The sequence below is a fragment of the Sorangium sp. So ce726 genome (assembly GCF_051521405.1).
Lineage (GTDB): Bacteria > Myxococcota_A > Polyangia > Polyangiales > Polyangiaceae > Sorangium.
In genome coordinates this window covers 9,038,850-9,153,688 of sequence record NZ_CP150349.1, presented here as the reverse complement: position 1 = coordinate 9,153,688, position 114,839 = coordinate 9,038,850, and the positions used below count along the sequence as shown (strand labels likewise).

Below are 114,839 nucleotides of genomic sequence, written 5' to 3'. Positions count from 1 at the left end.
CGCGTCTCGATCTGCGTCGCCACCTGTTACCGAGCACCGTCGTTGATGCCCATGGTGCGCTTGTCGATCCGGCTCTTTGATGGCGGGGCGCTCGACCCACCGGAGAACACCATCGTCGAGGCGGATCAGACGCGATGACAGAGGTGTCCGGGGGCAGCAAGTTGCCGGAGCGCTCCCGGCCATGCATTACGCCGAGTCCGGTGAAATTCTCATTGGAGCTCGTCCCGAGCACGATCGCGCTGGTCGAATCCAGGAGCACAGGAAAAGAGGGAGCGCGCATTCCGTTCGCCTCTCGAAAATTACCAGCATGACTCCTCGCCCGTCGGCGTAACGAACGGAGTAGGTCAGCGGCAGGAGCGGAGCATCGGCGCGGCGCCGGCCACAAAATAGGCGACGGGAGGAGCTCGTTTGGCCGCGTGCCCCCTCCCATCGTGCTCCGAATCGCTTGAAAGAGCGGAGCCCTCAACAGATCGTCCATTTGGACCTCGATGTCAAAGGCTGGCTTGGTTCCCCGCCCACCGTAGACCGCGCGCGGCCAGCCCGCTGCCCCCGTTGCGGCGCGGCGGGGTGCCCGCTGGGGGGCGGGTTGGGGCTGTGGGGTCACGGAACGCGGTCGCGGCAGGTGCGCGGGCCGCTGGCTGCCGGTGAGCGCGGCGGGCTCGTCACGATCGAGGCGCGCCGCTATCGATGCCGCCGCTGCAGCGCCGCGATCACGGTCGTGCCGCGGGGCGTCGCACCGCGACGGCACTTCGCCGCGACGGCGATCGGTCTGGCCCTGCTGCTCGTCGGCGTCGCCGGTGCAGCGCTCATCGAGGTGCGGCGGCGCGTCAGCCCTTGGTCCACCAGCTTCGATGCTGACAGCTGGGTGACCGTGCGGCGCTGGCTACGCGCCATCGACCAGGGGCGCCTCTTTGCGGCTGTCCGCCCCAGTCCCCTCGCTGCATCGCTGCGGCAGCGGGCCGAGCGGGCGGCAATGACGCTCGTCGCGATGGCGCCTTTTGCGGCCGAGGTCCCCGAGGCCGCCGTCATGGTGGGCGCCGCGCGGGCTGCATGATGGCAAGCGGCCCGCTCGCCGAGCTCATGGCGGACCCCACCCGGTTGGATCCTCGGTCGGCGGAGCGCCTTGCGCTTGGATGGCTGTGCGGCCGGTGCGGTGTCACCGGCGCGGAAAGGACACGACGTGCAAGACCCCCTCCAGCCGAAGGACCACGCCGAAGCGGTGGCGCTCTATCGCAGCGAGATCATCGGCTCGCTCATGCACCGCGAGCTCGACCGCGGAGAGCTCGCCGAAGCGCTCGCCGACCTGAGCAAGCAGCGGTTTCGCCCTCCTCGCGCCCATTCTCCGCGCACCTACTCCGTCCCCACGCTCGAGCGCTGGTATTACGCGTACAAGACCGAAGGTCTCGAGGGCTTACGCCCCAAGCTCCGCAAGGACAAGGGGAGGGCGCGCGAGCTCACCCCCGAGCAACGGCAGATGCTGCTCGAGATCCGAGAGGAGCACCCGAGCGCCTCGGTCTCGCTCATCCTCGACACCCTGATCGCGGCGGGCCGCATCGACAAGGGCGCCATATCCGCCACCACGGTGCGACGGCTGTATGCCGAACACCTCCTCGATCGCGTCGCGCTGCGCGATCGCACGGGCGGCAAGGTGCGGCTGCGCTGGCAGGCCGAGCATCCCGGCGCCCTGTGGCACGGCGATGTGTGTCACGCGTCGCCGATCCTCGTGAACGGCAGCCCGGCGCCGGTGCGCATTCACGCGCTGCTCGACGACGCCTCGCGGTACATCCTCGCGCTCGAGGCGATGAGCGCCGAGCGGGAGGTCGACATGCTGGCGCTCTTCATCCGGGCGCTGCGCAAGCACGGCGCTCCCGACGCCCTCTACCTGGACAACGGCTCGACCTACCGCGGGCACACCTTGCACCTTGCGTGTGAGCGACTCGGCACCACCCTGATCCACGCCCGCCCGTACGACGCCCCCGCGCGCGGCAAGATGGAGCGCTTCTGGAGGACGTTGCGCGAGAGGTGCCTGGACTTCACCGGCGCGCTCGGGTCGCTCCACGAGCTCAACGTCCGGCTCTACGCATGGGTCGACGAGCACTATCACCGCACACCGCACGCGGCGCTCTTCGGCAAGTCCCCCGCGCAGGTCTACGAGGAGTATCCCCACGTCACCGACGACCTCGACGAGCGGAAGCTGCGTGACGCGCTCACGACCCAGGCCCGCCGGCGCGTCCGGCGTGACAGCACGCTCTCGATGGATGGGGAGGACTGGGAGACCGATCTCGGCTTCCTCGCCGGCCGCCTCGTCACGGTGTCGAGGTGCCTCGTCACGCCGAACGAGCCGCCCTGGATCGAACACGAGGGCAAACGCTTCGCCCTGCACCGGGTCGATCCGGTGAAGAACGCCCATCGGCCGCGACCGGCCTGCAACCTCGATGTCGCTCACGAGGCGCGCGTCCCCTTCGACCCGCCGAAGACCCTCCTGGACAAGGCTCTCGGACGAACGCCCCGCGATGACGAGGAGCGATGACCATGGACTTCTGCAGCTACTTCAGCTTCACCGCAGAGCCATTTTCCAAGGAGGTCGAAGACGGCGAGCTCTGGCTCCCCCCGTCCAAGCAGATGCTCCTCGAGACGCTCATCGAGGCGGCGCACGCCAGAAAGAGCGTGCTGCTCGCCGGTGACCCAGGCGTCGGCAAGACGTGTCTGCTCCGCGCGCTCCGTCATGCCCTTTCGCCGCAGACGTTTCGCCTGACCTACTGCGCCAACGTGACGCTTGGACGCCGGGACTTCTATCGGCAGCTCTGTCTGGCGCTCGGTCTCGCTCGCTGCAGCACCGCTGGAGACGTCTTCTACGCGGTCAGCACGCACGTCGAGGAACTCGCGAAGGAGCGCGTATTTCCGGTCTTCGTCCTCGATGAGGCCCATCTGCTTCATCAGGACACACTTGATCATCTTCACATACTCCTTAATTACGCATGGGATAGCCGCGCATTGCTTTCGCTCGTGCTGCTTGGCTTGCCCGAGCTCGGCGAGCGGCTCCGCGTGCGCCGCAATCGCTCCCTGTATTCGCGCCTCCATTACCGATTGACCATCGACCCGCTCACGCCGGACGATACGGCCGACTATCTGCGTGTACGTCTCGGCCGAGTCGGCTGCACGAAAGAGCTCTTCACCTCGGACGCCATCGCGATGCTGCACGAGGCGGCCGCTGGCAGCCTGCGCGACACCGATCGACTCGCCACCGCCGCGCTCCGCGCCGCTGCGCGCAAGAAGCGCAAGCTCGTCGAGCGCGACGTCCTGAGCCGCATCCTGCAGCTGGACGCAGAGGAGGCCGGATGAACCCCGTCCCCGCGGCCGAGGGGGACACGCGACGAGGCGACGCCGCGGGCAGCGCAGCCGCCGCCCTCGTCGCGGCCCTCGCGCTCGCCCGCGGCGCGCTCACCGCGCGCTACCCGAGCGACCCGGATCCGCTGTGCCCTCGTCTCTACGCCGTCGACGTCGTGCTCCACTACCTCGATCGGCTCGACGACGCTCTCGCTCGCTACCACGCCGTCCTCGACGGCGATGACCGCCTCCCACTCCGCATCGACTGAGAGCGCCGGCGCTCTGCGACCGCCGCAGTCACCCGGCGCATCGCCTCGCTGCGATCGCGGTGAGCGGAGATCCAGCTCGATGATGGCCATCACAGAGCCGGATCTTCCGGCCATCAAGCAACCTGCTCGGTAACAGCTTGGCCGCTACCTCAATGGGGTAGTGGATGGACTTGCGAGCCCAGACTAGCAGCTCGGGTTCGACGAGGGCTTCGGGGCTCTGCACGGCGACGGTACCAGGCACCGATGATGCCTCGCTCGCTGTGTGCCATGCAACTTCTTCGAGAGGGGCGCGGTCGCGTCGCGGACGCCTACTCATGTCGACCCCCGCGCTGCGCCCACAGCAGACTCGACGGACATACAGAGGTCCGGCTGCGCGTAGTTGACGAGTGACGCAGCGCAGCGCAGGCGATATTGGCGCCTTGTAAATGTCTGTAAATTCACTGCGTAACCTCGTTCGCAGGCGTAAGTGCCTACGCGCGGAGAGGCACGAAGCGGACCGAGTCACTCTTCGAACAGGCTGAGCTGCACCATCCGCCTCGGCTTCGGTGCGGGCGGCGGTTCTGACGGTGGCGGCGGTTCCGGTTCCGCCGGAGCCGCTGCAGACGCCACGGGCGGCGGCTTCGGAGTGGGCGCAGCGGGAGCGCTCCCGACCAGCCGGAGGAACCCCCTCCCGTTCGGCAAGGCCCGTGCGGGCGCCGTAGGCGTCCCAGGGGGCGGCTCCGGCAGCTTGAGCACCCTGGGCTTCGGGGGCTCCCCCGGCGCTTCGGAGAGCGCCACCTCGACGAGCTCCTCGATGCTCCAGATGTGGTCGGTCAGCCCGGCCTCCATGGCGGGCGTCACGCGGTGCGCCTCGTGCGGGCGGCAGAAGTTGTAGAACGCCATGTGCAGCGCGACGGCCGCCTTGTGGTGCGGCAGGCGCTTGCTGAACCCGTTGCAGAGCCGGGTGAAGCGGCGGATGTGCATGCGGATCGTCAGGTTCTGCCGCTCGATGTGGCTCGTGCTGGCGCGCTTCATGTCGGGCACGCCGAAGACGGGCGTCTTCGTGATGAACGGGTCGCGCGGCGGCTCGTACCTGTGATCGTCGTCCTTGCGGCCCTTGCGGCGGTAGTTCTTGACCACCTGGGCGTAGTCGACCGAGCCCGCGAACGACGAGCCGACCGCGGCGACGTAGGGCGCCCAGCCGTCGCTGTAGAGCTGCGGGACCGTCACCAACCGGGCGCGCAGGTCCTTGATGAACGCCGCGGTGTTCACCTCGTCCCGCTTGCCGACGCGGTACGAGATCACGAGCTTCGACGCGCTCGCCATGCCGACGAACACGTACGCCTCGCCGACCTCTGGCGAGTCGCCCGGCTTCACGCGCGCCTCTTTCTTCTGGACGTAGCTCCAGATCTCGTCGACCTGCACCGTGCGGCAGTCGACGTCGCGCACGAGGCGGTTGTGCAGCCGCTCGCAGCCTTCCCCCATCCGGAGCAGCAGCGACAGGATCGCCGGCTGGCTCACGCCGGTGAGCCTCGACGTGGGACGGATGCCCGCCCCCTCGGCGAGATGCGACACGACCTCGACGCGCTTCGCCATGGGCAGCACGTGTGCCATGCAGGGCCTTGCCTCTCCCCAAGCGGGGGCCCATGCTGCACATGCGACGTGCGCAGGGCGGGCCTACCGCTCGGCGTTCCGCAGCCCTGCTCTCGGGGACCAGCCGGGGGCAGGGCGCTTTGCTAAGTACCCTCAAAATAGCACGGAAACCCTACGTTCCCCGTGGTTTATGAGCAGATAGGACACGGGCTGTCATAGCCCGCGTGGGCGTTTGCAGCCTGTTTGACGGCTCCTTTGCGTCGTCGGTCGTGACGGCCAGCGGGCGCGCAGCGATGCGCGAGCGGGGCGGTTGGAAGGCATAGAAGGACGCCGCGATGAGGGCGTCGCCGCGGCAGCGGATCGACCCGCAGGACAAGGATGGATCGGCGCGCCGCGGTTGACATTTGGCAACCAAATTCCGGCGGCGCGCGCGTGGCGGGTCGGGTAGTATCGCGCCAGGAGGCATGGATGAAGTTCAGGACTGAGGCAAAGGGAAACAGTGCGACGTTCGATGGGACGGTCCGCTACGGCAATTACCGCGCGACGCTCGAGACGTCGTTTGGTGATCAACGCAAGCTCGTGGATTTCTTGTGCTCGACCTACGGCACCAAAAACGGCTACGGCGAGTTGCCGTTTGACCTAGTACAGCGTTCCCGAAGTTCGTACCTGGATCTGCGGTACACCAGGCCAGGCCCTCGCGATGGCTCGCAGCCCGAGCGTGGCGAGCCTACACGCGACGCATTCCGGTCTACGGGGCGGGTTTGCCGGTTCATCCACGATCGCCTGCGCTTTTGAATCCATCAGCACGGGGCAGGTCCCACGCGCGTAAGTGCCCCGAGCTCGCGCAAAAGCCGTTCTGTTGCCCGCGTCGCTGCGCCAGAAGCTGCAGCACGCGGCGCGCTCGCCCAAGACCCCGCAGCGCGATGCGCAGCGTGCCCGGATCGCGCTCTTGGCCGACGAGGGCTGGAGCAACGAGCGGATCCAGCTTGATGTAGGCTGCGACATCAAGACGGTGCGCAAGTGGCGCAACCGGATCGCGGCGTTTGCTGACGAGGCGGTGCTGCAGGACAGGATGCGCAGGGGCCGACCGCCGCGCGTGGCCACCACAGTGCACTACGACCTTATCAAGTTGGCCTGCAGTCGCCCCGATGAGCACAAGGTCCCGTTCGAACAGGTCTGGACTCTGGAGCGGCTGGCGAAGGCCCTGAAGCTCGAGACCAAGGTAGAACTGAGCCGCACCGAGATCTGGCGCGTGCTGCGGGGAGCAAGCCTCCGACCGCATCGCGTCCGGCTGTGGCTACACAGCCCGGACCCGCATTTCCGCCCCAAGGTCGAGGCGATCTGCAAGCTGTATTTGGAGCCTCCCGCAGGCGCCACCGTGCTCTGCGTCGACGAGAAGACGGGCATGCAGGCGCTGAAGCATCGGTTCCCCATGCAGCCGTGCCGTAGCCGAAGAGCCGCGCGCAAGGAGTTCGAGTACCAGCGCCACGGCACGCGCACACTGATCGGGGCCTTCAATATCAAGACGGGCGAGGTGGTGTCGCGCTGCGGACCGACACGCACCGCCGCCGATCTGCTCGCGTTCATGGACGAGGTGGCGGAGCGCTACCCCACGGGCGACGTCTATATCATCTGGGACAATCTCAACATTCACCACGGCGCCAGGTGGAATCAGTTCAACGCGCGGCACGGCGGACGCTTTCACTTCGTCTACACGCCCATCCATGCGTCGTGGGTCAATCAGATCGAGCTGTGGTTCAGCATCCTGAGCCGTCGGGTGCTCAAGCACGCCTCCTTCGCGTCCGCCGAGGAGTTGAGCCGTTGCGTGCTCGCCTTCGTGCGCCACTGGAACAAGCACGAAGCCCGGCCCTTTCGCTGGAAGTTCCGCGGCCAGTGGAGGGCGACCTTGCCGTCCTACGCCGCCTGAGCTTCCGTGCGGTCCGATGTCGAAGCCGTCCGCCTCCCCGGAGCACGCCGCCTCCGTCCGCGCCTACCTCGCAGCCGAGGGAATGTCCCATCTGCGGGCCCGCAAGTACGGGCAGCTCGTGATCATCGAGTCGGGTCCTGGAGCGGGCCCGATAGCCCACGCCAGGCTCCGCCGTGACACTGTCCACCTCTGGACGCTCGAGATCGCAACCCACACCGGTAGGTGGGAGAAGACCGGCTTCCGCGGCCCGTGGCAGGACTTGCTCAAGCTGTTGATGACCGACTTCCCCTGGACGCTCGCGCCGATCGAGTAACTCGCTCCGCGGCGTTGTCCCGCGACGAGCTCGCTCCGTTTCAACGCCCGGCCAGCCCGGCTCGCGGCCGGGTGGCACAGCGCCGATCCAGGGACGAACTTGGGGAACGCTGTACTAGTGCTGGAAAGCGGGGTTCGGCTTGGCGAATGCATGATCACGAGGCACGGCCGAGACCTCGGGTTGATCTACATGCGCGAGACGGGATGACGAACCCGTCACCGACGATCGGCATGCGCGTGCGGCTCATCCTGGAGAACGGCGGCCACGCCATCACGAAGCGCGTGGAGGTGCCCGCCGTTGGCTCGCTCGTCCTTGCGGACCGCGAGCGGCGCGTGGTGAGCGTGGAGCCCGTCGCCGAGCGCGGGCAGGCGGACGTCTACCTGCGCGAGGACGCCGACGACCTGGCGACGCAGATCGACCCGGCGGCGCACTTGGCCTTCGTTTAGGTGATGAAGCGCGACGGGTGGGACGAGGAGGAGGAGCTAATAGTCTGACTGGCGGAGCGGTGCGGCCGTCGAAGACGGCTCGCATCCGCGTCATCACTTCGGAAGCTTCTTGAGCTGCTCACGTATCTCTTTGAGCGCCTTGCCAAGATACGTGATGCACTCCTCAGGTGTGTCATGGTCTTTGATTACGACCGCGCCGGTTCCCACTGTTCTGAACTCGCCACAGCGCGAGCAGAGCAAGCGGTCACTCGCAGGCTGCGGCGAATCCTGACCCTGGAAAGCTTGATGCGCGGTTGTTCCGGGAATGTTTCGAGTACCTCTTGGCTGTGTCATCGCGCGATCCTGTACCGGCTCGCCGCGTTGTGTCAACGGCCTGGAACGCGGGCTGCTCGGCAGGGACGACGGCGGTATGCGGGAGGCGACCGGATCGACCGTCAAGGCGGACCGGGGCCCGTTGCTCAAAATTGAGCACTACCACTGGGAGACGTCCCCAGGCATGTCGGACATGGATAGGTGTCTGGTCGAGCAGGCGCCGGCCCATGTTCGACATGCCCGGCACCCTGCTTCGCACGTCCCCGGCATGTCGCCACGAGTGATGCCGGCTACAGATCGGCCTCGGCGCCCACCGCACCAGCGCCCCGCGCCGTCACCCACCGAGCCGCGACCGCTCCCCGGCCCGGTACGCGTCGACCCAGCCCCACAGCGTCGCCAGCGAGACACCCGCGCGCGCCGCGATCGCGCGCGGCGTCTCGTCCCCGCCGAAGAGCGCGTCCACGGCCGCCACCTTCACGTCGAGCGCCACGACCTCTGCACCGCTCGACTGCCCGCGTTCCTCAGAGATGGCCGGCGCCGGCTCCCCGTCACCAGGCGACGCAACAACCGCCCCCCGACGCTCCGGCGCCATCCCCCGGAGGGCGCTCTGCCGGAGCGGCAGCCGCGCCGCCGGATCGCCCAGCAGCACATAGCCACGGAGGTCGTTGCGCAGCATCCAGAGGCGCGCTCGATCGACGCGATCCGTCGGGTCAGGCCTTCCCTCCGCCCGGGCGCTCGCCTCCAGCTGATAGCTCGCCATCAGCGCGTCGTTCGCCTCGCCATAGGACTGCAGCAGCGTCCCGAGCGCGACGCCCGCGCGGCCGCCGCGGGCCATCACCCGCAGCGCAGCCAGGATCCGCGACTTGCGGCCCTCTGCCGGATTGCTCGCGCTCGAGAAGCTGTACGTCCACGCGAGGTCCATATGACCGATGACCCCAAGCGGCCCCTCCGGGCTCGCCAGCGCCGCCTGCGGCATCGCCGCCACGAACGGGCGACTCCCACGCGCAGGCAAACTCTGCAGTACCAGCTCGGCCTTTCCGCCGTAGGCGCCCTCCTTCGCGAGCTGCGACAGCCACGCATGGTACGCGCTCGCGCTCGGCGTCCCCGCCCCGAAGCAGGCCATACAGAACCACAGGCCGCTCGGCAGGAACCGCTGCCCTCGCATCCGCTCGGCGTCGAGCACCTCGCCCCGGCCGAGGAGGAGCGCGCCCTGGCGCCGCCGTTGCTCGTCCTCCGAGCGGAAGCCGCGGCGCGGAGGCCCGAGCCCGTGGCTCACGGACAGCAGCACCGACGGCCGCCCGGAGGCGCCCGCCGCCAGCAACTCGTCGGTGGTCTCCGCGTCGATGGTCTGCACACACGCCACAGGCAAGCTCCCCTTGTCCCTGCCTTCCTGAACCGCCGTAACACTCGGCCCGACGAGCTTCGTCGCGCCGGCGTGTGTGGCCGTCGAGCCGTCCGGCGCCACGAAGAACAGCATGTCTGCGGCCGGCTCGGGCGTCCCCTCTCGCGCGAAGCGCACGACCTTTTCCGCATACGCGGCGTAGCCGTCGAGATCCACCTCGCCGGAGGCGCCCTCGAACTGCACGCGGCCGACCAGCGCGCTGCCCGCGATCGCGTGCTGGAATTCAAGGGAGACCTGTTCCAGATCGCCGAGCAGGAGCAGGTAATACGGCCACTCGTCCTCCGGTACGTCGTCTCGCCAGCACTCGGCCTCTCGCCACGCCGCCGTTTCCCGGGCGTCCATCTCCGGCGGCACGCGGTGGACGGTCACGGGCGCGCCCTGCTCTTCCTCGCGCAGCCGGATCAGCGGCGCGATGGCCTCGAGGAGCTGGCTGCCTTCGCGGCTCCTGGGCGCGACGACGGCCCACCGCTGGACCGTGAGGTCGTTCGGGTCCGCGTCCGTCCGCTTCCGCTCGAAGCTGTCCTTCTCACGGGGCCTCGGCCCGCGCTGGGCCGCCTCGCCCGGAAGCCCCTCATCGAGGACGGGCCGGAACTCCTCCGCGTCGGCGAGCAAGAGGTCCAGTCGGCTATCGCCATGGAGAGCGGTCATGTCACTTCGCCCAGCACGGCGCGCCCGGCCTTCCTGTAGATCTCCGCGAGCGCGCTCAGCTGCTCTGCCGCGATGCCGTGCTCGCTGGCCACCGCCGTGATGGACGACCTGCCGGAGAGCAGCTCTCCAATGGCCCTCTCCACATCGTCGATGCCCATGCCGTGCGGCAGCTTCGGCGCGACCGCTGCCTGCTCCCCGACCTGCCCCCCCGACGCGACCGCGTGCGCCGTGCCGGCGAGCGGCGCCGTGGACCGGACCTCGCCCACCACGCCGCCGCTCCCCGCCGCGTTCTTCTTCAGGTGCCTGCGCCTCGCCGGGAGCCACACCGCCGGGTCGCCGAGCAAGACGTAGCCCGAGAGATCCTGCCGCAGCATCCACAGGTGACCGAGCCGCGCCGGGTCCGGCGCGGCGCCCAGCCTCTCCGCGCTGTCGTAAAGGCTGGTGAGCTCGACGTTCGTCAGCAGAGACGCCTTCAAGAGCTCCCGGAACGCGCTCCCCACGCGGCTCGTCCCGAGCGCCGCCCGGACGAACTCCACGAACTTCGAGGGACGCCAGAGCGCACTGCCCGTATCCCTCTCCTGGAAGCTGTAGGTCCAGGCGAGATCGATGTGCCCCATCACGGCGAGCGGTCCGTTCGGGTTGGCCAGCACCACTTGCGGCAGCCGGGCGATGAACGGCCTCTGGCCGCCCTGAGGAAGCCCCGCGAGCACTGAGTCGGTCTGGCCGCCGAAGTGGCCGCTCTGCTTGAGCCGCTCGAGCCAGTGCCGGTACGCGCTGACGTCCGGCGTCCCGGCGCCATAGCACGCCAGCATGAACCAGATCCCGCCCGGCAAGAACGGGGCATCGCCGAGGTCGCCACCGCTCAGCTTGTCGCGCCCGAAGCTCATCGCCCCTTGCCGGTCGCGCTGGTCACCCTCGGTCTTCCACCCGCCGCGAGGCGCGCCCGCGCCGTGGCTGATGCTGAACAGCACCGTGGGCTCCGGACGCTTCACCGCCTCCAGGAATGCGTCCGGAGAGGGCTCGCCCTGATCGCCCCGATCCCCGAGATCGGCCACATCGACTTTGTACTTCCCGAGCTGGGCGATCGCGGGCTCGGCGAGCGACCTGTGGCCGATCGTCGTCGCGGCGGTGCCGTCGCGCACGGTGAAGAACGCGGCGCTGCCGGCGGCCTCGGTGCGCGCCCTTTCCCAGCGGAGCACCTTGTCGACGTAGGCCTCGTACGCGCGCTCTTCCCGGAAGCACAGCCGTCCGACGAAGCCGTCGGTGGCCTGGTGCTGCTGGAGGGCGAGCGGCACCTCGTGGAGGTCGCCGAGGATGAGCTGATAGCGCGGCAGATCGCGCGCGAGCTCCGCGCCGACGTCGAAGCGCTCCTTGCGCCAGCGGGCCGCCTCTTCCGGTGACATCGCGGAGGGCGCGCGGTAGATCATCACCTCACGGCCGCCCTGCGCCTCTCGCCGGGCGTCGATGAGCGGTTGAATCAAGGCGATGAGGCGGTCTCCCTCGGCGCCCTCGGGCGCGATGACGCCCCACCGCTGCTCCTCGAGATCGTCTGGGTCGCCCGTCTCTTCCCAGAAATGCTCGAGAGGGATGCCCTCCCTGTCCGTCGTGTCCGCTCGTGCCGCCGCGACGTTGGAGAGCCCGTCTTTGAGGACTGGCTCCGCGACGCCGTCGGGTGTCAGCAGCAACTGGAGTTCATCCCATGCCTGCATGGCGCCACCGTCGCCTTCAGCCGTGTGCTCGCTGCGACACGCTCTTCCGTTCGGCCTCCGCGCGCAGCTCGGCGTCCGCCTCCTCGTACAGGTCTCGCTTTGCCCCGGCCGGGGTCTTGACCGCGGGGACCGCCTGGGACCTTAGCGCGCCCCCGGCGCTCGCGGGGAAGGGCGCGTCGGGCTGCCAGACGGCGGCGTTCTTCCGCTCGTGGTAGCCCTGCTTCCACTGCCAGTTCCAGAACATCCGCGCGTTGCCCTTTGCGTCGACCGTGCAGTCGAGCAGCGGTGCCCCCCTGGGCGAGCTCTTCGTCAGGCCCGGCGGCGAGTTGATGCAGAACGTGGCCTCGATCCGGTCCGAGAACGGCGCGCCGCGCAGGCCGCGGAGCAGCCACGAGATGGGCAGCCCCTCGGCTTCCATGTCGATCCACGCCGACCTGAAGAGCAGCGCCCTGTCGCTGCGCCGCTGGAGGAGCAGGCGCGCGCGCCCCCGGGGGCGGAGGTCCGCTTTCATGCGGCCCAGCCCGGGGAGCAGCGCGATGCCCCGGAACGGCCAGCTGCCGTTCGAGAGCGACTTCGGGATGAAGTCCCACCAGTGGGACTCCCACAGCATCCGCGCCTGCTTGGCCGCAGCCAGGTGGCTGCTCGGATCGTGGAACGACGTGCCCGTGTCCCAGATCTGCCATTTCCGATCGACAGGGTGCTTGCGGATGACGAGAACCACATGGCCGGAGCCTGCGGAGTCCGCGGACCAGAAGAGGCAGGAGCCCACCTTCACGTCGTCCCATAGCTCATCGGGCCATTTCTTCAGGTCGAGGGGCACGTCCTTCCAGCCCTTTCCGAGCTGCGCGCAGTAGGGCTGAGAGTCCTTGCCGGCGCCGATGTCGCCGCGGACGCCGCCGTCCCATCCGCCGATGCAGAGCGCCGTCGTCACCGATTGCTGGCACTGGCCCACGAGCGGGTAGCGACCCTGGCGCGCGATGCCCTCGGCGACCTGCTTTTGAGGGCCATAGAAGTACACGGGCATGGTGTACGGGATCCCCGTCTGGTGCTCGGCGATCGCGCGCGCCCACGCCTCGGTCGGCGCGCTCTCGTACCCGGCGTAGTCCTCGTGCTCGAGGAGGTCCCCGATCCCCTCCTGCGCCCGAGAGAGGATGTGCGCCGCGATCCCGTCGACGTCCTCGGGGCCTCGGATGTCGTGCTCGGGGAAGGGGAGCAGGTTGATGGTGCGCACGAGTTGCGGCGGGGGCGTGTCGTCGAAGCTCTGCGGCGTCGCGGTGTAGTCGTCGGGTAGCTCCGGCGCGGAGAAGACCATGTCCTCCCACGCCGGGAGGGGCTCCTGCTCGCCGAGATCCGTGGTGTCGGGTGCCTCTTCTCGTAGGCTCATGGCGTTCTCCTCTTCAGGGGACCTCGGGCGCCGCGCTCGATCCCCGCATCCTGGGCCCTCCGCACGCGGTCTCCATCGCTGGAGCCGGTCAGGTGGCTTCGAGGCGACGAACGGTCCGGCCATGGCTCAGGAGGTCGCCGGCACATGGGCCTCCTCCAGCGTACGGAGGCCCGAGGCGGCGTCCCACTCGAGGAGGGCGATTACCGCGCCGCCGCCCGGCGCCTCGTCGACGCTGACCGCGGTGAACCGGCTGATTAGCCTGGCGAGCTTCTGGCGCTCGGCGGCGAGGCGGGGGTTCTGCTTCACCTCGGCGAGGAACTCCGCCCACACATCGTCGCCCGCGTCGAACGGTGGGAGCTGCATCAGCCAGATCCAGGTGCCGGTGTTGGCGAAGAGGAGCCCGTCCTCGTGCTTCCACCGCGCTGCGTGGGTGTGGCCGAGGATCACCGCGCTGGCTCCGAACTTGGCGGCGAGCCGCTTGGCCTCTTTCCACTCCGCCTCGTTGGGCTCGAGCGCGAAGTACGCATCGCCCGCCTTGCCCGTGAGTTGCCGCTGGAGCTTCGCATAGAGCTTGAGCCCGGCACGGCCCAGCTTGAGCCGCGCGCGCCCGAGCACGCCGTCGTCCTCCTCGTCGCTGAAGGCGACCGCCCCGTCCCCAAGCAAGGCCTCCACGGCCTCCTGCTCTTCCGAGGTGAGGCCTGCCTCGGCCACCCGGTCGGCGAGGCCGAGGTCCTCCTCGTCCTCGGCGAACGAGGCGCCCCCGGTCATCTTGCAGAAGAGCTGCCAGAGGAGGCTGGCCGAGGAGCGCTGGAAGAGCAGCTTCATCGCCGAGGGCGCGACCGCGAGCGCGGTGAGCGCGCCGCCCTGGAAATCCGGCTTGAGCAGATTGACGAAGCGGAGGCCGAACTCGCGGCTGAGCGGGTTCAGGTACTGCTTGACCAGGATCGAGCCAGGCGCATAGGCGAACGAGGGCCGCTCGGCGGCGCCTGCGGTAGAGAGCCCTTGATAATGAACGATGTTCCAGGGGTCGTTGTGCTCGCCGTGGGTCAAGAGGATCCGGGCTCCGCCCACGTCGAGGATGTCCGGGACCTCCCCGAGCCGGAACGAGAGGCGGGCGGCGGCCGCCGGCGGCTGGCCGAGCTCCGAGCGAAAGACCTCCTGGACCTCGGGGTGTGCTAGCTCGACGTCGTGGTTACCGAGGCGGATCACGACCTCGCCCCCGGCCGCGAGGATGCGGCCGAACGCGGCGAAGACGGCCCTGGTGGCGCGGCTCTCGGCGCAGGACCTGGCCTGCGCGACGGCGCGGGGCACGTCGAGCGCGAGTTCGTCCTCATTCATGAGGAAATCGATTCCGTCTCCATTCACGATGACGCGGGTCGGCGGCGAGGCGAACCGGTTGAGGAGCGCAGGGAGTTCCTGCTCCCCTGCGAAGACGTCGTAGTCCCCGCCATTACCGAGGTGCAGATCACTGATGATCAGGGCTCGCATCGTGGATGCCTGGTGGCTCGCCGAGCTCCTAGGCGACTTCCTGGCAGATACAATACTGGTGCCGCCAGTCGATTTGGCGATCCGTTTCGCTCGGCTCGTACGTCTGGGCGGGCGTGAGCGAAGGACGAAAGCAGCAAAGGCCCCGCTTCAGGGGGTTCCAGCTCGGGATGGTCACGATGCCCTTGGCCGGGCACTTATGCCGCGCCGCCACGTCACCACGTGTGCGGGTCGGCAGCTCATTCGCGCCCGGTGAAACGCGTCACAGCGATTCTGACGCGTCAGCCCGACGCGTCATCAGGTTCCGGACGCGTCAGCGCGACGCCGGAGGCGATTCGTCCGGCCGCCGCCGTCGTTGACGTGCCCTCGCCGGCATCATGATTCGCCGGGCCGAGTCCTCGATCGCGTTTCAGCCGAGGCAATGAACGCGTCACGTCATGTTGGCAAACCAGCGGTCGAGTATGAATTGCGCCCGCCCGAGTTCCGAAGCTCCGTCACCTCGGTCTGAGCGTGCATCGTCCGCCCCCACACCGGGCCCGACATGCGCCGCGGGGATTCGGAGCGCCGTGAAGCTTGCTACTTCCGTTTCTGTCCAGGTTTGCCGGACCTCGATGCCTTGAACGCCGCTCTGTTCGAGAGCGGCGAGAAGCGCGTTGATCCGGTTCGGCGGAGGTGGTCGCCCGCGCAGAGCGCGGCCGGCGTTGCCCCAAGCGCGCGAGCGCTGGCGCCGGCCGGGTAGTGCGTCTGGGGAAGTTGCGGCTCGTCGAGCGAGCGGCGTTCATCGCCTGGCTCAAGACGCAGCACGACGCCGTCGCTGCGCTCGCAGAGCGCGTGGAGAACGGTGCCAAGCGCGCCGACGGCACGGCGGTGGTGCTCCGCGAGCTCGGCCTCGTGCTGGGCCATGCTGGCGTGCCGCCCCAGGCGTGAGCGCGGCCGCGAATCGCGGTAGAACAGGTGGCGCCATGCCCCGCAAGCCCACCGGATCGCTCTTCCGCAACGACGCCGGGCGGCTCTACGTCCGCGTCCTCGTCGGCGACAGGGACCGCGAGAGCTTCCCCGTCGACCCCAAGCTGACCGAGGAGCAGGCCGAGCAGCGCAAGGAGCTCGTCGCCGACCTGGCCGTGCGGCTGCGCGCCTCGCCCAATGTCACACGCGACGCGATCGTCGCGCTGCTGGAGCGTGCCGCGGTACACGAGGGAAGGGCGCTCCGCGACGTCATCGTGGCGGTCGACGTCATCTGCAAGGGCGGCACGCAAGCGAAGGTCGTCCCCGGCGGCACTTCGGTGCCGAAGCAGGTCAGCATCCAGCAGTTCGGCCAGCTCTGGACCTCGGGCGAGCTCGCTCGCATGTACCCGGACCACGTCAAGCCAAAGCGCAGCGTCGAGCAGGACGTCTACCGCTTCGACCGCCACATCTACCCGATCGCCGGCCACGTCCCCGTCGCGGCCTTCACGCTTGACGACGCCGAGCGTGTCATGCGTGCGCTCCCGACGATGTCCCCCGCCTCGCGCCGCCACATCGCGCAGCTTCTCCACCGGCTCATGGCAATGGCCGTCTTCCCGTGCCGTCTCCTCGCGACGAACCCGCTCCCCCGCGGCTTCCTCCCGAAGCTCGGCCCCGCGAAGGCGAAAGCCTGTCTCTACCCCGACGAGGACGCGCGCCTGCTGGCCAGCACCGCGATCCCGCTCTGCTGGCGCGTCCTCTGGGGCTTCCTGAACCGCGAGGGCCCGCGCATCAGCGAGGCCGCGCGCCTGCAGGTGCAGGACGTCGATCTTGATCGTGGCGCGCTGCGCCTCGAGAAGAACAAGACCAACGACCCGCGCGCCTGGGCACTCTCACCAGGCGTGCCACAGGCGCTGCGCGCCTGGCTCGCGCTCCGCGGCAACCCATCACCATCCGCCCCGCTCTTCGTCAATGAAGACGGCGAACGCTTCAGCGTCGAGCACGCGGCCGAGCGACTTCGCTCCCATCTCCAACTCGCTGGTATCGATCGTCCAGAGCTCTTCGAGGCTTCTGACGAGCGCCAGCAAGTCCGCGCCCACGACACGCGCTCAACCTTCATCACTGTCGCTCTGGCGAACGGCCGGAGCGAGACCTGGGTGGCCGACAGAACCGGCCATCGATCGAGCGTGATGATCCAGAGATACCGCCGAGCCGCCAGGACGTTTGCAGAGCTGGGCCTTGGCGAGCTAGCTTCCCTCGCCCAGGCGATCCCCGAGCTCGCCGGAAACGGCACAGGAAACGGCACAAACGAAGGCGAGCGAGGGCTCCCAAAAGTAAAAATCAAAGTAATATCAACATCTTGGCCCCGTGGCGAAATGGCAGACGCGGTGGATTTAAAATCCGCGGCCCTCGCGGGCGTCCCGGTTCGAGTCCGGGCGGGGCTACCTGGTGTGGGAAAACGCGCGGGAAGCGGCGGGGTCGACCTCGACCTCGCGCCCAGCGGCTCACCTGAGCTGCTGGCCGCCTCGAACGGGATCATGGCGCGCACCGCGCTTCGTGGCGCCGACGTGCCCGGGACGCCGCATGCCCGTCACGGTCTGATGGGAGCCTGCCCTGGTCCGGCGGGAACCCGATGGGAAACGGCGCGCAGCCACGCTCGTGTCCTCTGGGCTCGACAAGCCGAGTGGATTCGAGTAATGGGAGCGCCACTCCATGGATCTGGACATCGACTGTCTGCGCGAGGCGAAGGTAGAGAACGTAGAACGTCTCGCACACGCTCTGGGCGTCAAGCTGCCCGAGCACAAGCGCCACGACAAGCGCGCTTACAACCGTGAGCTCATCCGCGTGGTGATGCAGGGCATCCGGCGCGACGCCGAGCGGTCGCGTGGCCGCAGGTTCTTCGGTCGCAGCTGACGATTCCAGCCCTACAGTAGGCCAACGAAGGACGCTGGCCGACACTGTCCCTCTCTCGCTCCTGGCAAGACGGCAGTTCTCCGCACCGCTCGGAGAATCGCGCTTCGGGGGGCTGATTCATCCAGGAAAGCCGCCCCGGCGGCCTCCCGTCCGAGCGGTCTCCCGCGCCCGCCCCCGGCGGCCTTCCGCCCCCCGTGGCCTCCCGTCAGTCCCCCCAGGCCTCCTACCGCCCCTGCGGCTTGCTCCGCAGGGTCAGCCGGCTCCCGGTGACCCGGCTCCGGGCCGCCATCAGGAGCGGCGCCGCCGGTGTGAGCGGATCCACCAGGTCGTTCACCTGGAGCATCGCCCTGTCCGCCACCTTCCACGCTGCCGACAGCCCCGACGCCCCCTGCTGGGGCGATCCGGCCAGATCCAGCGCCCGGCTCAGCTCCTTGCCCACCTGCGCGATGCGAGCGAGCTCCTCCCGCGACGACCCCCCCTCCTTCGCCGCCGCGTAAATCGTCCGCACCACCCCGAGCAGATCCCTCACGGCATCGAAGGGAAACGGCGGGGCGCTGACCGGAATGGGCACTGAGCCAATGTACAGCAACTCGCCCCGCAATGGACCGATCGCATTCCCTTATCTAGCGTAAGATTTCCTCTAAATCGTCTCAGATGTAACTTTAGTAACAGAAATAATCAGTTGAGCGGGCCCACCGCCTCCTCCACCGCGGCGATGAGCGCCCCGCTCTGGATGAGCTCCGCGGCCGCCGCGATGTCGCGGTAGAGGGGGCGGTCCTCGGTGAGCCCGGGGACCACGCGGCGGATGGCGGCGTGGGCGGCCGCGACGCCCGCGCTGGGGCGGAGCGGGAGCCGCTGGTCCACGCCCTGGGCCGCCGTGATGAGCTCGATCGCCAGCGAGCTCCGGACGTTCTCGATCACCTGCGCGAGCTTTCGGGCGCTGATGCTGCCCATGCTCACGTGGTCCTCGCGGCCCGCGCTCGAGGGGATCGAGTCGACGCTCGCCGGGTGGCAGAGCACCTTGTTCTCGCTCACCAGCGAGGCGCTCGCCACCTGGGCGATCATGAACCCCGAGTGCAGCCCGCTGTGCGGCGCCAGGAACGGCGTGAGCCCGGTCGAGAGGGCAGGGTTGACCAGCTGCTCGACCCGCCGCTCGCTGATGTTCGCGAGCTCCGCCGCCGCCATCGCGGCGAGATCCAGCGCGAGCGCGACCGGCTGCCCGTGGAAGTTGCCGCCCGAGATCAGCTCGGCGCCGCCATCCGCCCCATCCCCGAGGAACACCGTGGGGTTGTCCGTGACGCTGTTGACCTCGCGGGTCAGCACCTCGACGGCCCAGGCGACCGCGTCGCGCGTCGCGCCGTGGACCTGGGGCATGCAGCGGAGCGAGTAGGCGTCCTGCACCCTGGGGCAGTCCGCGTGGCTCTGCATGATCTCGCTGCTCCCGAGCAGCGCGCGCAGGTTGCTGGCCGTGCCGGCCTGACCCGGGTGCGGGCGGACGCGCATCAGCCGCTCGTCGAACGGGCGCTTCGAGCCCATCAGCGCCTCGAGGCTCACCGCGCCGGCGATGTCCGCGACCGTGCAGAGGGCGGCCGCGTCCCGCAGCGCCAGCGCGCCGAGCGCGGTCATGTACTGGGTCCCGTTGATCAGCGCGAGCCCCTCCTTCGCCGCGAGCTCGATCGGCGCGAGGCCGGCCTTCGCGAGCGCCACCGCGCTCGGCAGGAGCTGCCCCTCGAAGCGCGCCTCCCCCTCGCCGATGAGCGTCAGCGCGAGGTGCGCGAGCGGCGCCAGATCGCCCGACGCGCCGACCGACCCCTGCGCAGGGATCCGCGGGCTCACGCCGCGCTCGAGCAGGGCGGCGAGCAGATCGAGCACCTCCGTGCGCACGCCCGAGTGCCCCAGCGCGATCACCTGCGCGCGCAGGACGATCATGGCGCGCACCTCGGCCTCGCCGAGCTCCGGCCCGACCCCGCAGGCGTGGCTCCGCACGAGGTTGCGCTGGAGCGCCCGGATGTCGTGATCCGCGATGCGCGTCTCCGCGAGCGCGCCGAAGCCGGTGTTGATCCCGTACACCGCCGGCGCAGCGTCGCCCGCCGCTGCGATCGCGTCGATCGCGCGGCGCGAGGCCGCCGCCCGCTCGTGCGCCTCGGCGCAGATCGCCACCGGACGACCGCGCCGCGCGACCTCCTCGAGATCCGCGAGCGAGAGCGGACGGCCGAGGAGCAACGGAGGTGACGGACGTGACGGAGGTGATGAAGCCGGCGGAGGTGACGGAGGCGGCGAAGAAGGAGAACCAGCGGCGGCGCTCGGCGTGGAAAGGGTCACGAAGGCGCACGCTAGAGCGGCGGATGCCCCGCGAAAAGCCAGCTGCGCGCCGTTGACGGAAGAATCCAGTGCCCCGCGGGGATCGATCCGCCTATCCTTCGGGCGCGCGTTCCCGGCCGGGCGCCGGCGAGCGGCTGCTTGCTTCCGATGCGCTTCGCCTTCGTCACCCTCGCCCCCCTTGCGTTTGCTGTCGCGCTCGCCTCGCCGAGCGCCGCTCAGCCCGTCGAAGGAGCGAGCGCAGGGCGAGCCTCGCCGAGCGCCGCTCAGCCCGCCGAGGGGGCGAGCGCAGGGCGCGGCTCTCCACCAGCCGCGCCGGCAGCGCCGGCCGTCGACGACTTCGAGGAGCGGCTCGTGCTCGACACCGGGCGCAAGCCGCCGCCCCCGCCGGATCCCACCCGGTCGACGTTCTCGCTGCAGGGCGAGTACCAGCTCCGCTACCGCGCCATGAGCGATCTTCCGCTCCGGGCGCCGCCCCTGTCGGCTCCGGGCGCGGGGACGCTCGGGCAGAGCCAGTACATCGCCCACTGGCTGCGCCTCTCGCCGCGCTTCCACTTCAAGGACAAGGCCTCGATCGTGGCGCAGATCGACGTCGTCCGGGGGCTCATCGCCGGGGACACCACGCGTGACGTCGAGCAGGTGCGCGACGCGCGCGCCGCCCTGGCGTGGTACGAGGTGCACCCGCGCGCCCTCTACCTGGAGGTGCCGTGGGCGCTCGGCGTCGTCCGGGTGGGCCAGCAGAGCGCGCACTGGGGGATGGGGCTCCTCGTCAACGACGGCGAGCGCGCGAGCGTCTTCGGCGATTACGAGCGTGGATCGCTCATGGAACGCGTCCTCTTCGCGGCCACGCCGATGGGGAAGGGCGGGCCGCTCCACGTGACCGTCGCGGGCGACCTCGTGTTCGAGGACAACGCGGCCGACCTGCTCGGAAACGACGTCGAGGGGCAGGACGAAGGCGAGGGCGATCGCGCCATCCAGGCGGTCGTGTCCGCGCTCTGGCGAGAGCGGCGCGGCGAGGTCGGGATCTACGGCGCCATGCGGCGGCAGGCGCGCGAGCGCCGCGCGAAGACGAGCTCGGCCCGGTTCAGCGAGGTGCTCACGGCCGGCATCCTCGACGTGGCAGGCAAATTCAACGCGCCGGTGCCGGGGGGCGGCGCCCACGTCTACGGCGAGCTCGAGGCCGCGGTGATCCTCGGGGCGGCGTCGTTCGCCCCGAGCGGGCCCCCGCCGCCTTCCGGCCACGGGTTCGGGCGCTCGCCCGTGGCGGTGCGCTCGGTCGGCGGCGCTGTGACGCTCGGCGCGGTGCACGTCGCGGGCCGCGGAGGGCGGCCAGCCGGGCGGTGGGGGCGCGTCGTGACCGAGATCGAGGCCGGCTACGCCTCGGGCGACGACGACCCCACGGACGGCGTGTCGCGGCGCTTCACCTTCGACCCGAGCCACAACGTCGGGCTCCTCCTGTTCGACGAGGTGCTCGCCTGGAAGACCGCGCGCGCGGCCACGATCGCCGAGCGGGAGCTCTTCGCCGCGTCCCCCGAGCCAGGCATCAGGTCGCTGCCGTCCAAGGGAGGCGTGCCCGGCGCCGCCTACGTGAACCCGCGCATCATCGTGCGGCCGGCGCGCTGGCTCGACCTCAAGGCGGGCGCGGTCATCGCCGAGGCGACCTCGGATCTGGTCGATCCTTACGGCGCCCCGCGGGCGGGCGGCAGCCTGGCCAACTACGACGGCGGCGACAGCCGCCGCCGCGATCTCGGCGTCGAGCTGGACCTCGGCGTCGACGCGCGCATCGCGATGGGCAGGCTCGTCACCCTCCAGTTTGGCACCGAGGCCGGGGTCCTGTTCCCGGGCGGCGCCTTCGACGACGCCGCGGGCGCCGAGCTCCCCGATCAGTACCTGCTCACGCTCAAGCTGGGCGTGATCCACTGAGCTGGCCAGGGCTCGCCGGGCCCTCGGTCGAGCTCGCGCGCGACACAGCAGACGAGGGCCGCCCAGGGTGCTAGAGGGCGGTTGCGAGGGCCGCCGGGCGCCCCTGGCAGACAGCAGAGAGGAACGATGCGCAAACGACTCGCGCTGAGCCACCTTCCGACACCGATCCAGCGCCCGCAGCGGCTCGCCGAGGCGCTCGGCGTCGACCTCTACGTGAAGCGCGACGACATGACGGCGGGCGCGGAGGCCGGCAACAAGATCCGCAAGCTCGAGTACCTGCTCGCCGCCGCGCGGGAGGAGGGCGCAGGCTGCGTGATCACCTGCGGCGGCCTCCAGTCGAACCACGCGCGCGCGACCGCGCTGGTGAGCGCCTCGCTCGGCCTGCGCTCGGTGCTGTTCCTGCGCACGAACGATCCGGCGGCCCTCGCGCCGCTCGAGGGCAACGTGCTGCTCGATCGGCTCGCCGGCGCGGAGATCCGGCTGATCTCGCCCGAGGCGTACAGGGAGCGCGGCGCCCTGATGGCCGACGCGGCCGCCGAGATCCGCGCGGCGGGCGGCCGGCCGTACGTGATCCCCGAGGGCGGCTCGAACGGCCTCGGCGCGCTCGGCTACGTGCGCGCGATGGAGGAGATCCGGAAGCAGCTCGATCTCGGCCTCGCGGGGGGCAAGCCGTTCGACGTCATCGTGCACGCGTGCGGGTCGGGCGGGACGGCGGCGGGCACGGCGCTCGGCGCGGCCCGCTACGAGGTCGCCGGCGAGGTGCGCTCGATGGCGGTCTGCGAGGACAAGGCGACGTTCGCGCGGATCGTGGTCGGGATCATGGACGACGCGCGCGCGCTCGAGCCGCGCCTCGGCTCGCCCGCCCACCTCGTGATCGACGACTCGGCGAAGGGCCCTGCCTACGGGGTGTCCACGCCGGAGCAGCGAGCGCGGATCCTCCAGGTGGCGCGGCTGTCAGGTCTCGTCCTCGACCCTGTGTACACGGGCAAGGCATTCTCCGGGCTCTGGGACCTGGCCGAGCGAGGCGAGCTCTCGGGCAAGCGGGTGCTGTTCCTGCACACCGGCGGTCTCCCCGGGCTCCTCGCCCAGGGCGCGACCTTCGCCGACGCGCTCTAGAACAGATCAGAGCCTCAGGGCGCGCCGCGCCACCACGCGTCGGCCATCGACGCGTCTTCCAGGGTGTCGATCTCCATGTAGCCGCCGTGGGTGTCGAGCTTGTGGAGGTCGGCGCCGGACTCGATCATGTGCTGGAGCAGATCGATGAGGTAGGCCCGCTGGAACGTGCGGCCCTCGCGGAACTCCGGCCGATTCGAGAAGGCGTCGCGCGCGGCGTCGAAGGCGGCCAGGAACTGCCCGGCGCCCCGCGCCGAGAGCTTCATCACCCCGATGAACTCGCCGGTCGCGGACTCCGAAGGGATGCGGCGCGAGATCTGAAGGACGCGATCCCCCTCGGCGCCGCCGGCGCAGAGCTTCTCGGCGTCGGTCTCTGGGTGCTGCGAGCGGCCCACGTAGCGGCGCCGCCAGTCCGTGTCGCAGGCGAGCGCGATGTCGTGCGGAGAGCGGACCAGCCCCGCCACGATCTCGGGCCGGTAGACGATGTCGGCGTACGTCGAGACGAAGCCGCCTTCGAGGTGCTCGCGCGCGCAGAGGAGCGAGAGAAGGATGTTGTTCTGCTCCCAGTCGCGGTTCTCGACGTACGTCAGATCCGGGTAGGCCGCCCGGATGACGTCGGCCTTGTAGCCGCAGACGAACACGATATCCGACCGCCGGAAGCCGCCCGCGGCGAGCGCCTCGAGGATGCCGTCGAGCATCGGGCGGCCAAGGATCGGGACCAGCGTCTTCGGCAGCTCTTCGGTCAGGTGACGCAGCCGGCTGCCCCGGCCCGCACCGATGATCACGGCCTTCACGACACCGCTGTTACCATGAACGGACTCGGTCAATCACGGACAATCACGGGGATTCCCGCGGAATCCCGCGAAGATAGAGGCGACAGAGGCCGCGCGGACCCGGCGCCTGTTACGGAAACGTGACCGTGAGCTGACCCCCTGCCGCATGCCCCCGGGTTAGGACGCGAACATGGAGATCGCGATCGTCCTCATCGCCCACTCTACGCTCTCGGTCTTTTTCCAGACCTTCTTCCTGCACCGGTACGCCTCGCATCGGATGTTCACGATGTCGAAGCGATGGGAGCGGATTTTCCACTTCCTCACGTACCTCACGCAGGGCTCGTCGTACCTCGTGCCCTGGGTTTACGCGATCTTGCACCGCATGCACCACGCGTACAGCGACACGCCGAAGGATCCGCACTCGCCGCGGTACTACTCGAATGTTGTCCGGATGATGCTGGACACCGCGACGCGCTACGACGCGATCTACGCGCGCACGGCCGACGTGGAGCCGCGCTTTCTCGGTGGCTACCCCGAGTGGCCCACGCTCGATCGCATCGGCAACGCGTGGATCGGCCGGCTCGCGTGGGGCACCGGCTACGTGCTCTTCTACGTGGCCTTCGCCTCGCACTGGTGGCAGTTCCTGTTCCTCCCGCTCCACTGGACCATGGGCCCGCTGCACGGGGCGATCGTGAACTGGTGCGGCCACCGCTACGGCTACCGCAACTTCGACAGCGATGACGACTCCCGCAACACGCTGGCCCTCGATCTCGTGACGCTCGGCGAGCTCTTTCAGAACAACCACCACAAGTACTCGATGAGCCCGAACTTCGCGGTGCGGTGGTTCGAGATCGACCCGGCGTATCAGGTCATCCGCGTGCTCGCCTGGGTGGGGATCATCCGCCTGTCCGACAAGTGCCAGGTCGCCCGACTCGAGCCCGAAGTCGCGCGGGCTGAAGGATAGATCTACACCCCGCTCTACGAGGCGGTCCGCCGGCCGCGCGAGCAGCGCGGCCGGCCGTGAAAGCTGCGCGCGGAGCCGAGGCCCCGCGCGCCAGGGCTCACTCGAACAGCTGCCGGAACGCGCCAGGGACGTCCTTCGGACCGATCTGCTCCTTGCGCTTGTTGAACTCTGGCAGACACGCCTGGTAGGCCGCGTCCACCCGCAGATCGCTCCCATCCCAGCTCGGACGCCAGATTTCGATCGTCTCGCGCGCGAGATCGATGACGTCCTTGAACTGCCCGCGCTCCTTCAAGATCTGCGTGCTGAGCCCGTACATCAGGAGCCCGCCGGGGATCGCCCCGAGCGCCGTCGTCGCCAGGGCCGGATAGCAGATGCGCGCCGTCTTCGCCCCGAACCGCTCCCGGATCTCCGCCATCGTCTTGCGCTGCAGGATCTTCGCGCCGGCGAGCGGGCCCATCGCGTAGACCGGATCGTCGCTCGGGTAGTCGTAGTCGCAGAAGGACACCACGCTCTCGCCCTTCGCGATGAGCCCCGCCGCGGCGAGCGGCTCGACCCACAAGAGCGACGACGTGCCCATGAACTTGTTGGTCCGCTCGATGTCCGCGTCGTTCGCGACGTCCACCTCGACGAGCCCGAGCTTGCGGATGTTCTCCGGGCGCGAGAAATCAGGGATCTGGAGCACCGGATCGAACGCGACGTCGAGGTCCTTCACCTTCGTCGGCCCGTGCTCCGCGTACCGCTTCATCGCGCCGGCCGCGATGCCGTTCACGAGGTGCACCGCCCGATACCGCTCCTTCAGCGCGGCGACGACCTCGTCGATCACCTGCGGCCTCGTGGCGTCGTTGTTCCAGAAGCGCGCGGTGAGCCCCTCGGCCTCCGCCGCGTCCGAGATCGCCTTCACGTGGTGCGGGCCGATCTGCATCTTCTCGCTGTCGAAGTGCACGGCGAAGACCGCGGCCCGCTCCCCGAAGAGCAGCTGCAGGGCGAGCGCCCGGGTCATGCCGTTCGAGCCGCCCAGGATCAGCACCGCTGTGTCCGGGGCGATTTGTGCGCCCGCCGGGCTGATACGGGCGCGGTGCGCCGCGAGCTGCTCGGTCGCCACGCGCGCGCCGTGCTCGGCCAGCGAGCCCACGAGCGCGCGGCGATCGAGGCCGCCGAGAGGAAGCTTCTTGAAGGTCTCTAGGTCATCCATCACGTCCCGCGTCTTACCGTCTCCAGCGCTCGGCGTCACGACTGGACAGCTGCAGGCCGTCCGAGCGCTCCCGGGGCGGCGCTCGAAGGGAAGCCCCGCCTCCGTCCGAGCCGTGATAGATAGATCGCGTGAAGACGGTTCTTGTCACTGGCGGCAGCGGGTTTATCGGGCGCGGTCTCGTGAAGGATCTGCTTGCGCGGGGTGATCGGGTGACGGTGCTGACGCGCGACGTGGGGCGGACGCAGGCGGCGCTGCCTGGGGCGCGCGTCGTGTCGTGGAGCTCGGACGCCCCGGGGCCATGGTTCGAGGAGGTCGACGGGGTGGACGCGGTCGTTCACCTCGCGGGCGAGACCATCGTCAAGCGGTGGACCGAGGAGGCGCGGCGCGAGATCCTGAGGAGCCGCGTCGACACGACACGCCTCATGGCCGAGGCGATCGGCAAGGCCAAGCGCAAGCCCAGCGCGTTCCTCTGCGCGTCCGCCGTGGGCTACTACGGCCCGCAGCCGGGCGACAAGGTGCTCGACGAGGACGCGGCGCCCGGCGAGGGCTTCCTCGCCGACGTCGTCGTCCGCTGGGAAGAGGCGGCACGCGCCGTCGAGGAGCAGCACGGCGTCCGCTCGGTGCAGCTGCGCATCGGCGTCGTGATCGGCGAGGGCGGCGGCGCGCTCGACAAGATGATCGCCCCCTTCCGGTTCTTCCTGGGCGGGCCCGTCGGCGACGGCAAGCAGGTCATCTCGTGGATCCACCGCGACGACGTCGTGGGGATGACCCTGCTCGCCCTGGACAACGACGCCGTGCGCGGCCCCTTCAACATGACCGCGCCGTACGCGCAGACCGGCGACGAGGTCGCGCAGGCGATCGGCGCGGTGCTCCATCGGCCGTCGTGGCTCCGCGTGCCCGAGGCCGTGGTGAAGCTGGGGATGGGCGACGCGGCCGAGATCATCACCACCGGGCAGCGCGTCTATCCCAGGCGGGCGGAAGAGCTCGGATACGAGTTCCGATACGCCCGCATCGTGCCCGCGCTCGAGTCGATCCTCCGCAGCTGAGCGCCCGCCCGCGGGTCGAGCTCTGCCCGCCCTGTGTCAGGGCGCGGCCGCGCTCCGGCCACCGTTGAAGCGGCGCGCGCTGGCGGCGGGCAGCTGGGCGCCGCGGTACGGCGCCCAGCTGCTGCCCACACGAGACAAGAGCCGCCGGTGGCGCGCTGAGAAGTCGACCTCTGTCGAGCAGCGCACCATCGGGAGCCCGGACGGCGGTTTCCCAGCGCTCCCCCAAGCGCTCCGTCCGCTTCCATGCTTACGTCATCGCGCTCCGAGAATCTCTCGGGATGAGTTGGATTGGCGCGTGCAGGGTATCCCGACTGGATGTCGACGTGCACCCTCCAGAAGTGCTGCGAGAACCAAACTCGTTAGGGGAATCCCTTTGCCGCAGCGCACAATCGCGGGGTTGCTCGTCTGAAGCGGCTTCTGGTGCGTGAGAGAGGGGAGGAGCCAGGCGCAGTCTGCGCTCGCTGCCCGGACAGCGGATCACCCCCGCGCTGCGCCGTTGTGGTTCGTTGTGGAGCCCCGGCGCGGCCGGCCGGCGCGCGGTCGTGCAGGCGCGTGGTCGTGCAGGCGCGCTCAGGGGCTGAGGCCACGACTCTGGAGGATCTCTCGCACCACCGCCTGCGCGGAGCCTGTCAGCTCGGCGAGCGAGCCGCGGGCGAGCTCCACGAACTTCATGCCGCGCACGCGCTTGAGCGCCTCGACGGCCACGGCGCGCTCCTCGGCGCCCTCGTGCTGGAGGATGCCGAGGAGCATCTCGCCGGCCTCGAGCGTGTCGATCTTCGCGATCGCCCGCACGGCGCTGGCGCGCACGGCGGCGGCCTGCGACTCGCGGTAGATGCGGGCGAGTGGATCGAAGGCGTGGGCGAAGCGGAGCTCTTCCAGCGCGCGGGCAGCCTCGTGGACCACGGTGGGGTCGGGATCCACGAGCGCGTCGCGGATGGTGATGAACGTGCGCTTGTAGAGGAAGTGGGAGAGCGCGCGGACGACGGCCACCCGGATCTTCGGCTCGGCGCGGCGGAACAGGCGCTCGAGCGGCGAGAGGATCGTGTAGAGCTCGACCGTCGCGAGCTGCTCCGCGAGGCTGATGAGCTGCTGCGCGGGGGCGGCCTCGGGCGTCGCCCCCTCGACGGCGAGCGCGGTGAGCCGGGCGAGCATGGCGCGGCGGCGGGTGACCTCGGACCACTGCGCCGGGTCGAGCACGATGTCGCCGCACGCCTGGGCGGCGCTGCCGGCTTGCTCCCACTCGACAAGGTCGATGTGCCAGACGTCGGGGAAGCCGAGCTCGTGGCGGAGGTGCGCCGGCAGAGGCGCGGCGTCGATCGGCAGGTCCTGCGCGTTCACGTAGCGGCGGCCGGCGCGGGCGTAGTGCTTCTTCCGGGTCTCCTCGAGCGGCAGCTGCGTCAGGGCGCGGTAGACGCTGCCCACCTTGCTGTACTGCCCCGCCTCGCCGAGCGCGATCACGGCGGCGAGCAGCGCGTTCTCGGCGATCTCGGGGGGGGCGGCGCGCTTCTGCGAGACGGCGGACACCTCTTGCCAGAGGCGGGCCTGCGCGAGCACGGCGAAGTTGGCGACGGCGGCGAGGCCCTCTTTCCGGGCGTACGCGGCCATCTCGCGGGCGAGCGTGGCGGCGGCGGAGATCTCGCCCTGCTTCTCGGCCGCGGCGACGGCCTCCTCGTAGGACTGGAGCGCGTAGTAGCGCAGGTGGTCCTCGCGCAGGATGCGGATGACGTTCACGTAGCCCTCGAGGACGTGCTCGAAGGCGCGGCTCTCGCGCCCGACGGCGATGAGGACCTGGTAGCAGTCGAAGGCGCGCTCGCGCTGGCCGATGGTCTCGTACCTGTCGGCGGCCTCCTCGAGCAGGTGGACGGAGGCGAAGACGGCCTCGCGCGCCGCCGCGGCGTCGCCCGTGCGGAGCGAGGTGCGGGCGAGGTTGAAGCGGGCGAGGCCGGCGGCGTAGAGGTCGCTGCCCGACGAGGAGAGCAGCTGGGCGAGGCGCGACCAGAGGGCGCGGGCGCGGGCGAAGTCCTGGCCGCGCTCGCGGGCGATGGCGGCCTGCGCGACGAGGCCGGCGGCCTCGTACTCGTCGGCGGCGCGGCCGTAGAGCCGCTTCTGCCGCTCGGGGTCCTGCTCGCGCTCGGCCCAGGCGAGCACGGTGCGCGCGCGATCGATGGGCGGGACCTTGGCGATGAGCGGGCGCTGGCTCTGCTCGTTGCCGCCGTACCAGGAGACGGTGAGCGCGCTCCGCGCGTCGCCCAGCCGGACCAGCACGTCGCGGAGCTCGTCCGTCATGGCGACGTACTCCTCCTCGCGGGCGATGGTGTGCTGGAGGGCGCTGAAGAGCGCGTCGCGCGCGCGCGTGAGATCGCTCCTGGCCAGCGCGGAGCGGGCCTCGTCGCGGAGCTCGTGCAGGGGGCGGACGCCTTGGGTCATGCCGGGAGCGAGCGTAGTACACCGGCCCTGGCCGAGGGAGCGGCGGGCGTGTCCGCGCGCGCGGGCGTCGCCGGCCCGGCCGCCGGCGGCGCAAGGCGCGAGGCGGCGTGTGGGGCGAGGGCTTGAGGCATCCCCTCAAATTCTTCGGAAAATTCACAGGGAGACGGGGAGGCGGGGAGGGAAATCTTCAAAATACTCCCTGTCTCCCCGCCTCCCTGTTCAATTTCCCCGCTGAAAATGGCTGCAAGATAAGGGGATTCCTCAGGGGCGCGGGGATGGAGTAACCGTCAAACGGCGCATCGCGGGCTCGGCGTGAGGCGGCCCGCGGAAGCGTGAGAACCGGGCTGTCGATGCGGCGGCGGGCTGCTAGAGCGCGGCCGATATGAAGCTGTTTCACCAGACTCTGATGCTCGCCTGCTCTGCCGCGTTCTCCATCTCTTGCGGTGGCGCGGGCGAGCGCGCGCCGTCGCTCGACGAGGTGGGGAGCGCCGAGCTCTCCGCGTCGGCCGCGCCCGGGGCACAGCGCGCGAGCCAGGCGACACGCGCGCCGGGCGAGGAGGCGCCGGGCGATCACCACTTCTGTGGGTGGCTGCACGAGTTCCTTGGAGATCCCGAGTCGACGGAGCTCGGATACGACACCTTCGCGGCGCACGCCGGGGCGTTCGACGCCGTCCACCCGAAGTGGTGGCGCGTCGCCTCGCCGACGACGTTCGAGAACCACCCGCGCGGCCGGGAGGCGCCGTTCGCCGGCTTTCACGACCGGCGCGTCCTCGACAGCACGACGGCCGGCGGCGCGCGGACCCGGCTCATCCCCCTCATCGCCGCGATGGACCGGCCCGATGTCGTCGCGGTGCACGCCATGCTCCACGATCCCGCGCTCCGGGCGCGGCACGTGGCGGGCGTCGTTTCGCTCGTGATGGAGAACGGCTACGACGGGATCGACATCGATTACGAGCACCTCTCGTCCGTCCTCGGGCCGGGCGAGACCGTCCGGGCCGAGCGGGCTGCGTTCTCGGCGTTCACCGACGAGCTCGCGCGTGCCCTCCATGCGCGCGGAAAGCAGCTCTCGCTCGCGGTGCCGGCGGTCGGGTCCGCGAGGGGCGTGTTCGACTACGAAGCGTTGAGCGCCTCGGCGGATCACCTGCACGTGATGAGCTACGATTACCACTGGAACGGCGGACCGCACGTCGGTCCGGTCGCGCCGCTCGGGTGGCTCCGAGAGACCGTCTCGTACATCGGGTCGCTTGACGGCGGCGCGCGCCGCGAGAAGTTCATCCTCGGGTTGCCGAACTACGGACTCCTCGGACCGGAGGTGCCGGGAAGCGGGGGTGCCGTGGTGGAGTGCGAGCCGCTCAGCAAGTGCCTGGAGCTCGCGGGCGACGGCTACGAGACGACCACCGAGCACATGAGCCGGTGCCCGGACGACGAGGGAGGGCGGCTCGTTGCGGGGAGGGCGCCGAACCGGCTCCTCGCGAGCGGAGATCGCCTCTTTTTCGAGGACCTCGCGTCGCTCGAGGAGAAGGTCGTCGTCGCAGAGCAGGGGGGGCTCGGCGGCGTGACGTACTGGAGCATCGGCGGCGAGCCGGGCGGGGCGGCGTTCTTCTCGATGATCGAGCGCCACTTCCCGAGGTGATCGCCGCGCCCCGCGGGCGCCTCATGGCCCTGCCGCGACAGGCGCTCAGACCTTGGGGGAGGCGCCCCGGCGGGTACGGAGGGCAGGGGAGCGCGAGCCAGAGGACGGCCGCCGCGGGCGCGGAGGCGGGGGAGGTGGTCAGCGGCGAGGGCCGCGGCGTGGTAGGGTGCGCGCCGTAACAGCGAGAGGAGAATCCTGTCATGGCACGCACCCCGTCCACGATGCTTGAGCTGGGCACCCCGGCGCCCGACTTCAGGCTGCCCGACTTCACAGGAAAGCAGGTCGCGCTGTCGGATTTCACCAGGCAGCGGGCGCTCCTCGTGATGTTCATCTGCAATCATTGTCCGTTCGTCAAACACATCCGCCACGAGCTCGCCCGGTTGAGGCGCGATTATGGTGCTGACGACGTGGCCATCGTGGCCATCAACTCGAACGATATCGTCGCGTATCCAGCGGACAACGCCGAGGCGATGGCCAGAGAGGCGCGCGAGGTCGGCTACGCGTTCCCTTACCTCCTCGACGAGGCGCAGCAGGTCGCCAGGGCGTACCGGGCCGCGTGCACGCCGGACTTCTACCTCTTCGGCCCCGATCGCCGGCTGGTCTATCGCGGGCAGCTCGACGACAGCCGCCCTGGCAACGACGTCCCCGTGACTGGCCGCGATCTCCGCGCCGCCATCGACGCGGTGCTCTCCTCGGCGCCTGTCCTCTCGGAGCAGCGCCCGAGCATCGGTTGCAACATCAAGTGGAAGCCCGGCAATGAGCCGGCGTATCACGGCAGAACTCCGTAACGATCCCTACAGCGGGGAGCAGGTTTGTGCGCTACGGGCTCATCCGCGTCGTTCGGCTCCCTGCGGCGTACTTTCGTACGCCTCACTCGCCTGCCTAGCGGCTGAGCCCGTAGTCACACGAACCTGCTCCCCGCTGTAGAAGTACACGCCTGACCGGACCCGGCGGAAGCGCACGCTTCACGCCGGCAACGTGGTGCCGGGTGCGGGTTCAGGCGACATGGACGTGCTGGAGCCGGTCGGCGGCAGGCCCAGGAGCGCCCAGGCGCGGGCCACACCTTGTGCGGTGGTCGCGCCGCTGCAGGCTGCTGCTGTCATGGAACATAGACAGTCAGGACACTGATATTATAGAACCACAGCACGGGGGGAGTGCGACCGCATCTCGGGGGCGCGTTCCTCGCGAAGCCATACATTCGCCTGCATGGTGAGTGGATTGCGGCATGGAGCCGAGGTCCACTCCAGTCTGGCTCCCAGATCAACAAGCGCGATACGAAGGCGGCCTACTCTCCCACTTCGTGAGCATTCATGCGACATAACACGGCCAAGGCCAAGGAAGGGGACCTCCTATGCAGAGCTGGATCGGCCCGGAGCGCCAGGCGCTGGCGAAGAGCGCGGCGAAGGTGCTCAAGGACAACGCCCTACACAACCGCAGCGGTCTCCCACCCTTTCGATTGCCGCAGGTCGCGCAGCAGATCCTCGATGAGCTGTTCCATTTCTCCTCTGCCGGCGACACGGCGCCCGTCATGTCGCTCGGGCAAAAGCTCGGGCAGCAGGGGCTCGGGCTGCGAGCCCTCCTCGGGCTGAGCCGCGTCCTCTTGCGCGAGGTGCTGGCGCGTCTGCCCGGAAGTACGCCCGAAGCGCGGGAGGCGGTGACGCGCGTGAACGACTACCTGACGCTGCTCGTGGACGCGGTGGCAGAGCAGGAGAGGCGCGAGGTCGGCGTCCAGCGCGACGAGATGCAGCTCGCGCTCGAGCGCGCCATCCATAACCGCGAGCGCGAGCTGCGCCGGGTGATCATCGAGCTCTCGACGCCGATCATGCCCGTGTACGATCACATCTTGGTGCTGCCGCTCATTGGAAAGCTCGATACCGAGCGAGCGGGGAGGATCACCGAGTGCCTGTTGCGAGAGGTGGTGGACCGGCAAGCGCGCACCGCGATCATCGATGTGACCGGCGTGCCGACGATGGACGCGGAGGCCGTCGACGCGCTCGTGCGCACTGCGCGCGCGCTCGACCTCCTCGGCACCCACCCGGTGCTGGTCGGCATCCGCCCCGAGGCAGCCCGCGCGCTGAGCGATCAGGACGCCCACCTCGCGGGCATCGTGGTCCTGGCGAATCTTCAAAGCGGTATCCTCTATGCGCTGCGGCGGGAAGGGCTCGATGTGTCTGGCAGTCCGCGCCCGCAGCGAGGGGCTGCTGGCTTGTATCGTGGCCGTTGACGAGCGCGCCGTGAACTCACGCTAGGGAGGAAACCATGGAGATTGACACGACCAAGCCGCACGTCGGTCGGGTTTACGACTACGTTCTCGGAGGACACCACAACTACGAGGTGGATCGCGTCGCTGCCACGGCGATCATGAAGCTCGTACCCACCTATCCGAAATATGCGAAGCTCAACCGCTGGTTCATCCAGCTCGTGGGTCACCAATGGTCCGAGGCGGGTATCACGAACGTGCTCGATCTCGCCTCGGGGCTACCGACGCAGGGCCATCTCAACGACTACCTGCCTGATGCGCGCATCCTGTTTTCGGACGTCGACCCGGTGAGCGTGATCTACGGCGAGCGGATCCTGGCTGACAAGCCAGACATGCGTTACATCCAGGCCGATCTGCGAGACCCGTCGCCGTTGCTCGCGGCGGCGGCGCAGTTCTTCGGCGCAGGACGCCGCATCGCGGTCGGAAGCATCGGCATCCTCTACATGGTGGACGATGAGAGCTTGCGCGACCTCCTGCGGAAGCTGCACGCGTTCTGCGCCCCTGGCAGCGTGCTGGCGCTCAGCTTCATCATGTCGCGCGGCGCCGCGGCGGCGGGCCAGCTGAGCAGCGCCGGCTCCCTCGCCGGGGTCAAGGTCTACCCGCGCACGCCCGAGGAGATCGCGGCGCTCATCGCCCCATGGAAGGTGGATGCATGCCGGCCTCTGGCGGAGTGGCTCGGCATCGACGACTTCATTACCGAGGAAGAGTACGCGGTGAACCCCTTCGAGATGCGTGGCTTGATCGCGCATCACTGAGCGCGCATCAGAAAGGCCGCTTCCCATCTCCCCATCTCCCCATCTCCCCATCTCCCCATCAATTTCCGTAGGCCCGAGGAGGGAGGTGGGGCCGCACGGCGCCTGGGGGATGGGCCGTTCCCCATCTCCCCATCAATTGCGTAGGCCCGAGGAGGGAAGTCCCGCTGCACAGCGCCTGGGGGATGATCCGCTTCCCATTTCCCCATCAATTGCCGTAGGCCCGAGGAGGGAGGTGGGGCCGCACGGCGCCTGGGGGATGGGCCGATGTCTGAGCACGTGGCCTGAGCCTTGCCCAGCGGGCAAGGCTCAGGCCACGTGCGAGTTCGGCGGGGCCCCCAGGCGCCGTGCGGCCCCACCTCCCTCCTCGGGCCGGTCCTGCCGCTCTTGCCGGTCCTTCTCCCCAAGGATCGCCTTGGCCGCACTAGCCCGAGCCGCCCCACTCGCCACCGTCGCGTGGTCGACCACCCAGTGCGCATCCAGCAGATCCAGGTAGTCGAGGTCCAGCTGCCCCCCGGACGGCAGCATGAACACCGCCGAGATGTGCGCATGGCTCTGCACCGCCTGCACCATCTCCCGCGGGATGTAGAGCGCCGCGTGCGTGAAGAGGTGCACCACCGGCGTGCGCGGATCGTGGTGCCGCGTCAGATCGAGATCCGTCGCGAGCTCCGCGAACACGCGCGCCGGGTTCCTGCCCCGCTCCCCCTTGAACGACAAGAGGTGCGCCGTCGGCAGCTGCCCGTTCTTCGCCCGGTAGAGCTCGTACAGCCGCGCGTCGAAGAAGCGGAACGCCACGTCCTCGCCCTCCAGCAACAGCCGCTTGCCCGTCGCGATCGCCATCCCCCGGGCGAACGTCTGCCGATCGCCGCGCATCGACGCCGACGCGTCGATGAGCAGGTAGTGGATGCGCCGCTGCTCGTCCCGGCTCTGCTCGCGCGCGAAATACAGCACCTCGTTGTCCGCGATGCGGCGCGCCAGCTCCATGTCGTCCCACGCGAGCTCCGTCAGCACCATGCTGTCGATCGAGCCGCGCGTGCCCAGCCCCGAGTACCCGTGCGCCGCCGTCGTGCCCGCGGCCGGGCGCGTCTTCGTCTCGAGCACGCTCGGCAGGATCTCCAGCGAGAAATTCACGATGTCGTTCGCCTCGGGCGACGACAGCGCCGCGAGCAGATCGACCTGGGCGAGCGCCCCGGCCGACGCCTCCGACCCCAGCATGCCGAACAGGCGCAGCGTCTCGATGTCGAGCGCGTCCGACATCGTGAGCACGTACAGCCGCGAGACGTCGAGCGCCTCCAGCGCCCGCTGCTCGAACTCGCGCCGCGCCGACAGGAACAGCCCGCGGAGCTGCGGCTCGATCCCCTCGAAGAGCGCCGCGTCCGCGGGGAGCATCGCGCGGTAGGCTGGCGGCGCGTGGGTCCGCGCCGCGACCGCGCCGAAGAGGCGCGACAGCACGACCGTGACCAGGTCGTCGCTCATCCGGAGCTGCGCCGCGCACCGCGCGGCCTCGCTCTCGGCGAGCTCCCGGAGCACCGCCCGGTACCCCTCCACGATGCGCTCCGCGTCGCGGAGCCGGCTCGCGAGCTCCCTCGCGTCGCAGCGCGGGCCGAGCTCCAGCTGCTCGCGCGGCGTCGAGAAGAGCAGGCCCGCGTCGTGCACCAGCGCGAACGGCAGGACCACCCCGAGCCGCTCCAGGCTCTGGTGCCATCGGATCGCGCGCAGCGCGAGCGACGAGCTCAGCGGGCGCACCTGAGAGAACGCCAGCGTGCCGAGCGGGCCGGCGATGGAGGGGTTCGCGAGCTGGGACGTGGGGACAGGCACGGCTACAGGCGCGCGGCGCAGCGGAAGCCGATGCCCGGCGCGCTCGCCGTCGCGAGCTGGTGGTAGCGGAACGCCGGGTTGAGCCAGAGCGCGAAGCCGCCGTTGTAGGCGCCGCCCCGGATCGCCTTGCGATCGCCGGCCGGCGCCCCCTTCGGGTTCACCTGCTCCTCGTCCTTGTAGGTCTCGAACCAGTCCGCGGTCCACTCCCACACGTTGCCGACCACGTCGTCGGCCCCGAACTTCGTCTTGCCGTTCGGGAACGAGCCGACCGGCGCCGTGCCGGCGAAGCCGTCGTCGGCCTCGTACATGCGCTCGCTCGGCTTGAGCCCGTGCGCCTTCTCCCACGCCGTGCACTCGGTGCCGCACGCGTTCATGAAGGTCTGGTCGCCGGGCTTGTCACCCCAGGGGAATTTGCGCCCGTCGGAGCCGCGCGCCGCGTACTCCCACTCCGCCTCGGTCGGCAGGCGCTTGCCGTGGACCTGGCAATACGCGTTCGCGAGGCTCCACGGCAAGCAGTTGATCGGGTGCTTCGCGAGCTCGGGCTTGCCGAAGGTGCACTGCTCGGCGAGGACCGACAGCGTCTTCTGGTGCGCGGCGGCGGGTGACCCGTCGGTGTTCGGGAAGTCGGGCGCGGCCGGGGGCCGCTTGCACTCTCCCTTGTCCGAGCACGCCATGTAGTCGCCCGCGGTCACCTCGTGGACGTCGATGCAGAACGTGTCGATCGTCACCTTGTGCGCCGGCTGCCACAGCTTGAACTCCGGCTCGTCGGAGCCCATGAAGAACTTGCCGCCCGGGACGAGCACCATGCCAGCAGGGCACTCGGTCCGCCGCTCGGGGAGCGCGGCCGCCGCGGCCGTGGCGCTCGCCGTCGGCGCCGCCGCCGTGGCGGACGCGGTGGCGACCGGCGCGCTCCGCGACGCCTCGTCCGCAGGCGGCGCGCCGCGCAGCAAGCTCCAGGTGATCGCGCCGCCGGCCGCGAGCGCGAGCGCGACGCCGCCGAGCAGCAGCGGGCCCTTCGACCTCGGCGCCGCCGCGTCGCTCGCGGCGCCGCCCGCGGCGCTCGATCCGGCCACGGCGACCGGCTGCGACGTCAGCGCGGGCAGCGGCCCCGGGGCCGTGGAGGGCGCCGCCATCGTCGGCGCGGTCTGCGCCTGCAGCGAGATCCGCGGCGAGGACGGGAGCCGCGGCGCGGACGCGCGGGGCGACGGCGCGCCGGACGGGGGCGCGAGCGAGCCGCCGCCCGTGGAGAGCGCCCAGGCCGGGTCCTCGGGGAAGACCGCCCGGTGCAGCGCCGACCAGAAGCGGCCCATGGTGGGGAAGCGGTCCGCCGGCGCGACGGCGAGCGCCTTCGCGAAGACCGCCTCGACCTCGTCGCTGACCGTGAGGCCGAGCGTCCGCGGGGTCGGCCGGCGCGACGGATCGCGGCTCGCGACCGCGAGCTGGAGGTAGTCGTCGCCCTGCAGCGCCGGCGCTCCGCCGAGCATCACCTCGATCATGATGAGCGCCATCGCGAAGACGTCGGTCCAGGGCCCCGTCGCGCCGTGGGTGCGGCTGAACTGCTCGGGGGCGCCGTAGCTCGGCGTGAACGCCGTGATGTCCTTGCCCGTGTGGGCGAGCGCTGTCGCTGCCGCCGCGTGATCGGCCATCACCTTGGCGATGCCGAAATCGAGCACCTTCACGAACGTCGAGGCGTCGCGCGGCTGGCCGACGACGAACAGGTTCGCCGGCTTGATGTCGCGGTGCGCGATGTTCCGCGAGTGCACGAGATCGAGCGCGATCGCGGCCGACTCGAGCAGCGCCATCGTCGCGCGCAGGTCGCGCGCCGGCGCGCCGTCGGTCGTCTCGTCGAAGAGGACCTGATCGAGCGGCCTGCCGTCGAGCCACTCGAGGACCATGTAGGGCAGCCACTGCCCGTCCGGCGCGTTGAACGTGCCGATGTCGCGGGCCTGGACGATCGCGGCCGAGCGGCTGGAGAGCTCGGTCATGAGCTTGCCCTCCTGGATGAACGCCTGGAGCAGCTGCTCCCGCTGCTCGGCCGGCGCGCCCGCGAGGAGGGTGAAGCACTTGACGGCGACGGGCTGCTTCCAGATGACGTGCTCGGCCCTGTAGACGACGCTGAAGCCGCCTTCGCCCACGGCGTGGCCGATCCTGTACTTGTCGGCGATCAGGCTGCCGGCGATGTTGAGCGGATCGCTGCGGTCCGGGTTCTGGCTCATGAGATCCCTACGCACCGCGGCGGGGCGCCGATCGGAGCCCTCGTGCGTGCGTCGGGGCCATCTTAGTTGCCTCGCGGTCGGTTGGAACCCTTTCGCGCGATCCGGCGCCCTCCCCGATCCGGAGGCGCCGGCCGCTCCGGGTGTCCGATATGGCGGATGTTCCAAGGCCCGTTGGATGGTGAGGGAACTCGCATCTGAGGATCTTTGTGGGCGCGAACCATGTCTTGACAGAGATCTTCGTCCGTTATATTGGATGACGTTATACGGTGGTTCCCTGCTGGCGTCGCTGCTGCCCAGCCGGGTGCTCCTGACCGCGGCCTCTCGTCTGCGCGTCGTGCGTGGGACGCGGAGCGCAGGCCGGGGAGCGATGGTCCGCCGCCTGCGAGGGCGTGGTGCGCTTTCGCGCCGGCGGCTGGTGCCGGCCGTGCGCGCCGCGCGTCGTGCGCCGTGCGCCGTCAGCAGCTGGTTTGATCCGAGGAACAACGCGCTTGAAATCGATCAACGGAAAGAAGTCGCACACGGTCCGCGCAGCAGCTGCGCTCTCGCTCGTCGCCGCCGCGCTCCCCTTCCAGGCGTCCGCCCAGCAGCCCGCGGCGCCGCCGCAGGCCCCGGCGCCGCTTCCGGCCCCGGCGCCGCAGGAGACCGGGGCGGCGGCCGGCGTGGAGCCGTTGAGTCGCCGGGTCGCGGAGCTCGAGCAGCAGCAGCGCGCGCTGATCGAGCGCCTCGAGGCCGAGCGCAAGGCGGCCGCCGAGGAGCGGGCGAGCGCGGAGAAGGACAAGGGCAGCGGCGTCAAGGTGACGGCGGCCGCTGGAAAGGGCTTCACCGTCAAGACGGCGGACGACAAATTCTCGTCCACGATCCGGGCCCGCGTGCAGGTCCGCGAGACCATCACGCACACGGCAGAGGACGACACCCACGAGATCAACGTGAGGACGGTGCGCCTCACGACGAGCGGGCATATCCTCTCCCCCGATCTCAAGTACAACGTGCAGCTCGCCTTCGGCGGCAACGATTTCGAGAAGGACAGCCCTTCTCCCATCTTCGACGCCTTCGTCGAGTACACCGGGATCCGCGATCTCAACGTGCGTGTTGGCCAGTTCCTTACCCCGTTCAACCGGGCGCGGACCCTGCGCGAGGTCTCCCTCCAGCAGACCGATCGTCCGATCGCCGTCCGCGAGTTCAACCTCGATCGCGACGTCGGCCTGATGTTCTCGTCGCCCGATCTCTTCGGCTTCGGAGGCAAGCTATCGTACAACCTCTTCGTCGGCGGCGGCGAGGGCCGCAATCGCTTCGGCGGCCAGAAGCATGGTCCCCTGGCGGTGGCGCGGCTCGCCGTCCGCCCGTTCGGCGCGTTCGACGACGACCAGGACGGCGACCTCCCTCGCGAGGCGAAGCCCCGGCTCGCGGTGGGCGTCACGGGCGCCTACAACCACCAGACCAACCGCCAGAACAGCACCTTTGGCACGACGCTCACGCTCGGCGCGGCCGACTACCTGCACGGCGCGGCCGATCTCATCTTCAAATATGCCGGCTTCTCGCTCTCGGCCGAGGCCGTCGTGCGCCACGCCAAGCGGGATTCCTTCGAGGGCGAGGTCGACGGCGCGGCCGTGCGGGAGTGGACCCGGTCGGGTTACGGCTACTTCGCCCAGGCGGGCTACCTGCTGACCGACCGGGTCGAGGTCGCCGCGCGCTGGGACCAGATCTTCGCGGAGCGGGGCACCGATCCGAAGCTCGTCGATCTCGTCGACGCGCAGGGCAAGCAGGTCGGCGGCGGGCTCAATGTGTATCTGAACGGATATGCGCTGAAGATCCAGGGCGATTATTTCTACATCTTCGGCAAGGACACCGCCGACGCCCGCCACGTCGGTCGCCTCCAGCTCGACGCCTCGTTCTGAAGGGAAAGGGCCGCGCCCGGAGAGCGCGCATCCATGCGATGGCTCACGTGCGCGGCCCGGCGAAGCGCGCTGCAAGGCGGTGAAGCCGTCGGGGGCTCCGCATCGCCAGGCCGCTGCGTCAAAGTTCAATAATTGAAATTGCGAACGAGGATGAGCGCCTTCTCATTCCCGTCCATGTCGTCCTCCCAGGCCACCACGAAGCGGCCCTGATCATCCATGGACATCACAGGCAACCGCTGCTGGCCGCTCGAGTCGCTGTTGACGGTGAAATCCGCCCGATGCTGCGCGCCGGCGGCCGTGAAATCACGCCCCAGGATCTGATACACGCCGTTGTCGTCCTGGTCATCCTGCCAGACCACCGCAAAAGCACCGTCGCCGCGCATCCCCACGCTGGGCGCGACCTGTTGACCATCCGCCACGCTGTTCATGGTCGTCACCCCGAAGCGCTCCGTGCCGGTGATCGTGAACCCGCGCGCATAGATCTGGTAGTAGCCGTTGTCGTCCTGGTCGTCCTCCCAGGCCACCACGAAGTTCCCGTTGTTCGCCATGCCGATCGACGGCATCGTGTGCTGGCCCGCGGTGTTCGTGTTGACCGCCCTCTGCGCGAAGCGGTTGCCGCCTGTGGCCGTGAAACCTCGGTGGTAGATCTGGAAGTTGGCGTCGTCGTCCTGATCGTCTTCCCAGGCGACGACGAAGTCGCCATCCGAATCCATGGCGATGGCCGGGTTGAACTGCTCGCCCGCAGCGACGCTGTTGACGGTGAACGTCGCGATGCGCTGAGCGCCGGCCGCGGTGAAGCCGCGCGCCAGGATCTGATAGTACCCGTTCCCATCCTGGTCGTCTTCCCAGGCGACGACGAAATTGCCGCTCGCATCGCAGGCCACCGCGGGCCTCGACTGCTGGCCGTCCGATACCGTGTTCACCGTACGATCGTGGAAGCGCTCGCTGCCATTCGCATTGAAGCCGCGCGCCATGATCTCATAGACGCCGTTGTCGTCCTGATCATCTTCCCACACCACCACGAATCTCCCCGAGTCGTCGACGGCGACGCTCGGGCGCCTCTGCTGACCTGAGTCCACGCTGTTCACGGCGAGCTGCGAGAACCGCGCGTTGCCGTCCGGGTCGAAGCCGCGCGCGTAGATCTGACCGACGCCGTTGTCGTCGTGGTCATCTTCCCAGACCACCACGAAGTTGCCGTTCGGCGCCGTTGCGACCTTGGGATCGAAGTGCTTGCCCGTCAGCTGCACGTTGGCCATGCGATCCTTGAACAGGATATCGCTGGCTGTGTAAGCGTACGCGGGCAGGGCAGCCTGCATGTCGTAGCCGATGGCGTAGTTCTGTTGGTTGTGCTTGGTCGCGGTCGGGCTCTGCGCCTGGTTGTAGTTCAGGTACAGCGTCGCCTGACAGTTCGCGAAGATCGCGCAGTTGCCGTCCTCGACGCTCAGCGACTCCACCGTGATCTGATTCTGCGCCGGCTCGAACGTGAGGACGCGCAGCCAGCCGTTGCCCAGCGCATGGCCGTTGCCCAGGACCGGCTCGCTCTGAAAGTCGTTCAGGATCTCGTGGACGATGTTGCCGTTGTTGCCGGTGCGGCGGCGATACGACACCCCCTGGATGTGTCCGCTCACGGACATGAACACGTTGCTGTGGCGCTGGATCAGCTCTTCCCAGAGATCCACGCCGTCGCGGCCCTCGAGGTTGTAGCCGTCGGCGCAGCCGCTCGCGTGCTCGGCGTTGTTGTTCATGTGGCAGTGCGTGGCCACGATGACGCGGCGGTCCGGGTGGTTCGCGATGACCTGATTCGCCCACGTCACGACGTCCTTGCGCGGCGCGAACTCGAGGCTCACCACCATGAACTTGAGCCCGCCGGCCTCGAAGTACGTGTAGTTGTTGATGTTCGAAGCGTCGTAAGCGCCGCCGTAGAACGACTCGCCCTCGTAGCGCGGCTGACCGAAGTAATCGGCATACAGCGAGCTGCGCTTGTAGGCTTCGTTGCTCGGGTAGATGTCATGGTTGCCGATCGTCATGCTGTACGGCACGCCGGCGTTGTCCAGCAGCGCGTGCGCGGCGCTCGCCACGTCGTACTCGATCTCTGTGTCGTGGTTGGTGATGTCGCCGAGGTGCACCGCGAACTTGATGTTGCGCGCGGCGCGGTTGTCGACGAGCCACTGCATCTGGTGCTCGTAGACCTCGTACGAGGAGAACTCGCTGTAGTTCTGGGTGTCGGGGATCAACACGACAGAAAACGCGGCCTGCGCGCTCGCGGAGCGCGTCGCTACACACCACAACGCGAAGGCGGCGACGGTGAGCATCAAACGATAGGTTCTTGTCATGTGCGGGCGCTCCCCTGGCCAAAACGGACGAGCCTGACTCGATTCACGGCCGCACTTGTACGCGGTTCAGATGGCAGCGCTGTGCGGCTCCAGTTACCTCTCGTTGCCCCTTGTCATGAGCTGCGCGGCGATGTCTCGTTGTCCACCGCCAAGTCGCGACCCCGTCGCCCTGCTGAAACGGAGACGCAACGGAGCGCCGGTAGCCTGCGCCGGGCTCACCAGTCCGTGAGCCGGATACGCTGCACTCTCGAGAGCCATGACTCGAACCGCCGCCCCTCAAACCGCCAGCTCGACCGCGTTCGAGGGGGCATCGGGCCACACGGCCAAAGATGCCAGGACCCTCGCCGCTTGGCTGCGGCGCGTCGCTTCCGAGCCCTTCGTTCACTTCACGCTGCTCGGGGCGCTCGTGTTCGCCGGACATCTCCTGGTGACCCGTACGCCCGAGGTGCCCACGCTCGACGTGTCGGCGTCCAGACAGCGAGAGCTCGTCAAGCTGTTCGAGCAACGGCAGGGCAGGGCCCCGAACGACAAGGAGCGCGAACAGCTGATCCGACGCTACGTCGAAGATGAAGCGCTGTTTCGCGAGGGCTTGCGCCTGTCCCTGGTGCACACGGACCCGATGCTGCGCGCCCAGGTCATCGCCCGCGTGCGCGGTATGCTGCAAGCCGAGCTCGACCAGAAGCCGCCCACGGACATCGAGCTACAACGCTACCATGAAGCGCATCTCTCGGACTACGCTCTCCCTGAGACCATCAGCTATCGCGAGTACCTGATTCGCAGCGGCCCGGACGCCGACGGCGACGCGCGAAGGCTCTTGTCGTTGCTGGAACGACAAGAGGCGGCCGACGGGCCGGGGCTGCCCATTCCGACCGACCATTCGCAGCGCTCCGAAGCACAGCTCGCCTCATTGTACGGCCCCGAGCTCGCACACGAGCTCTGGACTTCGCCGAGCGGCGGCTGGCGAGCGCTGCGGTCCAGTGACGGAGTTCACATCGTGCGCGTCGCCGAGCGCACCGCGGCGTCGGAGCCCTCGTTCGCGACGATCCGCGAGCGGGTGAGCGCGGACTACCGCAAGGATCGGACGGCGCGCGCGTTTCAAGCGGAGATCAGCCGCCTCACCTCGCAGTGGCGCGTCCAGATCGCGGAGCAGCCATGACGAGCGCGAAGAGGCTACGAGCAGCAGCGACGCTGTGGATCATCCTGTGTTCGCTGTGCGCTGTGGCTGCGACCGCGCACGCCCACACGCCCTCGCTGAGCGTGCTGGCGCTCGACGAGCGCTCACCGGGCGAGTTCATCGCCAGCTGGGAGCGAACGCAGGGTATCCAGGACGTCAGCGCGGCGTACGACCTGCTGAAGCCTGTGTTCCCTGAGCACTGCCGGTTCGAGGCGCCGCGCCTCGATTGCGGCGCGCGCGGACTGTCAGGTCGCGTCGGGTTCGACGGCCTGGGCGATCTCTCGACCTCCGGCATGATCAAGATCCGGTGGGTAGACGGCAGTGACCAGATACTGAGCCTGACGGCCGCGCAGCCGCACGTCCGAGTGTCAGAGGCCCGGACCGATACCAGGGCGCTGCGCGGGGTGTCCAATTTCGTCTGGATCGGGATCACGCACATCTGGCTCGGGCTGGATCACCTGCTGTTCGTGCTGGGGCTGCTCTGGCTGCTGGACTCGTGGCGCGTGCTGATCAAGACCGTCACTGCGTTCACGGTCGCGCATAGCTTGACGCTGGGAGCGGCGACCTTCGGGCTGCGCGGCCTGCCCAGCGCCCCCGTCGAGGCCGTCATCGCGCTCAGCATCGCGTTCGTCGCCGTGGAGATAGCTGGCGAGGCACGCACGAAGCGGCCGAGCTTGACCCGCCGATGGCCCTGGTTCGTGGCGTTCTCGTTCGGGCTCTTGCACGGCTTCGGCTTCGCCAACGCGCTCGCGGAGCTCGAGCTCTCCAGCGCGGATCGCCCGATCGCGCTGCTCTGCTTCAACGTCGGCGTGGAGATCGGGCAGCTGGTGTTCATCGCAGGCTTGCTGGCGCTCCGCGCGGCGTTGCGCAGGCTCGGGCGCGGGTCGGGCGTCCGCCTCGCGACCGCCGGCTGCTACGCGATGGGCACGCTGGCGATGTACTGGTTCTTTGAGCGGATCGCCGCTTTCGTACCCGGCGTCTGACTGTCTAGCTGCCTGCGGCGGGGGATGAGGATCACTCGTGAGACTTCCGTAGCCAGGCGTCCATCTGCGCTCGGTCACGGCGCCTGATGGCCTTGAGCTCACGGCGTTGTTCGTCGGTGAGGTTCGGGTTCACTGCCCAGAGTGCCTTTGCCTCCTCCGGGGACTCGGCCCACATCAGGACATCGCGGTAATCGCCTTTCGCGGCGTCGGTCATCCGGCGCAGCTCCCCGAGGGCGCCTCCGCTGAGCTTGATGATCGCCAGACGGACGCGCTCGGTCTCGCGCTCGTACGATTCGATGCCATAGCGGCTGAGCTCGGCGCGCGCCGCAGCGCGGTCTTCCTCGGAAGGCCACGCGGCGGCCAGCTTGTGTTCGACCTCCGGCTCCAGCACGTTGCTCTCTCTGCTCATGCGCCCTCGGATCCGGCCAACGTTCGGCTAACGTTCAACATGAGCGGCAGGGCCCGGCTCGCCGGGGCCTGTCCGCTCGGGGGAGGGTCAGGCCTGGCGATCGAAGGCTCCCTCTTCGAGCAATTGGTCAAGCTCCGACCACAGCGGATCGCATTGTCCGCTGCGGAAGGCCGCTTGCTTGAACGCCTGCTGTTCGCTCTGATAGAGCCGCCACAGACTCGCCTTGCGGTCAGCGATGCACGCGCGCACGTTGGCGAGGCGGTCCGCCGCTTTCACGACGAGCGCGAGCTCGACTTCGCCCTTGGCCTTCGCCAGCTTGGCGTAGGTTCTTGCTTTCCGCTCCTTGCGATTCGCACCAGGCTCGTCGGTGAGAAAGCTCACGCATGCGGCCACTCGCGATCCGAACTCCGCTTCAATGCTTGCGAGCGTAACGTCGGTGTCCTCCGCCACGTCGTGCAGGTAGGCGACCACCACCGCCTCTTCTCCATACGGCTCCGCCAACGCCGCGACCGCATCCAGGTGAAAGGAGTACGGCCGGTCGCCGTACCGCTGGTCCCCGTGCGCAGCGACCGCAACCAACCGCGCCTTTTCTCTCGTGGTACCCATAAGGCCTAACCATCGACCGATTGGTCAACCGAAGCCGGCGGACCAGGTCTTTGCAGATCGTCGCCTTTTATGAACTTCCCCACGGAGAGTCTCATGGATCGACGCTGTGCCGCAAGCGCTCGGCGCTGTGGTAGATTCGCGGCCCGGAGGTCTTCTCGTGGCACGATCCCGTGGCATTTTCAGCTCCATCGCCGCTGCGGCCGCGATGGTTTCCTGCGGGGGGGAGACCCCGCCGCCCGCGCTGGCACCGGCGGCCTCCGCTTCCGCCGCGCCTGTCGCGACGAACAGCGTCGAGCCCCCGCCTGCGGCTCCGCCTGCTCCCGCGGCGTCCACGGCGGCGCCCGAGCCGCCCAAGCCCGCCGCGCCGAGCCCTGTCGCAAGGTACACCGGCTTCGCCAAGCCGGAGAGCGTGCTCTACGACGCGGACAACGACCGCTACCTCGTCTCGAACATCAACGGCAATCCGGACGACAGGGACAACAACGGCTTCATCTCCGTCCTATCGCCCGACGGTCAGGTGACAAACCTGAAGTGGATCGAGGGTGGCAAGGCCAAGGTCAAGCTCGACGCGCCGGCGGGCTCGGCGATCTCGAAGGGCGTGCTCTACGTGGCCGATCTCACGACCGTCCGGATGTTCGACCTCAAGACCGGGGCGCCGAAGGGTGAGATCGCCATCCCCGGTACGACGTTGCTGAACGACGTCGCGGCGGCTCCAGACGGCAAGGTCTACGTGTCCGACTCCGGCTTCAAGATCGGCGCGACCGGAAACCTCGAGGCGACGTCGAGCGACGCCATGTACGTCATCGAGAAGGGCAAGGCCAAGGCGCTGGTGAAGACCACCGACCTGCACATGCCGAACGGCCTCGCGTGGACCGACAAGGGGCTCGTGGTTTGCTCGAGCGGCGCTCCCGAGGTCTTCCGCCTCGACGAGAAGGGCGCCAGGCAGGACGTGACCACCACGGCGCCCGGCGGCCGCCTCGACGGCCTGATCTCCCTCGGAGACGCGCTCCTCGTGACCAGCCACGACGCGTCGGCGGTGCTTCGCGGGAAGCTCGGCGGGACCTTCGAGGTCGCGATTCCCGAGCAGAAGACGCCCGCGGATATCGGTTACGATACGAAGCGTGGACGCGTCCTCGTTCCCCATGTGATGGTGGACACGGTCGACGTCTACGAGCTGAGGTGATCTGCGGACGAAAGACCCCTCGCAATGGGGGAAGGCCTCCTTGAGGCGACGATGGAATGCTGATGCCTCACGGGCGTCGAGCGGTTCACCGCCTCAGCGCTTGGCGCGCCATCGCGCCACGAGGTCGCGCGCCGCCGCCGACCACTCGGCGAAGGCGAACGTGAACCCGGCCTCGCGCAGGCGTCCGGGGACGACGCGCCGGCTCTTCAGCACGAGCTCGGTGTCCGTGCGCATCACGAACGCGCCGACCTCCAGCATCCATTTCGTCGTAGGCAACCCGAAGCCGATACCCCAGGCCTCGCGCAGGGCGCGCATGAAATCGCTGTAAGGGAGCGGCCCCGGCGAGGCGAGGTTGACCGGCCCGGAGACGTCGTCCCGCTCGATCAAGTACCTTGTCGCTCGTACGAAGTCGCGATCGTGGATCCACGACACGAACTGCTGCCCTTCGCCGGCCGGACCGCCCAGGCCCCGCCGGGTGAGCCCGAGCAGCACGTCGAAGATGCCGCCGCGATCAGGGCTCATCACCATGGAGGCGCGGATCGCGATCTTGCGCGTGCGCGGCGTCTTGGCCTCGTCCAGCGCCTGCTCCCACGCTCGGGCGATCTCGACACTGTTGCGCCAGTACGACGGGACGTCCGGCTCGTCGCCGCCCAGGAGCCCGGTCGCCTCGTCGTTCGGCGCGTCATGACGATGCGCGTAGATCGTGGCCGTGCTCATCTGCAGCCATACGCGCGGCGGTCGTGAGGCGGCGGCGATCGCCTCGCCGACGGCGCGCGTCGAGTCCACACGAGAGCTCCTCATCGCGCGGAGGTTCTCGTCCGTGTAACGGCAGTTCACGCTGCGGCCAGCGAGGTTGAACACCGCGTCGGCGCCGTCGAGCTCGCGCGCCCAGGGACCGAGCGTGCGTCCATCCCACGGCACGACCCGCCCTGCGGGCACGCTCGCGCTGCGGCACAGGACGATCACCTCGTGTCCGTCGGCCGCAAAGGCGCGCGCAAGGATCTGACCTACCTGTCCGCTCCCGCCCGGAAGGATGATCTTCATGCCGCGAGCGTATCCCGGGCCACCGCGAATGCACAGCCCGCTCCTTCTCCTCGTTCAGGGCTGGAGCGCCGGGAAGGAGATGGGGAAATCATGATCACTTCTGCCGAGCGCCCGCGCGCTACGCCTGCGTGCGCGCGTCGCCGAGGTAATAGGCACGCTGCGCCGGATAGTAGTCGGCGAAGCTGGGCAGCGGATCGCCGAGCCTGGAGGCGACGAGCATGTCGAGGTAGTATTCCCAGCCCGGCCCGATATCGCCGGCGAGCGCTGGATCGGCGAGGTGCTGGACGAAGGTGAGCTCGGTGATCTCGCCCTTCGCCGCGAGCGACAGCTCGAACCGCCACCCGCCGTGCTCGTCCTTGGCCGAGAGCGCGAGGCGATGCGGCGGCTCGCACGTGTCGATCGAGACGTCAGACCACGGCGCCCCGTGCTCGAACGTCATCTGAAGGCGCACCGTCTTGCCGGGCCCCGCTTCGCCCTTCCACGGGCCGATCCAGCGCGCCGTGCTCTCGGACGCCGTGACGCTCTGCCAGACATCCTCGATGGGGGCGCGAAAGCTGCGCGTGATGACGAGATCGGCGCCTGTCGCCGTGCTCCGGACGCGGCCTGTGGGTCGGGGGCTCATGCGGTCTCCTTCCTTCGTTTCACTTCGTTGCGGGACGGGGGTGCGGTCGCCATGCGCCGCTGCCGGCCGACGCGGTGCACCTCGGTCTCGAGGGCGTCGAACCGGCGATGCCACGGGCTCGTCGCGTGCAGCTCTCGCAGGAACGCCTCGAGCTCGGCGAGCGCACCGAGCTCGAGGCGGTACTCGCGCTCGCGACCGCACTGGACGTCGCGCACCAGGCCCGCCTCGCGCAGCACGCGCAGGTGCCGGCTGACCGCCGGGCGGCTGACCGGAAACGCGCCGGCGATGGCGCCCGCCGTGGCGGTGCGATCGCGCAGCATCCGCAGGATCTCCCGCCGGATCGGATCCGCCAGCGCCTGGGCAACGACGTCCATCGGCGTGATGTGTAACCGATGTGTTACGCGTTCGTCAAGCCGCACGGCCGGGCGCGCAGGTAAATTTCGTCCAATACGAGGTCGGCGCGATGCTCCAGGATGAGCGGCAACCCGGATCGCCGAGGCGACGCGCGCCAGGAGAGGCTCGCCTTCTCCCCGGCGCCCGGGCGCGCGAGGAGCGCCGCTCGATCGTCAAGGCAACTCCCGGCCTTCCCTCGGGAAGGGCCATGATCCACGACGAGCACCAAGGAGCGCGACGATGACGAAGAGCAAGGTCCACCCCGTCCCGGATGGTCAGACGTGCTTCCCCTACCTGAGCGCGCGGAGCGCCGCGGAAGCCATCGAGTTCTACAAGCGCGCGTTCGGCGCGCGCGAGGACTCGCGCATCCCGATGCCCGACGGGCGGATCGGCCACGCCGAGCTGTCCATCGGTCGAGCCCGGTTCTTCCTGTCGGACGAGTATCCCGAGCTCGGCGCCATCAGCCCCGAGACGCTGGGAGGCAGCAGCCCTGCCGTCGTCGTCTACGTGGAGGATGTGGACGCGCTCGTCGCCCAGGCCGCGGCGGCAGGCGCGACCATCGATCGCCCGCCGCAGGACAAGCCGTTCGGAGACCGGACGGCCTGGCTCCGCGATCCGTTCGGCCATCGCTGGTCCTTTGCGAGCCGGATCGAGGACGTCTCTCCCGAAGAGCTGCAGAGGCGCCTCTCGGCGATGTAGTGATCCGCCACCGGGGCGCGGGCGAATGGCGATGCTGTCGTGGCCGGCTACCCGGTGGGGACGATGACGGAGGAGGATCGCGAGGGCATCGGCCTCGCGTTCTACGCGGTGATCCTGGAGAAACAGGAGGGCGGCCCCGGAGCGGGCGGGGGGGGCGAGCGCGAGAATTGCGGCGCTTCACGAGGGGGAGCTTGCTAGGGTGTGCGGAAGTCCATGCTCCCTGACGAACGCGCTCCGCTCCCGCTGCCGGCTCCCGCTCCGCTCACGCCTCCGGAGGGCTTCGCGGAGCGCCTCGAGGCGATCGGCGTCACCCTCGACGCCGCGGTGATCGCCAAGCTCGGGGATTACCTCGCGCGCTTGCTCGCGATGAACGACCTGATGAACCTCACCTCGATCACGGATCCGGTCGAGGTCTGGGAGAAACACGTCCTCGATTCGCTCACGCTCCTGCCCCTCCTGGAGGAGCTGAGCGCGGGGGCGCGCCTCGCCGACATCGGCTCGGGCGGGGGCCTCCCCGGCCTTCCGCTCGCCATCGCTCGGCCCGATCTGAAGGTGACTCTGGTGGAGGCGACGCAGAAGAAGGCTTCGTTCCTCGTCGCGGTGGCCGCGAGCCTCGGGCTCACCAACGTGTCGGTGCGCGCCGAGCGCGCCGAGCAGCTCGGCAAGGGCGATCTCCGCGGCGCGTTCGACGCGGTGACGGCGCGCGCGGTGGGGCGCCTGGTCATGCTGATCCCCCTGACGGTGCCCTTCGTGCGGCCCAACGGGATCGTGCTGCTGGTGAAGGGCCAGCGCGCCGAGGAGGAGCTCGCCGAGGCGAGCTGGGTCCTCGGGCGACAGCGGGCCACCTTCGTGAAGACGGTGGGGACGCCGACGGGGAAGATCGTGATGCTGCAGAAGTCGGGGGAGGAGCCGAAGCGCCATTTCGGGCGGTGATCCACGGCGGTGTTCGGTCCTTGCCGGGTCGGCGCGAGCACACGCCTGTTGAGCTCAATCGGATACCATCGCCTGGCTTCAGTTCGACGACCCGTCCATTCATCAGAACAATGGTCCGCGTCGGCGACGTCGCTCGCCCCGCTCAGCGGTCCGGCAGGGCCACGATCCCGACATAGGTGGGCTCGGGGACCTCGGTGACACGGCCTGTCGGCTCGAGGGCGCCCGTCGCCTCGTCCACGTGAAACGCGACGATGTTGCTCGAGTCCTGGTTCGCGACGAGCATCAGCTTGCCTGTCGGCGAGATCTGGAAATGGCGCGGCGTCATGCCCTGCGTCGAGGCATGGCCGGCGGGCGTGAGCGTGCCCCGCTCGGGATCGACCGCGAAGATGGCGATGCTGTCGTGGCCGCGGTTCGACCCGTACACGAACTTGCCCGACGGGGACACCTGGACCTCGGCGGAGAAGTTTCCCTCGGCGCTCGCGCCGTCGGGCAAGGTCGAGACGGTGGCCAAGGCGGTGAACGTCCCGCGCGACGGATCGTAGCTCAGGGTGGTGATCGAGCCGGCAGACTCGTTGATCACATACGCGAACCGGCCGTTCGGGTGGAACTCGAGGTGCCGAGGCGTCGTGTCCGCGGGGAGCGAGAGGGCTGGCGGGTCGTTCGGCTCCATCTGGCCCGTGTCCGCGTCGAAGGTGAGCTGCGCTATCTCGTCGAGCCCGAGGTTGGTGACGAACGCAAACCGGTTCGCCGGATCGGTCATGGCGTGGTGCGGCCTCGTCCGGCGACCGAAGGACACGTCGTCGACCGCCTGGCCGAGCGCGCCATCCTGGCCGACGGGGAGCACCGCCGCCGTCCCGCCGCCGTAGTTGGCGACGAGGACGAAGCGCCCGGAGCGATCCGTGGACAGGTGGGCGGGGCCCGCGCCCTTCGAGGATGCCCTGTTGATGAGCTCGAGCGTTCCGCCCTGGGGATCGATCCGGAACGCGCTGACCGCGCCTGACAGCTCCCCATCCACCTCGTTCAGCTCGTTCGCCGCGAAGAGGCGCTGGTGCGCGGGGTCGACGGCGAGGAAGGTCGGGTTCATCTCGACGTCGAGCGGGCCCTGCACGGCCGAGAGCGCGCCGTCGGCGTCGTCCAGGCGGAAGACGAAGAGGCCCTGGTGGCCACCGACATAGACCGCGAACGCGCGTTCGGCCTGCGAGCCGCCGCCGCCCGCTCCGCTGCCGCCCGCTCCACCGCCGCCGCCGCTCGCACCGCTGCCGCTCGCACCGCTGCCGCTCGCACCGCCGCCGCTCGCGCCGGTACCCTGGCTCGTGCCATCACCGCCGCCGCTGGATACGCCCGTCGCGGCGCTGTTGGCGCCGTTGTTCGTGGCTCCGGCGCCGGAGCGGCCGCATCCGAGCCACAGTCCTGCCGCAAGACAGAGGAACACGAGCTGCATCGATCGAGCCATGGCGCCTCAGGCTCGCCCGCGCAGCGACCCGGCGGCGGCGCCGAGGAGCGCGCCGGACGCGATCGGGAGGCCGTGGGCGAACGCGATGTGGAGGAGATCGTCGATGTCGCAGTGCGTCCCGATGCCGACCACCACCCCGAGGCCACACAGGGCCCCGATCGCGGCGCCACGCCACGCCGGCGCCGACAGGAACGAGCGGCGCAGCACGAGCGCCGCCAGCGCGAACGGCAGGACCGCCGTGCCGACGGCGCTGGCGACGCACCGGAGATGCGTCGCCAGCGGCACCGGCGGATCGGCCATGGGCGACGTCGCGACGGCCGCGGCCAGGAACCCGGCCGGCACCGCGACGACGAGCGCCTGGATCGCCCTCACACCGGCCGGCAGGCCCCGGGCGCGCGGGCTCAGCGCGAGCAGCAGGCCGAGACCGGAGAGCACCGCCGTGACGGCGAGCGGGACGGCGACCCGGAGAGAGGGGAGGTCGTCGCGGAAGCCCTCCCACCAGCTCACGAGCAGGATCCAGCCGAGCCCGGCCAGGAGCGCGCTCCAGGAGCGGCGCTCACGCGTCGGGCGCGTCAGCGACGGCTCGGCCGGCGCCTCGGCCACGGCGGGCGGCGGGCGGGCGGCGAGGTGGGCCGCGGGATCGGGGATCTCCTCCATCCCTTTCAGCAGGTCGCTCTCATTCACCATTGGCACCTCCACGGACGCCTGCCTGCCCCTTGCCGCGGCGGCCGCTCCGCTCCGGTCTCGCGGTCGCGGGCCGGTCGTCGTTCCCCTCCTCCGCGCCCCTGCCCGCGCCGCGGTCCGCCTCGGGCCGCCGCTTGAGATCGTCGAGCGCCGCCCGCAGCGCCTCGTAGGCGCGGAACGCGCGGAGCTTCACCGCGCTCGTGGTCGTCCCCAGGACCGCCGCGGCGTCCTGCACGCTGAGCCCCTCGTACCGGATCAGGATGAACGCCTCGCGCTGCGACGCCGGGAGGCCCGCCAGTGTCCGCTCCACCGCCCGCGCCGTCTCGGAGGCGATCGCGACCGCCTCGGCGTCCGCGCCGCGCGCGTCCGGCGGCTCCGCGCCCGGATCGCTCGGGAGGCGCTCGGTGCCGCGGTGCTTCTGGGCGCGCGCGTGATCCAGGTAGACGTTGCGCGCGATGGCGTAGGCCCACGGCGCGACGGCGCCGCCGCGGGCGAAGCTCGATCGGGCGCGGTGCATTCGCAGGAACGTCTCCTGCGTGAGGTCGCCCGCGAGCGTCTCCGAGCCGCACATGCGGGTGAGGTACGCGAGCAGGCGCGCCGCGAGCGCGCGGTGCAGCTCCGGAAACGCGCGCGCGTCGCCGCACGCGTACCGGTCCATCGCTTCGTTCAGGGCGAACTCATCCATGGCGGTCCTGACGGCATACACCGTCTGCGCGCCGGCGATCATCGCGAAGGCCCGAGGAGCGCCCCGCGCTCGGCGAGGTCGCCCAGCAGGGCCGCGGTGCTCTCCAGCACCGGCCCGTCGACCGGGTGTCCCAGCGCGGCGCAGCCCGCGACCACCGCCTCCCCGAGCGCGGCGCCCGAGAGGAGGCGGCGCAGGATCTCGGCCGCGAGCGGCGTGAGCTCGAGGAAGCGCACGTCGTGCGCGGCGTCGCGGTACACGAGCAGGCGCGTGGGCTCGCGCGCCGGCACGTCGCGCGCCGACTCGTCGCCCTGCAGCCTGTGGACCGCGTGCTCGTAGCGCACGAGCGCCGCGGCCCGCTGGAAGCGCGCCCCCCGGTCGAGCGACAGCGCTTCGCCGAGAGGTACCGGTGTCTCGTCGCTCGGCGTCTCCGGCGCCTCGTCGCCCGGTGTTGCTGGCGCTTTGTCGCCGAGCGGCTCTGACGCCCCGATCGCGCCTGCCTCCTCGTCCTGCTCGGCGCACGCCGCCGCGAAGGCGGCCAGCTCGTGGCGCGCGAGATCCGCGAGGTACGCGGGGACCTCCGGATCCCCGGCCCAGCGCGGCGCCGCGAAGCCCACGAACTCGAACGCGACGTCGCGGAGGTAGCGCGACCGGGGCGGCTCCGCCTCGATGAAGCGCGCCACGTCCGCCTCGAACCGCGCGCCGAGCCGCGCCGCGGTCCGCGGGATCCCGGCGCGGATCGCGCCCGTCAGCCCCCGGCGGATGAGGCTCCGGTAGAGCAGCAGCCGCTTCGGCGGGAGCGCCGCCATCGCCTCGAGGTCCGGCCCCTCGAGCCCGGCGCGGGCGAGCCACGCGCGGGGATCGGCCGCGATCACCTCGCCGTCCGGCGCGGTCACGCTCCGCTGGAGCGCCCGCTCCAGCGCCGCGAGCTCCGGCGGCGGCGCGTTCGACGTCTCGCACGTCTCGCACGTCTCGCACGTCTCGCACGTCTCGCCCACCTCGCGCCTTGCGCTCACGCTCGCGCCTCCCGCGCGGCGAGCCCGCGCCGGTACGCCGCGTCGACCTCGGCGAGCTCGGCGAGCAGCGCGCCGAGCGGCGGCACGTCGTTGTCCCGCTCGAGCACGACCGGCACCGGCCCGGTCCGCGCGACCGCGCGGGCGAGCAGGTCGAGCACGGGGGCGATCGCCGGCGCGCCGTGCGTGTCGACGAGGACCTCCGCGTCGTCGCGCCACTCGTGCCCCGCGACGTGCATCGCGGCCACGCGCTCGGGAGGGATCTTCTCCAGGAACGCGATCGGGTCGAAGCCGTGGTTCCGGGCGTTGACGTAGACGTTGTTCACGTCGAGCAGGAGCCGGCAGCCTGCGCGCTCGAGCACCTCGACGAGGAAGTCGGCCTCGTCGAGCGAGGCGCGGCCCGGGACCAGGTAGTAGGTGATGTTCTCGATCGCCATCGGGCGCTCGAGCCGCTCCTCCGCCTCGCGGATACGGGCCGCGGCGTGGGCGGCGGCCGCGGACGTGTGCGGGAGCGGCAGGAGGTCGTGCAGGAACGCGCCGTCCACCCCGGAGAAGCAGAGGTGGTCGCTGTGGAAGGGGGGATCGAGCCGCTCCAGGAACCCCCCGAGCGCGCGCAGGTAGCCGGCGTCGAGCGGATCGAGCCCGCCGACGGACAGGGTGAGCCCGTGCGTCAGGATCGGGCGGTGCTCCCGGACGCGCTCGATCGCGGCGGGGAAGTAGCCGCCGCGCCGCATGTAGTTCTCGGGGGAGAGCTCGAAGAAGGGGACGGGCAGCGCCGCGTCGCGCGCGCCGTGATCGGGCGCGTCGAGCGCCGCGAGCACCTCGTCGAGGAACTCCCATCGGAGCCCGAGGCCGACACCGGTGAGCGCGCTGCCGGTCATGGGGGTACGGGGAGGGCGCGGGGGGCCGCGATCAGCCGCAGGTGCCCTGGCCGCAGCCCGCGTGGCCGGGCTTCTTCGCGGCGGCGCCCGCCTTCTTGGCGCCGGGCTTGGCCGGGGCGGCGTTGGCCGGGGCGGCGGTGGGCGGCGTGGGCGGCGCGGCCGTGGCCGCCGGGGTGGCCGTGGGGGCGACCTTCGGCGAGGTCGCGGCGGACTGCGCGTCGCTCGGCGGCGTGGGCTCGGCCGGGGCGGCGGGGACGTTCGCGCCCGCGGCGGCGTCGCCGGTGGCGGTCTCGGCAGGCGCGGGCGCCGGCGCGGGCTCGGCCGGGGCGGCGGTCTGCTCTGCGGGGACCTCGCTCGCGTTGACCGGCGCCTGCGCGCCGGCGCAGCCGCTCATCACCATGGCGCCGGCGCTCAACGCGGCGAGGGTCTCGTAAATGCTCTTCTTCGACAGCATCGTGTGGCTCCTCTGGTTCTCGTCTCGACGGGCCTGCGCCCACCGTTGTCGTCTCGACGGGCCTGCGCCCACCGTTGTCGTCTCGACGGGCCTGCGCCCTCCGGCGGGCGAGGCGTGATCCGGCTTCCGGCGGCTTCCGGACCGCCGTGTCATCTCAGAGCCGCTGCGTCGCCGCAACGGCCCACTTTCGGGCGGCGCGCCGCGCTCACCGCGCGCCGCCGTCCGCTGCCGCCGCCGGCGCCGTGGGGGCCGCGCCGGCGGTCGCGGTCAGATCGAGCGTCACCATCGCCTCCTTGGCAACCTTGGGCGAGAGCACCTCGAGCGTCTTCTGGGCGAGCTTGCCGAACGCCTCGCGCGGGCGGACGTCGTGCTCGGCGAGCCCCACCGGGAACGGCTTCGCCGTCTTCACGGTGACGCTCGCGGGCCTTTCGCCCTCGTACCTGAACGTGGCGATGAGCTCCACGGTCCTCGGGGATTGCCGCTGGTGCAGCAGCAGGTCGCCCGACGCCGTGACGGTCACCGTCCGCTCTGCGCCGGACAGCTTCGAGAGGTCCTTCTCGCCGGAGGTCGAGATCGACCGGATCGCGAACTGGGCCTTCTCGTTCTTCGCCCGGACGTCGTCGGGCGTGTCCTTCGAGATCTCGAGCCAGGTGCGCGCGTGCTGGTTCTGCAGGTCGCTCTTCTTCTCCTCGCCGGGCTTGCCGTCGTCGCCCACGGCGGTCTGGAAGAGCTCGATCGTGGAGAGGTCGACCGTGATGAGGCCCGTCGTCCTCGTGATGTCGGCGGGGTCGACCTGGAGCGTCCCCGCGGCGGCGCCCGCGATCCGCCCGCGGATCTTCTCCTGCGGCGCATCCATCACGAGCTCGACCTTGCTGCCCGCGCGGTCGATCGCGAAGGCCGCCGCGGCGGGCGCCTTCGGCTCCGGCGCCTTGAGCTCGGTCGCGGCGGGCGCGAGGCTCGGCTGCTCCCCCTGGCACGCGGCCGCGCCCAGGCCGGCGGCCGCGAGCGCGAGGAGAAGCAAAGCCTTGGTCCGGATCGTCTTCACGCTCGCCTCCTGGATCTCTCGGGTTGTCGCGCGCCCGCGCACGACGGCGCGCAGCGGTCTCCACTTGAACAGGAAGGCCGGCGCCCGGGAAGGGAGATCGGGGTCATCGCCCTCGCTCGTCCGTCTGCTCGATGTGCGTTCCACGTCCGAGATACGTGCGAGCGGCGCCGTGGTTTCGGTGGCGCTGCGGTTTCGGTGGCGGCCGGCGGCGCGGTGCAGGGTGGAGCCCGCCGGGCCTGCGCTGCACAGCCGCGTGTGGCCTGCGGTGTGCACGAGGCGGTCGTCGAAGACGGAACGAGCCAACCGGAGACAACTGCAATGAGCACGCGACGACTCGCGGCGGCCGCCATGATCGCCGCCGGAATGATGGCGCTCGCCGGCGCGGCGGAGGCGCAGGGCGCGGCGGGCCGGGATCAGCACGTCCGGCCGGCAGGCAACATCCCTCCGGCGGATCAACCGCTCATCCGGCGCATCCCCGAGCCGTCCATCGCGGTCGAAGGCGGCTTCGGCATGCTGGGCTACGTGGGCGGCGCCGCGGGCGTCGGGCCGAGCTGGAACGTGCGGGTGACCGGGAGCATGTCGCCGCGCGTGGCCGTCGAGGCCAACTACACCGGCTCGGTGAACCAGCGAACGATCGTGGGGAAATCGCTCGTGATGACCTCGCTCGACGCGGGCCTGCGTTACAACATCCTGCGCGCTGACGAGGCGATCGTGCAGCCGTTCGTGGTCGCGGGCGTGGGCTACGTGGGCTGGGCGGGCCGCGGCGGCGACCCGTTCGCGGTGTCGGTGCCGCTCACCGCGGGCGTGGAGCGGCTCGTCACGCGCAACGTCAAGGTGGGCGCTCGGTTCAACGTCCGCCCTGCGTTCTTCGATGACCTGACCATCGGCGGCGTGACGAACCGGACAGGCGGAGACAGCTGGTCGCTGCTCGCGCACGGCGGCGGCGCGTTTTGACCAGGGCCATCGGGTCTTGACCTGGGCCGCGCCTGCGAGACGAGCGAGCGTGCGCCGGGCCCCTGTCTTCCCGTGGACGTGGAGTGGAGTACGCTGCCGCCCGCTCGGGCGGCGACCCGCCTTCGGGGTTCCGGGGCCGGGCTTCATCCACGGAGAACGACGGTATGAACACGCGCAGCGACTCGCCCCGTCGGGGCCTGAGCCTCTTCTTCACGGGGCTCGTCTTCACGGGGCTCGCGCTCGTCTCGGGCGCGGCTTGCTCCAGCCAGCAGCCGGCGACCCAGGGGACGTCGACGACGGCGGCGGGCGAGCGGCGGGAGAACGACTGTTCGACTGGGCCGCTCCTCGAGTGCCCCGAGGGCCAGCTCGACGGCTGCGCCAACGGGACCACCACGGAGCATCGATGTGTGGAGGCGGGGCGGGGGAGGTGCCTCGACATCCGGGCGGCGCTCGTGAAGTGCCTGGACGGCGAGATCCTGACGCACGACGGCTGCCCCGAGCCGGCCTACATGCAGCGGTGCGCGCCCAGGTCCGCGCGGCTGCCGTGAGGTGGCGGCCGGGGGGCGTCGCTCGAACAGTGTTCGCAGGAGTGCGCCGGGTCCCACTCGATGTCCTCGAGACCCAGCTTCCGCACCCACGCGAGCTCCCACATCTGCCTCGCGCTCACGTGGATCACGTTCCCCGAGCGGGGCATGTCGTTGGTGTTGATCCGTCGACGTCTGGACATGGGCTCTCCTTCTCGCTCGTTTGAGGGCGCCCATTCTGCCGTTGACGAAGCTGCCCGCCAAGGGCCCTGTCACCGAGATCGTCGGCGACAAGCCGCCTTGCGGTAGCCGTTTGAAATTCTCACGGGTCGATTTGATTTCTTCTCGCTGTCTGCAGCGCCCACCGGTTGCCCTGATGTCGCGCTTGCTGGCCGGGCGGCATCAGCGATGCTTCCCGCTACGCCGGCGCGCGGTTCGACCCCCGCGCGGGGGGCTTCGTCGTCGAGATGATCGGCCCCCCCGCGTACGAGCCGGCGCCGCCTTCGCTGCCCCAGCTATCGACCTCGTCGGGGGGAGCGCCCTCGATCTCGCCAGACGGCGTGATCGGCCCGCGGACGCCCGGGACATCCGCCTGCGGGACAGGCCACTTCTCCTCGCTGACCTCGTGCGCGAGGCGCAGGTCGCCCGGCGGATCGTGCGTCGTATCGACTCCCATGTTTCCTCCTTCCCGAGGACTCCTGGGACCGGCGCGCTTGATCGTCCACTCCTCCCCTGCGGCGGCTGTCCCGTCTGCCCGCCGCCCCCGCTCACCCCTCGTCCATGACGGGGATCGTGAACCTGAAGGTCGTCCCCACCCCCACGCGGCTCTCCACGTGGATCGTCCCCCCGTGCGCCGCCACGAGCTCCCGGGCGATGGCCAGCCCGAGCCCGGTGCCCTTGTAGCCGTTCCGCTGGCCGCGCCAGAACCGCTCGAAGAGGTGGGGCAGCTCGTCCTCCGGGATCCCCGGCCCCGTGTCGGCCACCGAGAAGACGACGTGCTCCTCGCCGCGCTCGCACCGCAGCGTGATCGCCCCCTGGGCGCCCGTCACCTGGAGCGCGTTGCTCAGGAGGTTGGTGAGCACCTGGAGCACCCGATCGCGATCACACGTGACGAGCGGCACGTCGTCGGTCGCCACGACCCCCAGCTGGACCCCCTTCTCCTGGGCCTGCGACTCGAACGTCTCGACCGCCTCCCTGCCGATCTCCCGCGGATCCTGCGGCTGCCGGCGCAGCGCCAGCCGGCCGGCGCGCAGGCTCGCGAAGTCGAGCAGGTCGTGGAGCAGCCGATCCATCCGGTGCGCCGAGCGCTGGATCGCCTGGATCGCCTTCGTGTCACCCTTCTCTCCCCGCGTCGCCGCGCGCTTCGTCATCACGGCGGCCGCCGTGAGGATCGCGCTCAGGGGGTTCCTGAGGTCGTGGGACACCGTGGCGAGCACGTTGTCCCGCAGCTCGATCGCGCGCTGCGCCGCCTCGTAGAGGCGGGCGTTGTCCGCGGCGAGCGCTGCCCGCTGCGCCAGGTCGTGCGCCACCGCGAGGTCCGCCTGGTCGTAGACCCGGCCGGACCCCGCCGTCGCCAGCGTGATGCAGCCGAAGGTGCGGCCCCGCGCGACCATCGGGACCACCAGGGCCGACGTGATCCCGAGCGCCCGCACGAACCGCCGGAAGGCGCCGTTCTCGTCGAGCGAGGCGACCAGCGGGTGCGACAGATCCCCGATGAGCTCCGGGCGCTCGCTGCAGAGGGCCCGCTCCAGCAGCGCGGCCAGCGGCGGCGGGGGATCCAGCTCGCGGAAGAGCGCCCGCGCCCTCTGGAGCTCCTCGGGGCGCGCGTGCGTCACCGTGATCCCGCGCGACTGCTCGAGGTCCGGGAGCGTCTGGATGACGCACCAGTCTGCCAGCTCGGGGACCGTCAGGTGCCCCACCCGGTCGAGCGTGCCCTGGAAGTCGAGGGTGTCGCTGAGGGCCGCGCTCGCGGCGGCCAGGAAGCGCTCCCCCCGCTCGGTGCGCGTCCGCTCCGTGATGTCGAAGAAGGTCACGACGGCCGCCATCACGCGCCCGACCGGATCCCGGACCGGCGCCGAGCGCACGAGGATCCGCCCCTGCGCGCCGTCGTCGCGGACGATGTCGATCTCCTCGTCGATCACGACCTCGCCGGTCGTGATCGTCCGCGCGAGGGGCCAATCCCGGGCCTCGTAGGGCCTGCCCGACCGCGGGTCGAAGCCCCGGCAGACCGCGTAGCCATCGATGCTGTGGACCTCCAGGAGCGGCAGCCCGAAGATCGCCCCGGCCTGGGTGTTCGAGAGGAGGACGCGCCCCGTCGGCGGCTCGGCGATGACGAGCCCCGCCGGCATCTGCTCGACCACGGTCGCGAGCAAGGCGCGGGCGTCGTCCGCCTGGCGCCGCGACGCGCGCTCCTTCGCGACGAGCTGCGCTTGCACAATGATGCCGGTCGCCCGGCTGGTCATCGTGCGCAGCATCAGCGCGTCGTCCTCGGAGAACTCCTCGGCGTTGCGGGAGCCGAGGATCGCGACGCCGATGGAGTGCCCCTCGTGGATCAGCGGCACGCCGTAGACGGCGCGAAGCCCCCTCCCCCGGATCTCCCGCGCGGTCACAGGCAAGCCGCTGGCCGCGGCGTCGAGCGACGTGGGCCCGCGCAGCGCGAGGACCGCGCGGGCGAACTCCCGCGCCGCCTCGAGCGGGGGCCCGGGCAGCGGCCCGTCATCGAGGCCGGCGGTCGCGTGGACCTCGAGGGCGTCCCCGTCCCCGAGCAGGACGATCGCCACGTCCACGGCGGCCGTCGCCTCCCGGGTGGCGCGGAGGAGCGCCTTCAGGAAGGTGTCCAGATCGCTGCTGCCGAGCGCGGCCGTCGAGATGGCGTCGAGCGCCTGGAGCAGGCGCACGCGCGCCGCCTGGTAACGGGACACCGCGTCGGCGATCGCCTCGTCGATCGTCCCGTTCAGCTGGATGAGCTCACGCCCCCCGTCCCCGCCGCCCTCCCGCTCCCAGAGCTCCAGGATCACGGCGCGGAGCGCCGCGTACTCCATCACGACGTCGGCGAGGTCGTACCCGTGGGCGAGCCGGCTCAACGCGTGGAGCCCAGGGACCCCCCGGTGCTTCCGGTCGATCGCGGCCGCCGCGCCCGCGCTGCGCGTGCCTTCGGCGATGTAGGCGAGGATGTCCGGGAGGTGGTCGATCGGCCTCGGCGCGGGCAGCCGCCGCGCCGGGCTGAGCGCCTGGACTCGACGCTTCCAGGCATCCAGGAGCGCGTCGTGGTGGCGCTGGATGAAGTCGGAGAGCCGCTTTGGGTTCGGTCTACCGAGCAGATCCATCGGGGACCTCACGATAGCGCGAATCCTTGAGCACGTGTTCACCTAGCGATGAATCGAATCGACGAAAGAGCGCAGCTCCCGGGCGGAGCTTGCTCGCCGCGCGCGCCACACACCGCGCACGCGCCACGTCGGCGCGGGTCAGCTCCGGATGCCTGGCGCCTCGTGTCCGCTCTGGGCGACATACTCCAGGTATCCCCCGCCATAGACGCGCGGCCCGTCGGGCAAGAGCTCCAGGACGCGGTTGGACAGCGCGGCGAGGAAGCGGCGATCGTGCGAGACGAACAGCATGGTGCCCTCGAACGAGGAGAGCGCCCCGACGAGCATCTCCTTGGTCGCCATGTCGAGGTGGTTCGTCGGCTCGTCGAGCACGAGGAAGTTCGGCGGATCATAGAGCATGATCGCGAGCACGAGGCGCGCCTTCTCGCCGCCGGACAGGATGCGACAGGGCTTGTCGATGTCGTCGCCGGAGAAGCCAAACGCGCCGGCGAGCGTGCGGAGCGAGCCGATCGAGGCCTGGGGGAAGGCCGCCACGATGGACTCCCAGACGGAGCGGGTCGGGTCGAGGAGCTCCATCGCGTGCTGCGCGAAATACCCCAGCTTCACGCTCGCGCCGACGTTCACCCCGCCTGCGTCCGGGGCGGAGGCCCCCGCGACGAGCTTGAGGAGGGTGGATTTGCCGGCGCCGTTTACGCCCATCACACACCAGCGCTCGCGGCGGCGGATCAGGAGGTCGAATCCGTCGTAGATGGAGCGCCCGCCGAACGACTTCTTCACCCCGCTGAGCCGCGCCACGTCGTCGCCCGAGCGCGGCGCGGGCTTGAACTCGAAGCGGATCGTCCTCCTGCGCTTCGGCGGCTCGACCTTGTCGATCTTCTCCAGCTTCTTCACGCGCGACTGGACCTGCGCCGCCTTGGCGGCCTGGGCCTTGAAGCGCTCGATGAAGCGCATCTCCTTCGCGAGCATCGCCTGCTGGCGCTCGTACTGCGCCTCGGCCTGCTGCTCGTTGATGGCGCGCTGCTGCTCGTAGAACTCGTAGTTACCGGAGTAGCTGGTGAGCTCGCCGCCGTCGATCTCGATGATCTTGGTGACGATGCGGTTCATGAACTCTCGGTCGTGCGAGGTCATGACGAGCGCACCGGCATACTGCTTCAGGTACCCTTCGAGCCAGATGATCGACTCGATGTCGAGGTGGTTGGTCGGCTCGTCGAGCAGGAGCGCGTCGGGCCTCATGAGGAGGATGCGGGCGAGCGCGACGCGCATCTTCCACCCGCCCGAGAGGGCGCCCACGTCGCCGTCCATCGTGGCCTGGCTGAACCCGAGCCCCGCGAGGATCTCGCGCGCCTTGGCGTCGAGCGCGTAGCCGCCGAGCTCTTCGTAGCGGGCCTGGGCCTGCCCGAAGCGCTCGATCAAGCTCTCCATCTCATCCATCCGCTCGGGGTCGGCGAGCGCGGCCTCGAGCTCGCGGAGCTCCGCGGCGACGTCGGAGACCGGGCCGGCGCCGTCCATGGTCTCGGCGACGGCGCTCCTGCCCTTCATCTCGCCGACGTCCTGGCTGAAGTAGCCGACGGTGACGCCGCGATCGATGGCGACCTGGCCGCCGTCGGGCGCCTCCTCCTTGGTGATCATCCGGAAGATGGTCGTCTTGCCCGAGCCGTTGGGCCCCACCAGGCCGACCTTCTCGCCGCGGTTCACCGCCGCGGAGGCCTCGAGGAAGAGGATCTGCTTGCCGTGCTGCTTGCTGATGGAATCGAGACGGATCACGAGGCGCGCTGCCGCTGGGGGCGGCTCCTTTCCGCGCCCCCTATAGCAGACAGCCCGTCGCGCGATGCGGCATTTCGTCCGCCGCTTTCGCCGGCGCGCGCCATGAACCGCCCGCGGTCAATCGATGCATTGCTCGTCTCCGGGCGCATTCCGGGCGCATTCCGGGCGCATTGCACAGGAGCCCTTTTTTTTCTCTCCTGCTATGAGCGCGCTTTCTATCTCCTTTTTCGCGCTCATCGGCGCTTGATGTCGCACGGCCGAGAGGGCAGAAGGCCCGGCATGAGCAAGGTCCAGATCCTCTCTTATGCCGGCTGCAGCACCTGCAAGCGAGCGCTGAAGTGGCTCGGCGAGCGCGGCATCGACGTCGCCGTGCGCCCCATCGTCGATGAGCCGCCGACGGCCGCCGAGCTCGCCCGGTGGGTCCCGGCGAGCGGGCTCTCGGTGCGCCGGTGGCTCAACACGAGCGGGCAGAGCTACCGCGCGCTCGGCAAGGCGCGGGTGGACGCCGCGAGCGACGCCGACGTCACGCGGTGGCTCACCGAGGACGGGAAGCTCGTGAAGCGGCCTGTGCTGGTGAAGGGAAACCGGGTGCTGGTGGGCTTCCGCGAGGACGACTACGCCGCGCTGTTCGGCTGAGCCCGCCACGCCCGGCTCCTGGTGGGCGGGGCTAGGGCGCGGCGCCAGGCCCCGTGGGGGGAGGGGGCCGGGGCGCCTCAGGGGGCCGAGGTGAAGCGGCCTCCCCGGACCTGGCTCAGCTCGAACGAGCTCTCCGGGTCCAGGTTGTTGTCCGTCGTACCGTTGCGCGAGCGGCGGATCACGACGTCGACGTCGCAGCTCTCGGGCTCCCGCGAGCTGGTCGCCTCCAGCTCGCCCGCCTCGATGGTGTACGTCCCCGGGTCGCCCCCCACATCGAACGTCTTGGAGAAGATGCAGTCGCCCTTCACGTCGATCACCATGTCGTCCCCGGACGCGCTCGGCGACCACGCGATCGTGAGGTCCTCGCCGCGCAGGACTGGCTCTCTGGGCAGCGCCTCGAGGTCGAACGGATCGGGGAGCGTCCCCACGTTGTTCGTCGCGTCGTCGTCGTCCTCGTCGTCGCGGTCCAGCAGCACCTTGATCTCGGTGCCTCCTGCGCCGACGTCGGCGTCAGCCTCGTAGACCCCGGAGCTCTCGGCGGACATCGCGACCGCCTCGCCGTCCACGGTCGCCGAGATCCGATCTCCCGCGCTCAGGATGACGTACGTGTTGCTCTCGTCGCCGCCGGCCTTGAGGGTAGCCCGCACGGTCGTCGACGACGCGCTCTCGGCGATCGCCTCCAGGGTCGCCGAGATCCCTCCGGTCTTGATCTGCTGCGAATCGAGCGTCTCCGTGCAGCCTGCGAGCAGACCGGAGGCTGCGACCGCGAACATGGCCATCGTGGTCTTCGTGATCATGAGTTGCCCTTTCCTCACCGCCTCACCCGCCTGGGCGCGTCGGCCTGTAGTTTTCCATGGGATACTACGCTCGGCCGCGCCCCACGACGAGGCGCAAGGTTCCGACGGTGCGCGGTGAGGCCATCGTGGATTTCCCTTGGACGTCGCATCGCAACGCGGCTTCGAGGCGGCGTGAGCGCGCGCTGCGCGTGCGCCACATCGCTGTGCGCACCGCGCTGCCGTGCGCGCGCGTGCGCCGCGCTACCGTGCGCGCGCGAAGGCGGCGACGGGCGCGGGCTGGTTCACCACTGGCTGCGCACCACGACGCCGCCGCCGGTCGGTCCCGCGAGCAGCGACCAGGTCACCGCGCCTGCTTGGTGGCGGTGCGCGGCGTTGGCTTGCGCGCCGGTGGTTGCGCTGGCCTGCGAACCGGACGAGGAGGGCTCGGTCAGGAAGAGCACCAACGCTGTGCCGGCCAGCGCCGCCCCGGCGCCGAAGCCGATCGTGCTCACCAGCCCCAGGTCCTTCGCGCGCTTTCCAGCGGCCTGCCCTTCGGCGGTATTGCATACCGCCCTGCCGGAGCCGACGTCGTCGCAGTCCTCATCCGCGCGGCGGCTCTCGTCGAGCGCCAGCACTCCCGTCACGCCCCCGGCGATCAGCCCGCCCAAGGCGAGCCCGCCCGTCACATAGGCCAGCACGCGCCGGCCGCTGGTCCCGGTCGGCGCCTGCGCCCGCGACGCGCCCTCATCGTGCTGCGACGGCGGCAAGGCGGACTGATGGGGCGGCTGATCCGTCGGCGTCGCGGGCGGCGGCGTGTCGGGGAGCTTCACCTCGAGCTCGATCGTCTTCTGCTCCGACTTCTCGATCGTGAACTGCATCTCGTGCACGGGCCCGCCCGGCGCCCTCGTCGTCACGACGTGCTCGCCCGGGTTGACGGGGAGCGCGATCCCGAGCGAAGGCCCCTCCAGCGTGATGCCGTCGCGCTGCACCAGCGTCCCAGCGGGCGCGTCGGCCGGCAGCGACAGCGTGAGCTGTGGAACAAGCGGCACGAGCGCGTCGCGCTGCTCGAGCACGATCTTGTAGCGATCGTACTGCTTGAGCTGCTCGGACTCCGACATGCGGGAGTAGAGCGCGAGGAAGTCGTTGTAGCGCGAGACCGCGGTCGCCGTGCGCCCCCACTTGGCCTCGCACTCGGCGAGCGTGAAGAGCCGTCCCGGGCGAGGATCGAGCCGATAGCTCTCGGTGAGGGCAGGGCAGCCGGTCTGGAACTTACCGGCCAGCATGTCCGCGAGGCCCCGGTTGAAGAGCGACTCGGCCACGGCCACGGCGTCGGGCTGCGCGCTCGCTGGCGCGGCGATAACAAGGCTCAGTAATCCGCTCAGGACAGCGCCGGGCCAGATGGTTCGCATCGGAGGTAACATGAGATACCTCCTTTGGGACCGCCCCAGGCAAAAAATCAGCGGGTTGTGGGTCGGCGCGGCGCTCAGTCTGCCCCGTAGAGCGACTCCCGCTCCTTGGGCTTCGCCGCAGGGGCGGGGGAGGCGGTCGGCGCGATCCTGCGCCAGGCGCCGGGCGGCGGCGCCGGGGTGCGCGGCGCCGGTGACGCCTTCGCGCTCGCCAGCACTTCGGGAGCGATCCCCAGCCTGCTGTTCGCGGGCGGCGCGGCGGCGGGGATCGCAGACGCCGCGAGGTCGGTCGAGCTGGGCGTGCCGGACGCCTCGAGGCGGGCTGCGCCTTGGGCGGCCTCGGGCGGCGTGGAGGGGGGCGCGGCGGCCGCTGCCTGCGCCGCCTGCGCATGCTCGGCGTTGCCGGGGGCCGGGGACCCGCCCTTGGTGAACGCGGCGAGGGCGATGGCGCTGCCGCCGACCAGGGCGATGGCCGCGACGGCGAGCGCGGATCGGCTCCGCGGCGCCGCCGCGGTGCCGGTGCCGGCGCCGGTGCCGGTGCCGACCCGGGTCTCCACGCCCGTGCTGGACGACTGGGCGGCCACCGGCATCGACGACCCGGGCCCCTGGCTGACGTGGCTATACCGCGGGATCGGCGTCTCCAGCGCAGCCAGGCGCGACGACCTGACCGTCATGGGGGCGATGTCGAAGACCTCGGCGAGCGCCTCCACCGTGGACGAAGCGGTCGGGAAGCGCGCCCCGGGCTCGCGCGCCGTCGCCTTCGCGAACCACGCGTCGAAGCCCGGGGGCAGCTTCACCCCCTCCTTCTCCGCGCGCACAGACGGGGGCTCCTGCGGGCCGTGCATCGCGATCACCGCGAACGCGAGCGAGTTGCTGTACTCGCGCATGTCGTTCAGCCAGTAGGCCTTGCCGACGAGGGTCGTGTACGCGATCATGCCGAGCGCGAAGAGGTCGACCGCGCGCGTGATCGTCTCGCCGCTGAACTGCTCGGGCGCCATGTAGAGCGGCGTCCCGAGGGCGGCGGTGTTCGCCCCTTCGACCGCGGTCTCGGCGACCAGCTTCGCGATGCCGAAGTCAAGCACCTTGATCCGGATCTCGTCGTCGTCGTCGCTCGCCGCGAGGAAGAGGTTCGCGGGCTTCAGATCGCGGTGGACCACGCCGGCCGCGTGCGTCTTGTCCAGGGCGTGCGCGGTCTGGCGCAGGTAGGCGATGGCGTTCTCCGGCGGCAAGCGCCCGCCGCGGCGGACGCGCTTGCTGAGCTCCTCGCCGCGGAGCAGCTCCATCACGAGGAACGGCATGCCGGTGTCCAGGTCGATCCCGGCGTCGAACACCTCGACGATGTGCTCGGTCGCTATGCGCGCGGCGATGCGCGCCTCGAGCTTGAACCTCGCGTGGAACTCGGGGTTCTCGGCGAGGTGTGGGTGCATGACCTTGAGCGCCCGCCGCCGATCCGTCTCGACGTGGACGACCTCGTAGACCGCCCCCATCGCACCCGTCGCGATGCTGCGCACGACGCGGTACCTACCAGCGAACAGCATCCCCTCGTTGAAGTTCAGCGACATAGTCTCACCCGCGTCGAACGAGGTTACACCACTTGGTCGGACGACCGCACTCGTTAACTTGCAAACTTTGCAAACTCTATGGCTGTAAGACTGCCCACATCGAACTCACGATGTAGGGAGCGCTCGCCATATCTGCTCTATGTCTGAGTTTGGTCTGTGTTTGCGCCAGATCTGCGCAGGCCGCGCGTCCTGCGCTGCTGGATGCCACGCGCCCCGCTCGCGGGGCGTCTCGACCGATCGTCGTCGGCGAGAAACCCCCGTGATTTCAGGGGTCAAAGGGCCCTCCGGCGGCGGCGTGGCGCCCGTCCGTTCTGATCGTTTTTCACGACAGACACATCGACATCGTCAGTGGCACTGTCCGACAGGCAGGCGCGCGCCAGGGGAGCGCGAGCGCAAGCGCCGCATCAGAGCACGAGCACCGTGAGCAGCCGGGGCCCGTGGGACACGTCGAACCCGCCGATATCGAGCTTGCGACCGATCGTGTAGATCGTCTGGTCGAGCGGATGCTGGATAGGATACCCTGGCCGATCGCCTCCACGTTGTAGGACAGCTCGGTGAGCGGCGGAGCCGGCTGAGGTACGAAGTCAAGCGGAGCCGGAGCCCCGCGGACACATCGCCGGAGAGCGCGATCCTCGTCGCCTCGTCGACCTCGCGCCCGACGCTGGGGACCGCAGGATCCGCGGAGAAGGCGTAGCGCACCGGGCCGGCGCCGCCGTAGAGGCCAAGGTCGCCGAACGGCGCGAGCCGCGGCCACTCGCCGCTGCCCATCCGGCGTCGCGGTCGGTCACCGGATCGACGGCTCGACGTCGCCCTTCAGCTTCAGGTGGACGGCGTCGAGGCCGCCCGCGCGTGCTCCGCGAGCGCCTGCCATGCGGCCAGGCGGCTCGCGGCGCTCGCCTCGCGCGCTGGCGCTGCGAGCGCCGCGAGCGCCGCGACCGCGTCGAAAGGGCGCGCGAACGGAGGCCTGCGAGCGCCGGGCCCGGTCGCATCGGCGAGAGCGTACCATGGCACACGAGCGCACTGGACGCCGCGCCGCCGGCCTGCTCAGAATGCGCGCCCGTGGCTCCCAGCCGACCCAGCGAGATCGACGGCGCGCGGGCCTGCGGCCTGCGTTTCGCGGCTCGCGGCTTGCTGACCCGTCGTCCTGGCCGCGCAGCGCAGCGGTCGCTGACGGCGAAAGAGCCACGTGTGAAGGAGAAGAACCGGGATGAATGATGCCACATCCAGCTGCGACATCGGCATGATCGGGCTGGCCGTCATGGGCGAGAACGTCGCGCTCAACATGGCCGACCACGGGTTCAAGGTGGCCGTGTACAACCGCACGGTGCAGGTCGCGAAGGACTTCGTCGCGAGGAACCCGAGCACGCCCGGCGGCCTGGTCTGCTGCGAGACGCTGAAGGATTTCGTCCGCGCGCTGAAGAAGCCGCGCAAGGCGGTGATCCTGGTCAAGGCCGGTCCGCCTGTGGACATGGTGGTCAAGCAGCTCATCGAGGCGGGCGTCGAGCCGGACGATATCGTCGTCGATCTGGGCAACTCGCTCTGGACCGACACCATCCGCCGGGAGCAGGAGTACGCGAAGCAGTGCAAGTTCTTCGGCTCGGGCGTCTCCGGCGGCGAGGTGGGGGCGCGCTTCGGCCCCTCGCTGATGCCCGGCGGCGATCCCGCGTCCTGGCAGCACCTGGAGCCGATCTGGCGCGCGATCGCCGCCAAGGTCGATCCGGCGACCGGCAAGCCGATCGAGGGTGCGTCCCCCGGCAAGCCGGTGGAGGGCGGGGTCCCCTGCACGGCGTACATCGGGCCGAACGGCGCGGGCCATTACGTGAAGATGGTCCACAACGGCATCGAGTACATCGACATGCAGCTCATCTGCGAGGCGTACACGCTCCTCGACGGGCTGCTCGGGTTGTCGAAGGACGAGATGTCTCGGGTCTTCTCCGAGTGGAACAGCGGAGATCTCGACTCGTACCTCATCCAGATCACCGCCGATATCCTCCAGCAGAAGGACCCTGTCCAGAAGGACAAGCCGTTCGTCGATTTCGTCCTCGACACGGCGGGGCAGAAGGGCACGGGCAAGTGGACGAGCAGCAATGCGCTCGACATGGGCATTCCTGCGAACGCCATTGCGGAGGCGGTGTTCGCCCGTTGCCTCTCTGCGCTGAAGGACGAGCGCGTCGAGGCCTCGAAGCACCTCTCTGGCCCGACCCCGACCCCGGTCGTGGACCGGCAGGGGACGATCACGGCGATCCGCGACGCGCTCTATTGCTCGAAGATCTGCGCCTACGCGCAGGGCTTCCAGCTCATGGCGGCGGCGCAGGCGGAGTACAAGTGGACGCTTGATTTCGGCACGATCGCGAGCATCTGGCGCGGCGGCTGCATCATCCGCGCCCGCTTCCTCCAGAAGATCACGGAGGCGTACACGCGCAATCCTGGCCTGACGAACCTGCTGCTCGATCCGTACTTCAACGATCAGATCAAGCAGGGGCAGGCGAACTGGCGCAAGGTGGTGTCGATCGCCGCGCAGAACGGCGTCTGGGCGCCTGCGTTCATGTCGGCCCTGTCGTATTACGACGGGTATCGCGCGCCCCATCTGCCTGCAAATCTCCTGCAGGCTCAGCGAGACTACTTCGGGGCGCACACCTACGAGCGCACGGATCAGCCGCGCGGCAAGTTCTTCCACCTCGACTGGCCGCACCCCTCCCGTCCTCAGCTGGACATCAAGGGCACCGGCGGCGGGCACTGACGCCCGGCGCGATTCCCGCCCTCAGGGCTCGAAGCCCGTCTCGACGTCTCCCTCCACCCCACCATCCGCCACCAACGTGAACGTGGACGTTTACGTGGTCGTGGTCGTGGTCGTTCACGGCCTATCGTTGACGACCACGACCACGACCACGTAAACGTCTACGACCACGTAAACGTCTACGACCACGTAAACGTCTACGACCACGTAAACGTTCGAATGTAGGAGAACGCGGCGCGAGGCTTGGCTGACGCCTCGGGTCGGGCTCCCGGCGAGGCCCCCTCAGGTCAGGCTGATCCGAGGCCGAAGGTTCTGCTCGCGCAGGAACGGCTCGAGGTCGTCGACGATGTCGAGCTGCACCCCTGCCAGGCTCATCGCCGCCGCGATCGTCTGGATCCCCATGCGTCCGAGCTTGTTCATCTCCGGGGGCGGGCGGACGACGATGTGCTCGATCTTGTCGCGCACGTTGAGCCCCCACTGGGTCAGGATCACGCGCGCCTCGCTCTCGTACCGCACCATGAGCGCCATGTCGTAGATGAAGAACGCCCGCTCCCCCGGGCGCATGACGCCCACGAGCTTCTGGTACGCGTCGACCGAGATGAACCGCGCGGCCTCACCGGTCGCTACCGTCTCCCGCAAGAGCTGAACGACCATGCCCGCCGGCTGCGTGATCCACACGCCGACGCTCCCGGTGTCGTCGAGCAGGTGCGGCTGCCTGCGGAACGCGAGTCTGCGGTTCGACGGGAGCATGTCTCTAAAGACAATAGCCATTCCGGCCACCGGGGCCCGCCCGCGACGACCGGAAGCGCCCCACCCGCCCGACCGGTCCGGTCGAGCCGAAGCGCGCTGTTGTTTCACACATCACCGGCCAAGCTCCTCCCAGGGGGTCAACGCTGCGTCATGGTGGTCGCAAAAAACGGATTCGGCCAGAAATGTGTGATCCTGCCGCCCCGGACCGCCCACGGGGACGCCGCGCAGCCTGGCGGGCGCGGGCGTGGTCGCGCTTGGCCGGTCCCACGAAGGCGGGACATGGCGAAGATCCCCGGGCATCCCTGTGCTCCCACCTGGCCGAGCAGCTTGCGCGCCCAAGGGCCTGGCGCCTCCCACGCCGCGCAGCGAGCGGCGCGGGGAAGCGGCGCGCGGCCGATCAGGCGAACAGCGCGGCGCAGGCCGACCCGATGAGGTTGACGTGCTCGAGACGGGCGACCCGGGGCTCGACGCGCGAGCCAACGAGGGCGCGCATCGTCTCCTGCACCCGCGGCGCATAGCGGGGATCGCCCCAGAAGAGGCTGCCCTCCGCGAGGATGCCGACCCCAGGAGGGCTATCGAGCACGTCGGTGACGGCCGCGAGCCCCGCCGCCACGAGGTCGGCCGAGCGCTGGAGCAGGTCGCCAGCCACCCGCCGCGCCTCCTCAGCGCCCTCCTCGCGGAGCCGCACGAGATCCGCGGAGCTCGTCAGCGGGGCGTGGTCCGGACACAGCCGCCCGAAGAGCCGGGGCAGGTAGGCCCCGGACACCGCCTTCTCGAACCGCTGCGCGCCGGGGTTCTCGGAGCTCGCGTCGAGCTCCGCGTCGAACGGCTGGAGGTGCGGAGGGTTGAAGTTTCCGTTCTCGAGGTTGACCGCCATCGGCGCGACGAAGTGACCCGTCTTGAGCTTCGGGATCCGGCCGGCGGGGAGGAACGTGGCCATGTTCGTCCCCGTCCCCACGATGAGCCCGATGTACGCCGCGGGCTGCGACCCGCCGTGCGCGAAGGCACCCCCGAGCAGGCTCGCCACCGTGTCGTTCAGCACCCGGACCGGACCGGGGCGGAGCCTCCGCGCGCTGAGCGCCCGGCCGAGCCGCTCGCCCACGCTGGTGCCCTCGACCCCGGCGACCTGGACGCCCTTGGTCCAGCGGAGCAGCCGCGCGTCGAGCGACGGCAGCGTCTCCGACGGATACGAGAAGCAGTACCCCACCGGCAAGCCATGCACGGCGCCCAGACGCTCGACCAGCTCCGCCTGCACGTCGAAGAAGGCGTCGCCCGCGAACTCCGGCCCGCCCGGGAACTTCGCAGGCTCGGGCCCGGCGATGATGCGCGACTCGCCGCCCGGCAAGAGCTCCACGATGGCGGCGCGCAGGTTCGTGCCGCCAGCATCGACCACCACAGCGCGGCCCGTCATCCCTCCCGGCGGCGGCGCGAGGTAGGCAGGGAGCGCGGCGATCTCGGTGCCGGGCGTGGAGAGACCGAAGACGATGCGCGCCGCGAGCGTGCGGCGGATGTCCTGGAGCTCGGTGAGCGAGAGCTTCATCGGCGGAATGCTTACCCTTTGGCCCTTGAGAAGGAAATAACTTTGCAAGTGGTGCAAGTGAGGCTGAGCGTGCTTGGCGCCGGCCTCGCTCGGACGGCAAGGGGCCAGCGCCTCGCTGCCGCGATTGCGCTGTGCGTCACCTGGAGGAGGTCGCTGGAGAGCGGTTGTCGTCCACACCGAAGACGACGGGATAGACCACCGTAGCAACGCTCTTGCGATCTGCGGCGGAGGGGAATCGGAGGCCGCGGAAGACGTCGAGCACGCAGCCGACGACCTTGGCGTCGCGGAGCGGGGGAGCGGGCGACGACGGCGGCGTCGCGCCGGGCGAGGGCAGCGCAATCAGGAGCGGCGCGTCCTCAGGCGGGCGGTCGGCGTCACCCGCGTAGGTGACCTTCCCTTCGCCATCGACGACGAGGTGTACGGGCAGCCGCCCTTGGAGCTTGGGGTTTTGGCGAAGGCCCTTTTCAAAGCAAGCGCGCATCTCGCCGAAGCGCTCCTGGACGACGCTCCGCACGACGTGAGGCGGGATGTGGGCTTTGCCCTTGATCGGCTCATAGGGGTTGCTCTTGCAACGGGCGGCAATGCCCCTCACGGCCTTGGCGTCCTGGTCGAGCTCCCGCTCCAGGCCGGCGCGGGCGACACCGGCCTTCTTGCGATCGTGTGTGCCGAGCGACGCCTGGAGCTTGCGGGTCGCGGCGCCGGTCCGGGCGAAGCTCTCCCGGATGTCCTTGGCGCTCTGGGCGAGCTCCGGATCGGAGGCCTGGGCCGCGGGCGCCTTGGCCCAGAGGTCGAGCCGATCCGCGATCCTCTCGAGCACGTCGGGCGGCGTGTTCAGGTCGGATTGCCGGAGCACCTCGATCATCCTCGAGGCTTTCTGGACCTCCGGGCCGAGCGCCTTGCAATCGGCCTCGATCGAGCGCGCGGCGCTGCCTTTCCCGGGGAGGGGGATGGGGGTGGGGCGGGAGATCGGGGCGCGCTCTTTGATGGGCGAGCGGGCGGGCGGAGGAGCGTTCCCAGCGGAGCGGACAGGCGTGCTCGTCTTGTCGGACAGCGGGATCGGGGCGCGCGGCTTGGGGGCCTCGGGCGCGGTGTCGCGGGCGCGTGTGCTCCTGGACGGGCGCAGGGCGGCGCGCTCCTTCTCCTCGGGCGAGCGCAGGGCGGCGCGCGCCTCACGGGTCGAGCCCTCCGGGACAGCGCTCGGGGCGGCGACCCCGACGTGCGTGGGGTCGGCGTCGGCGGCCGGCTCTCTCCGTGGCGCCGCCCCGCAGCCCAGCAGGGCATGAACTCCGACGAGGACGAGCCACGCGCTTCGCATCCGTTCCTCCGAGGTGCGTTCGACGTACGAGACGCCGTTTTGATACAGTACACGGGTCCGAAACTCGCTTGCAGGTGAAACGGCGGGGCCTCCCGGGAGGTGGGACAAGCAGCGCAGGGAGTGCGATGTGAACAAGCGCGAGAAGAATGGCCGCGGGGGCGGGAAGGACGATCACGGCAAGGGCGGGGGCGAGCTCGCAGAAGCGGCGCACGCGCTCGAGCGTGAGCTCGTCCGCTTCGAGGAGCTCGCGGAGTCGGCGCGGCGGCTTACCCTCGATACACGCAAGGGGATCGAGCGCGCGGCGAAGTCGACGACCGAGGCCGCCGAGGCGCAGCAGCGCGTGAGCATGGCGCTCGGGTCGCTCATCGCGGCGATCGCGTCGGCGCGGGATCGCCATGAGGCGACCGCCACGGCGCTCGCGGCGCGCGGCGAGGAGATCAAGCGGCGGGCGGAGCAGCTCGGGGAGCTGTTTCAGCGCTTTGCGGCGCTCGGGGAGGAAGGACGGAGCATCAACCAGCTGGTGCAGGAGACCGCGGCGCGCCAGCGGGAGGCGACGACCCCGGAGCAGATCCACGAGGTGGTGGCAGCGATGGACGAGGTGGAAGGGCGCATGGGGCGCCTCGCCGACGAGGCGCGCGCCCTCGCCCAGGCGGCGACGGCCGCGGGGATCGTCGACCTTGCCGAGCAGGCGGACGGGATGCGGCAGCAAGTGACCGCGATGCGGAACAAGGTGGGGCTCCTGCGGAAGGGGATGCTGGCGCGGCTGGGCGGAGGGAGCCGGCCAAACTAGCCAGCTGGGGCATAGGCGTTTAACCAAGCCTCGTGCCGCGTTCTCCTACATCCGAACGTTTACGTGGACGTTTACGTGGTCGTGGACGTTTACGTGGTCGTGGTCGTGGTCGTTCACGGCCTATCGTTGACGACCACGACCACGACCACGTCCACGTTGGTGACGGCTAGGCGGAAGGCGAGCGGCAGAGCGTGAAGTAATGGTCGAGCGAACGCTCGCCCTTGAACGCCGCGCCGATGGACACGTCCTTCGAGACCCGACGCATGAAATCACGGGTGCCGTTGTAGACGAAGAACTGGAGCCCTTTGCTGTTGGGGACGACCCGGGGCCAACCGTCAGGTACGGGGCCGTCAGGGACCTGGAAATAGTCGATCACGATGGCGCCACGCTCCTGCCACGCAGGATTGCCGGCCGTCGGGACCGCGACGAAGAAGCCCGGGCCAACCCAGGGACGCGTGAGCCCCTCGTTGTAACCGAAGAGCCGAGCGCTGCCGTCCTCGGGCAAGGCAAAACGCTTCTCGAAGAAGCGGAATGTGGACGGGAGAGGAAGGCTGTTCCTGCCCTCGTGATGAACCGCCACGCGGCGCGGTGTGCCGTCCGGGACGAAGAAGTCGAGCGTGAGCGGGGGGGCGTGGCTCGCGGCGGCATAAAGCGCCCGCTGATCCGCGCGCGTCGTGGTCGACAGGGCGCTGCGGCGCTCCTCGTGCGTCAGGCCATCGAGGTGCTCGGCGATGCGAGCTATCGGGGCGTTCTGGCGAAGAAGTTGGACGAGCTCCGACATGGGCAGCGGAGCATAGCAGCGTTCGGTTGCGGCGCAGAGGGCCGGCCTCGCCCTGGAGCGAGGCCGGCGGGGGGAGATGCGATGTCGCGGCGAGCGAGCGTCAGAGGCAATCGACGGGAGACCGCAGCAGATCGGCGGCGGTGTCCGTCACGTCGGCGCCTTCGAGCCCCGCAGCGAAGCGGCGGAAAGCCTGCTCGTCACCGCTCGTCAACGCGAACGCCGCGCAGACGGCGGCGGGGTGGGCCGAGCGGGCCGCAGGCGAGCGGAGCACCCGAGCGAGGCCGTCCAGCGCTCCCTGGTTGCCAGCCGCCGTGGGCGCGGCGGAGGCCACCACGGCGCGGAGATCCGCGGCGAGGACGTCGGAGACATCGGTCCCGCCGAGCACGCTGGTGAAGAAGGCACGAAAGACGGAGAGGGCAGCCGGGTCGAGCCCGCCCACGTACGTCGCGAGGTGCCGGATCGCGAGCCCGCGCGCGCGCACCGAGCTCGCCATCTGCGCGACCCTGCCCCAGGTGCGGAGCGCCGCCTCGGGCGGCAGCTTGAACTTGGACAGGTACTGGAGCCGCAGGTCGGAGACGCCGCCCGAGGCGAGCCCCGTCTCGAGCGCGGACCAGTCTTCAGCGAACAGCGCTTCGGGGGACACGACGGCGCTGCACGATGTGTAGCTCGCGACGGAGTCGAGGCCGTAGCTGTAAGGCGCTCCAGCCAAGATGCCGGTGAGCACGCTCGACCACGCGCCGCGGACGTCGGCGTCGAGGCCCGGCGCGCACGCGACGTCGCACGCCGCGGCGAGCGATACCGCCCGGGCCGCCTCGCCGTCGAGGCCCTCGACGAACGCCTCGAAATCCTCGGGCGCGAGCCCCTCGGGCAGGCCGTCCTGGAGCGCGGCGAGCTGGTGCGCGCCGCCCACGTCGAGGAAACGCGAGACGCCCTCGGGGTCCGCGGGGACGCGATGTGGAGCGAGCGTCGCGGCGTAGGCCTCGAGATCGCGGTCGGTGCTCAGGAAGGCCCACTCGGGGTGGCGGTCCTGCGGATCGACGACGAGGAGCTCGTCCGGGCGCGCGGGCGCGACCTCGACGCGCTCGCCGGGCGTGAGCGTCTGCACGCGGGTCGCGCCGTCGCTGGCCACCCACGCGAGCTCCAGGGGCGCGACGAGCGCGCCCTCCGGGTCGTTCACCGTCACGAACGCCCCGCCGGAGGGCGCGGGGTCGACCGTGAGCCACGGGAGCGCCTTGGCCACGACCGCGCGCCGCGCGCGCGCAGCCGCCTCCGGGCCGAGCGCCGGCGCGAAGGCGTCGAGGAACGCGTCCGTGTCGATGGTCCCGAACCGGCGCTCCTCGAGCACCCCGCGGAGCGCCGACCAGAACGCGTCCTCGCCGGCGAGGCTGCGGATCTGGGTGAGCAGCCAGGCGGCGCGGCCGTAGGGGCCGCTCGTGTATTTCTCGTCCGGCGCGAGCGACGGATCGCGGACGGCGTCGCCCTCCCGGGGGCCGAGCTCGTCGCCGTTCAGCGTCCCCGCGCCGCTCTCGTCCGTGTAGACGCGGACGCCCTCCTGCTCGAGCAACGTCGCCATGCCCTCCTTGATCCAGAGGTCGTCCCAGGTCTCCACCGTGACGAGGTCGCCGAACCACTGGTGCGAGAGCTCGTGCGTCGTGAGCAGGAGATCCGAGGAGAGCGCGGGCTGCGTGCTCCGCTCCTCGCGCTGGAAGGTGATGCTCGCGTGCTCGATCCCGCCCACGGAGAAGTCCGGCAGGAGCACGAGCGCGTACTTCTCGAAGGGGTACGGCACGAGCAGCTCCTCGAAGCGGCCGATGGCGCGCGCGAGCTCGTCCACCATCCTGCCGTGATCGCCCGGCAACCCGCGGCGGTGCCAGACCGCGATGGGGAGATCACCCTTCGTCCCGCGCTCGACCTCGAAGTCGCCGATCGCGAACGCCATGAGGTAGGGCGGCAGCGTGTAGGCGGTCTCGTACCGGACGAGGTGGCCCGACGCCCCGAGATCCTCGTCGCCGACGAGATCACCGTTGGCGATCAGCGCCTCGCCGCCGTCGACGCGCATGGCGATCGAGAAGATGGCCCGGTCCGAGGGCGCGTTGTGGCACGGCATCCACCGCGACGCGCCGAGCGGCTCCGACACCGTGTAGACGGCGCGCACGGCGACCGGATCGCCCATGCGCGCCGGCACCGCGCGGAGGGCGTCGCCGGAGAGCGCCTCGTAGTCGATCTCGAGCGCGATCGGCGCGCCGCTCATCGCCTCGGGCTCGCTCGAGAGGTCGATCGCGAGCGCCTGGCGCTGCGGATCGAGCGCGTGCGGGAGCGCCCCGCCGCCCTTCCGCCGGACCTCCTTCACCTCGGCGACGGCGCTGTCGAGGACCACCGTCCTCGGGCCGTCTCCCGTGAGCGACAGCGTGAGGCCCAGCGTCGCCACGAGGCGGCTCCGCTCCCAGTCGAACTCGCCCTGGAGGTCGTAACGCTCGACGTCGAACGCGCTCCCCTCGAGCGGCGTCGGGCCCTCGTCCGAGCACGCGGCGGCGAGCGATCCAAGCAGCAGGCAAGCCACCCGGAACGCTCCGGGGCGGTGTTTCTGGAGTGTGCAGTGCATCGCGGTTCCTTCGATCGGAAGAGAGATTCATCTCGCGAGGCCAGGCGCCAGCGCTCGGACCCCCCGAGCCCACGGCGGCGCAGCGACGCGTAACTGACCGCGGGACAGTTACAGAACCCGGGCGCGTGGCCAAGCCACGTGATCGCCCCTGAGGCCCCCGGCGAGCCGCTCGGTGATGAAAAGAAGGGGCGCTCGGTCGCCCGCGTCACGGTCGCTCGGCGCTCCGGGCCGCCACGCGTGGAGACCGCGCCTCCGGCGCGCGCGATCACCCTCTACCGTGCTCTCCGCGCTTCGGTCGTGCGTGCGGCGAGGAGCGATGATCAGCTGCCCAATCGGCAAGGAGGGTGGGCGCATCGACAGCGCATCGACGGTGAGCGCTTCTCCCGCTCCACGCTCGCGCGCGAACGATGGTGTGGATGCATGGTATTGCAGGCGCGCACCCTTGCGCACTCTGGGCGCGAATCGCCTTTCATTTGTAAGGGTTGCAGCGACCTGTGCGAGGATGCTCCCCGCCATGGCACAACACAAAGATGGGTGCGCGCGGGGGCGCTCGTGGGTCGCGCCGCTGGCTGTGGGCGCGGCGCTCGGCGTCGCGCTCCTTCCGAGGAGCTCGTCCGCTCAGACGTGGACGGGCGGGCGGACGACGCCGGTGCTCGACGAGATCGTCGCGATCGACAGGAGCGGGGAGCCGCGGTGGCCCTACGGCGACGAGGACGTCGCGGGCGACGGCGAGGCCTTCGACGCGCCGGAGCGATCGATCGACTTCCGCTCCGCGTACGCGGTCGCCGCCGACGGGCGGTTCTGGGTGCGCGGGTATGTGTCGGAGACGGCCGCGATCAGCGCGGAGGCGACGCTCTTCGTGTTCATCGACACCGACAGGAACCGGCAGACCGGCGGCACCGCCGCGACGGCGGGGATCGACGACCGGTTCACGAACGACGAGTCGCCGGGCGGCTACGAGGTCGTGCTCGGCGTGAAGGGCGACGGCACGCTCGTGCGGGTCTGGTCCTTCTCGGGGGCGTCGGGGCAGTACGAGCCTGTCGACGTGACGGACGCGCAGGTCGCGACCGAGGCAGGGACGGACGTCGACCCCCTGCTGATCAACGAGGCGATGCGGGGGTACGCGCAGGCATCCATCGCGCTCGACATCGTGGGCGTCGGCGTGTCGTGCGAGGCGAACCTGTACTTCCGGTCGGTGAACGACGCGGCGGCGCTCGGGCCGGGCGATCTCGACATCGGCCTCTCCGCGCCGTGCGTGGCCGGCGATGCGGACGGCGACCGCGTGCCCGACGTGATCGTCCCGCCCTCCGGCTGCACGCGCGACGCGGACTGCGCCGGCAGGGGCATCTGCGTGGACGGCGACTGCATCCTGCCGGTGTCGTGCGTCGACGATGTCGACTGCGACGCGGACGAGGACTGCTCCCCGGATAACCGGTGCGTCCCCACGCCCGGCGACACCTGCACGTCGAACGCCCAGTGCGGCGATCTCGTGTGTGTCAGCGGGCAGTGCGGCCCGTGCTCGCCGGGCTCCTCCGTTTGCGGCGCGGACCTGCGCTGCGCGCCGACCGGGCGCTGCGTCGACGGCGCGGCGTCGAGCGGCGCGGGCGGCCCGGGCGAACCGGAGCTCACGCCGGGTGATGCGGTCCAGGGCGGCGCCTGCGCCTGCGCGGCGGGGCCCGCGCCGTACGGAGGGGGAGCCCTGTCGCTGCTCGCCGCTGGCGGGCTCGCGCTCCGGTTGCGGAGGCGCCCGCGCCGCGGGCCCGGAGCCGGCCGATGAAGAGGAGATCCATGCGCGCACCGATCCTCGCCGCCACCACCTGCGCTGCCTGCGCGGTCCTCGCTGCAGTGACGCCCGCGTCGGCGCAGACCACGGACATCGACGTCGAGCGCTTCAAGCCGGCTGTCACCCACGACGCCTTCGTCGTCACGGAGGGCTCCGGCGTCCGCGAGCCCGGCGATCCATGGGCGTTCGGGCTGTTCCTGAACTACGCGCGCAACCCGCTGATCGTCGCGACGGGCGGCGGCGAGGTGCGAAGCCAGATCGTGAGCGGCCGTCTGGGCGCCGATCTCATGGCGTCGGTCACGATCGCCGAGCCGTTCGCGCTCGGCCTCGACATCCCGTTCTTCCTCGCGCAGTCGGGCGAGGGCTCCCCGTCGTTCGCGGGCCTCGGCGACATCCGGCTCGTGCCGAAGCTGCGCCTGCTCGACGACCGCGACTCCATCGGCCTCGGCCTCGTGGCCGAGCTGCGCGTCCCGACGCACACCGGCGATTTCGCGGGCGGCGCGCGCAACGTCGTGTTCTGGCCGCGCATCGTGCTCGATCACCGGTTCGCGCCCGGCCTCAGGTTCGGCGTCAACGCGGGCGTCGCGATCCGCGAGGGGACGACGTACGCGAACGTCGAGGCGGCGAGCGAGCTGACGTACGCCGCGGCGCTCGGCTACCGCTTCGGCGGCATCAACGGGAAGGTCGAGATCGGCGCCGAGGCGAACGGCGGCATCGGCATCGCCGCGGACGATCTGAACGAGGAGGAGACGCCGCTCGAGGCGCTCGGCTACGTGAAGATCAACCCGAGCGAGGAGTGGGAGATCACGGCGGGTCCGGGGATCGGCGCGCTGGCCGGCTACGGCGTGCCGATCTTCCGCGTGTTCGCGGGCGTGAAGTACACGCCGACCTCGCACGACAGGGACCACGACGGCGTCGACGACGAGCGCGACCAGTGCCCCGACGTCGCGGAGGATCGCGACGCCGATTACGACAGCGACGGCTGCCCCGAGGAGGACGCCGACGACGATCAGGACGGCGTGCCGAACGCGGACGACGAGTGCCCCGACGAGAAGGAGACGATCAACGGCGTCGAGGACGACGACGGCTGCCCCGACAAGGGCGAGCCGCGGGTCGCGTACGAGCAGGGCGAGTTTGTGATACGGGACACCATCCGGTTCCGGACCGGTTCGGCCGAGCTCGAGCCGGAGTCGTACAAGACCCTGGATCAGGTGGCGCTCGTCATGAAGGCGAACCCCGAGATCGAGCGGCTGCGGGTGGAGGGGCACACGGACGAGACCGGCACGCCCGAGCTGAACCAGGAGCTGAGCGAGCAGCGCGCCGAGGCGGTCCGGAAGTACCTGATCCAGAAGGGCGTCAGCCCGGGTCGGCTCACGGCCGAGGGCTTCGGGTCGGACAGGCCGGTGGCCGAGGGCACCGACCCGGCGAGCCTGGCGAAGAACCGCCGCGTGGAGTTCGTGATCGACGAGTGAGGCGCGCTCGCCCGGGAGCGGCGCATCGCGCTCTCCCGGGCTCGGCGGCTGGCCCGCAGCGGGGCCGGCCGCCGCCGCGGCGCTGGGCGCGGCCGGGCCTCAGAAGCGGCCGTGGAGCGCCAGCCCGCCGCCGGTCGTGCCGACGGCAGGCGCGACCACGATCCGCGCCGCCGCGGGCTCCGTGTCGCCGAGCGACGTCACGAACAGCGCGACGCCCGCCGCGAGCCCGACCCCGCCGACGATGAAGCCGGCGGTGGACAGCTTCGCGGCGCTCTTGGCGTCTTCGACCAGCGCCACGCCGCGGGCGTCGCAGAGCGTCTCGGTCCGGCAGTGATCGTCCTGCGCCCGGTTCCACCGCGAGCTGGCGAGCAGCCCGAAGATCGAGCCGGTCACGACGCCGGCGACGCCGACGCCGCCTGCCACGAAGGAGAGGGTGCGGCGGGTGCTCGCGCCGCTGTCTCCGTCACCGCCAGCGGCCGGTTGGAGCGGCGCAGCGAGCGGCCCGGGCGGCGGGGTCGCTGCCGTCGCCGCGGGGGCGTCCTCGAGCGGCGGGACCTCCACGGTGACGACCTGGCCGGGGCCGGCGGTCTGCGCTTCGACCGAGAACGGCTTCTTTCCGGGCGCGGTCGCCTCGACGTGGTGCTTGCCCGGATCGACCGGGAGCGGCGCGCCCCACGCGCCGGCGTCGAGGACCGCGCCGTTGCGTCTCACGACGAGCCCGTCCGCCGGCGTGGTCACGGTGATGGCGAGGCGCTCGAGCTTCTTCTCCAGATCGGCCGCGCGGCGGGTCGCCTTCGCCTCGCGGTCCGCCTGGCCGGCCCGGCTCGCCATGTCCGCCGCCTCGCGGAACGCCGCCCAGGCGCTCGCGGTGCGGCCGAGACGCTCGAGGCAGTCCGCCAGGTTCCACTGGGTGCCGTAGCCCGGGTCCAGCCGCTGGCTCGCCGCGAACTTGGGGCACGCCTCGGCGAGCTTGCCCTGCGCGACGAGATCGCGCCCCTCGCGGAAGAGCGCCTCGGCCGCGGCCGCCTGGTCCGCCGACGGCTCCGCGCGGGCGACACCCGCGGAGAGCGACAGGAGCGCGGCGACACACCACGCGACGCGGCTATTTCCTCGATGTCTCGTCATCGTCGTTCCTCGGGGGCCTGGGGGGCGGCGGCCTGGCCGCAGACGGCCTCGGCGCGGGCGGGCGAGCGACGACGCTCGCCGACGCGGACGCGGCGGGGCGCGCGGTCGTCGCAGCGGAGGGCAGCGCCGCGGGCATCGACGAGGCCGCAGCCGGCGGATCCACGGGCGTGTCGGCGCGCGGCGGCTCGGCGCTGGCGGACGGGGACGGCCTGGCCTCGACGCCGGCGGACGGAGGCGGCAGCTCGGTCTCGGCGCGCGCAGGCGGCGCCGGCTCGGCCGAGGGCGCGGGCGCGGCCGGCGGCGCGCTGCGCACCGCCAGGTAGACGCCCGCCCCGCCCGCGAGCGCAGCGGCCAGCACGCCGCCAGCGATCAGGGCGACGGGCGGGCGCGACGCCGGACGCTCGGGGCGGTTCGACAGCCGCACGCTCGTGGCGGGCGCCGTGGCCGACAGCGCATACGGTCCAGATTGCCCGCCCGACGGGCGCCCCGCGGCGTCGAACGGCGCGGCCGACGCGCGCGGCGGGGTCAAGGCGCCGAACGGCGCGCTCGAGGCGTGCGCGGGGCCCGAGGCAGCGCCGAACGGCGGGCTCGACGCGCGCGGCGGGGTCAGGGCGGCGCCGAACGGCGCGCTCGAGGCGTGCGGGGGGGCCGAGATGCCGCCGAACGAGGCGCGAGACGCGCGCGTGGCGGCGTCGAGCGGCACGAGCATCGCCTCGACGATCACCTCGCCGCCCGGCAGGAAGGCGCGCAGCGCCGCCGCGAGCTCGCCGGCGCTCGCGGTGCGGCCCGCCGGATCGATCACCAGCGCCCGGTGCACCACGTGGGCGACCTCCGGCGGCACCCAGGGCGCGATCTCCTGGATCCAGCGCACCGGGGTCGTGCAGATGGCCAGGACGAGCTCTCCGAGGCCGGTCAGGTGCTCGTTGGGCCGATGGCCCGAGAGGGCGTGGTACAGGCTGATGCCGAGCGACCAGACGTCCGAGCGCGCGTCGATGGCGCCGCTGCCGCGCGCCTGCTCGGGCGACATGTAGAGGGGAGAGCCGAGGAGCGCGCCGCTCTTCGTCATCCCGCCGTTGCCGAGGCTGTTGTCCGTCACCTTGGCGACGCCGAAGTCGAGCACCTTGATCACGCGCTGGCCGCCCTGCTTCCTCGCGAGGAACAGGTTTGCCGGCTTGATGTCGCGGTGGACGATGCCGGCCTCGTGCGCGCGCTCGAGCCCGAGGCACGCCTGAAGCCCGATGCGGAGCACGAGATCGACCGGGAGCGGGCCGAGCCGCTCGATGAGGGCCTGCACGTCCTCGCCCTCGAGGAACTCCATCGCGATGTACGGCGCGCCGGTCTCGCGGTCGCGCCCGGTGTCGAACACCTGCGCGATGTGCTCCGACTCGACCGCGCCGACCGCGCGCGCCTCGCGCTGGAAGCGGCGGACGAGATCGTCGTCCGCGGCCTGGCCGAGGATGACCTTCACCGCGACGCGGCGGCCGGTGCCCGCGTGCCGGGCCTCGTAGACGGCGCCCATGCCGCCCTGGCCGAGCAGCCGGATCATCGTGTAGCGGTCGTCGAGGGTTCGACCGATCATGGCGCGAGGCCCGGGCCATGGGCGCGCGGCGTCGTCGACGACCGCGCGCGCGAGACGTCCGCCCGGTCGAGGACCGCCCGGCGGTCCGGCTGCCGGGCTGCGCCGGCGGCGAGCGCGTCGGCCATGCGGGAGGCGGCTGGAAGGGGAGGCCTCTTCACGGCCGCAGGCTAGAGCACCTCCAGCCGGGCGTCATCCCTCGCCGCAAATCCTGCACCACGGCAGCCTCACGAGCGTATGGTGCGATGTCTCGAGCGTCGCGAGGTCCTGGATCAGGAACCTGCCCCCGAGCCTGGAGGGCGTGTACGCCGAGAGCACCTTGAGGGCCTCCATCGCCACGAGGTGGCCGAGCAGCTGACCCATCGTGCCGGCGTGCGGCGCGGCCTCGGCGAGGGAGCGCGCCGCGGGCGAGGGGTTGAGCGCCTCGGTCGTCGCGCAGACCCGGCACGCCGTCTTCCCCGGGAAGACGAGGGGGCCCAGGACGGCCGTCGTCCCCGCGAGGTGCGAGAAGAGCGAGGCGATCCCTGCGCGATGGCCGAACCGCGCGACGCGCTCCAGGAGCTCCGTGTCGTCGCCGCGCACCGCCGCGACGAGGAGGTGAGGGCGCCCTTCCGGCGAGAGGAGGTCGTCCCCCTCCAGCGCGGCGGAGGAGCTCTCGTCCACCCGGCAGAGCGGCGCCTGCTCGCGGAGCAGCGCGGCCACGGCGCCGCGGCGGGGCGCGCCGAGCGCCGCCTCCCCCCGCGCGCGGACCACCGCGACGTCGCGCGGGCCGACGGCGCCGGCGTCGATCAGGCGGAGCGCGGAGATGCCCGCCCCCGCGAGCGCCAGGGCGGCCGAGGCCCCCCAGGGCTCGAGGCCCACCACGAGCACGCGCGCGTTCGCGATCCGCTGCGCCGCCTGCTCCGGGGCCGACGACCACTTGCGGAGGAACTCGCGCTGCCCGCGGAGGCGCTCCCCGTCGCCGGACGGCGGCTGATCAGCCACCGGCTCGACCAGCCCGCGCGCCTCGAGCAGGTTGAGGAACGCCGTCACGCTCTGCCGCGAGTAGTCCGCGAGCGCCTCGACGAGCGCCTCCCGGTCGCGCGACCCGTCGAGCAGCGGCACCATCCGCTCGACGAACGCGCTCACGTCCAGGCCGGTGAGCTGGAAGGTGCCGAGATCGGAGCGGAGGATGACGCCCACGTCGGTGGGCGTGATGCTGGCCGAGCGGCTGAGTCGAATGCTGGGCATGGTGCTCTCCGACGCTTCTGATTCAGGCACGCTAAGGCCCGTTCCGGCCCACGGCCGGCGCGGGCTGACCGACGCAGACGACGTACATGGTGTCTTCCTCCGGCGGCAGCGCCAGGAAGGCCTTGAGCTCCTCGTCGTAAAATCCGCCGATCGCCACCGGGCCGAGGCCCATGGCCGTCGCGACGAGATAGAGGTTCTGGCCCAGGTGCCCTGCATCCAGCCACAGGAATCGATATCCGCGCTGGCCGTATTTCCACATCGTGCGGAACGGCACCGCCGTGATGATGACCACGACATTGGTGTTCAGGATCATGTCCTGACCCACCGTGAGATCTGCGAGCGTGGCGTGCGCGAGGCCTGTCCGGCGGAGCTCGAGCTCGTGCGCGCTGGCGTCATAGTGGTACAGGCCGTCCGGGACCTCCTCGACGGCCTGCGTCGCGACATAGATCTCGAGCGGGTACCGGCCGCCGGCGGAGGGCGCAGGGCGATCGCAGCACCACGCCCCTTCGACCTTTCGCGTGCCGCGGACGCCGTAGCTCGCGTGAAGGAGCCGCCCGAGCGTCTCGATGGACATCGGCCTGAGGGAGAACTCCCGGTGTGACCGCCGCTGCTCGAGCACCCCGCCGAGCGGGGCGTCGATCGCGAAATCGCGCCCGGGCAGCGGCGTGCGCTCCGCGCCGACGTAGGTCCGGAAGCGGAGCGGCTGGAGATCCCCGTCGAACGGCGGCTCCAGCGGCCGCGACCTCACGTGGGAGGACTGGAGATGATAGAGCCGCGCAATGTCCGCCTCTTTGCTCCTTGCCATGGTGTCCTCTCTCAGGCCATCGGGTGAGGGTCAGGGTTGATCCCGTGGGGGGCCATCGAGCGGAGGCGCGGATTGCCGAGCCGCGCGAGCTTGTGGCCGAAATGGATCTGCTGGAAATCAGGCCCGAGGGCCCGGGCGACACGGAATGGGGTCGCCGCGAGGTCGGGCGACGTCACGTCCACGATCGCGATGCGCAGCCCCGCGGCCTGCACGCGCCGGGTGAGCTCGGACAGCGAGACCTCCTCGGGCTCCTCGAGCTCGGCGGCGGTGATCGTGCCTCCTTGACGGAGGAAGGCGAAGGCCGCGGCGCGGCGCGCGGGGACGTAGTAGACGGCGTGATCCTCGAGCGTGAGCACGTCCTCCGGCCGCGCCGGGATCACGACCTCCTCGCCCGTCATCATGCGGAAGACGTAATTGCCAATCTGGCCTTGCTCCAGGATCGCTTTCCTGATCGCGGTGAGGGGGTTCAGGTGGGCGGAGATCGACACCACGGCGCCGGGCCAGCGCTTGCCGTCTCCGTAACCCACGCACATCACCACGGGGACGGAGACGCCCGCGTCGAGGAGATACAGCTCGATCCGCGCGCCGCGCTCCTCGAGCTGCCTCGCTATCTCGTGCAGCTCGGGGTCGAGCGAGTCGTCGGGCAAGATCCGCCGCCCGGGCCGGCGAGCGAGCCACGAGATCATGAAGGCGTCGCGCTCGATGAGCTCGAGCGCGGCCCCCATCGACGCGTCCTCGAGCGTCGCGCCCGCCGCGAGCCCGTTCGAGGTCACCTCGCAGAAGTGCGCGTCGTGCCCTGCGCAGTAGCCGTAATAGGTCGGGAGCGCCGGCACAACCACGGGCGCGCCTGTGTCCATCCATCGCCCGAGGGCCCAGTCGATGGGCGCGGTCGGATCGACCCGCGCGTAGGGGAACCCGGGCGCTGCATACTGCTCCTCGCTGTAGAGGCAGAGCCGCTCCGGAGCGATGAAGTCGCTCTTCATCTCTGCGACCGAGGAGCGGAGGAGCGCCTTCCGGTTGACGAGCGCGGCGGAGTAGCGCTCGACGGCCTCGCCGGTCGCCCTGATCAGGGCCTCGACGGCGGTGACGCCCTTTCCTGTGCCGACCTGCGGCTCGCTCGATCGGTGGCGCGGTGAGCCCTCGGTGTAGTCGCTGAGGAACGCCGTGGCCGTGACGCACGCCTCGGGGGCGAGCGCCGGGCTCGTCGCGTCCAGCGTGAGGCGGTGGACGATGCCCGCGCGCGCGTCGACGATGCCGGCGAGCATCTGCCGGAGCGCCGCGGGATCGCGCGCGTCGTTGAGGTGCGCGCTCGAGCCTCTGACCACGCTCCCCGAGCTCCGGGCCTCGGCGGCGCCGCCGCAGACCGGGCACCAGGGCATCCGCAGGGCGGCGTGGAGCGACGCCTCCGGGTCGACCAGGCTCTGGATCACGAAGCGGCCCGCGAGCCGCGACGCGGCTCGGTTCACCAGCAGATCGAGGGCCGCGAGCGCGACGGCGTGGCCCAGGAACGCCGGCATCGGCGCGAGGTAGGTGCGCGCGCGGCGCTCGGGGCGCGCGGCGAGGAGCGACGCGTGGAGCGCGTGATCCGCCTCTGGCTGTTTGCTGAGAGCGAGCCTCCGCAGCCGGCAGCAGTTCCAGCATGCGGTCTCGCCCGGCACGACGGCCGGTCCGATCACCGCGTCGAGCCCCTCGAGGTGCGCGCTGAGCGACAGGACGGACGCCGCGTGAGCGAAGCGGGCGACGCCCTGAAGGACGAGGAGATCATCGTCAGGGACGCAGGCGAGGATCAGGTCCCAGCCGGTGTCCTCCTGGACGATCGGGCGCTCCGCGGCGGCGAGCAGCGTCCCGGGCGTGACCGCGCAGCCGGGGGCGAGCCGCGACAGCGCGATGGAGAGCGAGCGCGCGCGATCCTCTCCGAGATCCGCCTCGGAGAAGGGGCCGAGATCGTCCGCCGTGACCTCCCTGTCGTCGAGGACGTGGAGCGCGCCGACGCCCAGCGACGCGAGCTCCATGGCCGCGACGGCGCCCCACGGTTCGAGCCCGACCACGAGGACGCGTGATCGCGCGAGCTTCTCGCGCGCTTCCGCCGGCGCAGGCGGGGCGGTCCCCTCGCGCGAGGGAGCGGTGGTCGTTGAGCTGGGCAGTTGGGTGGCCACGCGAGATCTCCAGGAAAGCGCAGGGCGGCGGCGCCTCGACGGGCGCCGTCCTGCACTTTCGGTAAAGAGGTTCAATTCTGGTGCTCGCGGAGCGGTGCTCCGATAAGCACAGGAGAGAAGAAACTCGCAAGCTCGCCACGAACACACGACGTCGTGTGTTCGTGGCGAGCAGGGGAAGACGGGAAGTTGCCTTTTTCGAACCCTCGCGCTCCTCGTCTCCCTCCAGAGCTCTATCCCACGGCCCCGACGGCCTCAGGGCTAGCTACAGCGACACCTGCCGCAGCCGCAGCCGCCGCACCTGCACCTGCCGCAGCCGCAGCCGCCGCAGCCGCAGCCGCCGCAGCCGCATCCGCCGCAGCCGCATCCGCCGCAGTGGTAGCTGGCCGGAGTCGCTATTGCCATCTCGTCCAGCCTGGCCGACAAATCGTCGATGGCATTGCGGAGCTCCTTCACCGTCACATCCAGATCCTTCGGAGAATTGTTTTCGTTGTTCGAGTCACTCATCGCAGAGCCTCCCACGAGTAGGTGAGGCACGCAAAGGGTCTTCGTCAATACAGCGGCTCGTCTCCGGACGACGGAAGCTCGCGCTGACTCCCTATCATTCCAGCGCGGCCCGAAGTGGGCTGTCCGCGAGATCCCTTCTCTCGCTCGTCCCACACCGGCGGCTCTCCCGGGTGGCCCCGATCGCCGCCGGAGGAGCCGAGAAGGCCGGAACAACATTGAGGGCGTCTCCCCGCGCTCCCTCCGTGCGCCCGAGCGGCTGCGCTCCCGAGATAGGCCCATTTGTCAAGCTCGCCTGCGAGCTGGCGCGGTCACCCGCTCTGGCCGGAGAGCGGGAAGGGGCGTTGGGGACGGAGCGCCTGCCTCGCATCCCCGCCTCGACGCGAACAATCCTGGATAACGCGGCACGCTGCGGGCGCGCGTGCACAGCGCCGTGCGCGCCGCCTCATTCAATTGCTTTTCGGCGCTGCCTCCGGTACCCGGTCCGCCTCTTCTCGGGTGCCCAATGCGCCCGTTAACAACGGAATGTCATGCGTCGCACTTCGCTCGGATTGGCGATGGGTCGTCTCGCTTTGTGTGTCTTCGCCGTGTCAACGTGGCTCATCGGCTGCGGTGTCCCGGAGAACCCCTCGACGCGCAGCGCGACCGAGGTGGGGTGTGCGGGCTGCACCGTACTGAAGGGCGGCGTGGTGTTCGACGGCACGCGCGCGGCCAGGGCAACCGTGGTGATCGAGGGCGACAGGGTGAAGCAGGTCGTCTTCGGCGACGCCGAGCTCGGCGTGGAGGCCGGGGGCGGCGAGGTCGTGGACGTCTCTGGCAAGACGGTCCTCCCCGGGCTGATCGATCTCCACGTCCACTCGCTGCACGTCGCCGGGCCCTATGCGTATTACGACGACGACCTCCACCTCGAGGACCACACGAAGGCGATGCTCCGGGCGGGCGTGACCTCGTACCTCGATCTCGGCTCATCCCAGCACGTCATCTTCGAGCAGCGAGCGCGCATCAACGCTGGCGACGTCCTTGCGCCGCAGCTCTTCGCCGCCGGGCCGCTGCTCACGCCGACCGGAGGGCATCCCTGCTATCACGGCAGCCCGCCTGGCGATTTCTGCATCTTCATCGACTCTCCCGCCGACGTCACGGAGGCCTTCGAGGCGCTCCTCCCGAGGGCCCCAGACTTCGTGAAGATCGTGCTCGAGTCGGGCGGAGCGCAGCGGCTCCCGCACCTCTCGCAGCCGTCCGTCGCGGCCATCAAGGAGGCTGCTGCGTCGGCGGGCGTCCGGGTGATCGCTCACATCGCGTCGGCCGCCGACATCGAGATGGCGCTCGACGCCGGCGTGACGCTCTTCGCGCACGCCCCGGACGAGGACCCGATCTCACCCGAGCTCGCGGGGAGGATGGCCGCCGCCGGGGCCGTCGTCGTCCCCACGCTCGCGATGAAGGATGGCCTGTACCGCACGGTGAACGGCACGCTCACCGAGCTCGACGACCCCGCCCTCGCCGACGACGTGCCGGCCGGCGTGATCGCCGCCCTGCGCGACCCGTCCATGCTCGAGGAGCTCAGGACTTCGCGGTACCGGGCGCTCGTGAAGGCGTGGCGCGAGCAGGGGATCGCGAACCTCATCACCTGCTACCAGGCGGGGGTCACGATCGCCGCCGGCTCCGACGCCGGCAACCCGGGCGTCTTTCACGGGCTGAGCTTGCGCCGCGAGATCGCGCTCCTCGTCGAGGCCGGGATGCCGCCGATCGAGGCGCTCGCCGCCGCCACGCGCCGCGCCGCGGACGTGCTCGGGCGGCCCGATCTCGGGCGCCTCGAGCGAGGGACGCTCGCGGACGTGCTCGTGGTCGACGGCGATCCGCTCGCTGACGTCCGCGCGCTCGAGCGCGTGTCGCGCGTCTACAAGTCGGGCGTCCTCCTCGATCGCGAGGCGCTCGCGTTGCCGCGCAAGACGAGCCTCGCGCGGGAGCCCAGGACGGGCGCCGGCCCCGGCGAGACGTGCCTCGCCGCGTCGGAGTGCGCGCCCGCGCAGTCGTGCAGCCCGGCCCAGCTCTGCGCCGCGACCTGCAGCGCCGCCTCGGACTGCGCGCCGGGGAGCGCGTGCTTCTTCGATGGCGGCTCGTTCACCGGGGGGGCCTGCATCCACGGCGACGGCTGCGATCTCTTCGCGCAGGCCTGCGACAACGGCGCCGCCTGCGTGTTCTGGGGCAACGGCTCGACGTCGTGCTGGTACGCGGGCGCGGGCTCGGACGGGCAGCCGTGCGACGCGTCGTTTGCGTGCGCGCCCGGCAGCATCTGCGACCCCTCGAACACCTGCAGAGCGCTCTGCGATCCGCGCGGTGAGCGCGGCGCGCCGTGCCCGAGCGGCGAGCGGTGCGTGGATCACACCGCGCTCGCAGCGCTCCCCGTGGGAACCTGCGAACCGGCCGGGCACCGCTGAATGCGCGACGATGCCGAGCGCGCGACGACGACGCCGCGCGCGATGACGCCGCGCGCGCTCAGCGCGACGCGAGCAGCCAGGCGATCACGCTCCCGATCGTGAAGAACAGGATGCCCGCGCCGGCGAGCACAGGCCGCGAGGTCCGCCGCTCGATGAAGCTGGCCGCGGCCCGGAGGCTGGCCGGGGCGGCGATGGCGATGGCGCTGTCCGGCGCGCTCATCTTCTGGAGGGCGGCATCGAGCGCCACGAGCACGGCGCGCGCGTGGGGGAAGCGGTCGTCCGGTTCCTTGGCGAGCAGGCGCATCACGACCGCCTCCAGCGCGGGCGGGACGACGACGCCGGGGGAGCGCTCGGCGATCGGCGGCGGCACGGCCGACCGGTGCTGCGCGAACAGCGCCGACGGCTCGACCGCCGTGAAGGGGTGCTTGCCCGCGAGCATCTCGTAGAGGATGACCCCGAGCGCGTAGAGGTCGGCCCGCCGGTCGACAGAGCGCATGCCGAGCGCCGCCTCGGGCGCCATGTACGCGACCGTGCCGAGCAGCACCCCGGCGTTCGTGAGCGAGCGGCGCGAGCCGTCGTCGGTGATGGAGAACTGCTCGATCGGCACCTTGGCGAGGCCAAAGTCGATGAGCAGGACGCGCTCCTCCGGCCCGTCGAGGACCATGACGTTGAGCGGCTTCACGTCCCTGTGCACGATCCCGAAGTCGTGCGCCGCGTTGAGCGCGCTCGCGAGCTGGCGCGCGATGTTCGCCGCGCGCGGCGGCGGGACGGGGCCCTGGTCGATGAGCTTCCGCAGCGTGATGCCGCGGATGAACTCCATCACCATGAACCACGCGCCGTCGTCGAGCTGGCTGATCTCGTAGACCGCCGCGACGTTGGGGTGGAAGATGTGGCGACCGGCGAGCGCCTCGCGCTCGAAGCGCTCGATGAGCTCCGGCAGCTCCTCGGCGTCCGGGTGGAGCACCTTGACGGCCACGTCCTCGCCGGTCGCGAGCTTCTTTGCCCTGAAGACGGCGGCGATGCCGCCCATCGCGACGAGCTCCTCGAGGCGATAGCGGTGGACGAGCGTGCGCCCGACGAGCGTCATTGCGCGCTCTCGCGCCGCGGAGCTCGCCTGGCCTCCCGCGATGAACACGGACCCGCTCATGCGATCGCGCCTCCAGGCAGAGCCACGCGCGCGGCGTCGTCGACGACGAGGCCGCAGCGCAGGGCACGCACAGCCGCGCCGCGCGCTCCCCCGTGACCGCGCGCCACGCGGCGGAACAGCGGATCCACCCTGGATGACATCGTACGCTCACACACGCGGCGTCCGGAGGGTAGCGCCCCTCCGCGCCCAGCGCCATCTTCCCGGTTGGGCGCGGGGGCGAAGCGCTCGCGAGGGAGCGGGCGGGCGGCGCTGAGGCTGGAGCTCACGGAGCGCGCGTGAGCCAGGCTTCCCGAGCGGCCCTCGGCAGATCGCGCCCGCCGCCGCGGCCGCGCGCTCGAGATTCCACCGCTCCGCCGTGATCGTGAGTCGCCTGGCTGGCCGTCTCCTGCGCTGATGGCGCGGCCTCATCGTGTCTCCGGCCGGGGCGTGCGGAGACCCCTCATCTCCTGTGCCTCACGGCCGCGCGACGGGGAAGCGCCGGCCGCGCGAGATGCGGAGTCGCGCCCGCGCTCCCGACGTGGCGAGAGCCCGTTGCGCGCCGGGCGGCGCTCGCCCGTCGCCGGCGGAGCGCGACCACTTGTCGGTAGATCCAGCGACATCGCCGGAGTTCCAGCCGCGCGCGCCCGCGCAGGGCGGCCGAACCAGCGCGCCCGCACGCCCGCGCGCCCGGGTCGAGCCTGCTGTCCTCCCACGAGCGCCATCGTCCGCCCGATCGGCGTCATCCTCATCCGGATCCGCACAAGGCGTGCCCGGTCGTGCACGGACGAATTAGGTTTGAAAACACATCAAGTTCACAGATGCGTTTTTTCGGCAGGCTCGTGTAGCCTGTATGGGTGGAGGTTTCCATGCACAGCACAATGCGTCGCACCGTTCTCCTCGGGCTCGTTTCCGGACTCGCCGTAGCCGCTTGCTCCACGCCTGAGGCGTCGAACCTCTTCGCTACCGGCGGGTCCGGTCCGGGGACCACGGCGTCCGCGGGAGGAGGCGAGGGCGGCGCGCCGGGCACTGGGGGCGCGGCGGGCGTGGGCGGCCAGGGCACCGGGGGCGAGCCGGGCGTGGGAGGAGCGACCTCGGGGAGCGGTGGGAGCGGGGGCGTGGGGCCCATCATCGACGAGCCACCGGTCTGCGGAGACGTTTACGTCGATTGCGACGCGGATGAGGAGAACGGCTGTGAGGTCAACGTGACGAACGACGCCCTCCATTGCGGCACCTGCCCCGTCGAGTGCGATGGCACCTGCCGGGACGGCACGTGCATCCGCACCTCGGTCCACGTCTCGGGCCAGCAGGATCCGCTTTACCTCGCTGTCGCCAACGGCGTCGTGGTCTGGACCAACGGGGAGCAGGGCGCGGTCAGGCAGTGGAGGCAGGGTGAAGATGTCGCGATCTTCCTCGCCACCGATCAGGTCCAGCCGGCCGACATCAAGATCGACGCCACCCACGTCTTCTGGGCCAACCAGGGCGTGGCCGGCGAGAACGACGGCCAGGTGATGAGGGCGCCGATCGGCGGCCAGGAGGAGCCGGTGGCGATCGCCGCAGGGCAGGCCGCGCCGTTCGGCGTGGCGATCGACGAGGAGTTCGTTTACTGGACGAACCGCGAGGGCGGCGGCTCCGTGGTCCGCGCGCGGAAGGACTCGAACGGCAACGGGCCGTTCACCACCATCTCGGACGGGGGCGGGACGACCCACGCCCTCGCGGTCGACGAGACGCACGTCTACTGGACCGTGCGCGACGACATCGGCAAGGTGATGTCCGCGCCCAAGGACTCCACGGGCGAAGGCCCGTTCACCACGCTGGCGACCGATCAAGGCCAGGTGCGCGAGATCGCCGTCGACGCGACGTACGTCTACTGGACGACCAGCAGGACCGGCAACGTGATGCGCGTGGCCAAGACCGGCGGAGAGCCCACGGTGATCGCGAGCGGGCAGGGGAACCCGAGGGGCATCGCCGCCGACGCGACGGGCGTTTACTGGGCGGACCCCACCTCACCGAACGTCATGAGGATGCTGCCGAACGGCATCATCGGGGCCGTGGCGGCCGGCGAGCCGTCGCCCTACGGCATCGCCCTCGACGCGACCCGCGTCTACTGGACCAACGGACTCGGCATGAACGGCACCATCGTGAGCGCCCCGAAGTAGCGGCCGCGGGCGGCCAGCGCGCGCGGGATCGAGCCTCCGAGGTCCGCGAGCCTCCGAGGTCTCCGCGCGGTCTTCATCGCCGCAGCGCCGCGCGCTCCGGGCGGTGGTCGGCGGTAGTCGACCGGCGCTCGCGGCGCCGCCTCGCCGACGATGTCGCGCGTGGAGGTCGCGGCGCAGCGTGCTACAAGCTCGCCCTGTGCTGCTCGAGACGTTCTCCGTCGGTCCGCTGGGGTGCAACTGCTCGATCCTCGTCGACCCTGCAAGCAAGGGCGCCGTCGTCATCGATCCCGGGGGCGATTTCGACAAGATCCGCGCGCGCGTCGAGCAGGCCGGGGCGAAGGTCGCGGCCATCGTGCACACGCACACCCATATCGATCACGTGGGCGCCACGGCGCCACTCCAGCGCTGGTCCGGCGCCGCGGCGCGCATTCACGAGGCTGACCGCTTCCTCTACGACATGCTCCCCGTCCAGGCGGCGATGCTCGGCATTGCGCTGCCGGAGCGGTGCGAGATCGACGGCGACCTGAACGACGGCGCGGTGGTGAAGGCGGGCGGGCTCGATCTGCACGTGCTCCACACGCCTGGGCACACGCCGGGCAGCGTCTCGTTCCTGGTGCTCGCGGAGACGGGCGCCGTCGCGTTCACGGGGGACACCCTGTTCCGGCGCAGCATCGGCCGGACCGATCTGTGGGGAGGCGACTCGCGGGCGATCGTCTCATCCATCCGGGGCAAGCTGCTCACGCTCGATCCGTCGACCCGGGTCGTCACCGGACACGGCCCCTCCACGACGATCGGCGAGGAGCGCGACAGAAATCCCTTTTTGCGGTCGTGACGCGCCGCCCGCTTGCGCCCACTCCGACGCGTCGACGCGTTGCTTTCTCGCGAGAAAGTGCTTGCATCCCGTCAGGATTCTTTCGAAAAATGCCGCGCGACGATGACGCGCGTCGGCCCACCCGAGCCGGGTCGACCGCTGTCCGCCGCGGAAGTCGAGCACGATGAGCACTGAAAGCGCGCCTGCCACGAAGGTCGATCTCGAGATCCTAGCCACGCCGCATCCCCTCGGCGACGCGGAGCGCGCGCAGCGCATGCAGAACCCTGGCTTCGGGCGCGTGTTCACGGAGCACATGGTCGTGATCCCGTACGCGGCGGACAGGGGCTGGCTCCGGGGGCAGATCAAGCCGTACGCCCCGATCACGCTCGATCCTGCGGCGATGGTGCTGCATTACGGTCAGGCGATCTTCGAGGGCTTCAAGGCCTATCGGCAGCCGGACGGTCGCATCAAGACGTTCCGGCCGGAGGCGAACGCGCGCCGCTTCAATAGCTCTGCCCGCCGGCTGGCGATGCCGGAGATACCGGTTGATCTGTTCGTCGGCGCGGTCGACGCCCTGATCCGCCAGGATCGCGGATGGGTTCCCTCGCCCGTGGGCGAGAGCCTGTATGTCCGACCGTTGATGTTCGCCACCGAGGTGGCGCTCGGGGTGAGGGCGTCGCGCGACTACGATTTCCTTGTGATCGCGTCGCCTGCGGCAGCGTATTTCCCTCAGGGCGTGAAGCCGGTGACGGTCTGGATCTCGGAGGATTTCGTCCGGGCGGCGCCGGGCGGCACGGGCGCAGCCAAGTTTGCGGGCAACTACGCCGCGAGCCTGCTCGCGCAGATGAACGCCGCGGCCGAGGGCTGCGCGCAGGTGGTCTGGCTCGATGCCGTCCAGCGCAGCGTCGTCGAGGAGATGGGGGGAATGAACATCTTCTTCGTCTACGAGGAGCGGGGGCGCCCCGTGATCGTGACCCCCGAGCTGACAGGCACGCTCCTGCCGGGCATCACCCGCGACAGCATCATCCAGCTCGCCCGGGATTTCGGTTATGCCGCGGAGGAGCGCAGGGTCACCTTCGACGAGTGGCGCGCGGCGGTGCGCGAGGGCCGCATGACCGAGGCGTTCGCGTGCGGCACGGCCGCGGTCATCACGCCCATCGGCGCCGTGAAGTCCCGCGAGGGGACCTTCTCCATCCACAACAACGAGACAGGCCCCGTGGCGGCGCGCTTCCGCGAGGCGCTGCTCGACATCCAGCACGGCCTCGCCCCCGATCGCCACGGCTGGATGCACGACGTGGTCTGACCCGCTTCGGATACGGGCCCACCTCGGCGTTTTCGGTGCTCAGCGCACCGGAGTGCGCTTGCGCGCCGAAAACGCCGATCTGGGCCCGTCTCCTGTGCGGGTGACCGCCGCTCTGCTCTGCGTGGTGCAGAGGGAGACCGCCGCTCTGCTCTGCATGGTGCAGAGGTGGGCGGAGGCCGCGCTACTCCGCGGCCGGCGGGCGCTTGGACTTCGCCGTCAGGCCATATTCGTGCAGGCGGTACTGGATGGTGCGTATGCTGATGTCCAGGAGCTCGGCCGCGCGCGTCGTCGAGCCGTTCGTCGCCTCGAGCGTCGACAGGATGGCGTAACGCTCTATCTCCGCCATCGTGGCGCCCGGGATCCGCAGGGCCCCCTTGGCGACCGGCGCCGCGTCGATGGGGAGGTGCTCCGCGTCGATGCGCGCGTCGTCGCACAGGACGACCGCCCGCTCGATCGCGTTCTCGAGCTCCCGCACGTTCCCCGGCCACCGGTGCGCGATGAGCTTCGCCCGGGCCTCGTCGCTGAACCCCTCGATCTTGCGGTGGTTCTCCGCCGCGAACCGGCGCAGGAAGTGATTCGCCAGGAGCAGCACGTCGGTGTCGCGGATGCGCAGCGGCGGCATGTCGATGTGGACGACGTTGAGCCGGTAGTAGAGGTCCTCCCGGAAGCGGCCCTCCTGCACCGCCGCCGCGAGATCGCGGTTCGTGGCCGCGATGAGCCGCACGTCGACGGTCACGGCGTCGTTCCCGCCGACGCGCTCGAACGTCCTCTCCTGGAGGACGCGGAGCAGCTTCACCTGCGTCGAGGGGGCGATCTCGCCGACCTCGTCGAGGAAGAGCGTCCCGCCGTGCGCCTGCTCGAACCGCCCGATGCGCCGCTTGTCGGCGCCGGTGAACGCGCCGCGCTCGTGGCCGAACAGCTCGCTCTCGAGCAGGGACTCCGCGAGCGCCGCGCAGTGCAGCGTCACGAAGGGCCCTTTGGCGCGCGAGCCCTTCGCGTGGATCGCGCGCGCGAGCTCGCCCTTGCCCGTGCCGCTCTCGCCGGTGATGAGCACCGTCGCCCGCGCGCCCGCCACCTGCCTGGCCATCCGGTAGACCTTCTGCATCGCCGGGCTCGTCCCGATGAGCCCCTCCACGCCCTCGCCCTGGCGCTCTCGCAGCTGCCGGCGGAGGTTCTCCGCCTCGACCCGGAGCGCGCTCCGCTCGAGGGCGCGCTCCAGCGCGAGGAGGAGCGCGTCGAAGTCGACCGGCTTCGTCAGGTAATCCTCGGCCCCCGCCCGCATCGCCAGCACCGCCGAGGTCACGTCCCCGAACGCGGTGACGACGATCACCGGCAGCGCCGGATCCTGCTCGCGCAGCTTCCCGAGCAGCGCCACCCCATCCATCCTCGGCATCTTCAGATCCGTGATGACGACGTCCGGCGGCCGCTCCGCCGCGACCTCGACCGCCTCGACGCCGTCCGCCGCCGCGTCGACGGTATAACCCTCCTGGCGCAGCAGCTTCTCCAGCCCCGAGCGCGCGCTCGCCTCGTCGTCCACGACGAGCACCCTCGAGCTCTGCCTCTTCTCAGCGTTCATATCGTTCCTTCCGAAGATACCGTGTCCGCGAGGCGCCGTGACCCTCGTTCGGCCGCAGCGCGGCCGCGCGCGGCCGCGCGGCCCGAGGACGCCGGCGGGGAGGGGGCCGCGCCGCGCCGGGGCGGGGCGAGGCGCGCCGCAGCCGTTGCACGCGGGCGCAAGCCGTTCGCCGGGCCAGGCGCGCCCCCTGTTCAGGCCGGGGAAGGGAAGGGGGAGCTCGGCCGCGAGGCGCGCGAGGCGTCGGAGAGCGCCGCCGCCGCGTCCACGACGGCGCGGAGCTCGTCGCTCAGGGCCATGTAGTCGATCGGCTTCGTGTGCACCACCGCCGCGGGCTCGAGCCCTCGCCCCAGCCGCGCCACGAGGTCGGGATACCCGGTGAGCAAGAACAGCGGGAGATCTGGCCGGAGCGATCTCGCGTAGCGCGCGACCGCGATCCCATCGGCGTGGGGCATCCGGAAATCGGTCACCAGGATGTCCGGGATCGGACGGCGGGCCAGCCGCGCGATGGCAAGCGCGCCGTTGGTCGCCAGCTCCACCCGGAAGCCGTCCTCTTCGAGCAGACGCTCGAGGAGGCGAGCGCTCTGCACGTCGTCGTCCACGAGCAGGATCAGCGGCTGTTCGGTGCTGCGCGGTTCCACGCCCGGATCTCTACCAAGTTGCGTGCCAGCCCTGGAGCCGCAGGCGCGCGCTCACCGAGGAGAGCGGCGGAGGTCAGCCGGAGCGGCGCAGCGGGAGCGTCACGCGGAAGAGCGTCTTCCCTGGGCGGCTCTGGAACTCGATGGTCCCCTCGTGATCGGTGACGATGCGGTGAGCGATCGCCAGCCCGAGCCCGGTGCCGTTCGGCTTCGTCGAGAAGAACGGATCGAAGATCGGCGCGTCCGGGCTCGCGATCCCGGGGCCGTCGTCCTCCACCTCGATGACGGCGTGGCGCGGCTGCCGCCGCGCGCGGAGGGTGACCGTGCCGCCTCCGGCCGCGTCCACCGCCTCGATCGCGTTGCGGAGCAGGTTCAGGAGGACCTGCTCGATCTTCGCGGGATCGAGGTCGAGCTCGATGTCGGTCGAGGGCAGATCGACCTTCACCGCGGCCTGCGCGCCGGCGCCGTCCGACGACGCCGCGAGGCGCGCCGCCCGCTCGCAGAGCGGGACGACGGGCGTCGGCCGGAGGTACAGCGGCTTCGGCCGGGCGAAGTCCAGGAACTCGCTGACGAGGGTCGAGAGGCGGCGGATCTCGTCGCGTACGACCTGGATCGCCTCCAGCGTGTCCGGGTCCTTCAGGCCGGCGCGCGCGAGCCCCCGCTCGAGGAAGGTCACGTGGAGCTGCGCGCCGTTCAGCGGGTTCCTGATCTCGTGCGCGAGGCCGGCCGCGAGGGTCCCCACCGCGGCGAGCTTCTCGCTCTGGCGCACGCGCGCGGCGAGCGCGTTCTCGTCGGTCGTGTCCTGCCCGATCGCGAACAGCACCACCTCGTCGTCGGCCGCGGAAGGGGCGTACGCGAGCTGCCAGCGCAGATCGCGGATCTTGCCGGCGCGCGTGCGCACGATGCTCTCCAGCAGATCGACGCTGGGGCGGCGGCCCGCGGCGACGTCCTCCACGAGCGCGCCGTGATCCGCGCGGATCTCCTCGGGGAGGAGCGCCTCGACGAACGGCACCCCGAGCACGTCCTCGCGCGCGAGCCCCGTGATCCGCTCGGCTTCCCGGTTGAAGAGCCGCACGATCGCCTGCGCGTCGAGGCCCACCACGAGGACGCGGGCCAGCTCGACGGCGCTCTTGTACCGGTGCTCCGTGCGCGCGAGCGTGCGGCCGACCTCCTCGCGGTCCAGGCGCTCGGCGCGCTGCGCGCGCGCGAGGAAGTCATCGCGGTACGTCTCGAGCATGATGGCGAGCTCGAGATCGAGCACCTTGCTCACGGCCGCCCTGACCGGGATCACCTCCGCGCCGAGCGCGCCCTCGGCGATCTCGTGGAACGCGAGCCGGATGAGCGTCATCGCCGTGAACATGTACCGCTGGGGGAGGCCCACCCGGACGTGGATCCGCCCGATCTTCGCGCTCTCGTCGAAGTACGCGCCGTCGTAGGGCCCCGTGCAGATGCGCGTCATCCAGCGGACGAGCGATCGCTTGAGCCGCTCCACCTGCTCCTCGCCGGTGAAGACATCGTGCGCGCCCTCGTGCTCGCGGATGCGATCGTAGAACTCGTCGGCGATGCGGGGGAAATGCGGCTCCGCGTGCGCGCGGAGCGCGGCGAGGCAGCGCTCGTCCTGCTCGCTGAAGCGGACGTACCGCTTGATCTCGTCGAAGAGCGTCTCCTGCGCCGGCACGGTGACCGTGTCTATCACGGCCCCGCTCCCGCCGAGGCGGACCAGGATCGCACGCGCTCGATCAACGCCGCGAGCGCCGCTTCGTCCTCGCCGCCGCGCGCGATGAGCTCCGGCGCGAGCGGCGCCTCGTACTCGACGCCCGCGCCGGGGAGCGCGCCGATCTCCCCGGCGCCGGCCGCGTGGTAGAGCCCTTTCGGATCGCGCTCCCTGCAGGTCGCCGGCGCGACGTCCACGTAGACCTCGATGAGCCGCGGCGCGAGCGCGCGGGCGCGCTCCCGGTAGGCGCGGCGGTGCGCCGTCGCCGCCACGATCACGATCGGCCCCTGGCGCGCGAGCAGCGCCGCGAGGCGCGCGAGCGTCTCGTAGAAATCGTCGCGAGCGCGCGGGTCGTAACTGGGCCGCGGGACCAGGGCGTCGCGCACCTCGTCCCCGTCGAGGAGGCAGCTCGCCCGCCCCTCGCCGAGCAGCGCCCGGTGCGCCCGCGCGGCCAGCGTGGATTTGCCCGACGACGGGAGCCCCGTGATCCAGACGACCCCGCCGCTCACGCGAAGAGCCTCTCGGCGTCGTCCGGATCGAAGCGCGGGGCGTCGAGGGCGCGCTCCACGAAGGAGAGCAGCGCGTCCCTCGCCTGCGCCGTGACCGCGGGGTACCACGCTGGGTTCGCCAGCACGAGCGCGCGCCACGCGAGGAACGGCGGCGCCACGTCGAGCAGGCCCGCGGAGCCGCTCCAGCCGAGGTAGACCTGCCAGAGCCGGCGCCACAGCGCGCGGAAGCCGCCCTGCCATGCGCCGGGCGCGTCCAGCGCGAAGAACACGTAGTTGATGGAGAGGCAGGTGACGTCGTCCGCGGGATCGCCCTGGGATCCGCGGCTCGTGTCGAGCAGCGCGAGCCGCGACGACCCGTCGAACACGATGTTGAAGGGGTGGAAGTCCCCGTGCGTGCGCGCGAGCCGGAGGTCCATGCCGCGGAGCTTCCATCGCCACGCCACACAGCGCCGCTCGATGGCCTGGAGCCGCTCGGGCGGCGCGGAGGGCACGTCGTCCGGATAGCCGTCGATGATGCCAAAGATGCCTTCGCCGTGGCCCACGAGATCGCGCACCGCGCGGCGGTAGCTGCCCGGCTGGGCGCCGGGCGCCGCGTGGAGCGCGATGAGGTACCTGGCGAGCGCCTCGCAGCGCGCCAGATCCTCGGGGCCCGCGCCGCGCTCGCTGGCGATCCGGCGCAGATCCGTCGCGTAGACCTGCCCTTCCGCGTACGTGGTGAGGAGATAGAACTCGCCGGCGTCGCGCAGCGACACGAGGCGATGGTCGTGGGTCAGCGCGCCGACGTCGACGACCCCGACGTGCGCAGGGATCGATCCTGCGGTGTCGAAGGCGAGCAGCGCCTCCGCCGCCCGATCCGACCGCCGGTCGTGTCCGAACGGGTCCGCCGTCGACGTGTGCAGGACCAGCCGCTGCTTCGAGCCATCCGGCCTCATCACCGTGATCCGGCGGGGGACGCCGTAGCCGGCGGACTTCTCGGTCAGCTCGTGGCCCGAGCCGGCATCCGGCCCCAGGGTGGCGATCTCGACGACCTGCGCGCCCGGCACGACGGCCTCGACGAGCTGGCGTATCGGGCGCGAGAGATCGGGCTCGGACAGGGCTGCCTGGGCGCGCATGGTCTCCTCGAGGGTGCGGGGCGAGATCCCGACGTGGCCGTCGGAACCGCGAGAGCGGCAAGAAGCAGGCCGCCTCGCTGATGCACCGGGCCCTACCGCGCGGGGGCCGTGGCCTGCGCCCGGCGTCGGCCGCGGCCGGCGGCGGTGGGCGCGGGCAGCGCCGGACGGGCTCGCAGGACCTGCGTCACCGCGCGAGGCGTGCGCCGTGCCGTGCCGATCGTCGATGTGTGGAGCGGAGAAGTCGCCCGGCGAGCGGCATGTCCCTGGTGGGGTCGCTCGCCGGGCCTCGGATGTCCGGACAGGGGCCTACTTGGCGGCCGGCCACTGGTCCTTGGGGAGGTCCTTGTAGACGTCCTCGACCTTGTGGAAGCCGTCCGCGATCACCGTCGAGGCAAGGTTCTCCTTGTCCACGGCGACCGGCGTGATGAGCACGCTCGGGACGTCCTTCTTGCCGTTGTTGACCGTCTGCGTCTTCTCGCCGACGGGCTCCTTCTTCGCCAGCTTGACGGCGAGCTCGGCGGCCTTCTCGGCGAGCAGCTTGAGCGGCTTGTAGACGGTCATGCTCTGGGTGCCGGCCGCGATCCGCTGGCAGGCGGCGAGCTCGGCGTCCTGCCCCGAGACGCCAACCTTGCCGGCGAGCTTCTGCTCGCCGAGGGCCTGGACCGCCGCGCCCGCGAGCCCGTCGTTCGACGCGACGACCGCCGTGACGTTGTTGTTGTTCTTGGTGAGGGCGTTCTCGGTGATCTTGAGCCCCTCGACCGGCTGCCAGTCCTTGGCCCACTGGTCCGCCACCGTCTTGATGTCGCCCTTGTCGATGAGCGGCTTCAGGATGTTCATCTGCCCTTCGCGGAAGAGCTTCGCGTTGTTGTCGGTCGGGGAGCCGCCGATGAGGATGTAGTTCCCCTTCGGGAACTTCTTCACGAGGGCATCAGCTTGGAGCTCGCCCACCTTGACGTTGTCGAAGGACACGTAGAGGTCCAGGTCGGAGTCAAGGATCAGCCGGTCGTACGCGATGACGGGCACGTTCTGCTTGTGCGCCGACTCGACGATGGTGGCGGTCGTCTTGGCGTTGTGGGGCACGACCACGAGCACGTCGACGCCCTGCGTGAGCAGGTTCTCCGCCTGCGAGTTCTGGAGGGCGTCGTCGCTGTTCGCGGACTGCACGAGCACCTGAGCGCCGAGCGCCTCGGCCTTCGCCTTGAACAGGTCGCGGTCGCGCTGCCACCGCTCCTCCTTGAGGGTATCCATGGAGAAGCCGATCGTGAGCTTCTCCTTCTTCTTCTCCGGACCCTTGGCCTCCGCGCTCTTGGCGGCTGTTGCCTCGGGCTTGTTCGCGCTTGCGCCGCCTTCAGACTCCGGCTTCGAGCAGCCGGCCGAGAACGCGAGCGAGAACAACGCCATGAGAAAGGTGGAGCGACGAATCAAGGTGACCTCCGCGTGAGATGAATGGATAGGGGCTCTGTGTTGGCCGCCGGCGCTACTGCGTCGAGTTGAGCTGGTCGGCGTAGCTCATGATAAGATTCAAGGTTTCCGTGTCGTCATCGTACACCGAGTACCACCCCTGGAGCTCATGGGGCGGATCGCCGATGTAGTCGTTCCCGAGGAGCCAGTAGTCGTTGCCGTCGTCCGACGGCCTCCCGGCCCCGGCCCAGGCCCAGAAGTTGACGCCGGCGAGCTCCGGGTTCTCGACGACAGCGTCGAACATGGAGGCGTAATACTCGTTCCGCTTGGCGACGGGCGACGAGACCGGCTCGGACTTGTCGTCCCGGGCGAGCCCGAACTCCTCCACGACGATCGGCTTGTTCAGCGCCCTGGCGTGCGCGAGCTGCGCGTCGATGTACCCGTTGCTCTTGGTGATGGCGGCCTGGAGCCCCTTCTCGGCGGCGCTGTCGATCGGCAGCGACGGGTCGTACCACTCCCAGTTCTCGGGCCACACGTGGAAGGTGAGGTAATCGATGCCGGGCACGTCGTGGAACGCCTTGTAATCGCTGTTGGCGTAGTCGCCCCAGTTATAGGACAGGTCGCCCTCCGAGCCGATGGAGACGAGGTGGTTCGGGTCGATGTCCTTGATGAACTTCGCGTTCCTCTCGACCCAGAGCTTGAAGAGCGGGCCCCAGCCCTTGAACGATCGCGGCTCGTTCCCGAGCTGCCACGCCATGATCCCCGGATGGTCCTTGAGCTTCTCGATCAGGACCTTGGCCCGGCTGAAGTAGAACTCCTGTGCCTTCTTGTTGCAGAAAAACAGCGACGAGAGATCCATCTGGTCGGGCCAGGGGTTCGTGTTCGGATCGAGCGTGCCCGAGTGAGGGATGGCCCACTCGTCGATGGCCACGGCCTGGCAGTCCTGGCCGGTGCCCTCCTGGAACCGGATCGAGCCGGCGAACGGCACGTGGTGGTCCGCAGCGAGCAGGGCAGCGCCCGTCGTGGGGTGGGTCAGGCCGACCTGGTACGCGCTGAAGTCCTCTCCGCAGGAGAGGGTCGGCTGCTCGTGAGCCCACTTCATGTACTGGGGCATACCGCCGGACCAGTGCCAGAAGTCGTTCAGGGTCATCACCGCCTTCATCCCGCGGCTGTGCATCTCGTCGAGCACCGTCACCAGGTTGTCGGCGAACGCCTCGAGCTGCGCGTCGGCGCACGGCTTGTCGGATGATGCCGGAAAGATCCGTTGTGGGCCGTACTGCTGATCGTTCTGCTGCGCCGCAGGGATGTCGCCCTCGCTGAGCGCCATGATCCTGAGGTTCAGGGCGCCGTGGGCCTCGAGGACGTCGAGCTCGGTGCGCAGGCGCTCGGGGCTGATGTAGGGAGCCGACCAGAAGTTCGTGCCCATATACCTGTACGGTTTGCCGTCGAGCAGCAGCTTACTACCTTCGGCGCGGACGTAGCACTTTTCCGGTTGCTGGGCGCAGTCGAGCTCCTGGCCGCCGCCGGTTCCGTCCCCGCCGCCGCCGGTGGCGTCGCTTCCGCCGGTGGCGCCGCTTCCGCCGCCGCTGGTGGCGTCGCTTCCGCCGGTGGCGCCGCTCCCGCCGCCGCCGGTGTTGCCGGACCCGCCCGTGCCGCCGGAGGGCGCGGGGTCCGCCGGGTCGGAGGAGGAGCACGCGGCGAGGGAGAGCAAACCCAAAGCGAGCAAGAAGGTCTTCTTCATGGTCGGTTCCTTATGTGGTTCGAGTGTCGTTCCTCACGGATCGCTGAGCCCTGCCGCCCGGAGCGCGCGCCCGGTTCGCAGGGATCTGCCGAGCTGCTGCGCCACCGTCGCGGGGTGGCATCGCCGGCGGCAGCGGTGAGCTCCCCCTGATTCCGCGACGATACAAATCTCCGCTCCGGGTGGTCGCTCGCGCGCCGGCGTGGCTCGTGGCAGACCACTTAAACGGTTCAGCGTCAACAGGGAAGAGGTCGGCTGGTGTGGTGCCTCTCGCGTGATGCGTCTCCGGGCGCGCCGGGGGGGTTCCAGGCTAGACTGGGCGGGCGTGAGCCGATCCGCCGGGCGGCGGCTCCGTGGAGGACGGGGGATGTCGCCGAGCTTGATCCTGTTCGCGGTGCCAGCCTTCTTCGCGCTCATCGGCGTCGAGCTCTGGCTCTGTCGCCGCCGCGGGCGCCGCGACTACCGCTTCTCCGACGCGCTCGCCAACCTCTCGTGTGGGGTCGGGCAGCAGGTCATCGTCTCCGTCGTGAGCGGCGGCGTCCTCGTCTATCTCGTCCTGTTCGAGCGCGCCGCGCTCGCGCGGCTGCCGGAGGGCGCGTTGTGGAGCTGGGCGGCCTGCTTCGTCGCGGTCGACTTCTGTTACTACTGGGCGCACCGCGCGAGCCATCGGGTGAACTTCATGTGGGCCGCGCACGCGGTCCATCACCAGAGCGAGGACTACAACCTCTCGGTCGCGCTGCGCCAGAGCTGGCTTCAGCGGGCCTTGTACTGGCCGTTCTTCTGGCCGCTCGCCGTGCTCGGCTTCCCGACGGGGATGGTCGTCACGACGTATACGCTGAACATCCTCTATCAGTTCTGGATTCACACGCAGCTCGTCGGCCGCCTCGGTCCGCTGGAGTGGGTGCTGAACACGCCGTCTCATCACCGCGTGCACCACGGCGTCGACTCCGCGTATCTCGACAGGAACCACGGCGGGGTGCTCATCGTCTGGGATCGGCTGTTCGGCACCTTCTGCGCCGAGGGGGCGCCCCCGCGGTACGGCGTGGTCCAGCCGCTGGCCAGCTTCAGCGCGCTGCGCGCCAACGTTGACCCGTGGCGGAGGCTCGCGCGCATGGCGGCGGCGGAGCCGCGCCTCGCCGGCAAGCTGCTTGTCTGGTTCCGGCCGCCGGAGTGGCGGTCCACGGCGACTTCGGCCGACGAGGGCCCGCTGCGCACCGACCCGGAGTACGTCCTTCACGACGCGGCGCGCCCCCGCCGGGCGCGCGCGCTCGCCGCGGCGCTCTTCCTCGCGGCGCTGCTCGGCGCGATCGCGTACCTCTACGCGTCGCCGGCCATGGCCGCGGGACCGCTGTGGGCGGGGGCGGCCGTCCTCCTTGCGGGGCTCGCGGCGGTCGGAGCGCTGCTCGACGGGCCGAAGCTGCCGGCGCCGGTCCAGGGCGCGGCGGCCGCGAGCGCTCCGAAGGAACTGCCGATCTCGCCGGCCTGAGCGGCGGGAGCAGTCCTGAAGAGCGACAAAGAATTTCGGGAAGATTCACAGGGAGGCGGGGAGGCGGGGAGTAAAATCCCACCAATCTCCCCGTCTCCTTGTTCAATTTCTCGCTAAAAATCCCAACAAAGTGAGGGATCTGTCAGGGCTTCACCTCAGGGGACCTACCTGACGAGAGACGACCTTGACAGGAGGCATATGACACACGTATCATATGGCTCGCATGTCACTACGAGCGGCCATCCTCGGCTTTCTGCGGCTCGAGCCGACGAGCGGGTACATGCTGCGGAAGCGGTTCGAGGGATCTGTCGGGGCGTTCTGGAGCGTCACGCAGAGCCAGATCTACCGGGAGCTTCACGCGCTCGAGAAAGACGGGCTCGTGGTGAGCGAGCGCGAGCCGGGCGAGGGGAAGCCCGACCGGCTGGTCTACTCGCTCTCGAAGCGCGGGATGATCGAGCTCGACGCGTGGCTGCGGGCGCCCGTCGAGCCCCTGCACCTGCGACATCCCCTGCTCCTCAAGTTCGTCCTCGCGGCTGAGCTCCCGCCACGGGTCCTCGACGACGTGCTCGCGAAGTACAGGGACTCGCTCTCCGCCACGCGCGCCGAGTACACAGCGCGCCTCTCGATGAAGGAGATCTTCTCGCTCGCCCGCTCGAAGCGCGAAGCGACGTTGTGGCGGCTCTCCATCGAGCATGGGCTGGCCTGGTGCGACGCCGAGCTGGCCTGGGTCGACAAGGCGCGGCGCGAGCTCGCGCCAAAGGGAGGCGCTCGATGATCTGGTTGCCTGTCGTGCTGGCGCTGCTCGCCGTGGTCTGGGGCGTGCTCTGGAGGCGCTCGCGGTTTCCGTGGGTGAAGTCGCCTGGGCGCCCGCAGCAACGAGGCCGTGGCGGGGTCGTGCGCACCGTCCACTTCCCGGCCGTCGACGGCACCAAGCTGGAAGGTTGGCTGTTTCTGCCGGACGACGTGCACGCGCCGCCGGTGGTGCTGATGGCGCCTGGCCTCGGCGGCACCAAGGACGGCTTTCTCGAGGAGTTTGCGTGGGCCTTCGTGGAGCGCGGGCTCGCGGTGCTGGCCTTCGACTACCGTTGTTTCGGTGGGTCCGAGGGCTTCCCGCGGCACTGGGTCGCGCCGCCCCGGCACCGCGAGGACTACGAAGCGGCGATCGCGTTCGTGCAGCGCGACCTCGGCGAGTCGGTGGACTCGTCGCGAATCGCCCTGTGGGGCTCGAGCTTCTCAGGCGGCACGGCGCTGGTGACCGCCGCGCGCCGTGACGACGTCCGCGCGGTGGTGGCCCAGTGTCCGTACTTGAAGACGCCGCCGCGGCTCGAGCCACGTGGCCTCTCGATGGCGCGCTTCGTGTTCCTGGCGACGCTCGACATGCTGGGCGTCTTCCCGCCTGTGTATGTGCCGCTCTTCGGGCGCCCCGGCGAGTGGGCGTTCGCGACGAGCGTGGAGAACCCGAGCGTGGCCGGACTGGATGGGCCGCTCGGTTCGGATTTCTGGCGACTGCTTCCCAAGCCTCCTCTTGGCGGGTGGGAGAACCGGATGCTGGCGCGCGGCCTGGCGACCCTCGACGAGTCCGTCCCGATGAACGAGCTCGACAAGGTGAAGTGCTCGGTGCTCTTCGTCGCGGCGCATCGCGACGACATGGTTCCGCGCGCGTACGTCGAGGAGGCGCACGCGCGGCTGCAGGATCGCAGCGAGCTGGCCGGGTACGACTGCGGGCACTTCGATCTCTATGTGGGCCCGGTGCACGCGGAGAACGCTCGCCGACAGGCCGACTTCCTCGCCCGCGAGCTTCGCTCCCGCGGGGGGAACTAGAGGTCTTGTTGTCCTGCGGAGCCTCCCTCGTCGACCCACGCGCGCGCTAGCTCGAGCGTGCGTGCGTTCTCCTCGACGCGCTGGAGGAACTGCTCGCGCCGCGCGGCATCGTCGAGCTGGGCGGCTACATCGAGGAGCCTCGTCCGGGCGTGCGCGATGGCGGTCCGGGCCGCCGGGAGGTCGCCCGCCGCGAACAGCGCCTCGGCGTAGACGAGGCGGGCGAACGCCTCGCCTTCCTCGACCATGCCCAGCCGGTCGAGCAACGCGACCGCCGCGCGCGCCTCGGCGAGCGCCTCGGAGCGCTCGCCGCGCGCGAGCAGGGCGGCCGCCAGCGTCGCCCGCGCCAGCACCACGAGCGGACCTATCCTCTCCAGCTGCGCCACGGAGCGCCGGGCCTCGGCCTCGGCGCCGGCGAGATCGCCCGCGCGCATGAGGCAGCCGGCGAGGTAGGTGCGCGACGCACCCGCGAGCCGGCGATCCCCCTGCGCCTCCAGGAACGCGATGGCCTTCCTCAGGGCCTCGCGCGCCTCGTCCAGCGCGCCCTGACGGCAGAGGGGCGCGCCGAGGGTGCTCCACGCGACCGCCATGCAGCCGTCGAGGCCCATGCGCTCGGCGTCTGCGAGCGCGGCGCGGAGGATGGCCTCCGCCTCGGCGTACGCGCCGAGCTGGTGCTCCTGGAAGCCGAGATCGAGCCGGCAGAAGCAGGCCAGGCGCAGGTTCCCCGCGCGCTCGTGGGAGGCGACCGAGCTCGCGAACAGCGCCCGGCCCGAGCCGTGTCGGCCCGCGTACAGCTCACGCCAGGCGCGCTCGCGGAGGACGACCCCGCTCACGGCCGGGTCGTCGCAGAAGCGCTCGGCCGCGGCGTCGATGAGCACCTGGAGCGGCGTGACGTGCGCGTAGAGGCCGCTGATCGTCAGGTAGAGCGCCGTCCCCGCGGACGCCGCCAGGAGCGGGCCCGTCGCGCCCTCTCCGGTCCAGGCGTCCACGAGATCGCCGCTGAGGCTGGCGAGGCGGTCGTGCTGCCCCAGCCGGGCCAGCACGACCGCGGCCTCGCGTACGGCGGCGTACCAGGGCGCGCTGCGCCGGGGCAGCTCCTCCACGGCCATGGTCGCCCAGCGCGCGGCCTCGACGAGCTCGCCGCGCCAGTGGTGCGCCTCGGCCCGGTGCAGGAGGACCTCGCCCCGCGCCTCGCCGCTGATGCCGAGCTCGATGGCGCGCCCGGTCCACGAGAGCACCACGACGAGGTCGTTCGCGGCGAGCGCCTGCGCCGCGGCCTGATGATAGAACGCGGCGGCGCGCAGCGGCTCGCCGCCCCGATCGAAGTGCTCCGCGATCACCGCGGCCGAGGGCTCGGCCGCGCGCTGGAGCCACTCGCCGGCGAGCCGGTGGCCGAGCGCGCGATCCTGGTCGGTGAGCATCCCGTAAGCCGCCTCGCGCACGAGCGCGTGGCGGAAGACGAGCTCCCGCTCTCCCTCGAACCTCGCCTCGTCGCGCGCGCCGATCCATTCGAGCCGCTCGAGGCGATCGAGGTGATCCGCGAGCCCGGAGATGCCGCCGGGGCCGCCGAGCAGCGCCTCCACCGCGCCCCGCCAGAACACCCGCCCGAAGATGCTCGCCGCGCGCAGCACCTGCCGCGCCGCGCTGTCGAGGCGCTCCAGCCGGGATTGCACCATCGCCAGCACGGTCTCCGGAAGCGCGCCCTGGCTCCCTTCGGAGGTCGCTCGGATGAGCTCCTCCAGGTAAAACGCGTTGCCGTCGGCCTGCGCCACGAGCTGCGCCACGGTCTCGGCGCTCACCCCATCGCCGAGGACGTGCCGCACGAGCCGCGCGCCCGCCCGGGAGCTCAGCTCCTTGAGCCGGAGCTCCTGGAGATCCCTGTGGGCCCAGAGCCCGGGGAACAGCGTGTACACCTCGGGGCGCGCCAGGGCGAGCACCAGGAGCGGCTGGTCCACGAGCCGGCGCAGGGCGTCGTTGATGAACTGGACCGTGGGCAGGTCGCCCCAGTGCAGGTCCTCCAGCACGAGGAGGAGCGGCTGCGCGGCGCACGCGGCGGAGGCGAAATCGAGCCAGGCCCTGCGCATCTGATCGCCCATCAGCGGGGCGTCCTTGCGGGCGGCGCGGAGGGGCGCGCTGTCCTCGTCGGGGAACGGCGTGCCCAGGAGCTCGCCGAGGAACTCCGCCACGCGCTGCGCGTCGGCCGCGCCGACGCGCTCGGTCACCCGCGCGAGCAGCTTCTCCCGGCGCGCCTCGATCGGCTCGCCGTCGCGGATCCCGCACGCGCCCTGGAGGGCCTGCCGCAGCATCCCGAACGGGGCGCCCTTGCGGAGCGGGTCGCCGCGGCCGATCCAGACCGCGACGGGCTCGTCGCGCTGCCGGACGCGGCGGATGATCTCGTAGGCGAGGCGCGACTTGCCTAGCCCCGCCGGCGCGGTGACGAGCACGGCGCGCGCCCGCGACTCCTCGATGCACCCGGCGAGGAGGGCCTCGAGCGTGGCCATCTCCCAGTCGCGCCCGACGCAGGCCGTGGGCCGGCCGAGCAGCATGCGCGCGCCGCGGGCGAGCGGCTCCTCTCCCCGGAGCCACAGGCCCGCCTCGGTCTCGACGACCTCGAAGCGGGCGTCGAGCAGCGCGGCGGTCACCTCGTCGATGGCGATGGGCGTCCCGCGTCCGGACGCCGGCGCGCCCGGAAGCGCCAGCTCGGGCTGCGCCAGCATCCGGACGGCGCGGTCGATCACGTCGCCCACCGGCCGGCCGCCGGTGACCTCCACGCGGCCGGTCGTGAGGACCACCGTCCGGTCCCCGCCGGCGGCGCGGAGCAGGAGCGCGCAGCGGGCCGCCTGCGCGGCCTGATCCGTCGCCACGCCTGCTCCCAGGAGGATCACCAGGATCGACCCGTCCGCCAGCAGCTCCAGGCACGCGCCGAGGGCCTCGATCTCCCGGCGCAGCTCCGGCGACACCACTGCGACCACCGTCTCCGAGTCGGCCCGCCCCTGGGAATCGGCGAGCCGCGGCGCCGGGCCCATCAGCGCCACCGAGAGCACCCGCCGCTCCTTGTGGGTCAGCGAGGACTGGCGGCGGCGGTTCGAACGCGGCGGCTCCGACGGCGCGCGCGACAGCGGCGAGACGCCCATGGCCTCGAGCGCCGCGGCGATCTCCGCGCCGTCGCGGGGGCGGTCGTCCGGGTTCTTGGCGAGCATCCGGGCGCAGAGCGCGTCGAGGGCGGGGGGGATGCCGGGGCAGAGGGAGCTCACCCGCGGCACCTCGTCGAGGAGGATCTTCGCGAGGACGGCCATCAGGTGAGCGCCGCAGAAGGCCGGCTGGCCGGTGAGGCACTCGAACAGCACGCAGCCGAGCGCGAAGACGTCGGCGCGCGAGTCGACGTCCTGCCCGCTCCGGGCCTGCTCTGGCGCCATGTACGCCGGGGTCCCGAGGAAGGTGCCTGTCCGCGTGAGCCGCGTGGCCTCGGGGATCCCGGCGATGCCGAAGTCGAGCAGCTTCACGCGCGCGGCGTCGCCGTTCACCAGGAACAGGTTGCTCGGCTTGAGATCGCGATGAACGATGCCGCGCGCGTGGACCGCCGCGAGCGCGGCGGCGGCGCCCACCGCGAGCGTGATCGCCTCGTCCACGGTGAGCACCTGGCGCTGGAGCCGCTGCTCGAGATCCTCGCCATCGAGCCACTCCATGGCGAGCCACGGCGCGCCCGAGGCGCCGAGCCCGTGCGCAACGTAGCGCACGATACCTGGGCAGGAGAGCTCTGCGAGCACCGTGGACTCGCGAGAGAGGCGCGATTCATCGGCGGATTTCTGCTCGTCGAGGCACACTTTGACGGCCACGACCTCGCCCGAGCGCCGATCGACCGCCTGGAAGACCGCCCCCATGCCGCCGGCGGACGCCTGGCCCACGATCTCGAAGCGGCCTCCGAGCACTTCCCCTGGTTGCATCACCTCGAGTATCGGCGTCCTCGGCCGCGAAAGTCCACGGCGAGCGCCGGGGCTGGCCGCCGAGGCCGACGTTGGGGCAGGTGCGGAGCGTCACCCCCGTGTCCGTGGCCAGCCTCACGCCGTCCGTCCAGCAGGGGCGAGGAGCCATTGGACGACGTCTTGTGACCGAGTCTGAGTCCTCTCTCCCCTCAAGGCCTGTCTCTGTTCCCCGAGACCGGTGTTCTGATCCTCCGTAAGCGGCTCAGATCGGGTGACGACTTCTCTGTCATGGGGGGGACAACGTGTGCCAGCGCGCGCCGGCGCGCCGCGCGGCGCTGGCTCTGCAGCATCGCCCCGCCGGGGGCGAAGCCGGGCCGACGTGGACGAGCGCCCGCAGGCTGTGGAGTATGTATAAGGAGGCCCCTTCGAAGGGTGCGTGAGATGTTGATTGGGTGTCACTTTCCAGGGAGAGCGGAACACATGGTTCTAAAGAATGCTCTCCCACCCCGGGGGACAGGCCTCCGCTGACCGTCGTCTGGCCGAAGCGCCTTGAACGACGCGGGCCCGCCCCGGGCAGTGGCCACCTCGACGAGCGTGCCCCTCCGCTCCTCGTTGGACAACGGGCAACGCGCCGTGCCAGATGGACAGGACCGACGCCGCCCCGCCCCCGGCGACACCAGCTCGCGCCCCGAGCGGTTTGCGTCATGACGACGATGACAACCGGTCACAAGGCTGCTCCGTCGCTGCCGGTGACGCGCCGCCCGGTGCACGGTGCGTGCCAGCAAGCCGCGCTGCAGCGGCGAGAGCGGCTAGAGCGGCTGGGCATGGAGCCCAAGGGAGGGAGCGAGAATCCCAAACTATTCAAAAAAATCGAACATCAACTTGCCACCGAACCCCGACTTGCTATATCTTACATGAAGTATGATGCGCCTAGCTCTCGCATATTCTTCATCTTTGTAGCAGAGCAACCGTATTCAAGGCGCGCTTCTTCTGTCTCTGTGTCACCTGCTTGGCTGGTAAAAAGCCGCGAAGAATCACCTGTTCAAGGCCGCTGTACATCCTAGCTAAATTTGCTCTCGACGAACCGTCGAGAGGGTGCGAGCCAGTTGGTTCGCTGGACGGATTGGTGTTGTCATTATCACGGGTTGGCGATTCGTCCTGAGCGACGAGCGTCATCACATGGCCTTGATCGAACGGAGCTTGACGATTCCATGCCTCGTTGAGCTCTGGTCTGCTGTCCTCGTGCGATTCGAGCTCGAGGTCACGAATCGGCGCCTGACGGCGGAGATTCATTCGGCATAGGGTTGATATCCTGAAGTGAGAGGGAGCAGTCCATCGTGAACAAGAACATTCTATCTGGCGCTGCCTTGGTAGCAGCCATTTTCGTTGGTATTGCCGCAGGGGCTCCCAGCACCACCTATGGTGCGACCGCCTCGGTTGGCGTTCCCGCTATCGACGTATCTGAGCTCACGATCTCGAAGGTGCAGTGGGCGTACTACACCCGCCGTTACACGGCGGAGGCCCTGACGAACGCGTATCTCTCGAGGATCGCGCAGTACGAGTCGTCCTACAACGCGTTCACCTCGATGAACCCGGACGCCATCGCGCAGGCGCGCGAGATCGACAGAAAGCGCAGGAACGGCGTGGCCCTCGGCCCCCTGGCCGGGATCCCCGTCGTCATCAAGGAGTCGATGGATTACGCCGGCTTACCGTCGACGGCAGGCTGGGCTCCGCTCAGCTCGCAGGTCGCCGGCGGTGTCGATCTGTTCCCCATCAAGAACTCCGTCGTCGTCGATCGGTTGATCGCCGCCGGGGCCATCATCCTCGGGAAGACGAACATCCCGGCCTTCAGCGACGACGGCACCCGAGCGAACAGCAGCTGGGCGGGGCCCACCTACAACGCCGTGGACCCGAGCCTGGTGCCCGGGGCGAGCAGCAGCGGTACAGCCACGGCGGTGGCCGGCAACTTCGCCGTGCTTGGCCTCGCGGAGGAGACGGGGGGATCCATCCAGAACCCTGCGGCTGCGCAGAGCCTCGTCGGCATCAAGCCGACGTTCGCCCTCGTCCCCACGGCCGGCGTCGTGCCCCTGGCCGCCAGCACGAGAGACGTGGTGGGCCCCATCGCGCGGACTGTCCGCGACGCCGCCATGATGATGGATGTCCTCGCGGGCTCCTGCCCGGAGGACCCCAAGACGAGCCTGTCCAATGGACACCTGCCTGCGGGGGGCTACACGAGCCGGCTGAGCAAGACCGCCCTCTGGGGAAAGCGGATCGGCCTGTATGGCCCGGGGTGGCGCCACGGCGGCCTGTCTTCTGAGACGCAAGCGCTGTACGAGGAAGCGATCGAGGAGCTGGAGGACGAAGGCGCGATCGTCGTCGAAGATCCCTTCGCCGGGAGCGGCTTCGCCGATCTGGC

General features: G+C 70.7%; 93 protein-coding genes, 1 tRNA gene and 1 pseudogene (2 of these 95 cut by a window edge). 43 read left to right on the top strand and 52 right to left on the bottom strand.

Annotated features, from left to right (window positions below; translation table 11 throughout):
- The 5 genes from WME79_RS33930 to WME79_RS33910 all read left to right on the top strand — a co-directional run.
- Positions 1-138, top strand: partial view of a hypothetical protein gene (locus tag WME79_RS33930; protein WP_437523267.1) — the 3' portion only. Its footprint begins 12 nt before the window's first position; 138 of the gene's 150 nt are visible here — the last part of the coding sequence; its start codon lies beyond the left edge, outside the window; its stop codon occupies positions 136-138.
- Between the two features lie 484 nt (positions 139-622).
- Entirely contained in the window at positions 623-1,054 is a 432-nt protein-coding gene (locus WME79_RS33925; RefSeq protein WP_437523264.1) for a hypothetical protein, read from the top strand.
- A 126-nt stretch (positions 1,055-1,180) separates the two neighbouring features.
- Complete coding sequence (locus tag WME79_RS33920) at positions 1,181-2,530, top strand: helix-turn-helix domain-containing protein (RefSeq protein WP_437523261.1); 1,350 nt, start codon at positions 1,181-1,183, stop codon at positions 2,528-2,530.
- Complete coding sequence (locus tag WME79_RS33915; protein ID WP_437523258.1) at positions 2,527-3,342, top strand: ExeA family protein; 816 nt, start codon at positions 2,527-2,529, stop codon at positions 3,340-3,342. The genes WME79_RS33920 and WME79_RS33915 overlap by 4 nt, the downstream gene beginning before the upstream one ends.
- Positions 3,339-3,596 carry a hypothetical protein gene (locus WME79_RS33910; RefSeq protein ID WP_437523255.1) on the top strand — a complete coding sequence of 86 codons (258 nt, stop codon included), beginning with the start codon at positions 3,339-3,341 and terminating at the stop codon, positions 3,594-3,596. Before WME79_RS33915 ends, WME79_RS33910 begins: the two co-directional genes overlap by 4 nt.
- A 501-nt stretch (positions 3,597-4,097) precedes the next feature.
- On the opposite strand, the gene WME79_RS33905 is transcribed toward WME79_RS33910, so the two are convergent.
- Positions 4,098-5,189 (bottom strand): IS1 family transposase, encoded by a 1,092-nt coding sequence (locus WME79_RS33905; RefSeq protein WP_437523252.1) that lies wholly within the window; start codon positions 5,187-5,189, stop codon positions 4,098-4,100.
- A gap of 447 nt (positions 5,190-5,636) precedes the next feature.
- Between WME79_RS33905 and WME79_RS33900 the strand changes: the two genes are divergently transcribed.
- The 4 genes from WME79_RS33900 (at position 5,637) to WME79_RS33885 (ending at position 7,854) form a co-directional block, all read left to right on the top strand.
- A complete protein-coding gene (locus WME79_RS33900) occupies positions 5,637-5,963 on the top strand; it encodes a hypothetical protein (RefSeq protein WP_437523249.1) in 327 nt (108 codons plus the stop codon).
- A gap of 64 nt (positions 5,964-6,027) precedes the next feature.
- Entirely contained in the window at positions 6,028-7,095 is a 1,068-nt protein-coding gene (locus WME79_RS33895; RefSeq protein WP_437523247.1) for an IS630 family transposase, read from the top strand.
- Positions 7,096-7,111: 16 nt separating this feature from the next.
- Positions 7,112-7,408, top strand: a complete 297-nt coding sequence (locus tag WME79_RS33890) for a hypothetical protein (protein WP_437523245.1) — start codon at positions 7,112-7,114, stop codon at positions 7,406-7,408.
- 203 nt (positions 7,409-7,611) lie between these two features.
- Positions 7,612-7,854 carry a hypothetical protein gene (locus WME79_RS33885; protein WP_437523242.1) on the top strand — a complete coding sequence of 81 codons (243 nt, stop codon included), beginning with the start codon at positions 7,612-7,614 and terminating at the stop codon, positions 7,852-7,854.
- A 646-nt stretch (positions 7,855-8,500) separates the two neighbouring features.
- On the opposite strand, the gene WME79_RS33880 is transcribed toward WME79_RS33885, so the two are convergent.
- From WME79_RS33880 to WME79_RS33865, 4 genes are all read right to left on the bottom strand, one after another.
- Positions 8,501-10,216 (bottom strand): hypothetical protein, encoded by a 1,716-nt coding sequence (locus tag WME79_RS33880; protein WP_437523239.1) that lies wholly within the window; start codon positions 10,214-10,216, stop codon positions 8,501-8,503.
- Positions 10,213-11,901 (bottom strand): hypothetical protein, encoded by a 1,689-nt coding sequence (locus tag WME79_RS33875; protein WP_437523236.1) that lies wholly within the window; start codon positions 11,899-11,901, stop codon positions 10,213-10,215. Before WME79_RS33875 ends, WME79_RS33880 begins: the two co-directional genes overlap by 4 nt.
- Positions 11,902-11,941: 40 nt before the next feature.
- Entirely contained in the window at positions 11,942-13,309 is a 1,368-nt protein-coding gene (locus WME79_RS33870; protein ID WP_437523234.1) for a hypothetical protein, read from the bottom strand.
- Positions 13,310-13,435: 126 nt separating this feature from the next.
- The gene (locus WME79_RS33865) at positions 13,436-14,797 is read right to left on the bottom strand and encodes a metallophosphoesterase (protein WP_437523231.1); all 1,362 of its coding nucleotides are present in this window, start codon (positions 14,795-14,797) and stop codon (positions 13,436-13,438) included.
- Positions 14,798-15,532: 735 nt separating this feature from the next.
- Between WME79_RS33865 and WME79_RS33860 the strand changes: the two genes are divergently transcribed.
- The 4 genes and pseudogenes from WME79_RS33860 to WME79_RS33845 all read left to right on the top strand — a co-directional run bounded on the left by WME79_RS33860 (position 15,533) and on the right by WME79_RS33845 (position 17,650).
- Positions 15,533-15,721 carry a hypothetical protein gene (locus WME79_RS33860; RefSeq protein WP_437523228.1) on the top strand — a complete coding sequence of 63 codons (189 nt, stop codon included), beginning with the start codon at positions 15,533-15,535 and terminating at the stop codon, positions 15,719-15,721.
- Positions 15,722-15,756: 35 nt separating this feature from the next.
- A pseudogene (locus tag WME79_RS33855) lies at positions 15,757-16,893 on the top strand (tyrosine-type recombinase/integrase); the annotation flags it as partial.
- A gap of 205 nt (positions 16,894-17,098) precedes the next feature.
- Positions 17,099-17,181, top strand: a tRNA-Leu gene (locus WME79_RS33850).
- Between the two features lie 268 nt (positions 17,182-17,449).
- On the top strand, positions 17,450-17,650 hold the full coding sequence (locus WME79_RS33845; protein WP_044966207.1) for a hypothetical protein: 201 nt from the start codon (positions 17,450-17,452) through the stop codon (positions 17,648-17,650).
- 223 nt (positions 17,651-17,873) lie between these two features.
- Here the strand turns inward: WME79_RS33845 and WME79_RS33840 are convergent, their stop codons facing one another.
- Positions 17,874-18,221 carry a hypothetical protein gene (locus WME79_RS33840; protein WP_272095039.1) on the bottom strand — a complete coding sequence of 116 codons (348 nt, stop codon included), beginning with the start codon at positions 18,219-18,221 and terminating at the stop codon, positions 17,874-17,876.
- A gap of 107 nt (positions 18,222-18,328) precedes the next feature.
- Positions 18,329-19,873 (bottom strand): histidine ammonia-lyase, encoded by a 1,545-nt coding sequence (gene hutH, locus WME79_RS33835; RefSeq protein WP_437523226.1) that lies wholly within the window; start codon positions 19,871-19,873, stop codon positions 18,329-18,331.
- 246 nt (positions 19,874-20,119) lie between these two features.
- Here hutH and WME79_RS33830 point away from each other — a divergent pair, with 246 nt between their 5' ends.
- The gene (locus tag WME79_RS33830; RefSeq protein WP_437523224.1) at positions 20,120-21,892 is read left to right on the top strand and encodes a hypothetical protein; all 1,773 of its coding nucleotides are present in this window, start codon (positions 20,120-20,122) and stop codon (positions 21,890-21,892) included.
- A 126-nt stretch (positions 21,893-22,018) separates the two neighbouring features.
- On the top strand, positions 22,019-23,008 hold the full coding sequence (locus WME79_RS33825; protein ID WP_437523221.1) for a D-cysteine desulfhydrase family protein: 990 nt from the start codon (positions 22,019-22,021) through the stop codon (positions 23,006-23,008).
- A 14-nt stretch (positions 23,009-23,022) separates the two neighbouring features.
- Here the strand turns inward: WME79_RS33825 and WME79_RS33820 are convergent, their stop codons facing one another.
- A complete protein-coding gene (locus WME79_RS33820; RefSeq protein WP_437523218.1) occupies positions 23,023-23,799 on the bottom strand; it encodes an NTP transferase domain-containing protein in 777 nt (258 codons plus the stop codon).
- A 169-nt stretch (positions 23,800-23,968) separates the two neighbouring features.
- Between WME79_RS33820 and WME79_RS33815 the strand changes: the two genes are divergently transcribed.
- Positions 23,969-24,742 (top strand): acyl-CoA desaturase, encoded by a 774-nt coding sequence (locus tag WME79_RS33815; RefSeq protein WP_437523215.1) that lies wholly within the window; start codon positions 23,969-23,971, stop codon positions 24,740-24,742.
- Between the two features lie 97 nt (positions 24,743-24,839).
- Here the strand turns inward: WME79_RS33815 and WME79_RS33810 are convergent, their stop codons facing one another.
- Positions 24,840-25,934, bottom strand: coding sequence for a hypothetical protein (locus WME79_RS33810; RefSeq protein ID WP_437523213.1), 1,095 nt, complete (start codon positions 25,932-25,934; stop codon positions 24,840-24,842).
- Positions 25,935-26,062: 128 nt separating this feature from the next.
- Between WME79_RS33810 and WME79_RS33805 the strand changes: the two genes are divergently transcribed.
- Positions 26,063-26,980 (top strand): TIGR01777 family oxidoreductase, encoded by a 918-nt coding sequence (locus WME79_RS33805; protein ID WP_437523210.1) that lies wholly within the window; start codon positions 26,063-26,065, stop codon positions 26,978-26,980.
- Between the two features lie 570 nt (positions 26,981-27,550).
- Here WME79_RS33805 and WME79_RS33800 read toward each other — a convergent pair.
- Positions 27,551-29,407 (bottom strand): HEAT repeat domain-containing protein, encoded by a 1,857-nt coding sequence (locus WME79_RS33800; protein WP_437523207.1) that lies wholly within the window; start codon positions 29,405-29,407, stop codon positions 27,551-27,553.
- Between the two features lie 382 nt (positions 29,408-29,789).
- Here WME79_RS33800 and WME79_RS33795 point away from each other — a divergent pair, with 382 nt between their 5' ends.
- From WME79_RS33795 to WME79_RS33780, 4 genes are all read left to right on the top strand, one after another.
- Positions 29,790-31,040: a glycosyl hydrolase family 18 protein gene (locus WME79_RS33795; RefSeq protein ID WP_437523204.1), complete on the top strand. Its 1,251-nt coding sequence runs from the start codon at positions 29,790-29,792 to the stop codon at positions 31,038-31,040.
- Positions 31,041-31,240: 200 nt separating this feature from the next.
- Complete coding sequence (locus WME79_RS33790) at positions 31,241-31,828, top strand: thioredoxin family protein (RefSeq protein ID WP_437523201.1); 588 nt, start codon at positions 31,241-31,243, stop codon at positions 31,826-31,828.
- Between the two features lie 563 nt (positions 31,829-32,391).
- The gene (locus WME79_RS33785) at positions 32,392-33,264 is read left to right on the top strand and encodes an STAS domain-containing protein (RefSeq protein WP_437523198.1); all 873 of its coding nucleotides are present in this window, start codon (positions 32,392-32,394) and stop codon (positions 33,262-33,264) included.
- Between the two features lie 35 nt (positions 33,265-33,299).
- Positions 33,300-34,055, top strand: a complete 756-nt coding sequence (locus WME79_RS33780) for an SAM-dependent methyltransferase (protein ID WP_437523196.1) — start codon at positions 33,300-33,302, stop codon at positions 34,053-34,055.
- Between the two features lie 306 nt (positions 34,056-34,361).
- On the opposite strand, the gene WME79_RS33775 is transcribed toward WME79_RS33780, so the two are convergent.
- Together WME79_RS33775 and WME79_RS33770 are read right to left on the bottom strand one after the other, a co-directional pair.
- Positions 34,362-35,870 carry a hypothetical protein gene (locus WME79_RS33775; protein ID WP_437523193.1) on the bottom strand — a complete coding sequence of 503 codons (1,509 nt, stop codon included), beginning with the start codon at positions 35,868-35,870 and terminating at the stop codon, positions 34,362-34,364.
- Positions 35,871-35,872: 2 nt separating this feature from the next.
- On the bottom strand, positions 35,873-38,086 hold the full coding sequence (locus tag WME79_RS33770) for an SUMF1/EgtB/PvdO family nonheme iron enzyme (protein WP_437523190.1): 2,214 nt from the start codon (positions 38,084-38,086) through the stop codon (positions 35,873-35,875).
- A gap of 488 nt (positions 38,087-38,574) precedes the next feature.
- Here WME79_RS33770 and WME79_RS33765 point away from each other — a divergent pair, with 488 nt between their 5' ends.
- The gene (locus tag WME79_RS33765; RefSeq protein ID WP_437523187.1) at positions 38,575-39,981 is read left to right on the top strand and encodes a porin; all 1,407 of its coding nucleotides are present in this window, start codon (positions 38,575-38,577) and stop codon (positions 39,979-39,981) included.
- 125 nt (positions 39,982-40,106) lie between these two features.
- Here the strand turns inward: WME79_RS33765 and WME79_RS33760 are convergent, their stop codons facing one another.
- The gene (locus WME79_RS33760) at positions 40,107-42,314 is read right to left on the bottom strand and encodes a metallophosphoesterase (RefSeq protein WP_437523184.1); all 2,208 of its coding nucleotides are present in this window, start codon (positions 42,312-42,314) and stop codon (positions 40,107-40,109) included.
- 256 nt (positions 42,315-42,570) lie between these two features.
- On the opposite strand from WME79_RS33760, the gene WME79_RS33755 reads away from it, so the two are divergent.
- Both WME79_RS33755 and WME79_RS33750 read left to right on the top strand, forming a co-directional pair.
- A complete protein-coding gene (locus WME79_RS33755) occupies positions 42,571-43,470 on the top strand; it encodes a peptidyl-prolyl cis-trans isomerase (protein WP_437523182.1) in 900 nt (299 codons plus the stop codon).
- Positions 43,467-44,471: a HupE/UreJ family protein gene (locus WME79_RS33750; protein WP_437523180.1), complete on the top strand. Its 1,005-nt coding sequence runs from the start codon at positions 43,467-43,469 to the stop codon at positions 44,469-44,471. The genes WME79_RS33755 and WME79_RS33750 overlap by 4 nt, the downstream gene beginning before the upstream one ends.
- Before the next feature lie 31 nt (positions 44,472-44,502).
- Here WME79_RS33750 and WME79_RS33745 read toward each other — a convergent pair whose 3' ends face one another.
- Positions 44,503-44,862: a hypothetical protein gene (locus tag WME79_RS33745; RefSeq protein WP_437523179.1), complete on the bottom strand. Its 360-nt coding sequence runs from the start codon at positions 44,860-44,862 to the stop codon at positions 44,503-44,505.
- A 105-nt stretch (positions 44,863-44,967) separates the two neighbouring features.
- The gene (locus WME79_RS33740) at positions 44,968-45,486 is read right to left on the bottom strand and encodes an HD domain-containing protein (protein WP_437523177.1); all 519 of its coding nucleotides are present in this window, start codon (positions 45,484-45,486) and stop codon (positions 44,968-44,970) included.
- Between the two features lie 157 nt (positions 45,487-45,643).
- Between WME79_RS33740 and WME79_RS33735 the strand changes: the two genes are divergently transcribed.
- Complete coding sequence (locus tag WME79_RS33735) at positions 45,644-46,669, top strand: SMP-30/gluconolactonase/LRE family protein (RefSeq protein ID WP_437523176.1); 1,026 nt, start codon at positions 45,644-45,646, stop codon at positions 46,667-46,669.
- A 93-nt stretch (positions 46,670-46,762) separates the two neighbouring features.
- Here WME79_RS33735 and WME79_RS33730 read toward each other — a convergent pair whose 3' ends face one another.
- From WME79_RS33730 to WME79_RS33720, 3 genes are all read right to left on the bottom strand, one after another.
- Complete coding sequence (locus tag WME79_RS33730) at positions 46,763-47,713, bottom strand: epimerase (RefSeq protein WP_437523174.1); 951 nt, start codon at positions 47,711-47,713, stop codon at positions 46,763-46,765.
- Positions 47,714-47,831: 118 nt separating this feature from the next.
- Positions 47,832-48,335 carry an SRPBCC family protein gene (locus WME79_RS33725; RefSeq protein ID WP_437523172.1) on the bottom strand — a complete coding sequence of 168 codons (504 nt, stop codon included), beginning with the start codon at positions 48,333-48,335 and terminating at the stop codon, positions 47,832-47,834.
- Positions 48,332-48,709 carry an ArsR/SmtB family transcription factor gene (locus tag WME79_RS33720; protein ID WP_437539996.1) on the bottom strand — a complete coding sequence of 126 codons (378 nt, stop codon included), beginning with the start codon at positions 48,707-48,709 and terminating at the stop codon, positions 48,332-48,334. Before WME79_RS33720 ends, WME79_RS33725 begins: the two co-directional genes overlap by 4 nt.
- Before the next feature lie 259 nt (positions 48,710-48,968).
- Between WME79_RS33720 and WME79_RS33715 the strand changes: the two genes are divergently transcribed.
- From WME79_RS33715 to rsmG, 3 genes are read left to right on the top strand one after another with little or no spacing between them, the layout of a single operon-like run.
- Positions 48,969-49,427: a VOC family protein gene (locus tag WME79_RS33715; protein WP_437293961.1), complete on the top strand. Its 459-nt coding sequence runs from the start codon at positions 48,969-48,971 to the stop codon at positions 49,425-49,427.
- Between the two features lie 39 nt (positions 49,428-49,466).
- Positions 49,467-49,625: a hypothetical protein gene (locus WME79_RS33710; RefSeq protein WP_437523170.1), complete on the top strand. Its 159-nt coding sequence runs from the start codon at positions 49,467-49,469 to the stop codon at positions 49,623-49,625.
- Between the two features lie 15 nt (positions 49,626-49,640).
- Entirely contained in the window at positions 49,641-50,360 is a 720-nt protein-coding gene (gene rsmG, locus WME79_RS33705; RefSeq protein ID WP_437523168.1) for a 16S rRNA (guanine(527)-N(7))-methyltransferase RsmG, read from the top strand.
- A gap of 142 nt (positions 50,361-50,502) precedes the next feature.
- Here the strand turns inward: rsmG and WME79_RS33700 are convergent, their stop codons facing one another.
- The 7 genes from WME79_RS33700 to WME79_RS33670 all read right to left on the bottom strand — a co-directional run bounded on the left by WME79_RS33700 (position 50,503) and on the right by WME79_RS33670 (position 56,875).
- Positions 50,503-51,813 carry a lactonase family protein gene (locus WME79_RS33700; RefSeq protein ID WP_437523166.1) on the bottom strand — a complete coding sequence of 437 codons (1,311 nt, stop codon included), beginning with the start codon at positions 51,811-51,813 and terminating at the stop codon, positions 50,503-50,505.
- A gap of 6 nt (positions 51,814-51,819) precedes the next feature.
- Complete coding sequence (locus WME79_RS33695; protein WP_437523164.1) at positions 51,820-52,500, bottom strand: NrsF family protein; 681 nt, start codon at positions 52,498-52,500, stop codon at positions 51,820-51,822.
- Positions 52,490-53,182 (bottom strand): RNA polymerase sigma factor, encoded by a 693-nt coding sequence (locus WME79_RS33690; RefSeq protein WP_437523162.1) that lies wholly within the window; start codon positions 53,180-53,182, stop codon positions 52,490-52,492. The genes WME79_RS33695 and WME79_RS33690 overlap by 11 nt, the downstream gene beginning before the upstream one ends.
- A 38-nt stretch (positions 53,183-53,220) precedes the next feature.
- Entirely contained in the window at positions 53,221-54,195 is a 975-nt protein-coding gene (locus WME79_RS33685; RefSeq protein ID WP_437523160.1) for an HvfC/BufC N-terminal domain-containing protein, read from the bottom strand.
- Positions 54,192-55,073, bottom strand: a complete 882-nt coding sequence (locus WME79_RS33680) for a DUF692 domain-containing protein (RefSeq protein WP_437523158.1) — start codon at positions 55,071-55,073, stop codon at positions 54,192-54,194. Before WME79_RS33680 ends, WME79_RS33685 begins: the two co-directional genes overlap by 4 nt.
- Before the next feature lie 31 nt (positions 55,074-55,104).
- Positions 55,105-55,527, bottom strand: coding sequence for a hypothetical protein (locus tag WME79_RS33675; protein ID WP_437523157.1), 423 nt, complete (start codon positions 55,525-55,527; stop codon positions 55,105-55,107).
- A 205-nt stretch (positions 55,528-55,732) separates the two neighbouring features.
- Positions 55,733-56,875 carry a hypothetical protein gene (locus WME79_RS33670; protein ID WP_437523156.1) on the bottom strand — a complete coding sequence of 381 codons (1,143 nt, stop codon included), beginning with the start codon at positions 56,873-56,875 and terminating at the stop codon, positions 55,733-55,735.
- A 15-nt stretch (positions 56,876-56,890) separates the two neighbouring features.
- Between WME79_RS33670 and WME79_RS33665 the strand changes: the two genes are divergently transcribed.
- Entirely contained in the window at positions 56,891-57,526 is a 636-nt protein-coding gene (locus WME79_RS33665; protein WP_437523154.1) for a hypothetical protein, read from the top strand.
- 164 nt (positions 57,527-57,690) lie between these two features.
- Entirely contained in the window at positions 57,691-58,074 is a 384-nt protein-coding gene (locus WME79_RS33660; protein WP_437523152.1) for a hypothetical protein, read from the top strand.
- Here WME79_RS33660 and WME79_RS33655 read toward each other — a convergent pair.
- The 4 genes from WME79_RS33655 to abc-f all read right to left on the bottom strand — a co-directional run bounded on the left by WME79_RS33655 (position 58,032) and on the right by abc-f (position 63,137).
- Positions 58,032-58,253 carry a hypothetical protein gene (locus tag WME79_RS33655; protein WP_437523150.1) on the bottom strand — a complete coding sequence of 74 codons (222 nt, stop codon included), beginning with the start codon at positions 58,251-58,253 and terminating at the stop codon, positions 58,032-58,034. The two genes, WME79_RS33660 and WME79_RS33655, sit on opposite strands and share 43 nt — an antisense overlap.
- A 215-nt stretch (positions 58,254-58,468) precedes the next feature.
- Positions 58,469-58,726 (bottom strand): hypothetical protein, encoded by a 258-nt coding sequence (locus tag WME79_RS33650; RefSeq protein WP_437523149.1) that lies wholly within the window; start codon positions 58,724-58,726, stop codon positions 58,469-58,471.
- Positions 58,727-58,817: 91 nt separating this feature from the next.
- Positions 58,818-61,388 carry an ATP-binding protein gene (locus WME79_RS33645; RefSeq protein ID WP_437523147.1) on the bottom strand — a complete coding sequence of 857 codons (2,571 nt, stop codon included), beginning with the start codon at positions 61,386-61,388 and terminating at the stop codon, positions 58,818-58,820.
- A 126-nt stretch (positions 61,389-61,514) separates the two neighbouring features.
- Entirely contained in the window at positions 61,515-63,137 is a 1,623-nt protein-coding gene (gene abc-f, locus WME79_RS33640) for a ribosomal protection-like ABC-F family protein (RefSeq protein WP_437523145.1), read from the bottom strand.
- A 279-nt stretch (positions 63,138-63,416) separates the two neighbouring features.
- On the opposite strand from abc-f, the gene WME79_RS33635 reads away from it, so the two are divergent.
- Complete coding sequence (locus tag WME79_RS33635) at positions 63,417-63,773, top strand: Spx/MgsR family RNA polymerase-binding regulatory protein (RefSeq protein ID WP_437523143.1); 357 nt, start codon at positions 63,417-63,419, stop codon at positions 63,771-63,773.
- Positions 63,774-63,850: 77 nt separating this feature from the next.
- Here WME79_RS33635 and WME79_RS33630 read toward each other — a convergent pair whose 3' ends face one another.
- From WME79_RS33630 to WME79_RS33620, 3 genes are all read right to left on the bottom strand, one after another.
- Positions 63,851-64,570, bottom strand: coding sequence for a hypothetical protein (locus WME79_RS33630; protein WP_437523142.1), 720 nt, complete (start codon positions 64,568-64,570; stop codon positions 63,851-63,853).
- A gap of 281 nt (positions 64,571-64,851) precedes the next feature.
- The gene (locus tag WME79_RS33625; protein ID WP_437523140.1) at positions 64,852-65,970 is read right to left on the bottom strand and encodes a hypothetical protein; all 1,119 of its coding nucleotides are present in this window, start codon (positions 65,968-65,970) and stop codon (positions 64,852-64,854) included.
- A gap of 62 nt (positions 65,971-66,032) precedes the next feature.
- The gene (locus WME79_RS33620; RefSeq protein WP_437523138.1) at positions 66,033-67,517 is read right to left on the bottom strand and encodes a serine/threonine protein kinase; all 1,485 of its coding nucleotides are present in this window, start codon (positions 67,515-67,517) and stop codon (positions 66,033-66,035) included.
- Between the two features lie 1,207 nt (positions 67,518-68,724).
- Between WME79_RS33620 and gndA the strand changes: the two genes are divergently transcribed.
- Positions 68,725-70,257, top strand: a complete 1,533-nt coding sequence (gene gndA / locus WME79_RS33615; RefSeq protein ID WP_437523136.1) for an NADP-dependent phosphogluconate dehydrogenase — start codon at positions 68,725-68,727, stop codon at positions 70,255-70,257.
- A 279-nt stretch (positions 70,258-70,536) separates the two neighbouring features.
- Here gndA and WME79_RS33610 read toward each other — a convergent pair whose 3' ends face one another.
- The 3 genes from WME79_RS33610 to WME79_RS33600 all read right to left on the bottom strand — a co-directional run bounded on the left by WME79_RS33610 (position 70,537) and on the right by WME79_RS33600 (position 73,859).
- Positions 70,537-71,004, bottom strand: coding sequence for a hypothetical protein (locus WME79_RS33610; protein ID WP_437324019.1), 468 nt, complete (start codon positions 71,002-71,004; stop codon positions 70,537-70,539).
- 397 nt (positions 71,005-71,401) lie between these two features.
- On the bottom strand, positions 71,402-72,544 hold the full coding sequence (locus WME79_RS33605; protein WP_437523134.1) for a hypothetical protein: 1,143 nt from the start codon (positions 72,542-72,544) through the stop codon (positions 71,402-71,404).
- A gap of 136 nt (positions 72,545-72,680) precedes the next feature.
- Positions 72,681-73,859, bottom strand: a complete 1,179-nt coding sequence (locus tag WME79_RS33600) for a hypothetical protein (RefSeq protein WP_437523133.1) — start codon at positions 73,857-73,859, stop codon at positions 72,681-72,683.
- Between the two features lie 127 nt (positions 73,860-73,986).
- Between WME79_RS33600 and WME79_RS33595 the strand changes: the two genes are divergently transcribed.
- A complete protein-coding gene (locus WME79_RS33595) occupies positions 73,987-74,649 on the top strand; it encodes a hypothetical protein (RefSeq protein ID WP_437523132.1) in 663 nt (220 codons plus the stop codon).
- A gap of 166 nt (positions 74,650-74,815) precedes the next feature.
- Here WME79_RS33595 and WME79_RS33590 read toward each other — a convergent pair whose 3' ends face one another.
- Positions 74,816-75,430, bottom strand: coding sequence for a hypothetical protein (locus WME79_RS33590; protein WP_437523131.1), 615 nt, complete (start codon positions 75,428-75,430; stop codon positions 74,816-74,818).
- Between the two features lie 100 nt (positions 75,431-75,530).
- Positions 75,531-78,032, bottom strand: coding sequence for a M1 family aminopeptidase (locus WME79_RS33585; protein ID WP_437523129.1), 2,502 nt, complete (start codon positions 78,030-78,032; stop codon positions 75,531-75,533).
- A gap of 514 nt (positions 78,033-78,546) precedes the next feature.
- Here WME79_RS33585 and WME79_RS33580 point away from each other — a divergent pair.
- Both WME79_RS33580 and WME79_RS33575 read left to right on the top strand, forming a co-directional pair.
- Positions 78,547-79,809 (top strand): hypothetical protein, encoded by a 1,263-nt coding sequence (locus tag WME79_RS33580; RefSeq protein WP_437523127.1) that lies wholly within the window; start codon positions 78,547-78,549, stop codon positions 79,807-79,809.
- A gap of 11 nt (positions 79,810-79,820) precedes the next feature.
- Positions 79,821-81,287 carry an OmpA family protein gene (locus tag WME79_RS33575; protein WP_437523126.1) on the top strand — a complete coding sequence of 489 codons (1,467 nt, stop codon included), beginning with the start codon at positions 79,821-79,823 and terminating at the stop codon, positions 81,285-81,287.
- A 99-nt stretch (positions 81,288-81,386) separates the two neighbouring features.
- Here WME79_RS33575 and WME79_RS33570 read toward each other — a convergent pair whose 3' ends face one another.
- The 5 genes from WME79_RS33570 to WME79_RS33550 all read right to left on the bottom strand — a co-directional run bounded on the left by WME79_RS33570 (position 81,387) and on the right by WME79_RS33550 (position 88,179).
- Positions 81,387-82,412 carry a hypothetical protein gene (locus WME79_RS33570; RefSeq protein WP_437523125.1) on the bottom strand — a complete coding sequence of 342 codons (1,026 nt, stop codon included), beginning with the start codon at positions 82,410-82,412 and terminating at the stop codon, positions 81,387-81,389.
- Positions 82,390-83,991: a protein kinase domain-containing protein gene (locus WME79_RS33565; protein ID WP_437523123.1), complete on the bottom strand. Its 1,602-nt coding sequence runs from the start codon at positions 83,989-83,991 to the stop codon at positions 82,390-82,392. The genes WME79_RS33570 and WME79_RS33565 overlap by 23 nt, the downstream gene beginning before the upstream one ends.
- 189 nt (positions 83,992-84,180) lie before the next feature.
- Positions 84,181-85,218, bottom strand: a complete 1,038-nt coding sequence (locus WME79_RS33560) for a TOMM precursor leader peptide-binding protein (RefSeq protein WP_437523121.1) — start codon at positions 85,216-85,218, stop codon at positions 84,181-84,183.
- A 31-nt stretch (positions 85,219-85,249) separates the two neighbouring features.
- A complete protein-coding gene (locus WME79_RS33555; protein WP_437523119.1) occupies positions 85,250-86,023 on the bottom strand; it encodes a SagB/ThcOx family dehydrogenase in 774 nt (257 codons plus the stop codon).
- A gap of 11 nt (positions 86,024-86,034) precedes the next feature.
- Positions 86,035-88,179 carry a TOMM precursor leader peptide-binding protein gene (locus WME79_RS33550; protein WP_437523118.1) on the bottom strand — a complete coding sequence of 715 codons (2,145 nt, stop codon included), beginning with the start codon at positions 88,177-88,179 and terminating at the stop codon, positions 86,035-86,037.
- Between the two features lie 1,088 nt (positions 88,180-89,267).
- Here WME79_RS33550 and WME79_RS33545 point away from each other — a divergent pair.
- Positions 89,268-91,115 carry an amidohydrolase family protein gene (locus WME79_RS33545; RefSeq protein WP_437523116.1) on the top strand — a complete coding sequence of 616 codons (1,848 nt, stop codon included), beginning with the start codon at positions 89,268-89,270 and terminating at the stop codon, positions 91,113-91,115.
- Positions 91,116-91,173: 58 nt separating this feature from the next.
- Here WME79_RS33545 and WME79_RS33540 read toward each other — a convergent pair whose 3' ends face one another.
- A complete protein-coding gene (locus WME79_RS33540) occupies positions 91,174-92,262 on the bottom strand; it encodes a serine/threonine-protein kinase (protein ID WP_437523114.1) in 1,089 nt (362 codons plus the stop codon).
- An 845-nt stretch (positions 92,263-93,107) separates the two neighbouring features.
- Between WME79_RS33540 and WME79_RS33535 the strand changes: the two genes are divergently transcribed.
- The 3 genes from WME79_RS33535 (at position 93,108) to WME79_RS33525 (ending at position 96,511) form a co-directional block, all read left to right on the top strand.
- On the top strand, positions 93,108-94,397 hold the full coding sequence (locus WME79_RS33535) for a hypothetical protein (RefSeq protein ID WP_437523112.1): 1,290 nt from the start codon (positions 93,108-93,110) through the stop codon (positions 94,395-94,397).
- Positions 94,398-94,575: 178 nt separating this feature from the next.
- Positions 94,576-95,229 (top strand): MBL fold metallo-hydrolase, encoded by a 654-nt coding sequence (locus WME79_RS33530; RefSeq protein WP_437523110.1) that lies wholly within the window; start codon positions 94,576-94,578, stop codon positions 95,227-95,229.
- 163 nt (positions 95,230-95,392) lie between these two features.
- Positions 95,393-96,511: a branched-chain amino acid aminotransferase gene (locus tag WME79_RS33525; RefSeq protein ID WP_437523108.1), complete on the top strand. Its 1,119-nt coding sequence runs from the start codon at positions 95,393-95,395 to the stop codon at positions 96,509-96,511.
- 181 nt (positions 96,512-96,692) lie between these two features.
- Here WME79_RS33525 and WME79_RS33520 read toward each other — a convergent pair whose 3' ends face one another.
- The 7 genes from WME79_RS33520 to WME79_RS33490 form a co-directional block, all read right to left on the bottom strand.
- Entirely contained in the window at positions 96,693-98,087 is a 1,395-nt protein-coding gene (locus WME79_RS33520) for a sigma-54-dependent transcriptional regulator (RefSeq protein WP_437523106.1), read from the bottom strand.
- A gap of 191 nt (positions 98,088-98,278) precedes the next feature.
- Positions 98,279-98,725 (bottom strand): response regulator, encoded by a 447-nt coding sequence (locus WME79_RS33515; protein WP_437523104.1) that lies wholly within the window; start codon positions 98,723-98,725, stop codon positions 98,279-98,281.
- Positions 98,726-98,798: 73 nt separating this feature from the next.
- Entirely contained in the window at positions 98,799-100,418 is a 1,620-nt protein-coding gene (locus tag WME79_RS33510; protein ID WP_437523102.1) for a protoglobin domain-containing protein, read from the bottom strand.
- A complete protein-coding gene (locus WME79_RS33505) occupies positions 100,415-100,945 on the bottom strand; it encodes an adenylyl-sulfate kinase (protein WP_437523100.1) in 531 nt (176 codons plus the stop codon). The genes WME79_RS33510 and WME79_RS33505 overlap by 4 nt, the downstream gene beginning before the upstream one ends.
- Positions 100,942-102,057, bottom strand: coding sequence for an aminoglycoside phosphotransferase family protein (locus WME79_RS33500; protein ID WP_437523098.1), 1,116 nt, complete (start codon positions 102,055-102,057; stop codon positions 100,942-100,944). The genes WME79_RS33505 and WME79_RS33500 overlap by 4 nt, the downstream gene beginning before the upstream one ends.
- A 306-nt stretch (positions 102,058-102,363) precedes the next feature.
- Positions 102,364-103,458, bottom strand: a complete 1,095-nt coding sequence (gene xylF / locus WME79_RS33495; protein ID WP_437539994.1) for a D-xylose ABC transporter substrate-binding protein — start codon at positions 103,456-103,458, stop codon at positions 102,364-102,366.
- Between the two features lie 76 nt (positions 103,459-103,534).
- Positions 103,535-104,884: a glycoside hydrolase 5 family protein gene (locus tag WME79_RS33490; RefSeq protein ID WP_437523096.1), complete on the bottom strand. Its 1,350-nt coding sequence runs from the start codon at positions 104,882-104,884 to the stop codon at positions 103,535-103,537.
- A gap of 679 nt (positions 104,885-105,563) precedes the next feature.
- Between WME79_RS33490 and WME79_RS33485 the strand changes: the two genes are divergently transcribed.
- The 3 genes from WME79_RS33485 to WME79_RS33475 all read left to right on the top strand — a co-directional run bounded on the left by WME79_RS33485 (position 105,564) and on the right by WME79_RS33475 (position 108,503).
- Positions 105,564-106,682: a sterol desaturase family protein gene (locus tag WME79_RS33485; protein ID WP_437523094.1), complete on the top strand. Its 1,119-nt coding sequence runs from the start codon at positions 105,564-105,566 to the stop codon at positions 106,680-106,682.
- A gap of 223 nt (positions 106,683-106,905) precedes the next feature.
- Complete coding sequence (locus tag WME79_RS33480; protein WP_437523092.1) at positions 106,906-107,457, top strand: PadR family transcriptional regulator; 552 nt, start codon at positions 106,906-106,908, stop codon at positions 107,455-107,457.
- The gene (locus WME79_RS33475; RefSeq protein ID WP_437523091.1) at positions 107,454-108,503 is read left to right on the top strand and encodes an alpha/beta hydrolase; all 1,050 of its coding nucleotides are present in this window, start codon (positions 107,454-107,456) and stop codon (positions 108,501-108,503) included. Before WME79_RS33480 ends, WME79_RS33475 begins: the two co-directional genes overlap by 4 nt.
- Here WME79_RS33475 and WME79_RS33470 read toward each other — a convergent pair.
- Together WME79_RS33470 and WME79_RS33465 are read right to left on the bottom strand one after the other, a co-directional pair.
- Positions 108,500-112,444: a protein kinase domain-containing protein gene (locus WME79_RS33470; RefSeq protein ID WP_437523089.1), complete on the bottom strand. Its 3,945-nt coding sequence runs from the start codon at positions 112,442-112,444 to the stop codon at positions 108,500-108,502. The two genes, WME79_RS33475 and WME79_RS33470, sit on opposite strands and share 4 nt — an antisense overlap.
- Positions 112,445-113,371: 927 nt before the next feature.
- Entirely contained in the window at positions 113,372-113,716 is a 345-nt protein-coding gene (locus WME79_RS33465; protein ID WP_437523087.1) for a hypothetical protein, read from the bottom strand.
- Between the two features lie 188 nt (positions 113,717-113,904).
- Between WME79_RS33465 and WME79_RS33460 the strand changes: the two genes are divergently transcribed.
- A protein-coding gene (locus WME79_RS33460; protein ID WP_437523085.1) for an amidase crosses the window boundary here: on the top strand, positions 113,905-114,839 show its 5' portion. The gene runs 562 nt beyond the window's last position; 935 of the gene's 1,497 nt are visible here — the first part of the coding sequence; its start codon is at positions 113,905-113,907; its stop codon lies off the right edge, out of view.

What these genes read in the sequence shown, in the direction of transcription:
- WME79_RS33570 (WP_437523125.1), bottom strand. Translation starts at nt 82,412, where the DNA reads ATGACGAGACATCGAGGAAATAGCCGCGTCGCGTGGTGTGTCGCCGCG.
- WME79_RS33830 (WP_437523224.1), top strand. Translation starts at nt 20,120, where the DNA reads ATGCGCTTCGCCTTCGTCACCCTCGCCCCCCTTGCGTTTGCTGTCGCG.
- WME79_RS33700 (WP_437523166.1), bottom strand. Translation starts at nt 51,813, where the DNA reads ATGGCTCGATCGATGCAGCTCGTGTTCCTCTGTCTTGCGGCAGGACTG.
- WME79_RS33520 (WP_437523106.1), bottom strand. Translation starts at nt 98,087, where the DNA reads ATGAACGCTGAGAAGAGGCAGAGCTCGAGGGTGCTCGTCGTGGACGAC.
- WME79_RS33890 (WP_437523245.1), top strand. Translation starts at nt 7,112, where the DNA reads ATGTCGAAGCCGTCCGCCTCCCCGGAGCACGCCGCCTCCGTCCGCGCC.
- WME79_RS33500 (WP_437523098.1), bottom strand. Translation starts at nt 102,057, where the DNA reads ATGCGCGCCCAGGCAGCCCTGTCCGAGCCCGATCTCTCGCGCCCGATA.
- WME79_RS33690 (WP_437523162.1), bottom strand. Translation starts at nt 53,182, where the DNA reads ATGGATGAGTTCGCCCTGAACGAAGCGATGGACCGGTACGCGTGCGGC.
- WME79_RS33760 (WP_437523184.1), bottom strand. Translation starts at nt 42,314, where the DNA reads ATGACAAGAACCTATCGTTTGATGCTCACCGTCGCCGCCTTCGCGTTG.
- WME79_RS33585 (WP_437523129.1), bottom strand. Translation starts at nt 78,032, where the DNA reads ATGCACTGCACACTCCAGAAACACCGCCCCGGAGCGTTCCGGGTGGCT.
- WME79_RS33485 (WP_437523094.1), top strand. Translation starts at nt 105,564, where the DNA reads ATGTCGCCGAGCTTGATCCTGTTCGCGGTGCCAGCCTTCTTCGCGCTC.
- WME79_RS33605 (WP_437523134.1), bottom strand. Translation starts at nt 72,544, where the DNA reads ATGAAGCTCTCGCTCACCGAGCTCCAGGACATCCGCCGCACGCTCGCG.
- WME79_RS33675 (WP_437523157.1), bottom strand. Translation starts at nt 55,527, where the DNA reads ATGCTGTCGAAGAAGAGCATTTACGAGACCCTCGCCGCGTTGAGCGCC.
- WME79_RS33630 (WP_437523142.1), bottom strand. Translation starts at nt 64,570, where the DNA reads ATGATCACGAAGACCACGATGGCCATGTTCGCGGTCGCAGCCTCCGGT.
- WME79_RS33580 (WP_437523127.1), top strand. Translation starts at nt 78,547, where the DNA reads ATGGCACAACACAAAGATGGGTGCGCGCGGGGGCGCTCGTGGGTCGCG.
- WME79_RS33665 (WP_437523154.1), top strand. Translation starts at nt 56,891, where the DNA reads ATGAGCACGCGACGACTCGCGGCGGCCGCCATGATCGCCGCCGGAATG.
- WME79_RS33555 (WP_437523119.1), bottom strand. Translation starts at nt 86,023, where the DNA reads ATGGCAAGGAGCAAAGAGGCGGACATTGCGCGGCTCTATCATCTCCAG.
- WME79_RS33655 (WP_437523150.1), bottom strand. Translation starts at nt 58,253, where the DNA reads ATGTCCAGACGTCGACGGATCAACACCAACGACATGCCCCGCTCGGGG.
- WME79_RS33575 (WP_437523126.1), top strand. Translation starts at nt 79,821, where the DNA reads ATGCGCGCACCGATCCTCGCCGCCACCACCTGCGCTGCCTGCGCGGTC.
- WME79_RS33730 (WP_437523174.1), bottom strand. Translation starts at nt 47,713, where the DNA reads ATGAAGATCATCCTTCCGGGCGGGAGCGGACAGGTAGGTCAGATCCTT.
- WME79_RS33715 (WP_437293961.1), top strand. Translation starts at nt 48,969, where the DNA reads ATGACGAAGAGCAAGGTCCACCCCGTCCCGGATGGTCAGACGTGCTTC.
- WME79_RS33905 (WP_437523252.1), bottom strand. Translation starts at nt 5,189, where the DNA reads ATGGCACACGTGCTGCCCATGGCGAAGCGCGTCGAGGTCGTGTCGCAT.
- WME79_RS33750 (WP_437523180.1), top strand. Translation starts at nt 43,467, where the DNA reads ATGACGAGCGCGAAGAGGCTACGAGCAGCAGCGACGCTGTGGATCATC.
- WME79_RS33810 (WP_437523213.1), bottom strand. Translation starts at nt 25,934, where the DNA reads ATGGATGACCTAGAGACCTTCAAGAAGCTTCCTCTCGGCGGCCTCGAT.
- WME79_RS33790 (WP_437523201.1), top strand. Translation starts at nt 31,241, where the DNA reads ATGGCACGCACCCCGTCCACGATGCTTGAGCTGGGCACCCCGGCGCCC.
- WME79_RS33795 (WP_437523204.1), top strand. Translation starts at nt 29,790, where the DNA reads ATGAAGCTGTTTCACCAGACTCTGATGCTCGCCTGCTCTGCCGCGTTC.
- WME79_RS33740 (WP_437523177.1), bottom strand. Translation starts at nt 45,486, where the DNA reads ATGGGTACCACGAGAGAAAAGGCGCGGTTGGTTGCGGTCGCTGCGCAC.
- WME79_RS33465 (WP_437523087.1), bottom strand. Translation starts at nt 113,716, where the DNA reads ATGAATCTCCGCCGTCAGGCGCCGATTCGTGACCTCGAGCTCGAATCG.
- WME79_RS33540 (WP_437523114.1), bottom strand. Translation starts at nt 92,262, where the DNA reads ATGAGCGGGTCCGTGTTCATCGCGGGAGGCCAGGCGAGCTCCGCGGCG.
- WME79_RS33650 (WP_437523149.1), bottom strand. Translation starts at nt 58,726, where the DNA reads ATGGGAGTCGATACGACGCACGATCCGCCGGGCGACCTGCGCCTCGCG.
- WME79_RS33625 (WP_437523140.1), bottom strand. Translation starts at nt 65,970, where the DNA reads ATGTTACCTCCGATGCGAACCATCTGGCCCGGCGCTGTCCTGAGCGGA.
- rsmG (WP_437523168.1), top strand. Translation starts at nt 49,641, where the DNA reads ATGCTCCCTGACGAACGCGCTCCGCTCCCGCTGCCGGCTCCCGCTCCG.
- WME79_RS33535 (WP_437523112.1), top strand. Translation starts at nt 93,108, where the DNA reads ATGCACAGCACAATGCGTCGCACCGTTCTCCTCGGGCTCGTTTCCGGA.
- WME79_RS33880 (WP_437523239.1), bottom strand. Translation starts at nt 10,216, where the DNA reads ATGACCGCTCTCCATGGCGATAGCCGACTGGACCTCTTGCTCGCCGAC.
- gndA (WP_437523136.1), top strand. Translation starts at nt 68,725, where the DNA reads ATGAATGATGCCACATCCAGCTGCGACATCGGCATGATCGGGCTGGCC.
- WME79_RS33825 (WP_437523221.1), top strand. Translation starts at nt 22,019, where the DNA reads ATGCGCAAACGACTCGCGCTGAGCCACCTTCCGACACCGATCCAGCGC.
- WME79_RS33755 (WP_437523182.1), top strand. Translation starts at nt 42,571, where the DNA reads ATGACTCGAACCGCCGCCCCTCAAACCGCCAGCTCGACCGCGTTCGAG.
- WME79_RS33610 (WP_437324019.1), bottom strand. Translation starts at nt 71,004, where the DNA reads ATGCTCCCGTCGAACCGCAGACTCGCGTTCCGCAGGCAGCCGCACCTG.
- WME79_RS33490 (WP_437523096.1), bottom strand. Translation starts at nt 104,884, where the DNA reads ATGGGCACGAACTTCTGGTCGGCTCCCTACATCAGCCCCGAGCGCCTG.
- WME79_RS33845 (WP_044966207.1), top strand. Translation starts at nt 17,450, where the DNA reads ATGGATCTGGACATCGACTGTCTGCGCGAGGCGAAGGTAGAGAACGTA.
- WME79_RS33870 (WP_437523234.1), bottom strand. Translation starts at nt 13,309, where the DNA reads ATGAGCCTACGAGAAGAGGCACCCGACACCACGGATCTCGGCGAGCAG.
- WME79_RS33620 (WP_437523138.1), bottom strand. Translation starts at nt 67,517, where the DNA reads ATGTCGCTGAACTTCAACGAGGGGATGCTGTTCGCTGGTAGGTACCGC.
- WME79_RS33780 (WP_437523196.1), top strand. Translation starts at nt 33,300, where the DNA reads ATGGAGATTGACACGACCAAGCCGCACGTCGGTCGGGTTTACGACTAC.
- WME79_RS33660 (WP_437523152.1), top strand. Translation starts at nt 57,691, where the DNA reads ATGAACACGCGCAGCGACTCGCCCCGTCGGGGCCTGAGCCTCTTCTTC.
- WME79_RS33680 (WP_437523158.1), bottom strand. Translation starts at nt 55,073, where the DNA reads ATGACCGGCAGCGCGCTCACCGGTGTCGGCCTCGGGCTCCGATGGGAG.
- WME79_RS33560 (WP_437523121.1), bottom strand. Translation starts at nt 85,218, where the DNA reads ATGCCCAGCATTCGACTCAGCCGCTCGGCCAGCATCACGCCCACCGAC.
- WME79_RS33900 (WP_437523249.1), top strand. Translation starts at nt 5,637, where the DNA reads ATGAAGTTCAGGACTGAGGCAAAGGGAAACAGTGCGACGTTCGATGGG.
- WME79_RS33480 (WP_437523092.1), top strand. Translation starts at nt 106,906, where the DNA reads ATGTCACTACGAGCGGCCATCCTCGGCTTTCTGCGGCTCGAGCCGACG.
- WME79_RS33785 (WP_437523198.1), top strand. Translation starts at nt 32,392, where the DNA reads ATGCAGAGCTGGATCGGCCCGGAGCGCCAGGCGCTGGCGAAGAGCGCG.
- WME79_RS33590 (WP_437523131.1), bottom strand. Translation starts at nt 75,430, where the DNA reads ATGTCGGAGCTCGTCCAACTTCTTCGCCAGAACGCCCCGATAGCTCGC.
- WME79_RS33800 (WP_437523207.1), bottom strand. Translation starts at nt 29,407, where the DNA reads ATGACCCAAGGCGTCCGCCCCCTGCACGAGCTCCGCGACGAGGCCCGC.
- WME79_RS33565 (WP_437523123.1), bottom strand. Translation starts at nt 83,991, where the DNA reads ATGATCGGTCGAACCCTCGACGACCGCTACACGATGATCCGGCTGCTC.
- WME79_RS33600 (WP_437523133.1), bottom strand. Translation starts at nt 73,859, where the DNA reads ATGCGAAGCGCGTGGCTCGTCCTCGTCGGAGTTCATGCCCTGCTGGGC.
- xylF (WP_437539994.1), bottom strand. Translation starts at nt 103,458, where the DNA reads ATGGCGTTGTTCTCGCTCGCGTTCTCGGCCGGCTGCTCGAAGCCGGAG.
- WME79_RS33635 (WP_437523143.1), top strand. Translation starts at nt 63,417, where the DNA reads ATGAGCAAGGTCCAGATCCTCTCTTATGCCGGCTGCAGCACCTGCAAG.
- WME79_RS33695 (WP_437523164.1), bottom strand. Translation starts at nt 52,500, where the DNA reads ATGGTGAATGAGAGCGACCTGCTGAAAGGGATGGAGGAGATCCCCGAT.
- WME79_RS33865 (WP_437523231.1), bottom strand. Translation starts at nt 14,797, where the DNA reads ATGCGAGCCCTGATCATCAGTGATCTGCACCTCGGTAATGGCGGGGAC.
- WME79_RS33815 (WP_437523215.1), top strand. Translation starts at nt 23,969, where the DNA reads ATGGAGATCGCGATCGTCCTCATCGCCCACTCTACGCTCTCGGTCTTT.
- WME79_RS33525 (WP_437523108.1), top strand. Translation starts at nt 95,393, where the DNA reads ATGAGCACTGAAAGCGCGCCTGCCACGAAGGTCGATCTCGAGATCCTA.
- WME79_RS33770 (WP_437523190.1), bottom strand. Translation starts at nt 38,086, where the DNA reads ATGAGCCAGAACCCGGACCGCAGCGATCCGCTCAACATCGCCGGCAGC.
- WME79_RS33725 (WP_437523172.1), bottom strand. Translation starts at nt 48,335, where the DNA reads ATGAGCCCCCGACCCACAGGCCGCGTCCGGAGCACGGCGACAGGCGCC.
- WME79_RS33475 (WP_437523091.1), top strand. Translation starts at nt 107,454, where the DNA reads ATGATCTGGTTGCCTGTCGTGCTGGCGCTGCTCGCCGTGGTCTGGGGC.
- WME79_RS33470 (WP_437523089.1), bottom strand. Translation starts at nt 112,444, where the DNA reads ATGCAACCAGGGGAAGTGCTCGGAGGCCGCTTCGAGATCGTGGGCCAG.
- WME79_RS33720 (WP_437539996.1), bottom strand. Translation starts at nt 48,709, where the DNA reads ATGGACGTCGTTGCCCAGGCGCTGGCGGATCCGATCCGGCGGGAGATC.
- WME79_RS33915 (WP_437523258.1), top strand. Translation starts at nt 2,527, where the DNA reads ATGACCATGGACTTCTGCAGCTACTTCAGCTTCACCGCAGAGCCATTT.
- WME79_RS33910 (WP_437523255.1), top strand. Translation starts at nt 3,339, where the DNA reads ATGAACCCCGTCCCCGCGGCCGAGGGGGACACGCGACGAGGCGACGCC.
- WME79_RS33885 (WP_437523242.1), top strand. Translation starts at nt 7,612, where the DNA reads ATGACGAACCCGTCACCGACGATCGGCATGCGCGTGCGGCTCATCCTG.